This is a genomic window from Parafrankia sp. FMc2, assembly GCF_041008525.1.
Lineage (GTDB): Bacteria > Actinomycetota > Actinomycetes > Frankiales > Frankiaceae > Parafrankia.
Genome location: NZ_JBFLUG010000005.1, coordinates 1 through 115,343, shown reverse-complemented (window position 1 = coordinate 115,343; position 115,343 = coordinate 1). Strand labels below are relative to the sequence as shown.

Below are 115,343 nucleotides of genomic sequence, written 5' to 3'. Positions count from 1 at the left end.
CCTACACCCCGGGCGGGCGGCCGGTCGCACTCAAGCAGGCCCGCGCGGAGTTCGGCGCCGACCTGGAGTTCCGGCGCCGTTTCGCGCGTGAGGTCGCCATCGCCGCGCGGGTGCAGGGCCTGTTCACCGCGCCGGTCGTCGCGGCGGATGCCGACGCCCGCCTGCCGTGGCTCGCCACGGCCTACGTGGCCGCGCCGTCGCTCGCCGTGGCGATCGCCCGCCACGGCCCGCTGCCGGTCGAGAGCATCCTCATGCTGGTGGCCGGGGTGGCGGAGGCGCTGGAGTCGATTCACGGTGCCGGCGTGATCCACCGCGATCTGAAACCGGGAAACATCATTCTGGCCACTGACGGTCCCAGGGTGATCGATTTCGGGATCTCCCGGGCTGTCGAGGGCTCGAGTTCACGCACCCATCCGAGCGTCCTTTTCGGGACGCCCGCGTTCATGGCCCCGGAACGGGTGCGCGGCGACGATCTGGGTCCCCCCGGTGACGTGTTCGCACTGGGGTCGACGGCCTACTACGCCGCCACCGGCGAGCTGCCGTTCGGCGTCGACAGCGCGGTGTTCCACCGGATCGCGTACGAGAGCCCGAACTGGCGGCGCTGCCCCGACCAGATCCGGGCGGTACTGGCCCGGTGCGTGGAGAAGGCACCGGGGGATCGCCCGCGTCCGGCGGAACTCATCGAGCTGTGCCGACAGGCGTCCACGGACGAACGGCTGCGGGTCGGCGAGGGCTGGCTGCCCGCCACGGTCGCCGGCGAGATCACCCGCTACCAGCTTGCTCCACTCGCGGCTGTGGAACCCGACGCCGGTGCGGTTCCCTCGAGGCCTGAGCCTTCACCGGCGGCGCCCGCCGAGCGGTCCACCGTCGAGGTCGCAGCCAGCTCCGCGCCCGCGCCCGCCCCCGCTGCTCCCGTGACCGTGACCGTGACCGCGATGGACGCGAAGGATGATGCGGCCGAGGGCGAGATATCGGCTGCGCCCAAGCGTCCGGTCTGGGTGCCGTGGATCTTCGGTGGATCCGGCGCGGTGCTGGTGCTCCTGGTGATCGGCATCGCCATCGCTCTCGCGGGAGCTTCGCCCGACGACCGGGACGGGCGGTCGGCGGCGGACCAGCCGGTCGTCTCGGCGCTGGCCTCCCTGTCCGCGTCCGCGTCCGCGTCGGCGTCCGGGACGGGCCCGCCGCCTGCCGAGGTGGGTCCGAGCGCGGCGGCACCGTCAGGAACCGGGCCGGCCGGGACGTCGTCGACAGGGGTCTGGGCCGAGGACACGCTATGGCTGTACGAGAACGTCTGGGACCGGGATTCGCTGGCCATCGAAACGGTGCCGCTGACCGTCACGGACGCCTCGCGCGACTTCCATGTGCTGTCGGGGAAGCTGCTGGGGAACAGGCTCGCCCAGTGGAGCGGTCCCGGTGAGCCGACTGCGGCCGGGTGTGCGCAGGACCTGCGTTCCCGTCCTGTCGGCACTCTCGACAACCACGATGGTGTCCGGTTCTGCGCGCTTGGTGTGGAGACCCGTCGTATCGCCGCGGGGCGGGTGGAGTCCTACGACAACGGGGTCAGCGTCATCCGCTTCACCGTCTGGGACCAGCTCCTCGAGGACTGACCTGGGCCCGTCGGCGGCGGACAACCGGCCGCCGCCGGGCGTGGCAAGGTGCTTTCCCGGCAAACAGGTGATGAACACCCAGCTCGGGCAGACCCATCCGGCCGGGCTGGTGATGGGATCGGGCACGACACATCCGGGCCTGACCAGGCGTGACCGGGTCCGGTCCGGCACGCCCCCATCCGCACGCCCGGAACGGGTAGGCACTGACCGACGGACGTGTGCCGCCCGCGATGCCGAGCGAGACGCCACCGGAGGCTGCGATGAGCGAACTGATCACGGAAAAATCCGGTCCGCGGCCTGTCGGGACACTTCCCCGCAAGCTGCCGATCGAGTACCTCGGCGTGAATGTCGACGAACTGCGGGTGGTTGAGGAGGACGCCGACGACGCCACCCTGCTGCGCCCGGACGGGACCTCCATCGACACCTGGCGTGAGAACTACCCGTACACGCAGCGGCTGTCACGTGACGCCTACGAGAAGGAGAAGCGGCTGCTGCAGATCGAGCTGCTGAAGCTGCAGTACTGGGCGAAGGAGACCGGTCAGCGGGTGGTTCTCGTCTTCGAGGGGCGGGACGCGGCCGGCAAGGGCGGCACCATCAAACGGTTCACCGAGCACCTGAACCCACGCGGGGCGCGGATCGTGGCGCTGGAGAAGCCGACCGAGACCGAGCGCGGGTCCTGGTATTTCCAGCGCTATGTCGCGCACCTTCCCACGGCCGGCGAGATTGTCATGTTCGACCGGTCCTGGTACAACCGCGCCGGGGTCGAGCGAGTGATGGGGTTCTGCACCCAGGACGAGTACCGCGAGTTTCTCCGCCAGACGCCCGAGCTCGAGCGGATGCTCGTCCAGAGCGGCATTCATCTCATCAAGCTGTGGTTCTCCGTCTCGCGCAGTGAGCAGCAGACCCGTTTTCTCATCCGTCAGATCGACCCCGTTCGGCAGTGGAAGCTGAGTCCCGTCGACCTGGCCGCCCTCGACCGGTGGGACGCCTACACCGAGGCGAAGGAGTCCATGTTCTTCTACACGGACATTCCCGAGGCCCCGTGGACCGTCATCAAAAGCAACGACAAGCGCCGCGCCCGGGTGGAGGCACTGCGCTATGTCCTATCCCGGCTTGACTACACCGGCCGGGACGACTCGGTCATCGGGCACCCCGACCCGCGCATCGTCGGAGCGGCGGCGGGCCTGCTGGAGACGGGTGAGCAGGCCGGCCGGGAGTTTCCCCGGCTCTGAGCCGCAAGCTATGGACACGGAGAGTAGTCGTTTCTAAGCTCTCTGATGTTGACGGCTTCGCCGCCAGCCGCGACAGGTGGGGGTGGTCGGTCGATGGGCGCGTGTGTGGAGCCGGTGGCAGCCCCACCCCCCAGACGCCGCCTGCGTCTGGGCGCCGCGCTCTGCCTGGTCCTGGCCGCGTTCGTGCTCCTCGCCGGTGCCGCTCCCGCTCCCGCAGCCGGCCTGGCAACGAGCCTCGCCGGCGAGGGGTGCCTGGGGGCCCGGGTCGGCCATTCCCGTCTGCTGGTCGGGGAGATCACGACCTTTGACGGATGCGGGTTCGGGCCCGGGACGGCTGTCGAGGTCGCCTCCGGCGGTCGGGTGCTGCGGGCGGTGACGGCAGACGGGGCTGGACGGGTTTCGGCACAGATCTCCTTCGCGTCGCCGGGCGTCAAGCTGATCACTGCCCGTGGCGTGGGTGCGCCGCCCGCCCTGGTCACCGGAAGTCCGCCCGCGCTTCCGGCGGGCGTCTCGCCAGGCCTCACCCCGGTGGGGGGTTCGGGTCACGCCGGCCCAGGCTCCGCGGGTGTCGGCCCGGCGGGCCCTCCCGGCCTCGCCCCTGTCTCCGGGCCGGGCGCGGGACTGGTGCAGGTGGTGCCACCGGAAACTCCGCCGGCGCTGGCCTCGCCGCGCACGCTGTCCGCGACGGTGCTCGTGATCGGGCTGACCGATGGCGCCGATACCGCCGATGCCGCCGCCACTGGTGGCCGTGCTGGTGCCGGTGCCCTCGGCGGTGCCGGTGCCGGTGGCGACAGCGGGGCCCGGGACGGCGCCTGGCCGCCCCCGCAGTCCAGCGGGCTGACCCCGACCGATGTTCTGGCGCTGCTCGCGTTGCTGCAGAGCCAGGCGAACCAGCGGGGCTCCGCCGTCGTGAGCGGCACGGGAATGCCCGGCCTGGGGACGGACCTCGCGCTGGGCGACCTGCTCGGGGCTGAGGAGGAGGCCACCGAGGAGGCCACCGAGGAGGAGGCCGTGGCAGGGGAGTCGGTGCCGGTCGCACAACCGCCTGGGCCGGTGGCGGCGGCCGGTGCCGGCGCGGTTGCCGGTGCGGGGACCGGGCAGCCCGCCGTCACCGCCGACCCCGGCGGCGAGCTTCCGCTGACCGGCGTCTCGGGGACCGCCCTGACGCTGCTCGCCGGCGGGCTGCTCGCCGGTGGGTTCTGGTGGCTGCGCCGTCGCCGCGAGTTCTACGTGCGGCAGTTCGCGGGCGGGCCGGCCATGCCGTGGGGCCCGCCGGGGCCGGCGGGCTGGTGGCTCGGCGGCTGGCCGGGCTGGCAGGGAATGCCGGGCTGGCAGGGAATGCCGGGCTGGCCGGGGTCGCAGGCCGGGTCCTGGCCCGGTCCTCCCGGCAGACCTGACGGTCACGGCCCGCAGGACGGGCCGACGGTGAGCGGACCCGACTCCTCATGGTGGTGGCCAGCTGACCCTGGCCCGCCCGGTGGACGCCAGGCTGCGCCGAGCGGCTCCGATGTGTCCTGACCGCGTCTGACGCGTGTGATCACGGTTGCTCACCGGTCCCTGGCACCATCCAGGATGCCCCAGGAGCACGGGACGTCCATTATCGCTCTATGCACGCGGATGAAACGAATCTGGCCGGGGTGGAGGGCTCCGTTCTGCCAGCCTCGGACCGGCCCACGGTCGGGCCGGTCTGCCCGTTCACGGTCGAGCGGCCTGCCTCGCTCCAGCGCTGGGAGCGGCTGACGTTCGTGCACTGGCCGTTCGAGCCCGACCGGGTGCGCGCACTGCTGCCGCCGGAGCTGGAGGTCGATGTCTTCGACGGTCGTGCCTGGGTCAGCCTGGTGCCCTTCAGCATGCGGGTGGCGACCGGTCGCGGCTGGTCGGTTCCCTGGGCGTCGACGTTTCCGGAGACGAACGTCCGGACGTATGTCGTGGACCGCCTGGGCCGGCGGGGCGTCTGGTTCTTCTCCCTCGACGCGGCCCGGCTCGGCGCCGTCCTGGTGGCTCGGAGCGGTTACCGGTTGCCCTATCTGTGGTCCGCGATGACGCTCTCCGGAGCTGACGGGCTGCCCGCGGAGTCCGGGCCCCGGCTCGGGCCAGGGCCGGGACCGGGCGAGGTCCGGTACGGGAGCCGTCGCCGCTGGCCCGGCCCGCGAGGTGCGTCCTGCCAGCTGCGGGTGCGGATCGGTGTCGCCTACCGCGATGACGAGCTGGGCCCGCTGGACCATTTCCTCACCGCCCGCTGGCGGCTGTACAGCGCGACCGGGCTGGCCCACCGGGCGATCCGGGCCAGCCACGACCCGTGGCCGCTGTACCGGGCGCAGGTGGCGGAGTTCGATGACGGGCTGCTGCGGGCGGCCGGGCTCACCCCGCCGCCGGGCGACCCGCTCGCGCACTACTCGCCGGGCGTCGACGTCAGGATCGGCCGCCCGGAGCAGTACCTGTTGTGATGTGCCCACAGGCCCACAGGCCCACAGGCCCTGGGCCCTGGGCCCTGGGCCCACAGGTCAAGGCCGCCCGTACGGCGGACGGCTGTTCCGCCCGCTACGGCAGCTTCCGCGCGATCGTCAGCCCGTCCGCGACGGGGAGGACGACGACCTGCACGCGGGCGTCGACGGCGAGCGCCGCGTTGAAGCCGCGCATCGTGACGACACTGGGGCTGTCCTCCTCGTCCTCCTCGTCCAGCACCCGCCCGGACTGCAGCACGTTGTCCACGATGATCAGCCCGTTGGTGTTCATCCGGGGGAGCAGCAGTTCGAAGTAGGCCGGGTACGACTGCTTGTCGGCGTCGATGAAGGCCAGGTCGAAGGTGGGCTCCTCGGGCAGCGCCGCCAGTGACTCGGCGGCCGGCCCCAGGCGCAGCTCGACCCGGTCACTGACCCCGGCCCGCTCCCAGTAACGACGGGCGACGGACGTCCACTCGTCGCTGACGTCGAGGCACAGCAGGTGCCCGCCCGGCGGCAGGCCGCGGGCCACGCACAGCGACGAGTACCCGGTGAACGTCCCGATCTCGATCGCCCGGGACGGCGCGAGCGCCGCGGTCAGGATCGTCAGGAGCGCGCCCTGCTCGGCGGGGATCTGCATGCGCCCGGCATCGCCGAGCGCCGCCGTCTCGGCGGCGAGGTCGACCAGGATGCCGTCTGGCGGCGAACCGTGGGCGACCAGGTAGCCCCGCAGGCCCGGCGGCAGGAAGCCCGACTTGCCTGAGTCGGTGTTCCCGCTGGTCGGGGCGACGTCCGCACTGTCAGTCACCTGCCGAGGTTATCGGACCTGATCTGCCGCCGGCGTCAGCTCACCGGTCGGTCGACGCGGCTGCCGAGGCGGTGTCGAAGCCGATCCGTTCTTCGGGGAAAATCTGCCGGATCAGACGCATTGTCGTGTCGTGTTGTGGTATTCCCGAAGAATTCCACTCCTCGGACCGGCGGCCGGGCCGATACGCTCATGGGCGTGCTCAGAAGGCTCGATCTGCGTTCCACGACTCCCAGCGCCGCGGAGGTCCGCCGGCTGTTCCCGCGGGCAGCCGTCGATGTCGACGTGGCGATCGAAGCGGTCCGCCCCGTCTGCGACGACGTCCGCGACCGCGGTGACGCGGCCGTTCTCGACGCGGCCGAACGGTTCGACCGGGTGCGCCCCGCGGGCCTGCGGGTGCCGGCCGAGGTCCTCGCCGCGGCGCTCGCCGAGCTCGACCCGGCGGTCCGCGACGCGCTGACCGAGGCGATCCGGCGGGCCAGGCTGGTCCATCGCGCGCAGCTGCGGGAACCGGTCGCCGTCGAGGTCGCTCCGGGCACGACGGTCACCGAGAGGTGGATTCCGGTCGAGCGGGTCGGCCTCTACGTGCCGGGCGGGCGGGTCGCCTACCCCAGCAGTGTGGTCATGAACGTGGTCCCGGCCCAGGAGGCCGGAGTGGGGTCGCTGGCCGTCGCCTCTCCGCCGCAGGTAGACAACGGCGGGCTGCCGCACCCGGTCGTGCTGGCCGCCTGCGCGCTGCTCGGCGTCGGCGAGGTCTACGCGGCCGGGGGCGCCCAGGCCGTGGCGATGTTCGCCCACGGCACCGAGAGCTGCCCGCCGGTCGATGTGGTCACCGGCCCGGGCAACGTCTACGTGACGGCGGCGAAGCGCCTGCTCCGCGGCATCGTCGGGGTCGACGCCGAGGCAGGGCCGACCGAGGTCGCCATCCTCGCCGATGGTTCGGCCCGGGCTGACTTCGTCGCCGCCGACCTGATCGCCCAGGCGGAGCACGATCCGATGGCGGCGTGCCTGCTGGTCACGACGTCGGTCGAGCTTGCCGACACGGTGGACGTCGAGCTCGACAAGCAGGTACCCGTCACCCGGCACCGCGACCGGGTGGCCGAGGCTCTGGCCGGCCAGGGCGGGGTGGCGCTGGTCGCCGACCTTGACGCCGGCCTGGCCGTCGTCGACGCATGGGCCGCGGAGCACCTGGAGATCCAGACGGTGGACGCCGCGGCGGTCGCCGCCCGGGTGCGGAACGCGGGTGCGATCTTCGTGGGGCCGTACGCGCCGGTGCCGCTGGGTGACTATCTGGCCGGTTCCAACCACGTCCTGCCGACCGGTGGCACGGCGCGGCACTCCGGTGGTCTTGCCGTGTCCGCGTTCCAGCGCCAGGTTCACGTCGTGGAGTGCACGGACGAGGCGCTCGCCGACATCGCGCCGCGCATTGCCGCGCTCGGTGGCGCCGAGGATCTGATCGGGCACGTCGATGCGGTGGAGGTTCGGGCGCGATGACCAGCAGCACCAACGCGGCGGGAGGCGCCGCCGCCGGCGCGGTCGTCGCCGGTGGCGAACGTGCCGCCCGGCGGGTCGTCACACTGGACGACCTGCCCCTGCGTGATGACCTGCGTGGGCTGTCGCCCTACGGGGCGCCGCAGATCGACGTCCCGGTGCGGCTGAACACGAACGAGAACCCGCACCCGCCGTCGCCCGGGCTCGTCGACGCCCTGGGCAAGGCCGCGACGCTGGCCGCGACCGAGGCGAACCGCTACCCGGACCGCGAGGCCGAGGCGCTGCGCGCCGACCTGGCCTACTACCTGACCCCGGATGCCGGCTTCGGGGTGACGGCCGCCCAGGTCTGGGCCGCCAACGGGTCGAACGAGATCATCCAGCAGCTGTGCCAGGTCTTCGGCGGGCCGGGGCGCAACGCCGTCGGCTTCGAGCCGTCCTACTCGATGCACCGGCTGATCGCACTGGCCACGGCCACCGGCTGGGTCGCCGAGCAGCGGGCGGCGGACTTCACCCTCAGCGCAGACCAGGTCGCCGGCGCGATCCGCCGGCACCGCCCGGCGCTGCTGTTCCTGTGCTCACCGAACAACCCCACTGCCACCGCGATCGACCTGGACGTCATCACCGCCGCCTGTGAGGCGATGGGCGAGGTCGGCTCGGGCGTGGTGGTGGTCGACGAGGCCTACGGGGAGTTCCGCCGTGCCGGTGTGCACAGCGCCCTCACCCTGCTGCCGGCGCAGCCCCGGCTGGTGGTCACCCGCACGATGAGCAAGGCGTTCGCGCTCGCGGGTGCCCGGGTCGGGTACCTGGCGGCGCACCCGGCGGTCGTCGACGCGCTGCAGCTGGTGCGGCTGCCCTACCATCTCTCCTCGTTCACCCAGGCGGTCGCGCGTACCGCGCTGGCGCACGCCGACGAGCTGCTCGGCACCGTCGACGCGGTCAAGGCCCAGCGTGACCTGCTGGTACGGTCCCTGCCGGAGCTGGGCTGCGAGGTGGCGCCGAGCGACGCGAACTTCGTCCTGTTCGGCCGGTTCACCGACCAGCACGCCGTGTGGCAGGGCCTGCTCGACGCCGGCGTGCTCGTGCGGGATCTCGGCCTCGACGGCTGGCTGCGGGTCACCGCCGGGCTGCCGGCCGAGACAGACGCCTTCCTCGCCGCACTGCGCGCGGTGCTCGCCGACCGCCCGTCCCTGCTGCGCCCAGCACCGGCGAGCCCGCCGGTCGGCTGAGCGAACACCGACCCCGAAACCGTCCCGCAGACCCGACAGCAGACCCGACAGAAGCCGCAAGGGACCCGCATGGCACGCACCGCCCGGATCGAGCGCAGCACCAAGGAATCGCACGTTCTCATCGAGCTCGACCTCGACGGGACGGGCCGGGCGTCGTCCGAGACCGGCGTCCCGTTCTTCGATCACATGATGGAGCAGCTCGGCAAGCACGGCGGTTTCGACCTCACCGTGCGGACCAAGGGCGACCTGCACATCGACGCCCATCACACGGTCGAGGACACGTCCATCGGCTTCGGGGCGGCGCTGCGGGAGGCTCTCGGCGACAAGGCCGGGATCCGGCGCTTCGGGGACGCGACCGTGCCGCTTGACGAGGCGCTCGTGCAGTCCGCGGTGGACCTGTCCGGCCGGCCCTACTGCGTCCACGTCGAACCGGAGCTGGTCGGGCTGATCGGCACCTACGACACGACCCTCACCCGGCACGTCTTCGAGTCGATCACCGCCTCGGCGCGGATCGCGCTGCACGTGCGGGTGCTGTCCGGGCGCAACGCGCACCACGTCGTCGAGGCCCAGTTCAAGTCCGTCGCCCGCGCGATGCGTGACGCGGTGGCCCTCGACGCCCGGGTGGCCGGCGTCCCGTCCACCAAGGGTGTGCTGTGAGCGGCGGGCAGCCGAACGTCGTCGTTCTCGACTACGGCTCGGGGAACCTGCGGTCGGCCGAGCGGGCCGTCGCCCGCCTCGGTGCCCAGGTGACCGTGACGGCTGATCTCGACGCCGCGCGGGCCGCGGACGGCCTCGTCGTTCCCGGCGTGGGCGCCTTCGCGGCCTGCATGGCCGGCCTGACGGCGGTCGGTGGCGGGGCCGTCGTGCGCGAGCGGCTCGCGGCCGGGCGGCCTGTCCTCGGGATCTGCGTCGGCATGCAGATCCTCTACGAGCTCGGCGACGAGCACGGGGTGCGGACGGAGGGCCTCGGCGTGCTCGCCGGCAGCGTGGAGCGGCTGTCCGCGCCCGTCCTGCCGCACATGGGCTGGAACGTCGTCGCGCCGCCCCCCGCGTCCGTCCTGTTCGCGGGGGTCGAGGCCGGCACGCGTTTCTACTTCGTGCACTCCTACGCCGCCCGGCCGCGGCCCGGGGACACTGTCGCCGAGCACGGCGAGGCCTTCGCCGCGGCGGTCGAGCGTGGGCCGCTGACGGCCACCCAGTTCCACCCGGAGAAGTCCGGTGACGCCGGTGCCCACGTCCTGGAGAACTGGCTGCGCACCCTGAACTGACCGCACGCCACCTCCTGCCGCCGGCTCCCTCCTGCGGCGGTCTACCCGACTCTCGGCGCCGGGAGGCGGTCGGTCGTGTAGAGGCGCGCGACGATGTCCTCGATCGCCGGCTCGCCGACGGTCAGGTCCACCAGCGGATAGCGGGCCGCCACCTCGCTGACCAGCGGTGCCGCGCTCGTGTCGGCCGGGAACTGCAGCCACTGCCGAGTCCCTTCCACGCGCACGACCTCGGCTCCCTCCACAGCCATCGCCGGCATCGGCACGGCCAGGTCGACCCGCAGCGTCCGCACGCCGCCGATGCGCGCCCGCAGCGCGGCCAGCTCACCGTCGAAGCCGAGCCGGCCGTGGTCGATGACCATCACCCGGCGGCAGAGCTGCTCGACGTCGCCCATGTCGTGGGTTGTCAGCAGGATCGTCGTCCCCTGCTCGCGGTTCGTCCGCTCCAGGAACGAACGGACAGCAGCCTTGGAGACCACGTCCAGACCGATCGTCGGTTCGTCCAGGTAGACGACCTCGGGGTTGGGGAGGAAGGCCGCGGTGATGGTCCCGCGCATCCGCTGCCCCAGCGAGAGCTGGCGCACCGGGGTGTCGATGAACGGCCCCAGGTCCAGCAGGTCGACGAACTCGTCGAGGTTCCGGCGGTACCGCTCGGACGGGATCCGGTAGATACGGCGGACCAGTTCGAAGCTGTCGCGGAGTGGGAGGTCGTACCACAGCGCCGAGCGCTGGCCGAACACGACGCCGATGCGCCGGGCGAGCCGCAGCCGCTGCCGGGACGGATCGAGCCCGGCCACCCGCAACCGCCCGCCGGACGGGGTGAGAATGCCGACCAGCATCTTGATCGTGGTGCTCTTGCCTGCCCCGTTCGGCCCGAGGTAGCCCACCATCTCGCCGGCCCGCACGGTGAACGACAGGTCCGAGACGGCGTGCAGGACAGATCTCTCCCGGCGCATCCAGCCGGTGCGCCGCCGCAGCACGAACGCCCGGGTGACGTTCTGGACGTCGATCGCGATGTCGCTGTCAGGCATCGGCTCAGCCCCCCACGCCGCGGTAGTGACGGATCCCCGACCGCCACGCCGTCGCGGCGGCGGCGGCGCAGACGACGGCGACGGGCAGCGAGAGGAAGCGGGTGAACGCCGGCAGGCCGAACGGGTCCGGCCGGTCGAGGACGAACAGCGCCGGCTGCCAGTTCACGAAGGCGATCGGGAGGACCACGGTCATCAGCAGGGCGGCGCGGCGCCCGTAGACCGTGAGCGGGTACTGCGTCGCCAGTGCCGAGCCCTGCCGGACGGCGCTGACCGCGAGGCTCGAGTCCGGCGCGACGAACAGTACGGCCGCGATGCCGACAGCGAGACTGATACTGATCAGCGTCCCGCAGGCGATCATCGCGGGGAGCAGCGCGACGCGGGCCGGGGTCCAGTCGACGTCCAGTGCGGCGACACTGACCGCGAGAACGGCGACCGGCTGGACGATCCGGCTGAGGCGCTGCGGCGAGAAGTCCATCGTCGCGCACTGCACGAGCACGCTGACCGGGCGGATGAGTACCGCGTCCATCCTGCCCTCCTTGATGTGCCAGCCGAGCTGGTCGAGCGGGCCGGCCATGGCCTCGGCGAGGGCGAACGCCAGCGCGGACGTCCCGTAGAGGAACGCGACCTCGGCCAACGAGAAGCCGTCGAGGTCCGACAGGTGGGCGAAGATGATGCTGATCGTGGCGAGGTCCAGAGCCGCGCCCGCCATTTCCACCAGGGTGTACAGCACCAGCGAGACGCGGTACTGCGCGGCCGAGCGGAACGCCGCGCCGACCAGCAGCAGGTAGCTGCCGGCCTCCGTGCGCAGCAGCCCGACCCGCTCGCCGACCCGCTGGCCGGCCCGCCCGCCGGTCCGTTCGGCAGTCCGTTGGTTCATCGGCCCTCATCCACCCTGTACGACGAGGCGGCGCAGGCCCGCGGTCGTCAGCGCCCTGGCGGCGAGCAGCAGGAGTGCGGCCCAGACGGCCTGGAACGCGAGCGCGCGCAGGGCCCCGCCGTCGGCCGTGCCGAGGTAGAGATCCATCGGGACCTGCACCACGGCGCCGAACGGCGCCAGCCCGGCGATCGTGCCGAGCGGCCCGGGAAACAGGGCGAGGGGGAGCACCGCCCCGGAGAAGAACATCATCACCAGTGCGGAGACCGCCTGCACGCCCCGGGCGTCCGTCATCCAGAACGCACTGAGACCCACCAGATAACGCAGCCCGAAACTGACGAGCAGGGCGAGGCCGAGGCTCACCCCGAAGGCGGCGCAGGCGCCGGCCGACGCGGGGCGGCGCAGATCGAACAGGAACGCGCCGACGACGGCGGCCGGCACCGCCCGACTGGCGAAGTAGACCGCGGCCCGGCCCACCTCCAGCCCGAGCCACCAGCGCTGGAAGCCCACCGGGCGGACCAGGTCGACCTCGATCGACCCGTTCCGGATCCGCCAGGGCATGTCGATCATGCCGCCGAACACGGCGAAGGTCGTCACCAGCGACTGCCCGATCACGGTGAAGGTGATGGCGGCCGTGCTGTCGTAGCCGGCGAGGTCGGGCCGCTCCGCCCAGACGGCAAGCGCCACGTGCCCGCGCAGCACGATCAGGATGATGCTCGACAGGATGGACGCCGCGACCGTCGCGCGGTAACAGAGCAACCGGCGCGCGGCGGCTGCCGCGACCGCGCACCACATACGCGCGCAGCCGACCGCGCCGGCTCCGAACGGGCGCGCGGGCGCCGCGACCGGACTCGCCAGGTCGGAGATCACCACAGCCAACCTGGGGCCCGCGAGTCCGGCACACCGGCGATTCTGGTCAACGGATCGGTGGGGCGGCCAGGTGTTCGCGGGGGAGACCACGGCCGGCCCCGCCGGCGGACCCGTAGGGTGGTCACGTGACGCTGACGCTGCTACCCGCGGTGGACGTGGCTGACGGCCAGGCCGTCCGCCTGGTCCAGGGCGAGGCCGGATCCGAGACCTCCTACGGCGACCCCCGCGAGGCGGCGCTGACCTGGCAGCGCGACGGCGCCGAGTGGATCCACCTCGTCGACCTCGACGCCGCCTTCGGTCGCGGCTCCAACCGCGACCTGATCGCCGAGGTCGTGCGCTCCGTCGACGTGGCCGTCGAGCTCTCCGGCGGCATCCGCGACGACGAGACGCTCGATGCCGCGCTGGCGACCGGCGCCGCCCGGGTCAACATCGGCACCGCCGCGCTGGAGAACCCGGACTGGGTCCGCGCGGCCATCGACCGGGTCGGCGACCGGATCGCCGTCGGCCTCGACGTGCGCGGCACCACCCTCTCCGCCCGCGGCTGGACGCGCGACGGCGGCGAGCTGTTCGAGGTGCTCGCCCGGCTCGACGCCGACGGCTGCGCCCGCTACGTCGTCACCGACGTGCGCCGCGACGGGACGCTGACCGGTCCCAACGTCGAGCTGCTGCGGTCGGTGACCGCCGCGACGAACCGCCCGGTGGTCGCCAGCGGCGGAGTCTCCTCGCTGGCGGACCTGAGCGCGATCGCCGCGGTCCCCGGTGTCGAGGGCGCCATCATCGGCAAGGCGCTGTACGCCGGCGCGTTCACACTGCCCGAGGCGCTGGCCGTGGCGGCGCGGGAACCCGCGGTTCCGGGCACGCCGTGACGGTCGCCGTCCGGGTGATCCCCTGCCTCGACGTCGACGGCGGCCGGGTGGTCAAGGGCGTGAACTTCACCGATCTCCGGGATGCCGGTGACCCGGTGGAGATGGCCCGTCTCTACGACGCCGAAGGCGCCGACGAGCTGACCTTCCTGGACATCACCGCGTCCAGCGGCAACCGGGAGACCACCTACGACATCGTCCGGCGCACCGCCGAGCAGGTCTTCATCCCGCTGACCGTCGGCGGGGGAGTGCGCGCCGTCGAGGACGTCGACCGTCTCCTGCGCGCCGGGGCCGACAAGGTCGGGATCAACACGGCCGCGGTGGCCCGCCCCGAGCTCGTGCGTGAGTGCGCGCTGCAGTTCGGCAGCCAGTGCATCGTGCTGTCGGTCGACGCCCGGCGCTCCAGCGAGCCTGGTGGCCCGTTGTTCGAGGTGACCACGCACGGCGGCCGCCGCGGCACCGGTATCGACGCGGTGGAGTGGGCCGCCCGCGCCGTCGAGCTGGGCGCCGGCGAGATCCTGCTGAACTCGATGGACGCCGACGGCACCCAGGATGGCTACGACCTGCAGATGATCAGCGCGGTCCGTGCGGTGGTGGACGTCCCGGTGATCGCCAGCGGCGGCGCGGGGAAACTCGACCACTTCGCCCCCGCCGTCGGCGCCGGCGCGGACGCCGTGCTCGCCGCCAGCGTCTTCCACTTCGGCCGGATGCGGATCTCCGAGGTGAAGGAGCGCCTGCGGGACGCGGCCATCCCGGTGCGCTGACGTCCTGACGTCCTGGCGTCCTGGCGTTCTGGCGTGCCGGCCTCCTCGCGTGCCGGCCCCGGCGCGCTGGCCCCGCTGGCCCCGCCGCTGCCGGCCCGAGCCTGCCGCTGATCGCCTGTAGCTGATGCCGCCGGGGGGGCCGGAGGGCCCAGGAAGCTGCCCGCGAACACCAACGGAACATCGGTTGTCCAGCAGCGGTCAGCTCGCCGATCGTGGCGGTCAGGGTCCGGCCACCGGGCCAGTATGACGGCGCGTACCGGCGCCGGCACGAGCACCGCGGCTCACCGGCCGCAGGCCTGATCCCTGACCCGTCCTCACCGGTGAGCGGGACTTTTGCGCTGGTCGGCCGTGTTGTTGGACGGGCCGGGGCCGTCGCGTCCCACAGCGGTAGTGATCCGGTAGCGATGGTGAGACGGAGGAGCAGCATTGCCCGGTGAACCCGCATCCAGCCTGGTGCCCGGTCAGGGGGCACCGATCGCCGCCACCACCGCCGACGGGCGGCCTCCCCGTCGCGCGACGCGCTCCGCCGAGGTGTCCGAGGTGACCCCGGGGACGGCCCCGAACGCACCCGGGGGCGCCGCGGCCGAAGGCTCCTCGGCCGAGGGCACGTCGGCAGCGGGAGCCCAGGACGGAGTGATCCGGCGCGGGCTGGGCGTCCTCGCGATCGCGGTACGCGAGGAGCCGCGGATCTTCGTTGCGGCGGTGGCCGGAAGCTCGCTCTACGCCCTCGCGACAGTGGCGAGCTCGCTCGCCCTGGGCGAGATCACCGAGCGGGTGATCGTGCCGAGCATCCGGAACGAGCACGCCGACTGGAGCACCGTCCTCGCGGTCGGGGCGATCATGGTCGGGATCGGGCTCGCGCGAGCCTGCGGGCTGTTCTTCCGGCGGCTGGTCTCCGGCATGATGCAGTACCGGCTCCAGGCCACCTACCGGCGCCGCGTCACCCGCCAGTACCTCCACCTGCCGCTGGCCTGGCACCAGCGGCACCCGACCGGCTCGCTGCTGTCGAACGCGAACGCGGACGTCGAGGCCACCTGGGCGCCGATCGCCCCGCTGCCCTTCGCGGTCGGTGTGCTGGTGATGCTGGCCGCCGCGCTCGTCCTGCTGATCCTCACCGATCCGCTTCTCGCCCTGGTGGGCTGTGTCGTGTTCCCCGCCTTCGGGGTGGTGAACATCGTCTACGGCCGCTGGGTGTCACCGCTGTACGGCCGGGTCCAGCGGCTGCGTGGCGAGGTCAGCGCGGTCGCCCACGAGTCGTTCGACGGAGCGCTCGTTGTCAAGACCCTCGGCCGGGAGGCCGGCGAGACGGAGCGCTTCACCGGCAAGGCCCACGAGCTGCGGGACGCGATGGTTCGCGCCGGCCGGATCCGTGGCCTGTTCGACCCGGTCATGGAGGCGCTGCCCAACCTGGGCGTTCTCACGGTGATCCTGGTTGGCGCGGTGCGCATCGACAACGGCTCCCTCACGGTGGGGGAGCTGGTGCGGGTCGCCTACCTGTTCACCCTGCTCGCCTTCCCGATCAGATCGATCGGATGGGTCTTCGGTGAGCTTCCGAGGTCCGTCGTCGGCTATGAGCGGGTGGCGGCGGTGCTTGCGGCCCGCGGTGGGCTCAGCCACGGGACGGCCGCCCTGCACGGGACCGACCCGGCCACACTGCGTGTCACCGGCGTGGGCTATGCCTATCCGCAGCCGGCAGCGGCGCCGGTCCTGCCCGCGGGACCCGAGGCGCTTGCCACCGACCTGCTCCCCGCCGAGCCCGCCACCGACGCGTCGTCCGTCGACGCGGCCGACGCCTCCGCTGCCGCCTCCCTCTCCGCTTCAGCGGCCGATGCCGATGCCGACGCGGCCGCCGCCGCCGGCGTCGATCGGCAGGCGCTGGCCGCGGTCACCTTCGAGGTGCGTCCCGGCCGGGTGGTGGCGCTGACCGGCCGCACCGGAGCCGGCAAGTCGACTCTGGTCAACCTGCTGGCCCGGCTCGTCGACCCCGACGCCGGCACGGTCCGCGTTGACGGCACGGACCTGCGCGACCTCGCCGCCGGCGAGGTGGCCCGCGCGGTCGCGCTCGTCCCCCAACAGACCTTCCTGTTCGACGACACCGTGCGCGCGAACGTCACCCTGGGGCTTGACCTGGGCGACGACGAGGTGTGGGAGGCACTGCGGCGGGCCCAGGCAGACCGGTTCGTCCGCACCCTTCCCGGCGGCCTCGACACTCGCGTCGGAGAGCGGGGCACCACGCTCTCCGGCGGTCAGCGGCAGCGGATCGGCCTGGCCCGTGCGCTGGTACGCCAGCCGCGGATGCTCATCCTGGACGACGCGACATCCAGCGTCGACCCGCGGATAGAGGCGTCCATCCTCGCCGACCTGCGGCAGCGGGCAGGGGCGTCCACCGTCGTGATAGTCGCCTACCGCCGTTCGACGGTCGAGCTCGCCGACGAGGTCGTGTTCCTCGCCGATGGCCGGGTCGCCGCCCAGGGAACCCACGCCGAACTGCTGGCCCGCTCGCCTGGCTATGCCGAGCTGCTCACTGCCTACGACGGCGCCGCGCAGGCGCGCGCGGCCGCGCTGGCGGCGATGCCCGCCCCGGCTGTCCTGCCCACTCCGGCTGTCCCGCCAGCACCCGCCCAGACGGCGGGTCCCGCATCGCCCGCGGCCGCTGTCCCGGTGGACGGAACGGTGCCGGCGCAGCCGCCGGACCTGGCCGTGGATCCGGCGGCGGAGCCGGCCCCGCTCGCCAACCACCGCGTGCCGGCGGTGGACAAGGACGGGGTCCGATGAGCGACGGCCTGGTGGCGACTGCCGGCCGCCTGCGCCGGCTGGTGCCGGAACTGACCGCCGGTATCCTCGGGACGCTCGCGCTGGCCGCCCTCGCCACCGTCGGCAAGGTGGTCATTCCGGTGGTCATCCAGCAGACGCTCGACCGCGGTGTGGGGGACGACGGCGCCGACCTCGGCCTCGTCGGCACATCCGTCGCTGTCGCGGCCGTCGCGATCCTGGTCACCGGTTTCGCGGCGTTCTGGATGAACGTGCGGCTCTACCGGATCTCGGAGAGCGCGCTGGCCACACTGCGGATCCGCGCGTTCCGCCATGTCCACGACCTGTCGATGCTGAGCCAGTCCGAGCAGCGGCGCGGGTCGTTGACCTCGCGGGTCACCAGCGACGTCGACACGATGTCGCAGTTCCTGCAGTTCGGCGGCGTGATGCTGATCGTCGCGTCGGGGCAGATGCTGATCGCCACGATCCTGATGTTCGTCTACTCCTGGCAGCTCGCCCTGCTCGTGTATGCCTTCTTCATCCCGCTGGTCCTGGCCACCCACCGCTTCCAGCGGCGGCTGGCCCGCCGGTACGGCGTGGTCCGCGAGCGGGTCGGTGACATGCTCGGCGCGATCGCCGAGTCGGTGGTCGGCGCCCAGGTCGTGCGGGCCTACGGATCGCAGGGCCGCACCGCCCACCGCATCGACACCACGGTGGAGAACTACCGCTCCGCGCAGACCGGCGCGCAGACGCTGGTGGCCGGGGTGTTCGCGGGCGTCGAGGGCGTCGCGGCGCTGACCACGGCGGCGGTGGTCGTGGTGGGCGTGCTGCTCGGTGTCGACGGTTCGCTGACCACCGGTCAGCTGGTGGCGTTCCTGTTCCTGCTCACCCTGTTCATCATGCCGATCCAGTCGTTGACCGAGGTGCTCAACGACGGTTCCAACGCCTTCGCCGGGCTTCGTCGTGTCCTCGACGTCCTGGACACCCCCACGGACATCCGTGACCCGGCCGCGGACGGCGCGGGCCGCGCACTGCCCGCCGGCCCGCTCGGTGTCCGCTTCGACCAGGTCGGCTTCGCCTACCCCGGCGGCCCGCCGGTCCTGCACGAGGTCACCCTCGACCTCGCGCCGCGCAGCAGGGTGGCCGTCGTCGGCGAGACCGGCTCCGGCAAGACGACCCTGGCCAAGCTGCTGACCCGCCTCATGGACCCGAGCAGCGGAACAGTGCTGATCGGCGGTGTCCCTCTCTCCGAGGTGCGCTTCGACTCGCTGCGTCGCCGCGTGGTCATGGTGCCGCAGGACGGCTTCCTGTTCGACCTCACCATCGCGGACAACGCCCGCTACGGGCGGCCCGACGCCACCGATGCGCAGATCGAGGCGGCATTCGTGGAGCTGGGGCTCGGGGACTGGCTCGCCGGCCTGCCCGCCGGGATCCGCACACCGGTCGGCGAACGCGGAGAGCTGCTCTCCGCCGGCGAACGACAGCTCGTCGCGCTGGCCCGCGCCCAGCTGGCCGACCCCGACCTGCTCGTCCTCGACGAGGCGACCTCCGCCGTCGATCCCGCGACCGAGGTGCGGATCGCCGCGGCGCTCCTCGCACTGACCCGGCACCGGACCTCGGTCACGATCGCGCACCGGCTGTCGACCGCCGAGGCGGCTGACGACGTGATCGTGATGGACGCCGGCCGGGTGGTCCAGCGCGGGGCGCATGCCGATCTCGTCGCCGTCCCCGGCGTCTACCGGCGCCTGCACGAATCCTGGGCCGCCGGAGTCGCGGCCAGCTGACCGCTGCCGGACCGCGCGTGCCGCCCACGCGCGGCGGCGCGCGCGGGCGGTGTGACGGGTGCCCGGCCGACGGCCGGCCGCGTCTGCGGCCGGCCGGTGCCGGCGGGGACATGGCTGGCCGGGCCGCGGCGGGCAGAATAGGCGGGTGACCGCACGCGCCTCCCGTCTGGATCCCGCCATCGCCCGCCGGCTCAAGCGCGACAGCGCCGGCCTGTTCCCGGCCGTTGCCCAGCAGCACGACACCGGGGAGGTCCTCATGGTCGGCTGGATGGACGACGAGGCGCTGCACCGCACGCTCACCACCGGCCGCGCCACCTACTGGAGCCGGAGCCGCTCCGAGTACTGGGTCAAGGGCGACACCAGTGGGCACGTCCAACAGGTGCGTTCGGTCGCGCTCGACTGCGACGGCGACACCGTGCTCGTCCGGGTGGACCAGACCGGGCCCGCCTGCCACACCGGGGAGCGGACCTGCTTCACCGGCCGAGAGCTCCAGCTCGGTCCTGAGCGGACCGACGCGGCACCGGCCGCGGGCCAGGCGCCCGTGCCGACGACGGGAGCGACTCGATGACGACCGGCGAGATCAGCCCGGACCGGGAGGAGTTCCACGAGCTCGCGGCCCGGCAGGCCGTCGTGGCGGTGTCGCGGCGCCTGCTCGCCGACGGGGAGACCCCGGTCGGGGTCTACCGCAAGCTGGCCGGCGGCCCGGGAACCTTCCTGCTGGAGTCCGCCGAGCACGGCGGCATGTGGTCGCGGTACTCGTTCGTCGGCGTCCGGGCCGCGGCCACTCTCACCGAGCGTGATGGTCAGGCCGTCTGGGTCGACGGCGCCCCGCCGCCCGGCGTTCCCGAGGGCGGCGACCCGCTCGAGGTTCTGCGCGCGGTGGAGCGCCAGCTCTGCTCGCCGCGGCCGGAGGGCACCCCGCCTCTGCTCGGCGGGCTGGTCGGCTACCTGTCCTACGACATCGTCCGGCGCATCGAGCGGCTGCCCGCGAACGCTGCCGACGATCTCGGCATCCCCGAGCTGAGGATGCTGCTCACGACGGATCTCGCCGTCCTCGACCACACCGACGGCTCCTGCCAGCTGGTCGCGAACGTCTTCACCGGCGCGACCCGCCCGCGGGTCACCGCGGATCCACCGCCGGAGCCGGGCGGTGGCCAGCCGGGCGACGGCCAGCCGGGCGACCCGCGGACGGGGCAGCAGGCTGCCACCCGGCGGGCCGAGCTCGACGCGGCCTACGACGATGCGGTGCACCGCATCGAGGTGATGACGGCGGATCTCGGCAAGTGGAGCGAGCCGACCGTCGCGACCACCACGGGGGCGGTCACGGGTGTCCGTGACTTCGTCTCGGCCACCGAACCCGGCGGGTTCCACCGCGCCGTCGAGCGGTCCATCGAGGAGATCCGGGCCGGAGAGTGCTTCCAGATCGTCATCTCCCAGCGGTTCGAGCGCCCCACCACCGCGGACGCGCTCGACGTCTACCGGGTGCTGCGCGCCTCCAACCCCAGCCCGTACATGTACCTGCTGCGGTTCGCCGATCACGACGTGGTGGGCTCCTCGCCGGAGGCGCACGTCAAGGTCACGGGCCGGCGGGCACTGCTGCACCCGATCGCCGGCAGCCGGCCGCGTGGCGGCACCCCGGAACGCGACGCCGAACTGGCCGCCCAGCTTCTTGCCGACCCCAAGGAACGATCCGAGCACGTCATGCTGGTCGATCTGGTCCGCAACGACCTGGGGCGGGTCTGCGTTCCCGGCTCGGTACGGGTGGTCGAGTTCGCCGAGGTCGAGCGGTTCTCGCACATCATGCACATCGTCTCCACGGTGATCGGTCAGGTCGAGCCCGACCGCAGCGCCATCGACGTGCTCGCGGCGACCTTCCCCGCGGGCACCCTGTCCGGTGCGCCCAAGGTGCGGGCCATGGAGATCATCGACGAGCTCGAACCGACGCGGCGGGGCCTCTACGGGGGTGTGGTCGGATACCTCGACTTCGGTGGTGACCTGGACACCGCCATCGCCATCCGCACCGCGGTGCTGCGGTCCGGCATGGCCTACGTGCAGGCCGGCGCGGGGATCGTCGCGGACTCCGTGCCCGCGTCGGAGGACCTGGAGAGCCGGACCAAGGCCGCCGCGGTGCTCCGTGCGGTCGAGGTGGCGGAGTCCCTCCGCCCGCCGGTATGACCCCCCCCGCCGGGTCGCCGCCCGCCGACGCGACGCCGCCTGGCCCGGCCCCGATGTCCGGGCCGGGCCGGCGCGCCCGCCGGGAGCGGGCACTCGCCGTCGTCGCCTGCCTGGTCGGTTCCGCCGCCGTCCTGTTCAGCACCGGCTCCACCTGGGTCTCCGCCCGAGTGCAGGCGGCGACCGGGGCGGGAAACGAGGTGGTGGCGGCGCCGCTGCCCGTCAGCTGGTCAGGCGGGTCCCTGGCGCCGGCCGTCACCGGGCTGGCACTGCTGGGTCTCGCCGGGACCGTGGCGATCATCGCCACCCGGCGCCTGGGGCGGATCGTGGTCGGTGTGCTGGTGGTGCTCGCCGGCATCGGCATCGTGCTGACCGCTGGTGGCATCGCTCTCGACCCTGAGGGGGCCGTTCGCGGCACGGACGAGGTCCAGGCCGTGGTGCCCGCGGGGGAACCGGCGATCCTCGGGCTCTCGAGCGGTGCCGGGCCGTGGTTCGCGGTGCTGGGTGGGCTCGTGCTGGCGGTCACGGGTGCGACCGTCGTCGCCCGCGCCGGGACCTGGCCGGCCATGTCCGGCCGTTACCAGGCCCGCGTAGCCGCACCCGTCGACGCCTGGGACGCCATCGAGCGGGGCCAGGACCCCACCTGATCATCGGGACACCTCCGCTCCGCCCGGTCGGAGCGGGGACTCCGAGCCTGGCCCGCCCGCGACCCGCGGCGCCGGGAACCGGCGTGGCTGGAAGCCGCTGACCGCCCCGAGCAGCAGGCGGTTGCGCTCGACATCCGCCTCGATCAGACCGATGAGCACGTCGATCCGCGCGATGCGCTGGTCGAGCTCCTCGAGCCGGGCCCTGAGACGGCTGTGGTCCGCCGGGCCCCCGGCAGCCTTCGCGGGGCCCGCCACCGAGCCGGGGGCCGTGGTGGCCGCTGCGCCGGGCGCTGGCGCGCCCGTGGGCTCGGTAGCCGTGACACCCACCGGAACCCGGGGCGCGAGGCCGCGCGGCGGCCCGCCCGGCGGGTGGGGCGATGATCGTGCATTCCGTTCCGTCCTCTCCTCCATACCACCTTCCGGCCCGCTCGGACCGGGCCGCCCGTGGGGACCTCCGCGAGGGGCGCCGGCGCGCCGAGCGACCCGTGAGGCGGCCGTGGCCCACCCCGTCAGGGGCTCCGCGGAGCCGCCGCCCCACGACGCCGGATCGGCCGGATCTGACCCTGATGCCGGGATGGCGGCACCCCGGCCCGTCGACTGGTCGCCCCGCGGCACGTCGGCCAGTTCCCTCATCACGCCTCCCGTAGCACCCGTCTTCGAACGTGTGTTCGATGATACGGGCCGGGTGCGGGCCGTCAACGCAGCGAGGCCGCAGGCGTGTCGGGTGGCCGATCGGTGCCTGTGCCGGGGTGTGCCCGCACGGGCGCTGCGGGTGGTACTAGCAACAGGCCCACGACTACGGAAATGACCTGCCCTGTCACCTGCTGGGGGATACGTCTGCTCCGTCTGGCCTCGACGTCAATGTCAGGAGCCTGCGCATCGGTCGGGTCAACACGAGAACAACAACGGGTGGTGACCGGGCGGCGCCATGGGCGGGGGCGGCGGGCCAGCGCCGCGTGCCTGCCCTACCATCGGCGGCATGGCCGTGAGTGGCGTGAGCGCGGGGCGATGAACGCTCTCGACGAGATCCTCGACGGGGTCAGAGCAGATCTGGCCGAACGCGAGCGAGCAACGTCCCTGGCAGCTCTCAAGCAACGAGTGGAACGCGTACCGGATGCACGGGACGCGCTGGCGGTGCTGCGTGCACCCCGGGTATCGGTGATCGCGGAGATCAAGCGCCGCTCGCCGTCGAAGGGTGCGCTGGCGACAATCAGCGACCCGGCCGGGCTCGCCTCGCTCTACGAGCAGGCGGGTGCGGCGGCGGTGAGCGTCCTCACGGAACGGCGGCGCTTCGGCGGTTCGCTCGCCGACCTGGACGCTGTCCGGGTCGCGGTCGACATACCGGTGCTGCGCAAGGACTTCGTGGTCTCTCCGTACCAGGTACTCGAGGCGCGGGCCCACGGCGCGGACATGGTCCTGCTGATCGTGGCCGCGCTCGACCAGCCTCGGCTGATCGGCCTGCTGGAGCGGATCGAGTCGCTCGGCATGACCGCGCTGATCGAGGTGCACGACGAGGCCGAGATGGTGCGGGCACTGGACGCGGGCGCCCGGCTGATCGGGATCAACGCCCGTAACCTGCGGACGCTCGAGGTCGACCGGGACACGTTCGGGCGCCTCGCCCCGATGGTTCCGCCCGGCGTGCTGAAGGTGGCGGAGTCCGGAGTGCGCGGGCCGCACGACCTGCTTCACTTCGCGGGTGCCGGTGCGGATGCCGTCCTGGTCGGGGAGGCCGCCGTGACGGGCGGGGACCCGCGCCAGTTCGTCGCCGACCTGGTGACCGCCGGAACCCACCCGGCCACCCGCATCGCTCACTGAGTCACGGGTGCCCCGCCGGCCGGCCGGCCGGCGGAGTGCCCCTGGCCGCCCGGCCGGTGGCGCACGCCACCTCGGTGGGGGTGGGCGCCGGTACAGTCGGGGCCGTGACAGCTCGATCCACCAGAACGTCTGCCGACTCCTCCCGCGCCGCCGGCGCGGCCGACCAGCATGCCGCGGGCGCGGCCGGCGACTGGTCGCCCGCCCGGGCCGCCGAGAGCTGGCAGGCGGTGCCGGACACGTCCGGCCACTTCGGCCGGTTCGGCGGTCGGTTCGTGCCGGAGGCGCTGTTCGCCGCCCTCGACGAGCTCTCGGCCGCCTACGAGGCCGCCCGGGTCGACCCGGCGTTCACCGCCGAGCTGGACGGCCTGCTGACGTCCTACGCCGGTCGGCCGACCCCGCTGACCTCGGCGGACCGGCTGACCGAGCGGATCGGTGGCGCGCGCATCCTGCTCAAGCGGGAGGACCTCGCGCACACCGGCTCACACAAGATCAACAATGTGCTCGGCCAGTGCCTGCTCACCCGCCGGATGGGCAAGACACGCGTCATCGCCGAGACGGGCGCCGGCCAGCACGGGGTGGCCACGGCGACGGCCTGTGCCCTGCTGGGGCTGGAGTGCGTGGTCTACATGGGCGAGGAGGACACCCGCCGGCAGGCCCTCAACGTGGCCCGGATGCGCCTGCTCGGCGCGGAGGTCGTCGCCGTCGCCTCGGGCAGCCGCACCCTGAAGGACGCCATCAACGAGGCCATGCGCGACTGGGTGGCCACGGTCGACTCGACCCACTACTGCATCGGGTCGGTCATGGGCCCCCACCCCTTCCCGATGATGGTGCGGGACTTCCAGCGCATCATCGGCGTCGAGGCCCGCCAGCAGACCCTCGACCTGCTCGGCCGGCTCCCTGACGCGGTCGTCGCCTGCGTCGGCGGCGGGTCCAACGCCATGGGGGTCTTCCACCGCTTCATCCCGGACGCCGAGGTGGCACTGATCGGCTGCGAGGCCGGTGGCGACGGAGTGGCCAGCGGCCGCCACGCGGCCGCGATCGCCGGCGGGGCGCCCGGAGTGCTGCACGGCATGCGGACCTTCCTGCTGCAGGACGCCGACGGGCAGACCCAGGTCTCGCACTCGATCTCGGCCGGGCTCGACTACCCCGGCATCGGTCCCGAGCACGCGCTGCTGCACGAGACCGGCCGCGCCAGCTACCGGGTGGTCGACGACGCGGCCGCGATGGAGGCGCTGGCGCTGGTGGCGCGCACCGAGGGCATCCTCGTCGCGATCGAGAGCGCCCACGCCTTCGCCGGCGCGTTCGAGGTGGCCCGAGAGCTCGGCCCCGACGGCGTCGTCCTGGTCAACTGCTCGGGCCGCGGCGACAAGGACGTCGACACCGCCGCCCGCTGGTTCGACCTGCTGGACCCGGACGCCGGGTAGCCGGGTGGGGCCCCGACCCGGGTGCCCCCACCTCCACCCGATCATCCCCTGCCTGATCATCACGACGAGGAACGGACCCACGGTGCGCAGTCAGTTGGCACACGACCAGCCGGCCCAGGGGCAGCCTGCCGGCGGCCCGGCAGCGGTGGCCCGGCCGGTCCCGGCCGGGCGGGAGGCAGCCAGGGCCGGGCGCAGCCCGCTGGACGAGGTCTTCGCGGCGGCACGGGCGCAGGGGCGGGCTGTCCTGGTGGGTTACCTCCCCACCGGGTTCCCGACCGTGGAGCGGGGCATCGCCGCGATGCGGGCGATGGTCGCGGCAGGTGTGGACGTCGTCGAGGTCGGCCTGCCCTACTCGGACCCGACCATGGACGGCCCGGTCATCCAGGACGCCGCGGACGTGGCGCTGCGCGGCGGCGTCACCACCCGGGACGTGCTGCGCACGGTCGAGGCGGTCGCTGAGACGGGCGCCCCGACCCTGGTCATGACCTACTGGAACCCGGTGGAAAGGTACGGCCTGGAGGCGTTCGCCGCCGACCTGGCGTCGGCCGGGGGGGCCGGGGCGATCACGCCCGACCTGCCGCCGGAGGAGGCCGACCCCTGGCTTGCGGCCTGCGCCACCCACGCGATCGACCCCGTCTTTCTGGTCGCGCCGAGCTCGACTCCGCAGCGGCTGCGCCTGGTCACGTCGCACAGCCGCGGCTTTGTCTACGCGGCGTCGACGATGGGCGTCACCGGCGCCCGGGCGGCGGTCGGGGTCCGGGCCGGTGACCTCGTCACCCGGGTACGCGAGGTGACGACCCTCCCGGTGGCTGTCGGCCTCGGCGTGAGCACCGGGGCGCAGGCCGCGGAGGTCGCCGGCTTCGCCGACGGTGTGATCGTGGGTTCCGCGCTCGTCCGCGCCCTCGCCACCGGTGACGGTGAAAGCGGCGGGGGTGGCGTCGAGGCGGTCGCCCGGCTCTCGGCCGAGCTCGCCGCCGGCGTGCGCGCGGCATCCGCCTGACAGGCACGGACAGGGACGGGGATAGCCTGACGCTCGTGGTGCTCGCAGCTATCCCCAGCCCATCCCGAGGGGTCGTGCATCTGGGACCTGTCCCGTTGCGCGCCTACGCCCTGATGATCGTCGTCGGGATCATTGTTGCGGTCGTCGTCACCGCCCGGCGGCTGCGGGCCCGCGGAGTGGACCCCGTGGTCGCCAGCGAGGTCGCGTACTGGGCGGTCCCGTTCGGCATCGTCGGCGCACGGATCTACCACGTCATCAGCAGCCCCGACGCCTACTTCGGCGAGGACGGCGACCCCCTCGCCGTCTTCGAGGTCTGGAACGGCGGCCTGGCGATCTGGGGGGCCGTCGCCGGTGGCGCGCTCGGCGCGTGGCTCGCCTGCCGGCGCATGGACGTCCCGTTCGGCCTGTTCGCGGACGCGATGGCCCCCGGGCTGGCCCTCGCCCAGGCGATCGGCCGGTGGGGTAACTGGTTCAACCAGGAGCTGTACGGCCGGGCGACGGACCTGCCCTGGGCCGTCCGCATCGACCCGGCCCACCAGATGATCCCGGGGGTCGAGACCTACCACCCGACCTTCTTCTACGAGTCGCTGTGGAACCTGGCCATCGCCGGGCTGCTGCTGCTGGTCGACCGCCGGTGGCGGCTGGGCCGCGGGCGGCTGTTCTTCCTGTACGTGGCGCTGTACACGACCGGCCGGTTGTGGATCGAGGCGCTGCGGATCGACACCGCGGAGAAGGTCCTCGGGCTCCGGGTGAACATCTGGGTCTCGATCGTGGTCTTCCTGCTCGCGTTGCTGGCACTCGCCCTGATCCGCCGTCCGGTCGACCCGGACGTCGGCTGGGCGCCCCCGGCCTCGGCGGGAGGTGCCAGGCGCACCGGCGGGCAGCAGGCGGGCGACACCGACGGTTCCGGTTCCGAGACCGGTCCCACCGGCTCCACGGGTTCCACCGAGGACGCCGTCGACGCCGCCGGTGCCGAGACCGCGCCGGGCGCCGCCGACCCCGCACCGGGGACCACGCCGAAGACCGTCACGCCGAAGACCATCCCGCCGCCGACCGGAGGCCCGGCAGCCGCCGCTGGGGCGTCCACCGCGACCTCGGTCGTGACCGGCTCGCCGGCGAGTGGGTCCGGGGCGACCGCCGTGGCGGACACGGGTGCTGGCGGTGCCACCGCCCCGAGCGAGGGGGAGCGGCCCGTCGACCGGGCTGCCGAGTCGGCAGGCCCGGCAGCGCAGGACGGGCGTTAGGCCCCGGGCTTCAGCCGGACGCCCGCAGCGAAGATCGGGCGGGCTGGGGGCGGATTTACGGCAAACTGGATCCGCGCACTGCGGATGGGCAGGATATCCTCACGCTGCCCGACCGCTTCGGGGTGCTCTGCCCCCAGATGGTGCTCTCGGTGACGAGAATGTTGCGTTCCTGTGACATGTTTCGCCTGGCGGGCCTTCTACCGGACGTTCGTTGATCGTCCAGGAAATCTGCCGAAATATCCCTGTGACCTGGCGGACATGAGCGATCACGGCGGATGGGGCGCACACATGGCACACTCGAGAGAGGCGCGGAGCTGACGACCAGCCCGTCATCGAAGTCGCGCCGCCCTCCGGACAGCGTCGTCCGCCCCCATCGGCCCCTGAAGATGGACAGGACACCTCCGGATGTCGACTGCGCAAGGTCTGTACGACCCCACGTTCGAACACGACGCCTGTGGCGTCGGCTTCGTTGTCGATGTGCACGGCCGGCGCAGTCATGAGCTGGTCGATCAGGGGCTGACGGTACTGCGCAATCTTGATCACCGTGGTGCGTCCGGCAGCGACCCCGACACCGGTGACGGCGCGGGAATCCTCGTCCAGGTCCCGGACGGGTTCTTCCGCGACGTCGTGGAGTTCGCGCTGCCCGCACCCGGGCGATACGCCGTCGGCACCGTGTTCCTGCCGCAGGTGGCGGGCCAGCGCGACGACGCGGTCCGGACGATCAGCCGCATCGTCCGCCAGGAGGGCCTGCGCCTTCTCGGGTGGCGCGACGTCCCGACCGTCGGGCACCTGGTCGGCCACGCCGCCCGTGAGGTGGAGCCGTGGATGCGGCAGATCTTCCTCACCCGGCCCGGCGTCCCGGTCGGCGCCGCGGCGGCCGAGGCCGCCGCGGGTGCCGGTGCTGAGGGCGAGGCCGCGGCCGGCGGTGGCGCCGACTTCGACGTGATGGATCTGGAGCGCCGCGCGTTCTGCGTGCGCAAGCGGGTGCGCCGTGAGATCGGCGTGTACATGCCCTCGCTGTCGTCGCGCACCATCGTCTACAAGGGCATGCTGACCACCCACCAGCTGTCCGCCTACTTCCCGGACCTGGACGACCCGCGGTTCGCCAGCGCCATCGCGCTCGTGCACAGCCGGTTCTCCACCAACACGTTCCCGAGCTGGCCGCTGGCCCACCCGTACCGGCTGATCGCCCACAACGGCGAGATCAACACGGTGCGCGGCAACCGGAACTGGATGCGGGCGCGCGAGGCGCTGCTGGCCAGCGACCTCATCCCCGGCGACCTTTCCCGGCTGTTCCCGATCTGCGCCGACGGCGCCAGCGACTCGGCCAGCTTCGACGAGGTCCTGGAGCTGCTGCATCTGGGCGGGCGGTCACTGCCGCACGCCGTGCTGATGATGATCCCGGAGGCCTGGGAGAACCACGAGGAGATGGACCCGGCCCGCCGGGCCTTCTACCAGTTCCACTCCGCGCTCATGGAGCCGTGGGACGGCCCGGCGTCCATCGCGTTCACCGACGGCACGGTCATCGGCGCGGTGCTGGACCGCAACGGCCTGCGCCCGTCCCGGTACTGGGTGACCGACGACGGGCTGGTCGTGATGGCCTCCGAGGTGGGCGTGCTGGACATCCCGCCGCACCGGGTGGTGCGCAAGGGGCGTCTGCAGCCGGGCCGGATGTTCCTCGTCGACACCGGCAAGGGCCGGATCGTCAGCGACGACGAGATCAAGTCGGAGCTGGCCCACGCCGCGCCGTACGAGGAGTGGCTGCACGCCGGCGTCATCTCGCTGGACGATCTGCCCGAGCGGGAGCACGTCCTGTACGGGCACTCGTCTGTCATGCGCCGCCAGCAGGTCTTCGGGTACACCGAGGAGGAGCTGCGGATCATCGTCGGCCCGATGGCGCGCATGGGCCTGGAGCCGATCGGCTCGATGGGCACCGACACGCCGGTCGCCGTGCTCTCCAACCGGCCGCGGCTGCTGTTCGACTACTTCACCCAGCTGTTCGCCCAGGTGACGAACCCGCCCCTCGACGCGATCCGGGAGGAGCTGGTCACCAGCCTGGCGCGCACCCTGGGCCCGGAGGGGAACCTGCTCGCGCCGTCACCCGCGTCGGCGCGCATGGTCCACCTGCCGTTCCCGGTGATCAGCAACACCCAGCTCGCGCGGATCGTCGGCATCAACGACGACGGCGACATGCCCGGCTTCGCCTCGGTGACCGTACGTGGTCTCTACGACGTCACGGGTGGCGGCGCCGCGCTGGCCGCGCGACTGGCGGAGATCTGCGCCGGGGTCAGCGAGGCGATCGCCGACGGTGCCCGCATCGTGGTCCTGTCCGACCGTGACTCCGACGAGCACAAGGCGCCGATCCCGTCGCTGCTGCTGACCGCGGCGGTGCACCACCACCTGATCCGGGAGAAGACCCGGACCAAGGTCGGCCTCATCGTCGAGTGCGGCGACGCCCGCGAGGTGCACCACATCGCGCTGCTCACCGGGTACGGTGCCGCGGCGGTGAACCCGTACCTGGCCTTCGAGTCGATCGACGACCTGCTGGCCCGCGGCGAGCTCACCGGCATCGAGCGTGAGCAGGCCGAGAAGAACATGATCAAGGCTCTGGGTAAGGGCCTGCTCAAGGTGATGTCCAAGATGGGCATCTCGACCGTGGCGAGCTACACCGGCGCCCAGGTCTTCGAGGCGATCGGGCTGTCCCAGGAGCTGGTCGACCAGTACTTCGCCGGCACCCCGACCCGGCTGGACGGTGTCGGCATCGACATCATCGCCGAGGAGGTCGCGGCCCGGCACCGGCGCGCGTACCCGGCGGTCCCGTCCGAGCTCGCGCACCGCAACCTGGAGGTCGGCGGCGAGTACCAGTGGCGGCGTGAGGGCGAACTGCACCTGTTCAACCCGGAGACGGTCTTCCTGCTCCAGCACGCCACCCGCAGCCGCCAGTACGACCTGTTCCGCGAGTACACCGGCACGGTCGACGACCTGGCGCGGCAGAACGCGACCCTGCGCGGGCTGTTCGAGCTGCGCGAGACCGGGCGCGGCCCGATCCCGATCGACCAGGTCGAGCCGGTATCGGAGATCGTGAAGCGGTTCGCCACCGGCGCGATGTCGTACGGCTCGATCAGCGCCGAGGCGCACGAGACGCTGGCGATCGCGATGAACCGCCTGGGCGGCAAGTCGAACACCGGCGAGGGAGGCGAGGACGCCCGTCGCTTCACCCCCGACGAGAACGGTGACCTGCGCCGCTCGGCGGTCAAGCAGGTCGCCAGCGGTCGGTTCGGGGTGACCAGCGAGTACCTGGCGAACGCCGACGACATCCAGATCAAGATGGCGCAGGGCGCGAAGCCGGGGGAGGGCGGCCAGCTCCCCGGGCACAAGGTCTACCCGTGGATCGCGAAGACCCGTCACTCCACCCCGGGCGTCGGCCTGATCTCCCCGCCGCCGCACCACGACATCTACTCGATCGAGGACCTCGCGCAGCTCATCCATGACCTGAAGAACGCCAACCCGAAGGCGCGGGTGCACGTCAAGCTGGTCGCCGAGGTCGGGGTCGGCACCGTCGCGGCGGGCGTCTCGAAGGCCCACGCGGACGTCGTGCTGATCTCCGGGCATGACGGCGGCACCGGCGCCTCCCCGCTGACCTCGCTCAAGCACGCCGGCGCGCCCTGGGAGCTGGGGCTGGCCGAGACCCAGCAGACGCTGCTGCTCAACGGCCTGCGGGACCGCATCGTCGTGCAGGTCGACGGCCAGATGAAGACCGGGCGCGACGTGCTCATCGGGGCCCTGCTGGGCGCCGAGGAGTTCGGCTTCGCCACCGCGCCGCTGGTCGTTGCCGGCTGCGTGATGATGCGGGTCTGTCACCTCGACACCTGTCCGGTCGGCGTGGCGACGCAGAACCCGGAGCTGCGGGCGCGGTTCACCGGGCGTCCCGAGTTCGTCGAGGCGTTCTTCACCTTCATCGCCGAGGAGGTGCGCGAGTACCTGGCCGCCCTGGGGCTGCGCAGCATCGCCGAGGCGGTCGGGCGGGTCGACCTGCTTGACGCCCGCGCGGCCATCGACCACTGGAAGGCGTCCGGGCTCGACATCACGCCGCTGCTGCACATCCCGGAGCGGCCGTTCGGCGGGGCGCTGCACTGCACCGCCAGCCAGGACCACGGGCTGGACAAGGCCCTGGACAACTCGCTGATCCAGCTCTGCGAGGGCGCGATCGAGGAGGGTCGGCCGGTCTGGCTGGAGATGCCGATCCGCAACGTCAACCGGACGGTCGGCACGATGCTGGGCTACGAGGTCACGAAGAGGTACGGCGCGGCCGGTCTGCCCGACGACACGATCTCGCTGCGGTTCACCGGGTCGGCGGGGCAGAGCTTCGGCGCGTTCGTCCCGCGCGGGATGACCCTCACCCTGGAGGGCGACGTCAACGACTACGCCGGCAAGGGGCTGTCCGGTGGGCGGATCATCGTCTTCCCGCCGAAGGAGTCGCCGCTGCGGGCGGAGGAGAACACCGTCGCCGGCAACGTGCTGCTCTATGGCGCGACCGCCGGTGAGGCCTACTTCCGCGGGATCGTCGGGGAGCGTTTCTGCGTGCGCAACTCCGGCGCGGTCGCCGTCGTCGAGGGCGTCGGTGACCACGGGTGCGAGTACATGACCGGCGGGGTCGTGGTCGTCCTCGGGTCGATCGGGCGCAACTTCGCCGCGGGCATGAGCGGCGGCGTGGCCTACCTGTACAAGCCGGTACGGCAGCGGATCAACACCGAGATGGTGGACGTCGACCCGCTCGCCGAGGACGATCTCGCCGCGCTGCGCGGCATCGTGGAGAAGCACTACCGGGAGACCGGGTCCGCGGTCGCGGCGCGCCTGATCGCGAAGTGGGCGACCGAGCAGGACCACTTCGTCAAGGTCATGCCGCGGGACTTCAAGCGGGTGCTCGCGGCGAAGCGGCGGGCCGAGGAGCAGGGCCTGTCGGTCGACGAGGAGATCATGGCCTCGGCCCGGGTCTGACCGATCCGACCCGGTCGCCGCGCGCGCCATCCGACGGTCAGGGTGTCCAATCAGGATGGACAGCCTGACCAGCCAGACGAGACACGACCAGGACTGACCAGAACGGCCGAGCACGCGCGGCTCCGGCGACCCGGTACCAGTTACGTACGGGCCTGCCGGGCGGAGACGCCACAGCGGCCACATGGAACCGACAGGAGCGGCATGGCTGACCCGACTGGCTTTCTCAAGCACCGCCGGGAACTGCCCACCCGCCGGCCGGTGGACGTGCGCATCACCGACTGGCGCGAGGTGTACGAACCGTTCCCGGAGCCGGCGTTGCGTGACCAGGCGGGCCGGTGCATGGACTGCGGCATCCCGTTCTGCCATCAGGGCTGCCCGCTCGGGAACATCATCCCCGAGTGGAACGACCTCGCCCGGCGGTCGGACTGGACCGACGCCATCGAGCGGCTGCACGCGACGAACAACTTCCCGGAGTTCACCGGGCGGCTGTGCCCGGCCCCCTGCGAGGCTGCCTGCGTGCTGGGGATCGGCGACGACCCGGTGACGATCAAGCAGATCGAGGTCACCATCATCGACCGCGCCCTCGCGGAGGGGACGGTGGTACCGATCCCGCCGTCCGCGCGGACCGGCCGGCGGGTCGCGGTGGTCGGCTCCGGGCCGGCCGGCCTGGCCGCCGCCCAGCAGCTCACCCGTGCCGGCCACGAGGTGGTCGTCTACGAGCGCGCGGACCGGGTCGGCGGGCTGCTCCGCTACGGCATCCCCGAGTTCAAGATGGAGAAGCGGGTCCTCGACACCCGGCTCGCCCAGATGGAGGCCGAGGGCACCTCGTTCGTCACGTCCTGCAACGTCGGTGTCGACATCACCGCGGACGAGCTGCGCTCCTCCTACGACGCGGTGGTCCTCGCCGGCGGGTCGACGGTGGGCCGTGATCTGCCCGTGCCCGGGCGCGAGTTCAGCGGCATCCACCTCGCGATGGAGTTCCTGGTCCCCGCGAACCGGGTCCAGCAGGGAGACCTGACCGAGACGACCATCTCCGCCGCCGGCAAGCGAGTTGTGATCATCGGCGGCGGTGACACCGGGGCGGACTGCCTGGGAACCTCGCTGCGCCAGGGCGCCGCCTCCGTCCACCAGCTCGAGATCATGCCCCGGCCGCCGGCCAGCCGGCCGCCGGCGAACCCGTGGCCGTCGTTCCCGATCATCTACCGGGTCTCCAGCGCGCACGAGGAGGGGGGCGAGCGGGTCTTCGCCGTGTCCACCGAGCGGTTCCTCGGCGACGACGAGGGCAACGTGCGGGCGCTGCTCATGCACGAGGTCGAGATGGTCGACGGCCGCTTCCAGGAGGTCGAGGGCACCGACATCGAGCTGCCGTGCGACCTGGTGCTGCTGGCGATGGGCTTCGTCGGGCCGGACCGGGCCGGGCTGCTGGAGCAGCTCGGCGTCGAGCTGGACGCGCGCGGCAACGTGGCCCGCGACCTCGGCTGGTCGACCTCTGTCCCCGGCGTGTTCGTCGCCGGGGACATGGGCCGGGGCCAGTCTCTGATCGTCTGGGCGATCGCCGAGGGACGGTCGGCTGCGTCGGCCGTCGACCGCTACCTGACCGGGTCGACCGACCTGCCCGCGCCGATTCTGCCCACCCGCCGGCCCTGAGTCAGGGTCGTCCCTGGGCTACCGCCGGTCGGCGGGGTCCAGACGGCCCTGCCATCTGGCTCCACCTGTCCGGGCGTCCTCACCGCCCCCGCGGGGTGATCCCCGGCCGGGTCCCGGCCGGGGAGACCGGCCGATACGCCGTGCTCACGCCCGGATGAGCAGATGTGTCGGAGCGCCTCGGATCCGGTCCGGGGGTGGCGGTCTCCTCCCACGCGGCTACCCCATGCTCAACTGCCGGTAACGTGCTGGCCATGAGGCTCGTGCTGCTTGGCCCGCCCGGCGCAGGCAAGGGAACCCAGGCCGCCCGCCTCAGCGCGCGGCACGGCGTCCCGGCGATCTCGACAGGTCAGCTCTTCGACCAGCAGATCTCCGCCGGTACGGCGCTGGGCCGCCGGGCCGAGCACTACGTCCGGGCCGGCGAGCTGGTCCCTGACGAGATCGTGCTCGACATCGTCGCGGAGCGCCTCACCACCGGCGTCGACTGCGAGGTGGGCTTCCTGCTCGACGGCTTCCCGCGGACGCTGCCGCAGGCCGAGGCGCTGGACCGGATGCTCGGCGCCTCCTGCGGCCCGCTCGACCTCGTGATCGACCTCGTGGTCGGCGAGGACGAGGTGCTCGAGCGGATCAGCCGGCGTGCCGTCTCCGAGGGCCGGCGGGACGACGCCGAGCAGACAGCGCGCCGGCGGCTGAAGGTCTTCGCCGCGGAGACGGCCCCGCTGCGCAGCCACTACGCGGAGCAGGGTCTGTTGCGCAGCGTCGACGGCTCCGGGTCACCGGACGAGGTCTTCGCCCGCATCGAGGAGGTGCTCGCCGCCGTGGCACACCCGGAGGTACGGGCCAGCCGTCCCTGAGGTGGCCTTCCCGTGCCCCGAAAGCGGTCAGGTGATCTCGGACCGGGAGATGCGGGATAAGTTGGGAGCCGTCAGTGAACGGACACGGTGACAGGTCGGGGATGACCGATGGCTTCTGGGCTCCGTGGGCGTCTCCTGCGCCGCTCCACGCCGCCTGATCCCGCCGCCGGGGGCTTCTCGGCAGAGACGCCCGGCCGCGCGGCCGAGCCTGGCTCCGGGGTGGCCGCGGTTCCCGAACCACGCCGGCAGGCCGGGCCCGGTGCCGATGCTGGTGCTGGTGGTGGCCGCGGGCGGAGTGCGCAGAGCCGGCCGCGGCGAGGCGGGGGCCCGGGCCGCCCGCGTGCCGAGGGTGGCGAGGCGCCGACGGGCGGGAGGCGGCTCCGGGCCGCGCAGTGGGCCCTCGCCGTGCTGCTCGCCCTGGTGTGGCTACCGGTGGTCGTGCTGACTACTGCCCGCACCACGGTGCTGAGCGCCGACTTCTACTCCCAGGCGCTGAGCCGGGCCGACGCCTACGACCGCCTCTACACCGAGGTCCTGCCCGACCCTGCGGTGGACGGGCTGCTCTCCGGCCTGCCGATCGACTCGACGCTCGTCACCGCGAACCTGCGGACGGTCCTCCCACCGTCGACGGTGGAGGAGATGACCAACGAGCAGATCCGGCGGGTCGTCGACTACCTGGCCGCGCGTGAGGACGACCTGGCGTTCAGCGTCGACCTGACCCCGATCTTCGGCAACATCTCCGGTCTCGCCAACCGGTACATCGCCGGCGAGCTCGGGTCGGGAACCAGCTACCAGGTCGAGTCCGTGACCGAGTTCACCCGCGCCGTGCTGGCCGCCATCGACGAGATCATGGCTGGTCGCCCCCCTGCGGATCTGCCCACGATGGAGCTGTCGGCGCAGGACACCGACCGGGTGGTCGAGGCGGTCCTCGGCCGGTTGCCGCCCGCCGAGCACGAGGAGGTGGCCGGCCCGCTGCGTGCGGACCTGCGGTCCGGGAACATCGCGGGCGCACTGGCGCTGATCGGCCCGCTGCTGTTCCAGGGCGACGAGCAGGCGATCGGCCAGCTCCAGACGCACCTCGCCGACGGCGCCGTGCTTGACCTGGGGCTGCGGCTGTCCGACCTGCGCGAGGAACCCGCGATCAGCGCCGTGTCCCGGCTGCACGACGTGGCGGCGGCGCTCGACGGGCTGACGGTGGCCCTGCTCGCGCTGGTCGGGCTGATCGGGGCGGGCATCGTGATGGTCGCGGGCGCGCGCGGGCGCTCGCGAATCCGTGCGGTGGCGGGTGCCGTGCTCACCGCCGGCGTCGCGGCGGCCCTGCTCGGGTTCGCCCTGCGGATCGCGCTGCCGAACCCGCTGCTGGCGCTGGAGAAGCCGGGCAGCCCGCTGCCCCCGGGTGCCGGCGCCGTCCTCGCGGACTTCTCCCGGCACGCCTACGGCGACATCGAGGCCGACTACCTGCGCATCGTCGGCTGGACGCTGGTCGTCGGCGGGGTGGTCCTCGGCGCCGCGTTCCTGCTGCGGGTGTCGCGGGCGTGGAGCCAGGCGGGCCGCCGGCGCCGGCTGGTCGCCGGCCTCGCGGTGACCGTGCCGGTGATGACGGCGCTGACCTGGCTCGCGTTCCCGGGCGCCGCGGCCAACGCGCGCGACCTGTGCAACAGCCAGACCGCGCTGTGTGACCGGCGCTACGACGAGGTGACCAACCTCGCCGCCCACAACGCCATGGCGACCAGCGAGGACCGCTTCCTCGGCCCGACCCAGGACCCGTCGCTGGTGCACCAGCTTGATCTCGGCGTGCGGGGGCTGCTGATCGACGTCCACCACTGGACGACACCGGAGCAGGTCGACGCGGTCCTCGCGACCCTGCCGCCGTCGACCCGGTCCGCGATCGAGCCGCTGACCCGCAACGCCCGGTCGTCGCGGCCGGGGCTGTGGCTGTGTCACAACCTGTGCCAGCTCGGCGCCCTGAAGTTCTCCGCCGAGCTCGCCCGGGTCGGGGAGTGGATGGCCCGCAACCCGACCGAGGTGGTCACCCTCCTCATCCAGGATCAGGTGCCCGCGCCGGAGATCGCCGGCGCGGTGGCGCAGGCCGGCCTGTCACCCCTGGTCGTCACGCCGCCCGCCGAGGGGGACCGGTGGCCCCGCCTGCGGGAGATGATCGAGAGCGGGCGGCGCCTCGTCATCTTCACCGAGAGCCAGGATCTGCCCGGGACCTTCCTGCGCAGCTTCTACCGCTACGCCTCCGACACACCGTTCTCCATCGACACGACGGACAAGCTCACCGGCTGCACCCGGGAACGCGGCCCCGCGGGCGCCCCGCTGCTCCTGCTCAACCACTGGGTGACAGACGCGGCGCCGAGCCGGCAGGCGGCGCTGGTCGCGAACAGCGCCGAAAGTATCCTCGGCCGCGCGCGGGCCTGCGAGTCCGCGCAGGGCCGGCGCCCGACGTTCATCGCCGTCGACTTCGTGAACATCGGCAACGCCTCGCTGGCGATCGACCGCCTGAACGGTGCGGGCTGATCGCGGCGGGGGAGCATTGCCCGGTTGTCGTCCGTTGACCTCGTGGGACGCTTGACCTAGCTCGGGCGGGGCCCGGCCCTGACCTGACCCGTACCGGAGACCACAGGGTCTCCGCCGATACCGGACACGCCACCGGCAAAGGAGCACAGGTGCCGATCTGGAACCAGCTACGGCAGTCCGCGCAGAGCATGCAGGGCCAGCTCAACGCGAAGAAGAACGACCTCAAGAGCGGCGCGTTCCGGGACGCGAGCATGGCGATGTGCGCGCTCGTCGCCGCCGCGGACGGCACCATCGACCCGGCCGAGCGCCAGCGGGTCGCCTCGTTGATCGTCAGCAACGACGTCCTGTCCAACTTCGCCGCGGACGATCTCCAGCGCCGGTTCAACGACTACCTCGGGAAGCTGCAGGCCGACTTCGACTTCGGCAAGGTGTCCGTCCTGCAGGAGATCGGCAAGGTCAAGAAGAAGCCGACCGAGGCGCGCGCGGTGATCCAGATCGGGATCGTGATCGGTGGCGCCGACGGCAACTTCGACAAGACCGAGCAGGCGATCGTCCGCGAGGCGTGTTTCGCGGTGGGGATCAACCCGGAGGAGTTCGATCTCTGACCCAGCGCCAGGTGGCTGGTGGTCTCGGTGACCGTCTGAGTCTTCCGGGCTGGTGAGACCGTGAGCTGGGCCGCAATCCCTGGCAGAGGCGGAGTCATCGGACCAGGGTGAGGCCGGCGGCCACCGTGGCGTGGCCGCGCCGCGGCGGGTCCGGCGGGTGGCGGGCCGACAGCGGCCGGCCACGACCGGACGGAGTACCCGTGGGACCAGCCGACGCGGCCCTCGTCGCGGGGGGCGGGCTGCTCGCCGGTGCCGTGAACGCCATCGCCGGCGGAGGCACCCTGATCGCCTTCCCCGCGCTGCTGGCCACCGGAGTGCCGGCGCTGACCGCCAACATCACCTCCTCGGTCGGCCTCGTCACCGGCTACGCCGGTGGGGCGCTCGGCTACCGCAACGAGCTGCGCGGGCAGGCCTACCGGTTGAAGGCGCTGGGCCCGGCCGCGCTGCTGGGCGGCCTGGTCGGTGCCGTCATCCTGCTGCTGACGCCGTCCGACGGTTTCAAGACCGCCGTACCGTTCCTCGTCCTGGCCGCCTGCCTGCTGCTGGCCGTGCAGTCCCGGCTGGCCGCGCTGGTCGCCCGCCGCCGGGCCGCGGCGGTGGCGTCGACCGCCGCCCACCCTCCCGCCGCTGCGCTGAGCGGTACGCCACCGCCACCACCACCAGCGGCGGCGGCGGCACCGGCGGCGGCGGCACCCGCGGCCGCGGGTGCCGGCATCACCTGGCCGACGAGGATCGGTGTGTTCGTCGCCGGGGCGTACGGGTCCTATTTCGGCGCCGGCCTCGGGGTGCTGCTGCTCGGCGTCCTGGGCATCCTGCTCGTTGACGAGCTGCAGCGGACGAACGCCCTCAAGACCCTGCTCTCGTTCGGCGTGAACGCGGTCGGGGTCGTGGTCTTCCTGGTGACGGCGCAGGTGGCCTGGGCGTTCGCCGGGATTCTGTTGGTGACGTCGGCCTGCGGCGGGGTGCTCGGGGCACGGGTGGCGAGGCTGCTGCCCGCGCCGGTGCTGCGCACCGGTGTGGTCGTGCTGGGTGTTGTCGTCGCCGTGGTGCTGCTGATCCGCGGCTGACCCGGGGAACCGCGCCGGCCGTCGGCGGGCCGAAGAGGGGTCGCAGACGGGTCGCAGGCGGCCCACCAGGACGGGCGCCACCGACGACCGGACACGCCGTCGGCGGGGGCGCAGCATGGGGCCGGGGCCGCCGTGACCGGTCCGACCAGCTGTGACGGGCGAAACATTCCGGGCCCGTGGGGCTCTGGGCCCCTACGATTCCGTCCCATGACCGTTCCACCGGTGGAGCTGGAGTTCGCCGCCGATTTCCCGGGCGCGACCAGGGACGAGTGGCGCCGCCTCGTCCTCGGCGTACTGCGTAAATCCGGGATCGCGGGTGAGGGCACCGGCCCGGGCGAGGCCGAGGACCTGATCGCGACCTCGACCTACGAGGGGATCAGCATCCGCCCGCTCTACGACGCGGCCGACGGTGCGAGGCTGGATCCGTCCGGCCTGCCCGGCCTGGCCCCGTTCGTGCGCGGCGGGCGACCGCAGGGCGCGAACACCGACGGCTGGGACGTCCGTGCCCTGCACGCGCATCCTGATCCGAAGGCCACGGCCCAGGCGGTTCTCGCCGACCTGGAGAACGGCGTGACGTCCCTGTGGCTGCGGCTCGGCCCGGCGGGCCTGCCGGTGGACGGGCTCGCCGAGGTGCTGCGCGAGGTCTACCTCGATCTTGCCCCGGTCATCCTGGACGCCGGCCCGCTCACCGAGCCGGCCGCGGAGGCGTTCCTGGCACTGGCCGGCGAGCGTGATGTCCCGGCGTCCCAGCTGAGCGGAGTGCTCGGCGCCGACCCGCTGGGGCTGACGGCGCGGACGGGGGCCACGCCCGACTTCACGGCGGTGCGGGCGCTGGCGCCGCGGGTGGCGGCCGAGTACCCGCGGCTGCGCACGGTGGTCGTCGACGCCCGCGCATACCACGATGCCGGTGGCAGCGACGCCGAGGAGCTCGGCGCCTCGATCGCCGCCGGGGTCGCCTACCTGCGTGAGCTGACCGGCGCCGGGCTGGGTCTGGCCGAGGCGCTGGGCCAGCTGGAGTTCCGTTACGCGGCGAACGCCGACCAGTTCCTCACGATCGCGAAGCTGCGGGCGGCGCGGCGGCTGTGGGCGCGGGTGGCGGAGGTCTGCGGGGCGGCTCCCGAGCAGCGGGCGCAGCGCCAGCACGCGGTCACCTCGTCGGCGATGATGACGCGCCGCGACCCGTGGGTGAACATGCTGCGCACGACGGTCGCCTGCTTCGGTGCCGGGGTCGGTGGCGCTGACGCGGTGACGGTCCTGCCGTTCGACGCCCGCCTCGGGCTCGCCGACGACTTCTCCCGCCGCATCGCGCGCAACACCCAGACCCTGCTCCAGGAGGAGTCGAGTCTGATCCGGGTGGTCGACCCGGCCGGCGGGTCCTGGTACGTCGAGACGCTCACCGACCAGCTCGCGGCGGCGGCCTGGGCCGTCTTCACCGAGATCGAGCGGGCCGGCGGCATCGCGGCCGCGCTGGCCGACGGGTCGCTGCGGGGCCGCCTCGCGGCCACCTGGGCGGCCCGCGCGGACGCGCTGGCGCACCGCCGGGATCCGCTGACCGGGGTGAGCGAGTTCCCGAACCTGGCCGAGTCGCTGCCCGAACGCCGCCCCGCCCCGCCCGCGGCGGCGGCGGCCGGTGGCCTGCCGACGATCACCTACGACCAGGACTACGAGGAGCTGCGGGCCCGCTCCGACGCCCACCTCGCGGCGACCGGTGCCCGGCCCGTGGTCTTCCTGGCGACGATCGGCAGCGTGTCGGCGTTCACCGGCCGGTCGACGTTCGCCGCGAACCTGTTCCAGGCGGGCGGCCTGGAGACCCCGGCCGGGGGCCCGGGCACGGACCCGGCGGCCATCGCCGCCGCGTTCACGGCGTCCGGCGCGAAGGTCGCCTGCCTGTGCTCGGCGGACAAGGTGTACAGCGAATGGGCGGCCCCGGTCGCCGAGGCGCTGCGCGCGGCGGGGGCCGCGCGGGTCTGGCTGGCCGGCAAGGCCGGCGCCCGGGCGGAGACCGATGCCGCCGCCGGGGTGACCGGGTACGTCTTCGCCGGCTGCAACGCCGTCGAGGTGCTGCGCACGACACTGGCAGAGGCGGGAGTGGCCTGATGTCCTCGATCTCCGACTTCTCCGGGATCCCCGACTTCTCCGAGATCGCCCTGGGCGCGCCCGCGGGGGCCGACGCCGACGAGGCCCGCTGGCGGGCCGCGCTGGAGGAGGCCACCGGCAAGGACGTCGACGCCCTGACCTGGGACACGCCCGAGGGCATCGCGGTGAAGCCGCTCTACACCGCGGCCGACACCGCCGGCCTCGACTTCCTGGGCACCTACCCGGGTGCCGCGCCCTACCTGCGCGGCCCGTACCCGGCGATGTACGTGACCCAGCCGTGGACGATCCGCCAGTACGCCGGCTTCTCCACCGCGTCCGAGTCGAACGCCTTCTACCGGCGCAACCTGGCCGCCGGCCAGAAGGGCCTCTCGGTGGCCTTCGACCTGCCGACACACCGCGGCTACGACAGCGACCACCCGCGTGTCACCGGCGACGTGGGCATGGCCGGTGTCGCCATCGACTCGATCTACGACATGCGCCAGCTCTTCGAGGGCATCCCGCTGGACCGGATGAGCGTCTCGATGACCATGAACGGCGCCGTGCTGCCGGTGCTGGCGCTCTACATCGTGGCGGCCGAGGAGCAGGGGGTGGCACCGGAACAGCTCGCCGGGACCATCCAGAACGACATCCTCAAGGAGTTCATGGTCCGCAACACCTACATCTACCCGCCGCAGCCGTCGATGCAGATCATCTCGGACATCTTCGCGTACACCTCGCAGCGGATGCCGAAGTTCAACTCGATCTCCATCTCCGGCTACCACATGCAGGAGGCGGGGGCGACCGCCGACCTGGAGCTCGCCTACACCCTCGCCGACGGCGTCGAGTACATCCGCGCCGGCCTGGGCGCCGGGCTCGCGATCGACGCCTTCGCGCCGCGGCTGTCCTTCTTCTGGGCAATCGGCATGAACTTCTTCATGGAAGTCGCCAAGATGCGCGCCGCCCGGCTGCTGTGGGCGCGCCTCGTCAACCAGTTCGAGCCGAAGAACCCGCGCTCGACATCCCTGCGCACCCACTCGCAGACGTCCGGCTGGTCGCTGACCGCCCAGGACGTCTTCAACAACGTGGTGCGCACCTGCGTCGAGGCGATGGCGGCCACCCAGGGGCACACCCAGTCCCTGCACACCAACGCCCTCGACGAGGCGCTGGCGCTGCCCACCGACTTCTCCGCCCGGATCGCCCGCAACACCCAGCTGCTGCTGCAGCAGGAGTCCGGCACCACCCGGGTGGTCGACCCGTGGGGCGGCAGCCACTACGTCGAGCGGCTGACCTACGACCTGGCCCGCAAGGCCTGGGCGCACATCAGCGAGGTCGAGTCCACCGGCGGCATGGCGCAGGCGATCGACGCCGGCATCCCCAAGATGCGCATCGAGGAGGCCGCGGCCCGCACCCAGGCCCGCATCGACGCCGGCCGCCAGCCGCTGGTCGGCGTCAACAAGTACCGGGTGGACGCCGACGAGGCCATCGACGTCCTCAAGGTCGACAACTCCGCCGTGCGGACCGGCCAGGTCGAGAAGCTGCGCCGGCTGCGGGAGGAGCGTGACACCGCCGCCGTCGAGGCCGCGCTGCACGCGCTCACCGCCGCCGCCGACGCGGCCCGGGGCGGCGGCCGGCCGGCCGACCTGTCCCACAACCTGCTCGCGCTGGCCGTCGACGCCGCCCGCGCCAAGGCCACCGTCGGGGAGATCTCCGACGCCCTCGAGAAGGTCTACGGGCGCCACTCCGGCCAGATCCGTACGATCTCCGGTGTGTACCGGGACGAAGCCGGGCCGGCCGGGAACATCGCCGCGGCCCGGGATGCCGCCGCCGCCTTCGAGCGTGCCGAGGGCCGGCGCCCCCGCATCCTCGTCGCCAAGATGGGGCAGGACGGGCACGACCGCGGCCAGAAGGTGATCGCCACGGCCTTCGCCGACATCGGCTTCGACGTGGACGTCGGCCCGCTGTTCCAGACGCCCGCCGAGGTGGCCCGCCAGGCCGTCGAGGCGGACGTGCAGATCATCGGGGTGTCCTCGCTGGCCGCCGGGCACCTCACCCTCGTCCCCGCGCTCAAGGAGGAACTGGCCGCTCTCGACCGGGGCGACATCCTCGTCGTCGTCGGCGGGGTCATCCCCCCGCAGGACTTCGACGCGCTGCGTGCCGCCGGTGCCGCCGCGATCTTCCCACCCGGAACGGTCATCGCGGACGCGGCGATCGAGCTGCTGGAAACCCTGTCCGAGCAGCTCGGCCACACCGAGCCGGGTGATCCGGCGGGGCCGGGTGAGCCGGCCGGCCTGGCCGGGGCCGCTGGGTCCGCCGGGCCCGTCGAGTCGTCCTGACCGCGGTGGCACGGCGGGTCGTCGACGTCGCCGAGTACGCCGACGGCGTCCTCGCGTCGTCCAGGATGTGGATCGCGCGGGCCGTCACGCTGGTCGAGTCGAGTCGGCCCGACCACCGCGAGGCCGCGCAGAAGCTGCTGGTGACCCTCCTCCCGCACGCCGGCAAGGCGCGGCGGGTGGGGATCACCGGCGTGCCCGGGGTGGGCAAGTCGACGTTCATCGACGCGCTCGGGACGACGCTCACCGCGAAGGGCCACCAGGTGGCGGTGCTCGCGGTCGACCCGTCCTCCACCCGCACCGGCGGCAGCATCCTCGGTGACAAGACGCGGATGGCGGATCTGTCCGCCGATCCGGCGGCCTTCATCCGCCCGTCGCCGACCGCGGGAACGCTGGGCGGTGTCGCGAAGGCCACCCGTGAGGCCATGGTCATCATGGAGGCGGCCGGCTACGACGTGGTTCTTGTCGAGACGGTCGGGGTCGGCCAGTCCGAGACCACGGTCGCCGACATGGTCGACACGTTCCTGTTCCTGACCCTGGCCCGGACCGGCGACCAGCTCCAGGGCATCAAGAAGGGCGTCCTGGAGCTGGCGGACGTCATCGCCGTCAACAAGGCCGACGGGCCGCACGAGCTGGACGCCCGCCGGGCCGCCCGCGAGCTCGCCGGTGCGATCCGGCTCCTGCAGGGCGGCGCCCGCGACTGGCAGACACCGGTTCTGACCTGCAGCGCCGCTGAGCGGACCGGCCTGGACACGGTGTGGGCGCAGGTCATCAAGCACCAGGACACCCTGGACGCGTCCGGGGAGCTCGCCGCGCGCCGCCGCCGCCAGCAGGTCGACTGGACGTGGGCGATGGTCCAGGACCGGCTGCTGACCCGCCTGCGTGACCACCCCGGCGTCCAGGCGGTGACCGCCGACATCGAGCGCCGGGTCCGCGACGGTGCGCTGACCCCCAGCCTCGCCGCCGACGCCATCCTCGAGGCGTTCGACGCGTAGGCACCGTCCGTGCCCGGGTGGCCGCGGGCGGGAGTGGGAGGCCAGGTGCGGGTATCGAGGTGTGTCGAAGCGTCGCGCATTCGTGGATGTCGACCCGGACACCGGCCGGCGCCAGAACACGGAAAAGATCCGGGTCGACACGGAGGTCTTTTCGTTTGTGCACCCTGATCGCCGCGTACGGGACTGATTAGCGCGGCCGGGCATCCGAGATACTCCGCACCCGATACCCCGCGCCGCGTCTCTGCTTCATCGGCTCGCTACCGGCCTGCGGCATTTCTCCGGTGCCGTTTCCGGCCCGACGACATACACCGGGCCCGCGTGGCCGGTCGGGCGCGGGGCTCCTGATGGTGTCCGCCTTCTGATACGGATGTCCGCTACCGGATATGGCGCACCTGGTCGGAAGGCCTACGATGTGGCCGCCGGATCTTTCGTCGTTGTGTGAACGACCCGATCGGATGCCGATGGCGTCGGATGCACCGAGGGGAACCGGGGGGACCACGCGGCGTCCGTCCGCATCAGCCATGGCGGACGGCGGACGAAGGAAAGCCGGAGGATCCAGTGGGTTACCAACTAGGTATCGATGTCGGGTCGGCGACGACGGTTCTCGCGGTTGCCGACGGCGGCTGGCCCGCTGTGCTCACCGTCGGCGGTGGGCGGGATGTGCCGTCCGTGCTCTACGTGCCCCCGGCAGGGGGCGTGCTGGTCGGCCGGTCCGCCGCACGGCGGGCCACCGCCGACCCTGACCGGGCGGCGAGCGGCTTCCTGCACCGGGTCGGGGAGCCCGGCCACATCCTGGTCGGCGGCGCGGCCTACAGCCCGGAGGGCCTGCTGGCCCGGCTCGTCGGGCATCTGGTCAGCCAGGTCGTCGCGGCCCGCGGCGAGGAGCCTGACCACATCGTCATCGCGCACCCGACCTTCTGGCCCGAGCACCGCCGCGAGGCGTTCGCCGAGGCGGTCAGCCAGCTGTCGGACGTCTCCGCGCCTGTCACGACCTGCGCCTCGGCGGACGCGATCGGCACGCTGCTGCTGAGCCGCCGGTCGGCCCGGACCGTCGACCTGGTCGGCTTCTACGACTTCGGCGCCGGCCATCTCGACACGGCGGTGCTGTCCTTCAGCCCCTTCGGGTTCGACAAGCTCGGGTCCCCGGCCGGCCTGAGCCGCGCCGGCGGCACCGCCATCGACGACCTGCTGGTGGACCGGGTACTGGCCCAGGCGGGCAGCAGCCGCGACCGGCTCGACCTCGCCGACACCGCTGTGGCGGTGGCGCTCGGCCGGTTGCGGGCCGAGTGCGCGCAGGCCAAGGAGTACCTCGCCGAGGAGGACGAGGTCGAGGTCGCGTTCGCCGTTCCCGGTGTCACGGGGACCTCGGCCACCCTGCGGCGGGCCGACCTGGAGATGCTCGTCGCCCCGGTCGTGGAGGACACGGTGCGGGCGTTCCGGCAGGCGCTGCGCAGCGGCCAGGCCGATGCCGCCGACCTGTCGACCGTCATCCTCTACGGTGGCACCGCGAGGATGCCGCTGGTCGGAGCCCAGATGCGGGCGGCGTTCCCGACCGTCGGCCGCTGGCAGTACGGCTCGGACGACGACATCGCCACCGGCGCCGCGCTGATCGCCGCCGGGCTCGCCGAACGCGCGTCGGGCGAGGACATCACCTCGATCATCCGGCCGCCCGCCAACGCGCCGGCGCCCTCCTCCGTGCCACCGTGGGGCCTGGTGTCGCAGCCGGGCGCCTACCCGCCCGCGGGTTCCGTGCCACCGCTGACCTCCGTCCCGCCGATGGGTTCCGTGCCCCCCGCCGGATCCGTGCCGCCCGCGCTCTCGCTTCCGCCGGTGACGTCCGTGCCGCCGGCCGGGTCCTACCCGTCGACCGGGCCGGTGCCCGGCCATCAGGGATCCGACCCCGACGCGACGATGATCGGCGGGGGCGACCGCTCCGGCCAGGCCGCCGGCGCGGGCACTCCCGGGGGCAGCCCCGGAGATCCGTGGGGGTCCGGCGACACGGCGGCGACGTCCGCCGGCGCCTACGACACGAGCATGGCCACGGTGCTCGGCGGCATGGAGGTCGTCGCCCCGTCGGGTGGCCACCCGACCGGCGCCGGTGCCGGGTCGGGGCCGGTTCCCCCCGGGGCGTCCTGGACCGGCGCGGGGCCCGGGAACACGGGCGCGGCCGGTGCCGGGGGCCCCGGGGACAGGGCCGCGCGGCGGTCGTCGGCCGCCCGCGGCGGCCCGTTCGCCGGCTGGTCACGGACGACGATCGCCGCCGCGGCGGCCGCTGTCGTGTTCGTCGCCGCGGCCACGACCTTCGGTCTGGTCCTGGCCGGTGGCGACGACGACGAGTCGCCGAGCAGCGTGCTGTCCGTCACCGCACCGCAGGTCACGCAGCCGCCGCCGGCGAGCGCGGCGCCCACCCCGGTCACCCGGGGGCCGAACACGGTGCTGGTCGCCGGTTCCGCCGAGGTCGCGCCGATCAGCGAGACCGCCTACGCCGGCTTCCGCCAGGTAGAGCCGGGCGTGACGGTCAGCGTCAACGCCTCGACCACCGAGGACGGCTTCGCGAAGCTGTGCGCGGGTGAGGTCGACGTCGCCGGTGCGTCCTTCGAGTTCGATCCCAGCTTCTCGCAGGACGCCGGGTGCGCGGACCAGATCGTCGGCTTCGAGGTCGCCCACCACACTCTGCCGATCGTGGTGAACCCGGAGAACACCTGGGCCCAGTGCATGACCCTCGACCAGATCCGTGAGATCTGGGACGCCGGCTCGAGCATCACCCGGTGGAGCGACATCGACTCCTCCTTCCCGGACGAGCCGATCACCTTCGTCGGGCCGTCGCGCGACACTGTGCAGGCCCAGGTGTTCAACGCCACCGTGAACGACGCCAGCGACCGCTCCCGCCAGTACCAGGAGACCGACCTCAGCGGCGTGGCGAACGACGTGGCGGGCGACCGGCTGGCGATGGGCTTCCTCGACTTCCCGACCTACGAGACGTTCGGGCCGCGCCTGCGCGGCCTGGAGATCAACAACGGTGACGGCTGTGTCGAGCCGAACGCCGTCACCGCCGGGACGGGCTACTACCTGCCACTGTGCAAGCCTGTGTTCGTCTACGCCCGCAAGGACGCGCTGCGCCAGCCCGGCACCGCCGCCTTCATGCGCTACTACATGGAGAACGGCAAGGACATCGCGTTCGACGCACACTACGTCCCGCGGGCCGACAGCACGATCAACGAGAACGTCGCCCGCGTCGACGAGCTGAGTCGGGGCGTACCCGCCGTCACCGCCTGACCAGCAGAGCGCCCGGCGGCCAGCGCCGCCGCTCGTCACCTTCCCGCTGGGGGACCTTCGAGTCCTCGTCCGGCCGTCACGCAGCTCCACGGCGTGGCGGCCGGACGTCGTTCTGGCGGCCTGCGGGGAAGGGGTGGTCGGACGCGGCAGGAATCAGACGAGGCAGGAATCAGACGCGGCAGGGATCGGTGTACGGGAGCTCCGGGATGCGCTCGTCCCACTCGTCCTGGCTGATCCGCGCCGCCGGGTCCGCGCAGGCGGTGGCGGTGAGCCGGTCGGGGTTGACCGACCACACCGTGGTCTGGCCGTCCTCGGTGGTCGTCGCCAGCCGGTCACCGGCCTGGTCGACCGCCAGGGCCAGGACCGAACTGCCGACATCGTCGACCCGTGCCATCGCGGACGGCCCGGAGCCGCTCCAGTAGGTGACGACACCGGCCTGGTCACCGCTCACGATCTGGCCGGCCGCGCCGAAAGCGACCGCGGTGACAGGCGTGTCGTGCCCCGTCAGCTCAGCGGTGACGCGGCTCTCCTGGGGGTTGCCGACATCCCAGACCCGAACGGTCCGGTCGTCGCCACCGCCGGCCAGGCGCTTCCCGTCGGCGCTGAAGGCGATCGCGTTGACCGCGCCCCCCGCACCACTGGCCACCCCGGCGCGGACCGGGCGCTCCGGATCGGTGATGTTCCAGAGCTGGACCTCACCGCCGATGCCCGCCACCGCCAGCAGATCGCCGGCGGGGCTCAGCGCCATGTCCGTCCGGACGGACATGGTGCGCTGCAGCCGCGGCGGGTCGGGCGTGGCCGGGTCGGTGAGCCGCCAGAGGGCGAACGTGCCGTCGTCGGTCGCCGCGGCGAGCAGCGTCCCGTCCGCGGACAGCGCCACCTGGAGCGGCGTGCCCAGCCCGGCCAGCACGGCCAGCCGCCGCGGGTTCGCCGGGTCGCGGACGTCCCACAGCCGCACCGGGTCCGCGGTGCCGCTGACGGCCAGCCGGTCACCGTCCTCGTCGAAGGCGAGGGCCATGGCCGGGTCCTCGGTCGGCAGCTCCCTGAGCAGCGTCGGCTCGGCGCCGTCGGCCAGCTGGTAGAGCCGCAGGACACCGTCCGGCCCGGCCGTGGCGAGAACCGAGCCGGCCGGGCTGAACGCGACGTCCCGAGCGGGGCTGCCAGCCGCTGGTGTCCGCACCGCGGTGCTCGCGCCGAACGAGGCGATCAGGGCATCCCGGGCGGCGCCGGCCGGCGCGATGCGGTACGCCGCGAGACTCAGCCGCGCGGCCAGGGCTGGATCGGTGGCGCGGCTGCCCGCCGCCTCGGCGGCGAGCCGGGCCGCGACGGCCGCCCGGTCGGCGCTCGACGGGGCGTCGTCACCGCCGAGGGTGACCAGCGGGATGGTGATGGCCGCGGCCAGTGCCGCCGCGAAGCCGGCCAGGGCGACCGTCCGCCCCGTCCGGTGGCGGCCGGTGCCGGCGTCCGGGGCCGGCCGCTCCGGCCCGCCCCGGCTGCCGCCGGAGGCACCGGGAGCCGGCGAGTGCTGCGGTGCTGGCAGGTGCTGGGGGGCCGGCGAATGATGCTGCGGTGCCGGCGAATGCTGGGGTGCCGGCGACGGATGCTGCGGTGCCCACGAGGTCTGGGGCGCAGGCGAGTACGGCGATGCACCCGGATGGGACGGTGCCGGCGGCCGGGACACCGGCGGGACCTGCGAGGGCGGGACGGAGGGGAGCGACGGGAAGGACGCCGCCGAGGGCGGCGGAGTGCCCGCCCGGGAGACCGGTGAAGGTGGCGCCGGGTGCGCCTGCGGGGCGGGGGAGAGCGGCACGGCCGAACCACCATCGGCGGCTCCGGCGGCTCCGGCCATACCAGCCGCGGTGGAGGAAGGCGCTGCCGCCGCGGATCTGCGGCCGCCCAGCGACCACCGGCGCCCGCGTCCCGCGCCGGCGCCACCCGCGCTCTCGGTGCTGTCGGCAGCTGCCGGGCCCGCTGACCGGTCGGGGATCGGCACGCCGCCGATCAGCGCCGCGCGCAGCTCCTCGGCGGTCGGACGGGTCGCGAACTCCTTGCGCATCGCCAGCTCGACGAGCTCCCGCAGCTCGCCGGTCACGCCGTCCAGCCGGGGCTGCTCGTTCACGATGCGGTAGAGGACGGCCTCCACCCGGCCCTGCCCGAACGGCGGCTGCCCGGTCGCCGCGAAAATCATGATCGAGCCCCAGGCGAAGATGTCGACCGCGGCGGTGATCGGCTGATCGAGAATCTGTTCCGGCGACATGTACCCGGGGGTGCCGATCGCCTGCTTCACGTTGCGGGACAGGTCGCTGACGGTGTCGTATTCCCGGGCGAGCCCGAAATCGATCACCTTCGGGCCGACCGGGGAAAGCAGGACGTTCGCCGGGGTGAGATCCCGGTGCACGATGCCGGCCGCGTGGATCGCCGACAGCGCGGTGGCGACGCTGACCGCGAGCTGTTCGAGATCGGCGGGGCGCATCGGCCCGCGGGCCGAGACATGCCGTGACAGTGTCGGGCCCTCGACGAACTCCGTCACCAGATACGGCTGGGGGCCGTCAGGGTCGGCGTCGAGGACGGCCGCGGTGGTGAACCGCCGCACCCGGCGCGCGCTTTCGGCCTCCCGGGCGAACCGGGCCCGGAACTCCGGTCGGGACGCCAGCTCAGGCCGGATGACCTTGATGGCGACGGCGGTGCCATCCGGCGCCTGGCCAAGGAAGACCGCACCCATCCCGCCCTGGCCGAGCCGGCCCACGACACGGTAGGCGCCGAGCTGGACGGGGTCCTCCGCACGCAGCGGTCGCGCGGTGTTGCCGGACACCGGTGGTGGCGTATACCCGGTCACGCGGCCCCACTCCTGCGTTCGTCACGGTTGCCCTCAGATTACCGGGGCCGACGACCGGGCCCGGGGCCGTTGAGCATGACCGATCCGGCACCCGTGCGGCCTGGTACTCGTTCGGTCCAGTACTCGTGCGGTCCAGCACTCGTTCGGTCCAGCACTCGTGCGGCCGGTACTGGTAATCGGTGCGAACGCCTGCGCACATCACACCGTGGCCGATCCTACGGCATGATCCTTCGCTCTCCGTTCGATGGCCCGACGTGCTCCCGGACGGACGAGTGCCGTGCCGGAGAAGTGATCCGTGAACGTCATTTCTGAACGGGCCGGATTCCCCGCGCGCGCCATATACCGTGCATCCCGCCGGCCTCCGGTTCCGCCGGATTCCCCGGCCGGTGTGCCCGTGTCGAATCTGGGAGGTCACGTGCTCCGCCGTGCGGCGAAGTTCGAGGTCAGTCTCACCCCGACGTCCGAGTCCCTGCTGTCGCCGGTGGCCGACGAGCCGCGGCAGTGGTTGCTGGGCCGGGCGCTGGACGAGTTCGCCGCCGATGTCGGCGCGCTCGACGAGGTCGCCGGGCAGATGGTCCCCGGGGGGACCCGTCCGAAGATCGACGTCGCCGTGGACGAGGCGGTGCCGGCGGTCACCGGCGGCACGCTGCTGGTCTCCGGCCAGGAGGTGATGCAGACCTGGGAGGAGCCGCTGATGCGGGCCCTCGCCAGCGCCGTGACCCGGCCCGGCGGAACCGTGTGCGAGGTCGGCTTCGGCCTCGGGATCTCGGCGGGATTCGTCCAGGAGCTCGGCCCGTCCGGTCACACGGTCATCGAGGCGAACCCGGACGTCGCGGTGACGGCGCGGGAGTGGGCGGCGGGGCGGGCCGGGGCCGAGATCGCCGTCGGCCGCTGGCAGGATGTGCTGCCCGGTCTCGGCAGGTTCGACGGGATCCTGTTCGACACCTATCCGTTGGACGAACGCGAGGTCGACGACTACGTGGTGCGCGACGCCACCTTCGCCGAGCACTTCTTCCCGCACGCCGCCGCCCACCTGACCGACGACGGGTCCTTCACCTACTACTCGAACGAGATCGACTCGGTCTCCCGGCGTCACCAGCGTTCGCTGCTGCGGCATTTCGAGACGTTCTCCGTGCGGGTGGTGGACGGCCTGCGGCCCCCGGCGGACTGCAGCTACTGGTGGGCCCCGTCGATGGCGGTGATCGTGGCCTCGGGGCCGCGTCGGTGACCCGGTCCTCCTGCGGCGGGGACCGGAGGGCTGGTGGCAGGGCTGATGACCTCGGCGGGCCCGCGAGCCGCGGCGCGGCGGACGGTGTGCGCCGTACGCGTGATGTTGTACGGTTGCCGCACCGGTTTGCCCCCTGATCAGAGTTAAAGTACAAATAGTCCTTTTTGTCCTTAAGCTGCAGGGCTGGGCCCGGTCCGCAGGAGGCTTGTGAGCGCCGCGCCGCGGCGCCCGGACATCAGGAGACGCCGATGACCCCCGGAGCGCCCCCCGCCTCGCCGGACCGCGGCGGCAGCGGCGCCAGCGGGCGCGGCTTATCCGGCCCGCGACGACGCCGGCCGGCCGGCGTCGTCGCGGCGCTGGGGGCGGCCCTCGCGCTCCTGGCCAGTGGGTGCGTGGGGGATTCCGCGGCCGACAGCTCGGCGACCCGGCCCGCACCGAGCTGCGCCGCCGAGGAGGGTGTGACGCCGTCGGAGGTCCGCTTCGGCGCGCTTTACCCGGACACCGGGTCCGGGGCGGGGGTCTCCCGGGCGTTCCGGGCCGGCATCGACGCCCGCCTGGGCGCGGTGAACGCGGCCGGCGGCATCCACGGGCGGCAGGTCCACTACGACTGGCGCGACGACGAGTCGACCCCGGACGGCGCCCTGATCGCCGCGCGCATGCTGGTGGACCACTCGCACTCGTTCGCGATCGTCGGCACCAGTGGCATCGCGGCCGATGCCGCCAGTTACCTGGCCGAGCGGGGTGTCCCGACCATTGGCCAGGACCTGACCGCCGGCGGGGAGAACACCTTCGGCTACTCGAACGTGCTCGGCGGCGACCTGGGTACCTCGGTCTTCGGCGTGTTCGGCAGTTCCCACGGCGCCACCCGCGCGGTGATCCTGCGGACCGAGGCGATCCCGGCCTCCGGGCAGATCGCCGAGCGTCTCGGCCGCAGCCTGCGCGCCGGCTCGGTCGAGGTCGTCGACACGATCGACTGGACGCCGGCCGGCTTCGACCTGGGCGCGGCGGCCGCCCGCGTCCAGGCCGCCGGCGCCGACATGATCACTGGAGTGGTGCCGGTCCGGGCCTTCACCGACGTGCTTGCCGCGGCGCGCCAGGCCGGCGCGACGATCAAGGTCGCGATGCAGCCGATCGGCTACGACCCGGTCCTGCTGGCGAAGCCCCGGCCCGAGCTCGCGGGCAGCTTCTTCCTGGTCGACTTCGTGCCGTTCGAGGCGGGAATCCCGGCGCACCGCCGCTACCTCGAGGCGATGGCCCGCTACGCGCCCCAGATCGAACAGCCCGAGCAGACCACCGGCCTGGTCGGCTGGATGACCGCCGACCTGTTCCTGCGCGGCCTGGACGAGGCCGGCCCCTGCCCGACCCGGGCCGGCTACATCGCCGGCCTGCGCGCCGTGCGCGACTACGCCGCGGACGGGCTGCTGCCCAGCGGGGTGAACCTCGCGGACAAGTCCGCGCCGAAGGCCTGCGTCAGCATGGTGCGGGTGTCCCAGGCCGGGGACGCCTTCCAGGTCCAGATGCCGATGGCCCTGTGCGGAGAGACCGTCCGCTAGCCGACGTCCGGCTCCGGGGGCCCCCGCCCGCCCCGCCCGGCGAACCGGGCGGGGCGTCGGCGTGACGTCAGGCGTCAGGCGTGGTGACGGGTCGACTCGTCGCGGATCTCACCCACCAGCTCCTCCAGGATGTCCTCCAGAGCCACCAGGCCGAGGATGTGTCCGGACGGGTCCGACAGGCGCGCCAGGTGCGAGCCCGAGCGCTGGATCGTCGCCAGCGCGGTGCGCAGGCTGTCGTCCGCTCCCACCCGGACCAGCGGCCGGATCCACTTGGCGGCCACCGGTGCGGACCGCCGGTCCTCCCGGTTCTCCAGGACGTCCTTGAGGTGCAGGTAGCCGACGAGGTCGTCGTCCTCCCCACGGACGGGGAACCGGGTGAACCCCGTCTCGGCGGCGAGCTGCTCCACCTCCCGGGGGGTGATGGTGGGCGGCACGGTGACCAGCCCGTCCGGGCGCAGCAGGACGCTGCGCGCGGTGCGCTCGTCGAACGACAGCGCGCCGTTGAGCAGGTCGCGTTCGTCCGCGGCGAGCAGGCCCTCCCGGTGCGACTCCTCGATCAGCCCGGCCACCTCGTCCCGCGTGTAGACGTTGGTCACCTCGTCCTTCGGCTCGACCCGCACCGCCCGCAGGGTGAGGTTCGCGATCAGGTTCAGGATCGAGATCACCGGCTTCACCACCCGGACGACGGCGACCAGCAGCGGGGTGAGGAACAGGACCGCCCGGTCCGGCAGTGCCAGGGCGAGGTTCTTCGGCACCATCTCGCCGATCACCACGTGCAGGTACGTCACCAGGCCGAGCGCGATGGCGAACGCGATCGGGTGGCGCAGTGAGGACGGCAGCCCGGCCGCCTCGAAGGGGCCCTCCAGCAGGTGCGCGATGGCGGGCTCGCTGAGCGCGCCGAGGCCGAGCGTGCAGATGGTGATGCCGAGCTGCGCGCCCGCCAGCATCAGTGACACGTTCCCCATCGCGTGCAGGGTCACCTTGGCCGCGCGGGAACCGGCCTCCGCGCGCGGTTCGATGGTGTCGCGGCGCGCGGAGATGAGGGCGAACTCCGCCCCGACGAAGAAGGCGTTGCCCGCCAGCAGCAGGACGGTGATGGCCAGCGCCAGGAGGTCGCTCATCGGCGCGCTCCGCGGATACCGGCGTGCACCGCGCTCGCGTCGTCGTCGGCCGGGCGCGGTGCTCCTTCGCCCGCCCGCGCGTCGTCGCCGCCGGCCACCGGTGCGCTGCCCGCACTGCCCGCACTGCTTGCGCTGCCTGCGGTGGGTGGGGTGGGCGCGTGGTCCGCCGCGGGCGCGGTGCCCGCCGCCGGTGCGTCAGCCGTGGGCCGTCCGCCGTCGGACGCCGGTGCGTCGGCCCGGCCCGCCGGTGTGCCCGGGGGAGTGGAACCGGCGCCCTCGGCGCCCTCGGCGCTCTCGGCGTCGGGGCCCTGGGCTGGGAGTGCTCCGCCTCCCGGCGCGGCCCCGGCCCCGTCCGCGAGCCGGACGCGGTCGACCCGCCGGCCGTCCATCCGCTCGACCTCGTAACGGATGCCGTCCACCGTGGTCGTGTCGCCCACGCCGGGGATGCGCCCCAGCATGCTCGACATCAGCCCGCCCAGGGTCTGGTAGGCGTCGTCGCCGGGGATGGGCAGGCCGGTGACCTCGCTGGCCTCCTCGGGCCGCAGCAGGCCGGACAACAGCCAGCTGCCGTCCCGGCGGCGCAGGGCACGGGGGCTGACCCGGTCGTGCTCGTCGATGACGTCGCCGACGATCTCCTCGATCAGGTCCTCCGCGGTGACCAGCCCGTCCGTACCGCCGAACTCGTCGACGACGATGGCCATCTGCAGGCCGCCCGAACGGAGGGTCTCCAGCAGTGGCTCGAGCGCCATCGAGGACGGCACCGTGGCCGCGGGCACCATCACGCTGTGCACCGGCGTGCTGTCACGTGCGTCCTCGGGAACGCTCACCGCATGCTTGACGTGGACGAGCCCGACGACGTCGTCGCTGCCGTCCCCGATGACCGGGAACCGGGCGTGGCCGGTGCGCCGGACCGCCCTGATCACCTCGGCGACCGAGGCGTTCGCGTCGATCGACTGCATGCGCATCCGCGGGGTCATGACATCCTCGGCGACGCGGTCACCGAAGGTCAGGGAACGTTGCATGAGCGTCGCGGTCTCCCGCGGCAGGGTGCCGTGCTCGGCTGACCGCCCGAGCAGCGAGAACAGCTCCTGGGGCGACCGCGCCGAGGCGAGCTCCTCCTGCGGCTCGATGTTGACCCGCCGCAGCAGCGAGTTCGCCGTACTGTTCAGCGAGCGGATCGCCGGCCCGGTGACCCGGGTGAACAGTCGCTGCGGGCGTTGGACGGCCCGTGCCGTGCCCAGTGGCTTCGCGATCGCGAGATTCTTCGGGACGAGCTCCCCGTAGAGCATCGTGAAGCCGGTCGCGAGGACGAGGGCCAGTGCCACCGAAAGACCACCGGCCACACTCCGGGACGCGCCCAGGTCGATGATCGGCCCCTCGATGAGGTCCGCGATGGCCGGCTCGGCGAGGAAACCGATAGCCAGGTTGGTGACGGTGATGCCGAGCTGTGCTCCGGAGAGTTGGGTGGAGAGGGTTCGCAGCCCGCTCAGGACCCCGGCGGCGGCTTTGTCTCCACCGGCGGCAGCCCGCTCGACCGTGGGCCGGTCGACCGTCACGAACGCGAACTCCGCCGCCACGAAGATGCCGCAGGCGGCGACCAGCAGAAGACCCAGGAGCAGTAGGAGCGCCTCTGTCACCGATCGACCCCCGCGGGCGCTTCCCTACGCGTGGGTCGGCCGGAACTACATCCGGCGTCGTCGGAACTGTTCATGATCCCTTCCGTCGGGTGGGACGGCCGTCGGGCCCGCCCAGTCGCCCAGCATTGTGACTACCCCCGTCGCGCAGGTTCAACGCTCGCCGGGAGCGGACCGTTTCACGATGACCTGTGGGATGTGTATCGGTCCAGAGGGCTTGAGCGTGGCAGGGCGGATCGGCACGGAACGGCGCGTGGCCAGCCACTCGGTGCCTGTCCGTATCCGCCCGAATCGGCCTGCCTGGGCCGAGGCGTTCGGCGCGGCCGACGGTCACGGTCAGAAGACGGGACGTCCGTCGGGTGTGGCGCGGGCCCGGGTGGGGAAAGTGATCAGCACCCCGGAACTCCGGGGCGGAGCCCAGATCGGGGGATCCGGGAGGGCGACATGCGTCTTTCTCCGCGCACCCTCGACCTGTTTCTGGTTTCTCCGGCGGAAATGCCGCGCAGAAGGCCCGGGCGTACCGCGGCCGGAACCGCGCTGGCCGCCGTCGCAGCCTTTTCCCTTTCCCTGCTCGGTGCGGAGTCTGCGGGTGCGGGTGCGGGTTCCGGGACAGCCCTGCCCACCGACATGTCTCTGCCCGCCCACCCGTCGTCCGCCTACCGGACCACCGCGGCGATGTCCTGCGCGTCCGGCGACCTGCGGGCGGAGCTGACCGGGGCGCAGCACGGAGCGGGCCAGACCCACGCGGAGCTGGTCCTGGTCAACATGAGCGGGCGGTCCTGCGCGGTAGCCGGGCACCCCGCCGTGTTCCGGGTCGACACGGACGGCCGCCGGCTGGGGACACCGGCGGCAGCCGATGGGCCGGACGGCTCCCCGGTGCTGCTGGCGGCAGGCGGGCGGGCCGTTGCGGGGCTGACACTGAGCGCCGCGGGGCTCTTCCCGGGGTGCGAGGATGGCGGCCCGGCCGCCGATGTGGCTGGCCTGCAGGTCATCCCGCCCGGGGGCCGGACGGCCCTGCCGGTGGCGGGCTTCGCCGACGTCCTGCCGGCGGACTGGTCCGCGCCGGGTGGGCAGAACCCGGCGTCAGGGGGATCGTCAGCCCTCGCGGACATCTCCGGTGGTGCGCCGGACGGCGCGTCGGAGGCCGGGGCGTCGGAGGAGGGTGCGCCGGAGGCGGGACCCGACCGTGGGTGTGCGGAGCCCGCGCCGACCATGATGCGGGTCACCGCCCTCGCCGCCGGGTGACCCCCTCGGACCGGGATCCCGAGCCCCGGGTCCGGCCTGCGGCGCGTGCTCTCAGACCTGGTCCCGCCGGTGCGCCCGGGCGCACCGGCGGGACCGGTTGTCGATCTGCGGGCGGCGGCCCTACCGCGGAGCCAGACCGAAGGTATAGAAGATCGCGAGCGGCCAGCCCAGGGTCGCCACGACCGCGGTGAAGAAGTGGCGCAGGGTCGCGCCGTCCCAGTCAGTGACATCCCAGTAGTCCTGGCTGATCGTGATGATGAGTCCGATGGCCAGATAGAGAAGAAATCCGAGACTGATGCTGCTGTAGGTCCGAGTGCGTACCCGGGTCGCCATCGGGAGCTCCTTTCGAAAGGGTATTTATCCGCTGAACCGGCGAATACCCGCATGTGCTCGCCTTAATCTCCTGGGGTGGATCTGGTCCGTGGGGGCCCCGCCACCTGCCACGGGGGCTCCGGTGGGACGTCCAGGAGGGTCAGCGGTAGGAGTCGAGGGCGAGTGAGGCCGCCAGGCCGACCGCCGCCGCCGCGATGATCCAGCGCATCAGCCTGGCCGGCAGCACGCGGACGATCCGGGGCCCGAGGGCGCCGCCGACCAGCAGGCCGGCGGCGAGGGGGGCCGCGGCGTCCCAGGCGACCGAGCCCATCAGGGTGAACAGGGCGGCGGCCACGGCGTTCGAGAAGCCCGATGCGACGTTCTTCACCGCGTTCACCCGTGCCAGCGGCTCCGGGATCATCACCGCCATCACGGCCAGCAGCGCGACGCCCGCGCCGGCACCGAAGTATCCGGTGTAGATCGCGACCGCGAAGACCGCGACCAGCAGCAGCGGGCTGGGTGCGGACGCCGCCCCGCCCGCCGCCGGCACGATCCGCGGCGACAGCAGCAGGAGCGCGGCCGCGGCGACGATCAGCCAGGGCACGACCAGCTCGAAGGTGCGGCCCGGCGTCGTCAGCAGCAGGACCGCGCCGACCGCCCCGCCGGCGAGTGTCGCCGCGCCGAAACGGGCCACCCGCCCGCCCTGACCGACGAGCTCGGGCCGTGAGCCGACCGCGGCGCCGACGGCGACGAACAGCAGCGCGGCGGAGTTCGTCATGTTCGCGGTCCGCGGCTCCAGGCCGACGGCGAGCAGCGCGGGATAGGAGACGAGGGAGGCGAGACCCGCCACCGTGCTGGTGATTCCGGCGAGAACGCCGGCGCCGACCAGCAGCAGGACCTCTGCCGCGCTCAGCGACCCACCGAACCTGCCGGGCCCACCGAACCTGCTGCGTCCGCCGCGCCGACGGTGCGCAGTGCGATGTCGACGTAGCGGGCGGCGATCTGCGCGGGTGTGAGCTCGCCGGACGGCTTGTACCAGCCCGCGACGGCCTGGCACATGCCCAGCAACGCCCGAGCGGTGTCCCGCGGGCTGGCGACTGCCATCTGGCCGCTGGCGGCGCCGTCCTCCACGATGTCCAGCAGCAGGCTCTCCAGTCGCTTGCGCAGCGCCGCGTAGCGACGGCGGTTCGGCGGCTCCAGGTAGCGCAGCTCGGTGTCGAGGTAGGCCAGGTCGAAGCGGTTCGACATGAACAGGACGACCGCCTCGACCAGCCGGGTCAGCCGGGGCACCGGGCCGTCGTCGGCCTCGGCGACGGCGGCACAGGCGCGCCCGTGCACCTCGGCGATCGTGATCTCAAGGAGCGCGACGAGGATGCCCTGCTTGTTCTCGTAGTGGTAGTACAGCGCGGGCACCGTCACCCCGGCCCGCCGGGCGATGTCGCGGACGGTGGTGCCGTGGTAGCCGTGCTCGTGAAAGGCGGCCAGCGCGCCGGTGAGAATGGGGTGCAGGTCGAGCGGGTCATAGCTGCGCCAGTCCGTCGGGACCAGGCCCACGAGCTCGGCACCCGCGGCCTCGGCCGCACCGAGGCCCGCCCGGGTCTGCCCGGCAGCCCGCCCAGGCCCCGGCCCCGTGAGCTCCGGTTTCGCGGTGAGCTCCGGATTCGCGCTCAGGCCCGCCCCCATACTGTGATCTTCCGCCGTCAGGCGTACCGGTACGACCGGGCGGCCCAGGGCCGACCAGCCCCGCCCGGCGGCGCAGGCAGGGGAGTCGGGGTGTGTGGTCCTGGGCGTGGGTTCACGGTGCGGCGGACCATTCGGTCAGGACGGCGTCGGCGTCGCTGAAGGCCGCGGGGCCGGGCAGCGGCGTGTCGCTGCGGGAGAACCGCGGTGCCGGAGCGGCCTGCGGCACCCCGTCGGCGTCGACGATCGCGCCCCGGGCGGCCAGGTGCGGGTGCTCGCCGGCCTCGGAGAGGGTGAGAACCGGGGTGACGCAGGCGTCGGTTCCGTCGAACAACGCCGCCCACTCGTCGCGGGTGCGTGCGGCGAACGCGGCGGTGAAGGCCTCCCGCAGCACCGGCCAGCCGGCCGGGTCGAACTGGTCGGGCAGGTCCGCCTCGGCCAGGCCCAGGCCTTTCAGGAGCTGGGCGTAGAACTGCGGCTCCAGCGGACCCACGGCCACATGGCGGCCGTCGGAGCAGGTGTAGGTGTCGTAGAACGGCCGGCTGCCGTCGAGCAGGTTGGTGCCGCGTTCGTCGGTCCAGGGGCCGTAGCCGTGCCAGTCACCCATGCCGCGCCAGGCGAACATCATCTGCAGCAGGACACTGGTGCCGTCCACGATCGCCGCGTCGATGACCTGGCCCTGGCCGGACCGCTCCCGCTCCAGCAGCGCGGAGAGGATCCCCACCAGCAGGAACATCGAGCCGCCGCCGTAGTCGCCGACGAGGTTCAGCGGCGGGGGCGGTCGCTCGTCCGCGCTGCCCATGGCGTGCAGCGCGCCGGTCAGCGAGATGTAGTTGATGTCGTGCCCGGCGCGGCGGGCCAGCGGGCCCGTCTGGCCCCATCCGGTCATCCGGGCGTAGACCAGACGGGGGTTGCGGGCCAGGCACTCGTCGGGGCCGAGGCCGAGCCGCTCGGCGACCCCGGGCCGGTATCCCTCGATGAGGACGTCGGCCCGCGCGATCAGGTCCAGGGCCCGGGCGAGTCCGTCCGGGTCGCGCAGGTCGACCTCCAGCAGGCGCCGGCCGCGCAGCAGCCAGTCGTCCGGCCCGTCGCCGAGCTTCGGTCGCTGGATCCGCACGACGTCCGCGCCGAGGTCGGCGAGGATCATCGCTCCGTGCGGGCCGGGGCCGATGCCCGCGAGCTCGACGACACGCAGCCCGCTGAGCGGACCGGTCACACTGTCCTCCCTGTCCAGCACTGCTTGATGGTTCAGCGCTGTTCGACGGTTCGGCGACGTGCTCTGGTTCAGTGCCGCTCGATGGGTCAGAGCCGCTCGATGGGTCAGAGCCGTTCGATGATGGTGGCGTTGGCCATGCCGCCGCCCTCGCACATCGTCTGCAGACCGAAGCGCCCGCCGGTGGCCTCGAGGTGGTTGAGGAGCGTGGCCATCAGCTTCACCCCGGAACCCCCGAGCGGGTGGCCGAGCGCGATCGCGCCACCGCGCGGGTTGAGCTTCGCCGGGTCGGCGTCCAGCTCCTTCGCCCAGAACAGCGGCACGGACGCGAACGCCTCGTTGACCTCGTAGGCGTCGATGTCGTCGATCGTCAGGCCGGTACGCGCGAGGATCTTGCGCGTGGCCGGCGCCGGGGCGGTCAGCATGTACAGCGGGTCGTCGCCGGCCAGGGAGAAGGCGTGGAAACGGGCCCGCGGACGCAGCCCCAGCTGCGAGGCCTTCGACTCGCTCATGATCAGCGCGGCGGACGCCCCGTCGGTCAGCGGCGAGGAGTTGCCCGGGGTGATGTGCCAGCCGATCTGCGGGAACCGCTGCGCGAACTCCTCGGTGTGGAAGGACGGCTTCAGCCCGGCCAGGCCCTCCGGCGTGGTCGACGGGCGGACGGTCTCGTCGGTGGTGTGGACGATCGTGCTGCCGTCCGGCGCCAGGACCTCGATCGGGATGATCTCGTTGTCGAAGCCACCCGCCGCCGCGGTCGCCGCCGCGCGCTGGTGCGACCGGGCGGAGAACTCGTCGAGCTCCTCGCGGCTCAGCTTCCACTTCGCCGCGATCAGCTCGGCACCGACACCCTGGTTGGCCAGGCCCTCGGGGTAGCGGGCGCGGACACCCGGCCCGGTAGCGTCCCGCCCGACCGCGGCGAACCGCATCGGTACCCGGCTCATCGACTCGACGCCGCAGGCGATCGCCACGTCGTAGGCGCCGGCGATCACGCCCTGGGCGGCGAAGTGCATCGCCTGCTGGCTCGATCCGCACTGCCGGTCGACGGTCGTCCCCGGCACGGACTCCGGGTAGCCGGCGGAGAGCACGGCGTTGCGGGCGATGTTCGCGGTCTGCTCACCCGCCTGGCTGACACATCCGGCGATCACGTCGTCGATGATCGCCGGGTCGAAGTCGTTGCGGCTGACGAGAGCCTTCAGCGTCGCCGCGAGGAGCTCCACGGGGTGCGTCTCGGACAGCGCACCGCCCGGCTTGCCTCGACCGGACGCGGTACGCACGACGTCGACGATGACTGCGTTCTCCATGGCACTCCCTCACCGGACGCCAACACCGAACTTTTCTAGCGCTCGCTCAGCAGAAACGTATGAGCGGCCCGTCGCAGGGTCAAGAAATGCCACCGGGGCCGTGGACGTCCCCTCTGGGCGGCCTGTCAGGGTGCCCCCGGCGCCCCCGGCGCCCCCGGCACGGCCGGCTCCTCCCGGGCGGGCGCGTCGTCGTTGCCGCGCCGCAGGACCCGCAGGCCACGGCCGTCGGGCCGCCAGAGCTCCAGCACCATCTCCTCGCCCTCGACCCGCACCCGGACGGCCTCGGTGAGCTCGACGCGGAAAAGGTCGAACGGTGTCGGAGGATCCACGTCCTCGACGAACCGGCGCCGGACGTCCGGATCGTCGACCAGCAGGGCGCGGCCGGCGACCCGTGCGTCGCCGCCGTGCATGTCGGTGCCCGGACCGGGATTCGCGTGCAGCGCGAACCGCGGGTCACGGATCAGGTCGGCCGACTTCCGCGCGCCGGGCATGCCGCCGAGCCAGAGCTCGCCCAGGGAGAAGATCGCCTCGATGCCGCTTGCCCGCGGTGAGCCGTCAGCCCGCACGGTCGCGAGGATGTGGTGGCGGAAGGCGGCGAACCGCTCGCCCAGACCGCGGGCGAAGGCCGGCTCGGCCGCCTCGAACGCGCTCCAGGATGTCGGGGTCGCAGATGTCGGGGGCGCAGTGTTCCCGGTCGTCGTCATGGGCCCAGCCTCGCGGCTGACCCTGACATCTTCCGTCAGGGTCAGCGGCTACGTTCGCCAGGTGCGCTCCAGCCGCCTGATGGCACTCCTGCTCCATCTGCAGGCCCACGGCGGGGCGACAGCCACCGACCTCGCCGCCCGGTTCGAGGTGTCCGTCCGCACGGTGCGGCGTGACGTCGCCGCCCTGGCCGCGGCCGGGGTGCCGGTGTGGTCGGAGCCAGGGCCGCGCGGCGGGATCCGGCTCGTCGACGGATGGCGCACCCGGCTGGACGGCCTGACCGGCGACGAGGCGTCCGCGCTGCTGCTCGCCGGCGCCGGCGGTGACGCCCTGGCCGGGCTGGGCCTCGACGCGGTCGCCGCGGCCGCCCAGAGCAAGGTGCTGGCCACCCTCCCGCCGGAGCTGCGGTCCCGGGCGGGGCGGGTCCAGGAGCGGTTCCACCTCGACGCCCCCGGCTGGTTCACCGGTGCGGACGAGGCGCCGTGGCTGGCGGTGGTCGCGGGCGCTGTCTGGTCCGGGCACCGGCTGGACCTCCGGTACGGACGGCCCGACCGGGTGGTGCAGCGTCGGGTCGACCCGCTCGGTCTCGTCCTCAAGGCGGGTGTCTGGTACCTCGTCGCCCGCCACGGCGACGACATCCGCAGCTACCGGGTCGCCCGGATCAGCGCGGCCAGCGCCGGCGGGGGGCCGTCCGACCGCTTCACCCGGCCCGATGGCTTTCACCTGGCGCGCTGGTGGGCGGCGTCGAACGAGGATTTCGCCCGCTCGCTGCTGCGCTGGCCGGCGCGGCTGGCGCTGTCACCGCGCGGGATGCGGATCCTCCCGCAGGTGCTCGAGCCGCTGGCCGCCCGGCGGGCGCTGGCGGCGGCCGGCGAGCCGGACGCCGACGGCTGGCGTGAGGCGGAGGTCTGGTTCGAAGGGCCGCAGGTCGCCGAGTCCCAGCTCTGGGCATTCGGCCCCCATGTCCGGGTGCTCGCCCCGGATTCCCTGCGGGCCGCCCTCGCCGGCGCGGCCCGTCGGACCGCGGCCCTGAACGCGCCGGACGACTGAATTTCCGCGCCCGCCGGAAGGCGGCGACAATGGCGTCACCCGTGCCCACGGAACCGGTGGGCATTGCACCCGTCCGGGGGCTCGGTCGAGACGAGGGGCTTCAGATCTTCGCAATCCTGCCGGTGACGCGCGCGCCGCGGTCAGGCAGGTCGGACGAACGGGGCGTTCGCGATCTGCCGCGGGATGGTGAGCAGGCGGCCCGGGGCCCGCTCGTCCGGGCGGCGCCAGTAGCCGCCGTCCGCGCAGAGGCCCGCGTCCCCGGGGGGCAGGCAGTGCCCGCTGTCCCGGTGGGCGTCGAAGCCGGCGCACCCGACGAAGGTCTCATGGCAGGTTGGGCAGTGCGCCGCGGTGAGCGCCGTCCAACGTACATCGCAGCGACCGCATCCGATGAGCGTCGGGCGGTCATAGTCGATGTCGCGGCCGGGCAAGAGCCGCCCCCCCTCGTTGTTCACGGACGAATCCGCGTTCCGACGGACCGGTCGCCGTCGAGCCGATTCTTTACGCCTGCTGCCAGGTCCGGGCCGTATATGCGGCATCGACCGTAACGATTTCACTGGCCGGTCCACCATACGGGGCGCCTGGGAGGGCACCTTTCCGTAGCTGTTTCGCGCATGGTGCGTATGGGCGAACTGTACGTGTGTGACCGGCGCTCCGCCGATGCCGGGGCCGGCGGAGCGCGCGGCGCCGCCGGTGGGGTCAGCGGGCGCGCAGCGCCGGCAACGGGGAGAGGCCGCCGGGCGACGGCGGCCGGACGGGGTTCCAGCCGGGCTCGGAGTAGGACTCGGCCCGCTGCCAGCAGGCGAGGACGGCCTGGTCCAGCGGGTCCAGCCCGGTGGGGAGATCAGCGAGCGGCCGCCAGTGCTCCCGGGCGCCGTCCGCGGGCCTCTCGGCCGGCCGCGGCGGGACGCCCGCTGGCGGAAGGACGCACGTCGGCGGCAGGAAGTACAGCGAGACCTGCTCGCCGCCGCCGAGCTGGTGATGCGCCGCATGCGCCAGCATCAGCTCCGACTCGTTCGCCCTGATCCCGGCCACCTCGGCGGCCAGCCGCAGCGCCGTCTCGCGGGCCGGTTCCCCCAGCCGCAGCGACGCGCCGGGCAGCCGCCAGGCCTGCGCGGGCCGCTCCGGCGGGCCGGTGCGGCCGGTGCGGCCGGGAGTGCGGGGATACCCGGCCGTGGCCGGGGCTCCAGTGCCGGTCGGGGCCCGGTCGCCGGGCCGGGTACCAGCACCGCTCCGGGGCCCGGGCTCGCCGGTGGTGAGCAGTACGGCGTCCTCCCGGATGATGATCAGGCGCAGGTCGACGGGGAGGCAGTGCGAGCGAGACGGATACAAGGCCACCTACCGGCGGGGCCCGGGCCGTGCGGCAGCACGGTGGGCCGGGTGGCGATCAGGGGACAACGCTTCCTCCAGGTCGATGGGCGCCGTCACGGTTCGGTCCGACGACAGATCATCACGGGTTCGCCGTGCACGTGCAAGCGCACGGTCGCGCCGCCGTGAGTGGTGCGGCTGTCGCCGGGGGTGCCGGAAGGCCCGAGGAAACGGTCCCTGTGGTCCCTGTCTCGGTAGGCCGGGGGCGGCGGTGATGACCAGCGACTCCACCGTCCGCCGGGAGCCGGGTCCTGTCCGCGGGCGCGTCGGAGTGGCCGCGGGAGTGCCGCGGGTCGCCGCGGAGTGCGGTGATCGCGCTCTGATGTTCGATAGCGTCTGGACCATGGACCCGTGGCCCGAGCGTGCGGGCGGTGATCATCGTGGTGGCGGCGGCGCCGGCCCTGCAGCCGGTTCCGGAGCCGCCTCTGGCGCCGCCGCGGCCGGGCTCGGTGCGGCCTCCGGTGGCGGGCCGCCGGAGCCGCGGAGCAGTTCACCGTCCGCGGAGCTTCTGGACGGACAAGAGGACAGGGGGATGATCGAGAGTGCGAAGCTCCTGGACGTCCCGGATCTGCTCGGCGACGTCGCCGCGCCCCGGCCCGGGCGTCTCGAACTGGACGAGCTGATGGCGCAGCTGGTCGAGCGCGCCCACGAGGTGATGACCACACAGGGCCGGCTGAGGGGCCTGCTGCGGGCGCATCGTGCGGTGGCCGCCGACCTGAGCCTGGAGGTCGTGCTGCGGCGGATCGCCGAAGCCGCCTGCGAGCTTGTCGACGCGCGCTACGGTGCCCTCGGTGTGATCGCCCGGGACGGCCGGCTGGAACAGTTCATCCACGTCGGCATGGACGCCGACCTGGTCCGCGACATCGGTCACCTGCCCCGGGGCGACGGCGTGCTCGGGCTGCTGACCGCCGAGCCCCGGCCCGTGCGGCTCGACGACATCGCCGCACACGGCCACGCTGTCGGCTTCCCGTCGGGGCATCCGCCGATGCGCACCTTCCTCGGCGTCCCGATCAAGGTGCGCAGCGAGGTCTTCGGCAACCTCTACCTGACCGAGAAGCGTGGTGGGCGCCTGTTCACCGCGCAGGACGAGGAGCTGGTGCTGGCCCTGGCCGCCAGTGCCGGGGTGGCGATCGAGAACGCCCGCCTGTTCGGTGCCGCGCAGCGCCGGCAGCAGTGGCTGCAGGCGTCCGCGGACATCATGCGCCACCTGCTGGCGGACGGCGCCGAGCCGCTCTCCCTCATCGTCACCCGGGCCCGCGAGGTCGCGGACGCCGAACTGGCCTGCGTCCTGCTGGCGGACGAGGTCACCGGGGAGCTCCTGGTGGACGCCGCCGCCGCCACCGACACCGCGGTCGCCGACGCCCTGATCGGCACCGCCGTCCCGTTCGCCGGGACCCTCGCCGGCCGGGCGGTCGCCCAGGGGCGGCCGCTGCTCGTCGACGACGCGGCGACCGAGGCAGGCACCTCGGGCGTCGGCCAGGCCGCCACCGGCCCGCTCATGGTCATCCCGCTGGTGGGGGCGCAGGCTCGGACCGGCGCGGTGGTACTGGCCCGAGGGCCGGGCAGCCGGCCGTTCGCGGACAGCGACCTCGACATGGCGGCGACGTTCGCCGGGCACGTCCAGGTCGCTCTCAACCTGGCCACCTCCCGCGCCACCCGCGACCGGCTACTCGTCCTCGAGGACCGCGACCGCATCGCCCGTGACCTGCACGACCACGTCATGCAACGCCTCTACGCGGTCGCGCTCGGCCTGCAGGGCATGGCCGCGGCGGAGGACCGCCCGCAGTCGGCCGGGCGGCTCACCACCTACGTCGACGACCTCGACGCGACGATCCGGGAGATCCGCTCGACGGTGTTCGAGCTGCGCGGGCGGCGGACCGCCGGGGGCCCGGGCGTCCGTTCCCGCCTCGTCGAGATCGTCGAGGAGGTCGGCGAGGCGCTCGGGTTCAGCCCGCGGTTGCGGATCGACGGACCGCTCGACACCCTTCTCGAGGGCGGTGTCGTCGACCATCTCCTCGCCGTCGTGCGGGAGAGCCTGTCCAACGTCGCCCGGCACGCGCGGGCCAGCGCGGTCGAGCTGTCGGTGTCGGTCCGGGACGGCCGGCTCCACGTCGAGGTCACCGACGACGGGGTGGGCCTGGGCGGCACCGGTCGACGCAGCGGCCTGCAGAACCTGCGCAGCCGGGCCGAGGAGCTCGGCGGGACGTTCGACATCGCCCCGGGGCCGGCCGGTGGGACCTGCCTGCGCTGGTCGGTTCCCCTGAGCTGACCGGGCCGGACGACCGCTCTCCGGGGTCCGAAAGGCCCCCCGAGCCGTGCCTGGGAGAGGCCTCCGGCGGGACGTCGGAGCGCCACGATAAGTACCTGGCGCCAGGCGTGCACGGGGAGGTGCGATGCCGGTCGAGCAGGTGACTGCGACGTCCGTTCCGGCGGATCTGTGGTTCCGGCCGCGCAGCGCGGGGCGGGTCATCGAGACCGGTACCGCGCTGCTCTACCTGGACGCCGATCGCGTCCTCAAGCGGCACCGGCCCGCCGGCCCGCCCGGCGTTCCCGCCGCGGCGGGGGCTGCCGGCGCAGCGGTAGCCGAGGCAGCGGAGGCGCCGGCGTTCCACGGCCGGCTGGCGCGGCTGGCTGCCTGCCGGGCCGAGGTGCGGCTGAACCAGCCGCTCGCACCGGGCGTCTACGCAGGCGTGGCGGACGTCGTCGACAGCAGAGGCGCCCTGTGCGACCACGCGGTGGTCATGCGGCGCCTGCCGGCCGGCCGGCAGCTGACCGCGCTGGTCCGCGCCGGTGCGCCGCTGAACGAGCAGCTGCGGCACGTCGCCCGCGCCATCGCCTCGTTCCACGAGCGGTGCGCCCCGGCCGTCATCACCTCGGCCAGCATCACCTCGGCCACGATCTGCGCGGCCAATGTCAGCCCCGGCATCGCCGCCCTCCCGCTCCCGGCCGTTGCGGGCGGCCCGAACGTGGTCGGGGTGTCGGCCGCGGCGAGGGGGCCGGGGGAGAGCGGAGCGGAGCGGCAGTGGCGGGAGGCGCTCGCCGCCGCACAGGCCCTGCGCGGCACCGTCCTCGACGCCGACCTGGTCGACGAGATCGGCCGGCTCGCCCAGGCCTACCTGGCCGGCCGGCGCGGGCTGCTGGCCCGCCGTGATCATGGCGGATGGATCCGTGACGGTCACGGTGCCCTGCGGGCCGACACCGTCTACTGCCTCGATGACGGCCCGCGCATCCTGGGCCGTCCCGTCCGCGGCCGGCGCGCGGGGGACGTCCTGGCCGACATCGCCCTGCTCGCGGTGGACCTGGAGCGCCTCGGTGCTCCCGAGGACGCCGACACCCTCCTGCGCCGGTACCGCGAGTACTCCGGGGCGGCCCACCCCCGCTCGCTGGAGCATCTCCACCTGGCGTGTCGTGCCCTGCAGGAGGCGGCGGCGACATACGCGGGCGACCCGCACCAGGGGGAGCAGGCACGGCGGCTCGCCGACATCGCCTACCGGCATCTGCGCCGGGCCCGGGTGCGGCTGGTCCTGGTCGGTGGCCTGCCCGGCACCGGGAAGACGACGCTGGCCGGCCGGCTCGCCGCCGGTGACGAGGGCCGGGTGCTGCTGCGCTCCGACCTGGTGCGGGCAGGGCTGACTCTCGACGGCCCGGACGACGCCACGGAGTCGTACGTCTGGCCGCTGGCGTCGGAGACCACGGCGCGGACCTACGAGCAGCTGCTGGCCCAGGCCCGCCGCGCGCTGGACGACGGCGAGACGGTGGTCATCGATGCCTCCTGGTCGGACGGGCGCCACCGGGCGGCGGCCGCCCGCCTCGCGCGGGACACCTCCGCGGAGCTGATCGAGCTGCGGTGCGTCACCTCGCCCGAGGTGGCGGCGGCGCGTCTGGTGCGCCGCGACGCGGCCGGTCGCCCGGGGGCGACCCCGTCGGACCAGGCCGGCGCGACGGCCGCCGTCCACCGGGCGATGAGTTCCTGGGCCGAGCCGTGGCCGACCGCGCGGGTGATCCAGACGACGGTGCCGGAGGGCGAGGCGTTCCACGCCGCCGAGCGCTGCGTCGTCTGAGTGCCACCGCCGGCGCGTGGGCGTGGGCGGGTCCGTTGCCGCGCCGAGGAGGACCTGCCGCGCCGAGGAGAGCTCAGGAGTGGTGGCGGGTCACGTAGACGGCTGCCTGGGTGCGGCTGGTCAGGCCCAGCTTGTCCAGGATGGACGAGACGTAGTTCTTGACCGTCTTCTCGGAGAGCTGGACCCGCCCGGCGATCTGCCGGTTGGTCAGCCCCTCGGCGATCAGCAGGAGGATCTCCTGCTCCCGCCCGCCAAGAGCGTTCTGGGCCCGGTCGGCCCCGGAGCCCTCGCGCAGGCGGCGCAGCACCCGGTCGGTGACGGCGGGGTCCAGAAGCGAGCGCCCGGCGGCCACGGTGCGGATCGCCCCCACCAGATCCGTGCCCCGGATCTGCTTGAGCAGGTAGCCCGCGGCCCCGGCCATGATCGACGCGAAGAGCGCGTCGTCGTCGTCGAACGAGGTGAGGATCAGGCAGCCGACCTCCGGGCAGGCCGCGCGGATGTCCCGGCAGACGTCGATGCCGCTGCCGTCCTCCAGCCGGGCGTCGAGCACGGCGACGTCCGGACGCAGGCGCGGCACCAGGCACACCGCCTCCGCGCAGGTCGACGCCTCGCCGACCACCTCGATCCCGCCGGCGTCGGCGAGGACCTCGCGTATCCCCCGACGCACGATCTCGTGATCGTCGAGGAGGAAGACACGGACCGTTTCCACTCCGGCAACGATAACCGCCGCGCATCGGCCCCGTGCTGGTGAAACGATGGCCGCCAGCAGCAGGGGGTGCCGATCGGTGCGTGCGCGCCCGCGCGCCGGCGGAGGAGGATCCGGCGGGCTCCGGGGTGGGGACCGGCCCGGGGGCATGCCGGCCGGAGCACCCGGCGAGGGGACTGACGGACAGGAGAGGGCCCATGGTCGACACCGCCGTACGCCTCACGGAGCAGGATGCCCGCGCGATCGTCGAACTGGCCGCGCTCGCGCCGTCCATCCACAACACCCAGCCCTGGCGGTGGCGGCTGGACGGCGCCGGCCTGCACCTCTTCGCCGATCCCGAACGGCTGCTGCGGGTGGCCGACCACGAGGGGCGCCAGCTGCTGATCAGCTGCGGCGCGGCGCTGGCCTTCGCCCGCTTCGCGGTGCGGTCCCGCGGCCTGGTGCCCGAGGTGGCGTACGGGCCGCTCGAGGAGACCGGCCCGCCGACAGCCCGCGACCCGCTCGCCACGATCACGGTGACCGGCCGCCAGCCGGCGACCGCCGCCGAGACGGAACTGGCGCGGGCCATCGCCGTGCGGCACACCGACCGGCGCCCGTTCCTGGCGGGGGAACGCGGGCGGCTCGGCCCTGACGACGTCTCCGCGCTGCGCCGTGCCGCCGAGACCGAGGCGGCCTGGGCCTGGTTCGTCGAGGACACGGACTCGCGGATCACGGCGTCGGTCCTGCTCTCCCGCGCCGACTGACAGGAGACCCACGACCCCGCCTACGCGGAGGAGCTGCGGCGGTGGCGCCGCGACTCACCCACCGCGGCGGACGGCCTGCCCACCGAGGTGGTCGGGGGTGTGGCGGAGTCCCGCCAGTCGGAGTTCGTGCTGCGCGACTTCGACGTGGCCCGCGGCGAGACCTCCTCGGTGGCTCCCTCCCGTGGCACGCCAGCCGGCGGGGGAGCGGCGTCGGCCCCGGCCCCGGCCCCGGCCCCGGAGCCGGAGCCGGTCGAGCATCCGGTGCTCCTGGCCCTCGGCACCGACAGCGACCGGCCCGTCGACCGGCTGCTCGGCGGGGCCGCCACCGGCAGGGTGCTCCTCACCGCGACCGAACGGGGCCTGGCGGCCTCGCCGCTCGGCCAGGTCCTGGACCTCCCCGTGCTCCGCGAGCAGCTGCGTGCGTCCTTCGGCCTCGCCGGGCACGTGCAGATGCTGCTGCGGGTGGGCCGCCCCGATCCGGACCTGCCGCCGCGGCCCGCCACCCCGCGCCGCCCCGTCGACGAGATCCTGGACGTCGCCTGAGCAGGGGCGCGCGGGCCAGGATGGCTCCATGGACGTGACTGTTGTCGACAACGCCGCCGCCCGCAGGTTCGAGGCCCGCACCCCGACCGGGGAGGTGGCGGGCTTCGCCGCCTACACCCGCTCGGACCGGGCGGTGACCTTCACTCACACCGTGGTCGAACCGGCCTTCGAAGGGGCCGGGGTCGGCTCCGCGCTGGCCGCCACCGCGCTGGCCGCGGTGCGCGCCGAGGGCCTCGCGGTCATCCCGCAGTGCCCGTTCATCCGCGCTTACATCGAGCGCCATCCCGAGTACGCGGATCTCGTGCAGCACTGACCGGGGCCGTGGGCTCCGCGTCGCGGGCCAGGGCCCGGCCCGGGTGACCACCCGACGCCAGGCGACTGCCGCGGCCCGGCGGCCCGCGACGAAGACCGCGGGCCAGCGGCGCGCCGGCCAGCCCGAGCGCGGCGAGCGCAACCCCGAGGGAGTTCGTCCCGGCGAGCAGTACCCGCTCCGCCGGCGAGCGCTCCGCCATGCCGCCCGCGTCTCCCTGATCCGGGGCGACGTGGCCGGTGGGCGTGCTCGGCGTGTCCACTCTGTGGGCCGCGGACGTCGGTGGCGGCGCCGGATCACGGGCAGTGGAACCGGGGACGCCGGCGGAAGGGGCGGGGCCTCCCACGCCGGTCGCGCCTGCGGCACCGGCGGATTCACGGCTGTCCGGCTCCAGAGGCCTGTCGCGGGGGCCCGGCAGCGGCCCGGCAGCCTGCCCGGACCCGGGCCCGAACGGGGGCGCGGGGCTGCTGGGCGTCGGCTGGCTGGCCGGCCCTGGGCGCGCGCCGGTCGGCGGGTCGTCCGCGCGGCTGGGGAGGCCGGCCAGATCCGGCGGTTCACGGTCGGGTTCCAGATCGATGTGAAACGGATCGATGTCCACCTCGATGTCGATGTCCCCGACCAGGTCCTCGGTGCCGAGCCCGACGACCAGCGCGTCCGACGCGCTGGTCGAGGCCGCCGTGCTGCCGGAGGACCTGGGCTCGGACGTCCCGGCCGCTGACGCGGACACCGCCGGGGCGACAAGGACGGACGTCATCGCCGACGTCAGCATGGCCGAGGCGAGCGTTACCCGCACCTGTGATCCTTTCGGCTCCGCCGCGCCGGCGGCGGACTGCCGCGGGTCAGTGGCGGTGACCGGTCGGCTCCGCGGGAGCGCGGAGCCGGGTGACTGGGACGGCAGTCTGCGACTCCCCGTGCCCGCGGGCAACGCTCCACGCCGCCGCCACCCGCCCCCACCGGCCCCCACCGCCGGCGGCTCCACGGAGCCACCGGCGGTGACGGGAGGCCGCCTCAGGCGGAAACGGCCAGGCCGGCGTGCATCTCCCAGACCAGCACCTCGGCCGGCTCGACGGCGGTGACCCGCTGGCCGCCGACCGCGGTGAACCGCACCGCGTCCCCCTCCCGCAGGGGGCCGGCCCCTTCCAGCACGACGTCGCCGCGGGCGACGAACAGGTGCAGGTAAGGCGCGTCGGGGAGCTCCACGCTCTGCCCCGGCGTGAGCCGGGCGACGTGCAGCGCCGCGTGCCGGTTCCTGATCCGGATGGCGGTGGCGCCGTCGTGCCGGTCCATCCCGGAGGCGACGGTGACGAGTCCGCCGCGGAGCAGCTCGTGGTCGATCTCGAGCTGCTCGTACCCCGGGTCGATGCCCTGCTCGTCGGGGAGAACCCACATCTGGACGAAGTGCACCGGGTCGTCGTGCGGGTCGCCGCCGCCCGCGAGCCGCCAGGAGTCGTTCTTCTCGGAGTGCAGGATGCCCCGCCCGGCACTCATCCGCTGCGCGAGACCCGGATAGATCACCCCGGAGGTCCCGGTCGAGTCCTGGTGGACCAGGGAGCCCTGCAGGACCCAGGTGACGATCTCCATGTCGGTGTGCGGGTGGGTCTCGAAGCCCGTTCCGGCGCGGACGTTGTCGTCGTTGTTGACCAGCAGCAGCCCGTGATGGGTGTTCGACGGGTCGTAGTGATGGCCGAACGAGAACGAGTGCTTGGAGTCGAGCCAGTGCAGCCTCGTCTTCGCCCGGTCGTCCGCACGGCGGATGTCGACCTGCGGCCTCGTTGTCGCGCCGGTCATGGCTGCCCCTTCCCGTTCCATGACGTGTCATTAAGATATGTGCGTGTCAACCAGAGGCGGGGGCGGGGCATTCCAGGGTCCGGCGGGTGGGCGGGGGCAGGGCGATCCGCGTTGGCTCGACCCGCGTGAGCAGCAGGCCTGGCGCCGTTACCTGCTGATGGCGAGCCAGCTGTCCGCGCGGATGGGCCGCGAGCTCACCGCGGATGCCGGGATCTCGCTGGCCGACTACGACATCCTGGTCCACCTGAGCGAGGCGCCGGGTGGCAGCCTGCGAGTGACCCGGCTCGCCCGGGAACTGTCCTGGGAGCAGAGCCGCCTGTCCCATCAGGTGGCGCGGATGACCCGGCGCGGGCTGGTCGCCCGCGAGGAGTGCGCCGAGGACGGCCGCGGGGCCCTCGTCGTGCTGACCGCGCAGGGCCGTGCCGTGATCGAGCGCGCTGCCCCCGCCCACGTCGCCTTCGTCCGCGCGCGGGTGTTCGACGCCCTCACCGACGCGCAGGTCGACGCCCTCGAGGCGATCGCGACCGCCGTCCTCGACAGCCTCGCCGCCGACGGGCACCCGCCCGCCGCCGACTGAGCCCTACGAGGCCAACCGCTCGCGTGTGCCGTGGCCCGCGTCCGCGGGTTCGGCCTCGCTGCCGGGCTGCTTGATCTCGGCCCACACGTCGTCGAGGGAGAGCTCGAGGACATCGGCGATCGCCGCGATGGTCGGGAAGGCGGGGGTGGCCACGCGACCGGACTCGATCTTTCGAAGGGTCTCTGGTGAGACGCCTGCGTCCAGTGCGGTGTCGAGTATCGAGCGCTCGCCCCTGGCTCGGCGTAGGAGGGCGCCGAGGCGCTTCCCACGCTCGACCTCTGCGGGGGTGAGCGGCAACCTGACCATGGTTCCGATTATAGTACCGGTATAATATGGCCGGGATAATTATTGGTAGTGCGAGAGGGGTGCCCCATGATCGAGATCCTGAGCCCCGCCAAAGTGGCTCGAGCAAAGGACGCGGGCGCCCTCGTCGCCGACATTCTGCAGACGCTGAGAAGCCGTAGCGCGGTCGGCACGAGCCTCCTGGACATCGATCGGTGGACCAAGGTCATGATCGCGGAGGCGGGAGCGCAGTCCTGCTATGTCGACTACGCGCCGTCCTTCGGGCGCGGGCCGTTCGGCCACTACATCTGCACGGCTGTCAACGACGCCGTGCTCCACGGGCTTCCCCACGACTACTCGCTTGCCGACGGCGACCTGCTGACACTCGACCTCGCCGTGTCCAGGGACGGAGTCGCCGCCGACTCCGCCATCAGCTTCATCGTGGGCGAGTCGAAGCCCCCGGAGAGCGTGGCGATGATCGACGCGACCGAACGCGCGCTGAGCGCGGGGATCGCCGCCGCCGGGCCCGGGGCTCGCATCGGCGACATCTCCCATGCCATCGGCTCCGTCCTGCGCGAGGCGGGGTACCCGATCAACACCGACTTCGGAGGCCATGGCATCGGATCGACGATGCACCAGGACCCGCACGTCGCCAACACCGGGCGGCCCGGCCGTGGATACAGGCTGCGCCCCGGGCTGCTGCTCGCGCTGGAGCCGTGGGTCATGGCGGACACCGCGGAGCTCGTCACCGACGCCGACGGCTGGACCCTGCGCAGTGCGACAGGCTGCCGGACAGCACACAGCGAGCACACGATCGCCATCACCGACGACGGAGCCGACATCCTCACCCTGCCGACGGGGGTGCACGCCTGAGATCGGCGGCGCTCCGTGCGCGGGGCAGGCCCGATGTCTCCATCCCGCATGCGTCGCCACGAGTTCCATCACGCCACTCACCGTCGTGCTGACCTGGGCGTTCCCGGTGGGTGCGGTGGGTGCGGTGGCGGTGGTGGGTGCCCGCAGCTCGTACCCCGCCATGGCCTCGGTCGCGTTCAGGAAGACGACGGGCCCGACCCGCGCGACGACGAGACCATCGGCGCCACCGATGCCGCGGATTCCTCCGCCCGCGCCCAGGCAGGCCCGCACCGCGGCGTCGACCGACGTCCTCGCTGCGGCCACGTCGGCTGGTCCCGGTGGCACCGGGTTGACCAGGGGTGTGGCCGCGATCCGGGCAACGTCGTCCGCCCGGCCGCCGCCGACGCTGAGGACGAGACCGGGACCGGGGCTCCACCGCAGCGAGTAGGACGGGTGGCCGTCGATCTCGGTACGCAGGAGGACGGCGTCGTGAGCTCCGACAGTGGCCGGCTGTACGGCCTCCCACCCGGCGGCCGGTGCCATCACGGCCTCCGCGGCCAGGTCGACGGACGGGCCGCGCCGAACAGCGATCCCGTAGGTGGCCGGTGCGGCGTCGCCGGAGCGGTCGATCACGGGAACGGCGGCCTGCTCGGTGGCGGCGTAGACCACCCGGACCTCGAAATGGTCCCGCCGCGGGCCTCGGCTGTTCCGGAAGTACTCGCCCTCGCGGGTCTCCCGGTGAAAGCCCGCCGGAATCCACCCGACGTCCACACCCCAGATCTGGTCCAGGGCGTTGCGGGCAGCTTCGGGGTGGCTTCCCGCTTCGCGGGCGGAGCGGTGCTGCGTCACCATGACCGTGCTGGCGGCCAGAACGACGGCCAGTGCCGCGGTGACGGCGACGATCGTTGGCAGTCCCCAGTGCCGGTAGGTGCTGGGGACGAAGGTGGCATCCGCCATCCACATCCCTCCCAGCCGCCGCCGGCGATGTCCCGAGATGAGGTCGCCGGAGGAGCGGTCACCTGTAAAGAGCCCAGCGGTGGGAGTTCGGTTGACATTCGAGCGTAGGAAAAGCGAGATGTCCGCGGTCAGCGTGGAGCCGCGGGTCAGAACCTGCGTGGGCTTCCCGCCGTCGGGTCGCGCCGGGCGGGCCGGGCGGGCCGGTCGCCGCCGGCGGTGCGTCCCGGCGTCTCGGGCCGGATGCCGATCCCGACGATGTGGGCGAGCGCTCCCTGCGCGGCCGGGCTCGCGGCGACCCGCCGGACCATTGCCGGTGCCGGCGGCGGGGTGGCGGCTCGCAGCACCGGGCCGAGGAAGGCGCGCTGGGCGGCGCGCTGCATCAGCTGGGTGAGGACCGTGGGTGCCGTCCGTCGGCGCTGCACCGCGGCGAGCTGGCCGGGCGTCGGCGTCGACCCGTCCGCGCGGCCGGCCAGCAGTGGCCCGGCGAGCAGGCGCGCCGCCGCGACCGCGTCCTGGATGGCCAGGTTGATGCCCACGCCGCCGATGGGGCTCATGGCGTGGGCTGCGTCGCCGATGAGCAGGGCGCCGGGCGCGTGCCAGCGCCGGGCCCGGTCGACCTGGACGGTGAGCAGCCGGACGTCCGCCCAGCTCTCGATCTCACCGACCCGGTCGGTGAACACCGGCGCGATCTCGGTGACCCGGCGGCGCAGCGCGGCGAGGCCGTCGGCCCGCACCGCGCCGTAGCCCCCCTTGGGGATCAGAAAGGCCACCTGCCAGTAGCTGCCCCGGTCGATCCGGATGAGCAGCTGGCCCGCGCCGACGAGGCCACCGAGCCCGTCCCCGTCGGCCGGGCGCCGGGAGAGGCGGAACCAGAGGACGTCCATGGGGGCGCCGAACCGCCGGGTCCGCAGGCCGAGCTGCGCACGGACGACGGAGCCGCGGCCGTCGGCGCCGATCGTCAGCCGGGCCCGCACGGTCTCCGGGCCGTCGGGTCCGCGTGCCTCGACGCCCGCGACCCGCGCCCCGTCCCGGAGCAGCCCGGTCACCTCACGGCCGCGCAGGAGGGTGAAGGTGGGCAGCTTGGCGCCAGCGCGGGCCAGCATCTCCAGCAGGTCCCACTGCGGCACGAAGTACAGGTACGGATGATCGCCGCGCAGCCGGGTGAAGTCGGCGACCTGGAACGTCCCGTCGGCGAACGTGAACCGCAGGCTGGTCACCCGCCGCCCCGGCAGCGCCCGGGTGGCGTCGCCCAGGCCGATCCGGTCGAGCAGCGTCAACGTGGACGGATGCACCGTGTCGCCGCGGAAGTCGCGCAGGAAGTCGTCGTGCTTCTCCAGTACGCAGGTGCGCAGGCCGCCACGGGCGAGCAGCAGGCCGGCCATGATCCCGGCCGGCCCGCCGCCGACGACACACACCTCCGCGGTGTGGCGGTTCCCGCCGCCGCTGGCTTCGTCCCCCGTCATGCGGACTGCCTACCCGCCCAGCCCCGCCCGAGTCGCTGCCGGCGCGGCGGGTGCAGCCGGTGGGTGAGCCGGTCGGGTGGGTGAGCCGGTCGGGCGCCGCCGGGCGTCAGGACCTGGCGCGGTAGCGGACCTGGGCCTCGGTGTAGCTCGCGAGGCCCCAGGGGCCGTTCTCCACGCCGATGCCGCTCCACTTGGAACCGCCGAAGGGCTGGTGCGGCCCGAGGGCGACATGGGCGTTCACCCAGGCGGTGCCGCACTCGAGGCGGTCGGCGACCGCGCCGGCGCGGTCGGGGTCGGCGGACCAGACCGAGCCGGACAGCCCGAAACTGGTCGCGTTCGCCCGGCTGACCGCCTCGTCGACATCCCGGTAGGACAGGACGGGCAGCGCCGGGCCGAACTGCTCCTCGTCGACGATCCGGCTGCCCTCGGTGGCGCCGACGAGCACGGTCGGCTGGTAGAAGAACCCGGGCCCCTCGACGGGGGCGCCGCCGGTGGCGGCCTTCGCCCCACCGGCGATCGCGTCGGCGACGAGCCCGCCGACCCGTTCGAACTGGGGCCGGTTCTGGATGGGGCCGAGCTCGGTGCCGGGCTCCATGCCGTCGCCGAGCTTCGCCGCCGCGGCGCGGGCCGCGAGTGCCTCGACGACGTCGTCGTGCAGCGCCTCGGGAACATAAAGACGCTTGATCGCCGAGCAGATCTGGCCGCTGTTGTCGAAGGCGCCCAGGAAGATCTTCTCGGTCACCGCGGCCGGGTCGACGTCGTCGAGCAGGATCGCGGCGTCGTTGCCGCCGAGCTCCAGGGTGACCCGCTTGAGGTCCGGGGCGGCGGCCGCGGCGATGTGCTTGCCCGTCGGCACCGATCCGGTAAAGCTGATCTTGCGCGGGACCGGGTGGGATGTCATCCACCGGCCCAGTTCGTCGCCGCCGGAGACCACGTTGAGCACACCGGGCGGGAGGGCCTCGGCGAGGACCTCGGCCAGCAGCAGCGTGCTGCGCGGCGTGTAGGGCGAGGGCTTGAGGACCATCGTGTTGCCGGCGAGCAGCGCGGGGCCGATCTTCCAGCTCGCCAGCATGACGGGGAAGTTCCACGGTGTGATCGCGGCCACGACGCCCATCGGGCGGTGGACCACCTCGGCGAACGCGCGGTCGTCGTCCTGGATGACCTCACGCGGCAGCTCGAGCCGGGAGAAGTACTTCAGCCAGTAGCTCGCGCCGCGCACCTCCATCGTCGCCGCGGCGAGCGGCTTGCCCTGCTCGGCGACCAGGACCGGGGCGATGCGGTCCGCCGCAGCCCGCACCAGCGCCGAGGCCTGGGCCAGGGCGGCGCGCCGGGCGGCCTCGTCCCGGCTCCAGGTGGTGCCGGCGAAGGCCCTGGCCGCCGCGTCGAAGGCCGCGTCGAGCTGGTCACGGGAGCAGTCCGGCGCCTGCGCGTGCACCGCGCCCGTCGCCGGGTTCACCACCGCGAACGTCGTGGGAGCGGTGCGGCGCTCCCCATCAATGATCATCGAGACGTCGGTCATCGTGCCCCTTCGCGTCCGTGCTGGGCGTGACATGTCTCTGAACGGGTGTTTAATGCCAGAGGAGTCGGAGTGTCAAGGTTCCCACGATCGGCGCCGTGGCGGCCCGGTCCGGATCCGGCCGACCCACGGCCGCGGGAGCGACGGAGGGCACCCGGAACGCCCCTCCGCCCAGTCTGGCCAGCGCCTTGATCCGCTGGGTGCGGTCATGCGCGGCGCGGCGTTCTCCGCTAGACATAGCGACATTCTCAGTTAGACATAGAGGGGTACACCTGGCGCGCGGGGCACACCGTGGCCGGGTACGCCATCACCCACCAGGAGGATGCGGGATGCTGACGCTCAAGGCCGCGGGCCTGCTCGACGTCGACACGGGCGAGATCACCCGGCCCGGCGTGCTGAAGATCGAGGGCGATCGGATCGTCGGCCTCGGCGGCCAGCCCGAGGGCGAGGTGATGGACCTCGGCGACCTGATCCTGATGCCCGGGATGATGGACATGGAGCTCAACCTGCTGATGGGCGGGCCCGGCGAGCACCACCTGACCGGGCAGATGCGCGACGACCCGCCGCTGCGGATGATGCGCGCCACCCAGAACGCCCGCCGCACCCTGCGGGCCGGCTTCACCACGGTGCGCAACCTCGGTCTGTTCTGCAAGACCAGCGGCTACCTGCTGGACGTCGCGCTGATGAAGGCGATCGACGCGGGCTGGATCGACGGCCCGCGGATCGTCCCGGCCGGCCACGCGATCACGCCGACCGGTGGGCACCTCGACCCGACGATGTTCGGCGCGTTCGCCCCGCACGTGCTGAAGCTGACCGTCGAGGAGGGCCTGGCCAACGGGGTCGACGAGGTCCGCAAGGCGGTCCGTTACCAGATCAAGCACGGGGCGCAGGTCATCAAGATGTGCGGCTCCGGCGGGGCGATGACCAACACCGGGTCCTCCGGCGCGCGGCACTACTCCGACGCCGAGGTGACGGCGATCACGGACGAGGCACACCGGCGGGGGCTGCGGGTGGCGGCACACACCCACGGCTCGGTCGCGGTGCGGCAGATGGTCGAGTGCGGTGTCGACTGCATCGAGCACGCCTTCATGATCGACGATGACACGATCAACCTGCTGGTCAAGAACGGCGTCTGGGTGGTCGCCACCCAGGCACTGATCGACGACATGCCGGTCCTGAGCAGCGCCGAGCCGGAGATCCAGGCGAAGGCCGCGCTCATCTTCCCCCAGGCGAAGGCCTCGATCCGCAACGCGATCGAGGCCGGCGTCAAGATCGCGGTCGGCAGCGACGCGCCGGCGATCCCGCACGGCAAGAACGCGCTCGAGCTGGTCGCGCTCGTCGACCGGGGGATGACGCCGCTGCAGGCGATCCAGGCCGCGACGATCGTCGGCGCCGACCTGATCGACGTCACCGACCGGGGCCGCCTCGGCGAGGGCCTGCTCGCCGACGTGATCGGGGTGCGGGGCAACCCGCTCGAGGACATCCGGGTCCTGCAGCGGGTGCCGTTCGTCATGAAGGGCGGCAAGCAGTTCATCTACTGAGCTGCCGCTGATCCGGCCGGCCCGGTGATCTGCCCGCGCCGCGGCAGCGGCGGCGCGGGGATCAGGTCCCGCGGGGACGGATCAGGTCTGCAGTGAGATCTGCGGCGGTATGCCGCCGTCGGGGCCGTCGCCGCGCGGCCCGGTCCCACCCGGGGTGCGGGCGAAACGGGCCACCGAGGCCGCGGCGATCGCCACCACCACCGCGCTGTCGACGGTCTCCTCCGCGACCAGCCGGGCGGTGAGTTCGTCCAGCGCCGGGCGGTGCATGCGCAGCAGGTCGATGGCGCGGGCCTCGGCCTCGCGGAGCAACCGGGCCACCTCGGCGTCGATCGTTCGCTGCGTCTGCTCCGAGTAGGGACGGGCCACCGGCGCGTCGCCACCGAGGTACCCGGGCCCATCGGGCCCATCGGGGGCGTACCCGACCGGGCCGATCTCCTCGGACAGGCCGAACTCGCGCACCATCCGGGTGGCGAGGCCGGTCGCCCCGGCCAGGTCGTTCGACGCACCGGTCGAGCCGTGGCCGAGGATCACCAGCTCGGCCGCCCGACCACCGAGGCGGACGGCCAGGCTGTCCCTGAGGTGGTTCTCGGTGTGAAGGTGCCGCTCCGCCGCGGGTAAGTGCTGGGTGCCGAGCGCCATGCCGGCGGGCAGCGCCATGCCGGCGGGCAGGATGGTCACCTTCGCCACCGGGTCGGTGCTCTCGCACAGGGCCGCGACCAGCGCGTGGCCGGATTCGTGCACCGCCACGGACTGCTTCTCGGCCGGCAGCAGCGCGTTCGGCGCGTCGCGGCGGTCGAGCAGGATGCGGCCGCGGGCGGTGTCGAGGTCGGCGGCGCTGACGGTGGACCGCCCGGCCCGGGCCGCGTTGAGCGCGGCCTCGTTCACCAGGTTCCCCAGGTCCGCGCCGGAGAAGCCAGGGGTGGCCCGGGCGACCCGGGGGAGGTCGACGTCCTCGGCGAGGTGTCCGCCGCGGGTGTGGGCGGCGAGGATCGCGGCCCGCTCCGCCTGGGCGGGCAGCGGCATGGTGACCCGGCGGTCGAGACGGCCCGCCCGCAGCAGCGCCCGGTCGAGGGCCTCGGGGCGGCTCGTCGTGGCGAGCACGACCACGCCGGTGCTGGCCTCCAGCCCGTCCATCTCGGCGAGGAGCTGGTCGAGCACCTGCCCGCGCTCGTCGGGGGAGCCGTCGCCCCCGTCGCCGCCGCGCCGCGCGTCGATCTCGTCGATCTCGTCGATCTCGTCGATCTCGTCGATCTCGTCGATGAAGACGATGGACGGTGCCCGCCGGCGCGCCTCGGCGAACAGGTTCCGCAGCCGGGAGACACGGCCGCCGACGGACATCGCGGCGAACCCGGAGCCGGCGATGGACAGGAACGGCACCCCGGCCTCACCGGCGACCGCACGGGCCAGCAGGGTCTTGCCCGTACCCGCCGGGCCGACCATGAGCACACCGCGCGGCCCGCGCGCACCGACCGCCCGGTACTGGTCGGGGTTGCGCAGGACGTCGACGACCTCGCCGATCTCCTGCTTCGCGCCCTCGTGGCCGGCGACGTCGGCGAGGCGGGTCTCCGGCCGCATGACGTCGGTGGCCTTTGCCCGGGAGCGGCCGAACAGGCCGAACAGGCCGCGCGGGCGGAGCGGGCCGCCGCCGGCCAGCTGGCGCCGGGGCAGCCGGCCGGACCACACGAAGAAACCGAGAAGCAGCAGCAGTGGCAGGAAGCTCAGCCCGACCGACAGGAAGGAGCTACCCGCCCGCGTCGCGGTGATCTCGACCCGGTGGGCGGCGAGCCGGCTCGCCAGCGCCGCGGTGTCCAGCGCGGTCGGGATGCGCGTGGTGAAGCGATTCCCGTCGGTGAGCGTGCCCTCGACCCCGCCCTGGTCGTCGACCGTGACCGAGCGGACCTGGCCACCGTCGACCCGGGTGGCGAACTCGGAGTACGGCAGTGCGCCGGGCTGACTGGCGACCAGGGCCGGACCGAACAACAGCGCCACCGTGACGAGGGCCCCGAGCGGGATCAGGAACCGGCGCCAGCCGGGCATCGGCGGCGGCGCGGGCTTCGGCGGGGTGTCCTCCGGTGGACCGGACCTCGCCGGAGCCGAGGCCTGATCGCTGTTGATGACAACTCGGGAGATCACCGGTCCTCCTGACTGCCGCCGGTTGCCCGGGGCGAAGCACCGACACCGCGCTGGTACCAGGCGCCGCCCACGTCGCGATGCACCGTGTCACGGTGACCGCGGGTAGGCAGCCTTCCTGCCCCTATGCCCGGCTATCGCCCTCTCACCCGTGTTGTTCCTGTTCCCTCGCCCGGACCCGGGCCGCCACCTCCGGCCGGCGCAGCGGCGGCACCGTGCCGGGCGGCTGGCGGCGCTCGGGCAGCTCGCCCAGCAGGCGGCGCACGCTGGCGGCGACCTCCGCCACCGCGGCCTCGAACGCGCCGGCCGCCGCGGGCGGTGGCTGGCGGAGCCCACTGACCTTGCGGACGAACTGCCGGGCGGCAGCCTCGACCTCGTCGTCGGTCGCGGGCGGCTGCAGCCCGCGCAGCTCGGTGATGTTGCGGCACATGCGTCCACGGTAGGCGCCCGGTCCGACAGGACCGGTTCCGGCGCGGGCGGTGGTCCGGGCGCCCGTGGGGCGGTTCCGCCCGTCAGAGCGCGACGTCGCCGCGGATGCAGGTCACCGTGTCGCCGCCGACCCACACCGTCCCGTCCGCGTCGCGGGAGAGCCGCACCTGCCCCTCGCGGCCGAGGACCGTGCCCTGCCGCGCCGTGTAGGCGTCCTGCGCGCCGCCGGTGTCGAACAGCCAGGTCGCGAGGGAGGCGTTCAGGCTGCCGGTCACCGGGTCCTCGACCGTCGCGATCTGGGGGGTGAACGCCCGTACCTCGAAGGCGGCCGCCGCTCCGGGCGGGTGCGGCCCGATCACCCCGACAGCGAGATCGACGGCTCCCGGGCGCAGCGCCAGCACCGCGTCGGCCGAGTCCAGCAGGACCGCCACCCAGCCGGGCCCGTTGTCCACCCACTGGGCGGCGACGATGTCGGTGGGGGCCAGCCGGAGCACCTCGGCGAGGTGCAGCAGCAGCTCGGCGTCCGCCGGTTCGTAGCGCAGCAGCGGCGGCGCGGCGAAGGCCAGCCCCGACGGCTCGTCGCGGCGCACGGTGATCAGGCCGGCGTCGCACTCCTGGACGATCCGTCGACCGTCACGGGGCAGCCCACCCGTGGCGAGCCAGGCGTGGCAGGTGCCCAGCGTCGGATGGCCGGCGAACGGCAGCTCGGCGGTCGGGGTGAAGATGCGGACCCGGTAGTCGGCGGCCGGAGTCGTCGGCGGCAGGACGAAGGTCGTCTCGGAGAGGTTCGTCCAGGCCGCGAACCGCCGCATCGACGCGGTCGACAACCCGTCGGCGTCCAGGACGACCGCGACCGGGTTGCCGAGGTAGGGCCGGGCGGTGAAGACGTCGACCTGCTGGAAGGCGCGCCGCATGCCGGGTCAGGAACCCTGCGGGAGCTGGCTGTACCGCTCGCGGTACCGGCTGGCCCGGTAGACCCCGAGAATGCGGTAGTCGGCGAAGAAGGCGAGCTCGGCGAACGCCCGCTCGACCGCGGGATCCTCCGGGCTGCCCTCGACATCGGCGAGGAACTGTGTCGCGACGAACTCGCCGCTGATCATGCAGCTTTCCAGTTTCGTCATGTTGACGCCGTTCGTGGCGAAGCCGCCCAGCGCCTTGTAGAGCGCCGCCGGCATGTTCCGCACCTTGAACACGAGGGTGGTGACGATCGGCCCGACGCCGGACGCGGCGCGCAGCCGCTCGTTGGAGAGGATCAGGAAGCGGGTGGTGTTGTGCTCCTCGTCCTCAAGGTCGGCGTGCAGCACCCGCAGGCCGTACTCCTCGGCGGCCAGCCTGGAGGCGACCGCGGCCTTCGTCACGTCACCCCACTCGGCCACCTCGCGCGCGCTGCCGGCGGTGTCCGCCGCGGGAACCGCGGTGAGCCCGAGCCCACGGATCGCGTTCCGGCACTGCGCCAGCGCCTGCGGGTGGCTGTGCACCGTCTTGAGGTCGTCCATGGTCGCCTGCGGCAGGCCGAGAAGCTGGTGGCGTACCGGCAGGAAGTACTCGCCGATGATGTGCACGGCCGAGTTCGGCAGCAGATGGTGGATGTCGGCCACCCGCCCGGCGGTCGAGTTCTCCACCGGGATCATCGCCAGCCCGACGGTGCCGTCCTCCAGCGCGGTGAAGCATTCCTCGAAGGTCCGGAACGGCACGGCCTCGAAATCCGGGTAGACGTCGCGGCAGGCGATGTGGGAGTTCGCCCCCGGCTCGCCCTGATATGCGATCTTCTGACGCCCGGTCATCGCGGCTTCCTGCCTTCGGTCGGTTCTCGTCGGGCGGTCCTCCCGCCGCCCCCGACGGTACCGGGCCGCGCACCGGCGCCCGGCGGCCCCGAAGCCGGCCCGGGGCTCGAGGCCGGCTCAGGCGGGGTGGGCAGCCTCGAACGCCTCGACGATCTCCCGGGGGATACGGCCGCGGTCGCCCACCTCGTAGCCGTTACGCCGGGCCCAGACCCGGATTCTGCCCGCGTCGCGGCCGGCAGGGCCGCTGCCCGTGCCGCCTCCCTCCGCCGGCACGGGCGGCGCCAGGGCGGCGGGCCCGGCTGACACCGGGCCGCCGGTCGCGGCCCGGATCTGCTCCGGCGGGCGCGCGGCGGCGAGCGCGTTCGCACCCGGCAGATAGGTGATCGTGACGAGGCTCTCACCGGACGGCGGGTCGTCGCGGAGCTGGTCGACCACCGTCCGGGCCAGGTCGGTGAGGTGCTCGTGATGGGTCAGCAGGACGATCTGCCAGCGCGGGGCGAACTCGGCCAGCACCCGCAGCGCTGCCTGCGCCCGCTCGTCGTCGAAGGTCATCAGGATGTCGTCCAGGACGACCGGCAGCGTCGGTTCGCCGCGGTCGACCCGCTCCTGCTGGAGCTGGTCGATGGCTGCCAGACGCAGGGCCAGGAAGACCTGGTCGGCCGTCCCCTCGGACAGTTCGCCCGGCCCGAGCTCCTGCTCGTCCGAGCGGACGACCCGCAGCGTCCGGGCGCCGTCCCCGCGGTCGACGGCCCGCAGCGCCACATACCGGCCGCCGGTGAGCCGTTCGAGCAGACGACCGGCGTCCGCGAGCAGCGGGGAGGCGTGGCGGCGCTCGTACGCCTCCAGCTCGCGGCCGAGGGTCTCGTGCTGGATCCGGGCGATGAGGTAACGCTCGGCTGTCTCGGCGACCAGGGCCAGTGACTCCTGGGCCCGCGCGTGCAGCTCCCCGGCGCTCGCGCCGCCCTCCAGGTCGCGCAGGTGCTTCTCGACCGTGCCGACCGACGTCCAGGCGTCCTTGTCGGCGGCAGCCGCCCGCTCGTGGTCGTCGCGGGCGCGGGCGAGGTCCGCCTCGAGATCGGCGTCCGTCCGCCCCGCCAGTTCGGAGACAAGATCGTCGGGCTCGTCGGCGGGCGCCGTGGCGCGCAGGAGGACGTCGACGGAGGCCAGTTCGACGGCGACGGCCGCGAGGTCGCGGTGGCGGGCCGCCGCGTCGGCGAGGGCCTGGCCTGGCGCCAGCACCACCTGGGCGCCCAGCGCGTCGAGCCGGGCCGCGGCATCGTCCCGAGCCCGGGCGGCCTCGTCGGCGCGGGTGGCCAGCCCGGCGACGGCCTGGTCGATCTCGGCGGCCCGGGCCTGGTCCTGCGCGCTGGCCCGGAACCGGGAGCTGAGCTGGTCGACCAGCGCGGCCAGCGCCTCGGCCCCGCGGTCCGGATGCAGGCCCTGGCGGGCGGCGAGGCCGATGACCTCGGCGGCGAACTCGTCGTAGCGCCCGGCGGCCTGCGCGGAGTCGCGCAGCGCCCGCTGCGCCTGGTCGTGCAGGGTGGAGGCCTCGGCGAGCACGGCGCGCCGCTCCGTCCAGCCCCGTGGGTCGGTGACGTCGGCCAGCCCGGCCCGCCGGACGAGGACACGCCACTCCTCCTCGGCGCCGCGCAGCTCCTCCCGGCGTTTCTCCCGGTCCCGCTCCTTCTCCTCGACGACCCGCCCGAGGTGCAGTGCGGCAGCCCGCTGTTCCCGGGCCCGGTCGTCCTCCGCGAGTACGGCGGCCGCCGCCCCGAGCAGGCTGTCCAGGTCCGCGGCGGGCGCCGGCGCGCCGACCTGGGCGAGTGCCTCGGCGAGCGCGACCGACTGGGCCCGTGCCTGGTCACCCAGCCCGGCGAGGCGCTCCTGCGCGGCGAGCAGGTCCGCGTGCGCGCGGTGGGCCTCCTCCGCTGCCTGCTGGACGTCGTCGACGTCCTCCCGGTCCGGAACGGCGAGGGCGGCACCGGCCCAGAGGCCCTCCCAGCCGGCTCGTGTCTCGTCGGCCCGGTCGGCCGCGGCTGCGGTCGCGGTCAGTGCGGCCGCCACCCGGTCGCGGGCGACTTCGGCCTCCCGACGCAGCCACGGTGCGGCGAGCGGCGGTCAGCGCCTCCTCGGCGCGGCGCAGCTCGTCAGAGACGTCGGTGATCGTGGCGGCGAGCGCGTCGACCTGGGCAGCGACGTCCCGCGGGACATGCAGATGATCGAGAAGTCCGGCGGTGTCCCGTTCGTCGTTCGGCCCGACCAGCCCCAGCAGGAGCGAGCGGGCCTGGTCCGACTGACGGCCCGCCCCGTCGGCCAGCTCGCGGGCCCGGCGGTCGTCGTCCAGCCGGGCGAGGCAGACGCGGTCGAGCCGGGTGATGGCGTCGCCCTCGGCGAGTATCCGCTCGTCGACCGTCAACGTGGCGCGGGTGGCCTCGCGGTCGTGTAGCTCGGCGGTCAGCCGGTCCAGCTCCGCCGTCGCCGCCGTGATCTTCTCAGTGCCCGTGTCGAAGGCCGCCGCCTGGTCGGCGGTGAGCGCGGGGCCGGCGGCCAGCAGCGCGGCCTGCCGCTCGCGCAGTTCCATGAGAGCGCGCACGTGCGCGGCGGCGCGCACCCGTTGCTCCAGGCGGTCGCGGTGCGCGGCGGCGGTCCGGGCCGCTCTGGCGGCCGCCTCGGCGTCGCGGTGGCGCAGCGCCAGCTCGCGGCGGGCATCCTCCACATGCGCCGCGCGGGTCATCGACGACGCCGCCTGCTCGGCGCGCTGCTCGTAGTCCGCCAGCGCGGTGCGCACCTTCACCGTCCGGCTGTTGCGGTGCGCCTTGTACAGGGCATCCATCTCGGCACCGAGCGCGTCGAGCAGACCGCGGACGGCCCGGCCGCTGCGCGCGGTGAAGACGAGCTCGGCGAGATCGCCGCTGCCCTCGAAGACACGGGCGCCGCCGTCGCGCAGCTCGGCGTGGGAGAGCCCGAACGCCCGGCGCCAGCGGCGGCGCTCCTCCGCGCCCCCGGCGCCCCAGGGGGAGGTGAACGCCGCGCCGTCCGCGACCGTCTGCAGGCCGGCGTTGCGCCGCCTGATCTCAAGCCGTGCCGTGCCGGCTGCCGGCCCCGTCGCCTCCGCCGACCCCGGCGACCCTGCCGCCTCCGCCGGGGGAGTCTCGGGCAGTTCGAGATCGGCGGTCAGGCTCAGCGCGCCCAGGCCGTAATGGAAGCTCTGGCGGGTGCCGCGGAAGGTCCACAGCAGGTCGGACAGGGCCTCGAGGGTGGTGGACTTGCCGGCCTCGTTCGCGCCGACGACCAGCGTCAGCCCGGAGCCGAACTCGATCCGCCGGTCCTCGAACGCGCCGTACCGCTCCAGGCCCAGGGCGCGGATCCGCATCAGGCGTCACCTCCGGCGAGCCTGGCGAGCAGGCCGGCGCCGGCCCGCTGGACGAGGTCGGCGCGCGTGTCGGGATCACCCAGGTCAAGCAGGCCGGCCCCGCGCAGCAGCCGTCCGACCTCACGGTCGAGTGGGGTGATCCACGGCGTGAGCTGGTCGGGTCGGGCGCCGAGTGCCTCGGTGGCGGCCCGCACCGCCGCGACCAGCTCCGGGTCGACGCCGCCGCCGGACGCCGGGTCGGTCACCCGGGCGGCGATCTTCTCCAGGCAGACCTGCATGCCGTCGGCGACGGTCCGCAGCTCCTCGCGCAGCCGCTCGGCGTCGGCGAGCTCGGCGGCGGCCCGCGACGTCCCGGTGAGCACCACCCGCGCGACCACGGGACGGTCACCGGCGGACGCCCGCGCCGCCCGCAGCTCCCGCCCCAGCAGCGTCAGCACGTCGTCGAGGCTGTCCGACCCGGTGACGTCCACCGCGATCCGTTCCCAGCGCGCGACGTCGCAGGGCACATGCTCGACCTGGGCCGGCCCGTCTCCGGTGATCTCGACGACGAGCGCGCCCTTCGGACCGGTCTCCCGCGGCGTGCGGCCCTGCAGGTTCCCGCTGAACGCGGCGACGTGCTCGCCGGCGGCGACCACGCGGTGCGTGTGGACGTGCCCGAGCGCGAAGTAGTCGTAGCCGGTGCTGGTGAGGTCGTCCGCCGAGCACGGAGCGTAGTTGTCGTGCCCCTCGGCCCCGTCGGCCGCCGTGTGCAGCAGGCCGACGTTGACCAGGCCCGGCCGGGCGTCGGGATAGCGGCGGACCAGGTTGTCGTGCACGGCGACGGTCGGGTAGCTCTGGCCGTGCACCGCCAGACCGAGGTCGGCCACCTCGCGGGTGCCCGCCTCGTCGGACGGGAACACGGTGACGTTCGGGGGGAGCGTCAGAGTACGGGTGATCTCGCTCTCGGCGTCGTGGTTGCCGGAGATCATGAACACCGGGACTTCCGCGTCCCGCAGCCGGCCCATCTGTTCGACGAAGAACCGCCCGGTCGCGTAGTCACGCCAGGTGCCGTCGTAGATGTCGCCGGCGAGCAGCAGCGCGTCCGCCCGCCGGGCGAGTGTCAGATCCACCAGGTTGGCCAGCGCCCGCCGGGTCGCCTGCCGGAGCAGGTGGGCGAGGTCGCTGTCGCCCAGCCGGGTCAGCCCGCGCAGCGGGCTGTCGAGATGGATGTCAGCGGCGTGAACGAGGCGCATCTTCCCTCGGGCGTCGGGAGGCCCCCGCGCAGCGGGTGATGCGCGGTTCCGGTCGAGTGGCACGGATCGCCGTCGGGCGCGACCCGCGGTCGGCCGCCAGCTCGATCAGCACGGCCGAACGTCCAGAACCTAGTACCGCAATCGGACATCTCGAACTGTCCACGCCGGACGAACGTCCGACATCGGGGAATCTCCGGGTCGTTGGCTGACCGGAGCGGCACGGGAGATGCGGTCCGTGCCGGCCGGACGCCGTGCTGTCAGCGTCCGGAGGTGGAACCCGAGCGGCGGGCGCGGGAACGGGTGCCCACGTCGACCTGCCGGGCCGGGCCCGCACCGGCGGCCACGTTCTCCAGATCCGCGGCGATGTTGGTCTTGATCAGCCCGACGGTCCGCTCGCGGTCGTTGGCGTCGAGTCCTTCGAGCAGGCTGTTGATCAGGCTCACTGTCATCCTCCGGGGAAGTCGTGTGATCGCGTGGCTCGTTTCCTCCTGCTTCCCGGGTGAATGCGTGTTAAGCATGCGAATTTCGTGACAACGTCGTTTGTGCAGGTCAGAGCCCCATACCCGCACATCCTGGCCAATCCGCCGGCGCTGTGCGGCAGCCGCGCGGGAGGCGCCCGGGTCAGTGGACGGGGGACAGCCCGCCGTCCAGGTTGATGCCGGTGCCGGAGATGTAGGCGGACCGCGGCGACAGCAGGAAGGCGACCAGATCGGCGAACTCCTGCGCGCGGCCGACCCGGCCGAGCGGGATGCCGGAGTTCCGGCCGAGATCGGCGTAGAGGTCGCCGACGCCGACGCCGAGATCGACCGCCCGCCGCTCCCACTGGTGGCTCTCCACCAGGCCGACGAGCACCGCGTTCACCCGGATGCCGTCCGGGCCCAGCTCCTTGGAGAGCGCCTTCGTCAGGGCCAGCCCGGCCGCCCGGGACACCGAGGTCGGTGTCGACCCCGAGCCGGGGGCCTTCCCCGCGATCGCGAGCGTGTTGACGACACTGCCGCCGCCCGCGGCCACCAGATGCGGCAGCACCAGGCGGGTCAGCCGGACGGCGCTGTGCACCTTGAGCTCGAGGTCCGTCTCCCAGACCTCGTCGGTCTGCGCCGCGAACGGGCCGGCGGCACTGCGCCCGGCGTTGTTCACCAGGCCGTCGACACGGCCCCAGCGGCCGACCGCGAGCCCGGTGAAGCGCTCCAGGTCGTCCGGGCGGGTCACGTCCGCGGCGACCGGGAGGAGGTTCGCCTCGTCGGCGCCGGCCTTCGTGAGCTCGGCGGCCAGCTGGTCGAGCCCGTCGGGTCGGCGGGCGCAGAACGCCACCCGCGCGCCCTCGGCCGCCAGCACGCGGACGAGGGCCGCGCCGAGGCCCTCGGACCCGCCGGTGACCAGCACGACCTGGCCCGCAAGTTCGAGATCCATGTTTTCCTCCGTTGTCCCACGGCCGGTCGCCGGCTGGTCCGGTCATCAGCATGCCGGGTGACGGAGCCGGGTGTCAGCGGGGGCGTCACCGGAAGTAGTCGACACCGGCTCCTGTCATCCGGCGGGGCAGGGAGTCGGGGTCGGTCTCCGGCGGCAGCAGGCGGACGCCGGCATGGAGCACCACCACTCCGGAGCGACCGACGAGAACCGGGTCGAGAAGCACCTCCGCCACCGCCGGCACCTCTTCGGCGAGCCTGGCCAGCCGGTGCAGCAGATCCTCCAGCGCGGCGACGTCGACCGGCGCGGTCCCGCCCCCGCTCCCACCGCCGACCAGCAGGACCGAGCCGCGGATGCCCCGCACGAGCTCGGCGGCGTCCCGGTCGGTCAGCGGCAGCGCCCGCGCCAGCGGGTCGACCAGCAGGTCGGCGACCGCCCCGCCGAGCCGGAGCGACAGCAACGGCCCGATCGCCGGGTCCTGGGTCATGCGGACCACAGTCGAGACACCGGCCGGGGCCATCGGCTGCACCAGCATGTCACCCGGCCCGACCGCCAGCCGGATCGTGCGCCACGCCTGGGCGAGCGCCCCCGGCCCGGCGAGCCCGAGACGCACCGCGCCAACGTCCAGCCGGCCACGGAACCGCTCGTCGGCGATCTTGAGGGCCACCGGCCAGCCGATCCGCTCGGCGGCGGCCCGCGCCTCCTGCTCGGACGTCACCCGCTCGCTCCGCCAGACCGCCAGGCCGGCGCCGGCGAGGACCTCGTCCACCCGCTCCGACGGCAGCCAGCTGCCGTCCATCGCCGCGCCCGCCAGCGCCGCGCGGCTGCGATCCAGGTCAAGCCGGTCGAGGGCGGGGACGGTGCCCTGCTCCCGGTCGCGCCACGCCGCGTGTTCGGCGGCGCGGGCGATTGCCCAGGCCGCCGACTCGGGGGAGGCGAACGAGGGGACCGAGCCGCGGCCGGGCGCTGCGGTGTCCCCGGCGGCCAGCGCGGCCGGAATCCCGTCGTGGCCGAGGAACGAGGCGGCCACCGGAACCCGGCCGGCGGCGGCCACCCCGCGCACGGCGCGGGCCAGCTCGTCCACGGCGGGATGCGGTGTGACCAGCACCAGGACGGCATCGACCTCAGCGGACCCGGCGACGGCCCGCAGCGCCCCCGCGAACCGCTCCGGGGCGGCCATGGCACCGAGGTCCACCGGGTTGGCCGGCTCCGGGCCGCTGCCGAGAACCTCCCCCAGCGCGGCGGCTGTCGCCGGGCCGAAGGCGGGGACCTCCAGCCCGGCCGTGTGGCAGGCGTCCACCGCGAGCGCCGCCAGCGCGCTGGACGTCCCGACGACACCGACGCGTCGCCCGACGGGCAGCGGCTGGGTGACCAGCAGCGCCGCCAGGTCGAACAGCTGCCCCAGCGTGCCGACGCGGATGACGCCGGCGCTGGTGAACAGGGCGTCCAGCGCCGGGTCGGCCGAGCGGCCGCCGCTCTTGAGCGCCACCACCGGCTTGCTCCGTCCCAGCCGCCGGGCGATCCGGGCGAACTTGCGCGGGTTGCCGAAGCTCTGCAGGTGCAGCAGGGCGACATCGGTGCGCGGATCCGACTGCCAGAACTGCAGGACGTCGTTGGCGGAGACATCCGAACGGTCCCCGGTCGAGACGAAGGTCGACAGCCCGATCGCCCGCCGTGCCGACTCGGTGAGGAACGTGCCGGCCAGCGCTCCCGACTGGGTGAACGCGCCGACCCGGCCCGCCGCCGGCTCACCGACGGCGAAGGTGGCGTGGAGCCGGACCGCCGGATCGGTGTTGATGACGCCCATCGCGTTCGGGCCGATCAGGCGCATCCCGGACACCCTGGCCAGCCGGGTCACCTCCGCGAGCCGCGCACGGCCCTCCGGGCCCGCCTCGGCGAAACCGGCAGACACGACGATCAGACTCCGGACGTCCTTCTCCGCGCAGGCGCGGACCGCGTCGACGACCTGTGGGGCGGGCACCGCGATCACCGCGAGGTCGACCGCGTCCGGGATCTCCCGCACATCGGGATAGGCATACACGGAGGCCACCTGCCGGGCCGCGGGGTTGACCGGATAGGCCGGACCATGGAAGTCGCTGGACAGCAGCCGGTGGAACACCTCGTGGCCGGCGGCGCCGGGTTCGCGGCTCGCGCCGAGCACCGCGACCGTCCGCGGCGCCAGCAGCCGGGCGATGCTCCGTGCCTCCGCCCGCTGCTCCAGCGCCCGCGACATCCCACGGGCACGCGGTGTCTGTGCCGTCGAGAACATCATCCGGACGGGCCCCGCGGTACCGGCGGTGTGGACGAAACCGGCCGCACGGAAGGCCTCCAGTGCCTGCGTGTTGTCCACCGGCAGGTCGGCGACCAGCTGGCGGACGCCCTGGTCGTGGGCTGCGGCGGTCAGGTGCTCGAGCAGCAGCGGCCCGAGGCCGCGCCGCCGGTGCGCCCGCTCCACGAGCAGGCCGACCCGGGCCTGGTCCGTCCCGGCGAGGCGTTCGTACTCGGCCACGCCGACCAGGCGTCCCCGCAGCAGGGCCACCACGGCAAGCCGGCCCGGATGGCCCTGGGCCGGGCCGTCGTCGGCCCAGGGCAGGCCTGCGCCCTCCGCCGCGGACAGGCCGGCGCGCAGCGCGGCGAGGTCGGCGAGGTCGGCATCCGACACCGGCCGGAGCTGCACGGTCGCACCGTCGGCGAGGACGGCGTCGGCCTCCCAGTCGTTCATTGCTCCTCCTGCCGGACGGCGTTTCTCCCGCGATCAGCCCCGGCGACGCAGCGTGCCGGTCGGCCGGCCCGCGTCGTCCTCCTCCGACTGGAAGACCAGCTCCCCGGCGGCGGACAACGACAGCCGGCTCGTCCCCCCGCTCGTACACAGCGACAGACCGGGCGACAGAGTCGGATTGTCGCCCGTGCCGGGGATGTCCCGCAGCACGACCGCCGACGGCGCGCCGGTGGACGCGGGCTCACTCAGACCGACAAGTTCCTGGTCGCCGACACACCGGATCCCGGTGCTGCCGGCCCCGCCCGCGCCGCCGAGGGCCTCGAGGCCGAGCAGCGTGGTCTCCGAGTGCCCGACGGTCTGGCCGGTGCCACCGGGCTGCAGCGTGATCACCATGTTCTGGACGACGCCCAGGCGGGAGACGATGCGTCCCTCCCAGGACCCGGCGTAGCCGTCGGGCAGCTCCCCGGGCCGGGTCGTGGTGGCGCCCGAGTCGTCGACTGGAGTGCTCGGGGCGGCGCTCGCCAGCCCGGTTTCCTCCGCGGCGCCGTCCCTGGAACCCCGCGAATCCCGCGAGCCGAGAAGAACGACGGCCGTGACGATGATGGTCAGGCACAGCGCGCCCACCGCGGCGACGACGGCCAGCGTTCGCCGGTCACCGCCGGCCCTCGTGGGGACGGGCGGCGGGCTGTAGGCGGGGAACCGTGTGTCACCGGCGTCACTGGTGTCACCGGTGTCGAGGTCGAGGACGTCCACTGCCTGCCGGACCAGCCCGCTGACCAGGGCCGGCGGCAGCCAGTCCGCCCACAGCGCCGCGGCCCCGGTGCCGTCCGGGGCAAGCGCCCGGCGGATCTCGGCGGGCCGGGGACGTCCCTGCGGCGCCTTGTGCAGGCAGGCCTCGACCGTCCCGCGCAGGTCGGGCGGGACGGCGGCCAGCTGGGGCTCGGCGGTGAGAATCCCGTACATCACCGCCGGTGTCCCGGCCCCGGCGAACGGGCCGGCCCCGGTGGCGGCGAACGCGAGGACCGAGCCGAGCGCGAACACGTCACTGGCCGGCCCGACCTCCCCACCGGTGATCTGCTCGGGCGACACGAACGCCGGCGAGCCGATCAGGGCTCCCGCCTGGGTGAGCACGGTCGCGTCGACCGCCCGCGCGATCCCGAAGTCGATCACGGTGGGGCCGTCCACGGTGATCAGCACGTTGGACGGCTTCAGATCCCGGTGGACCACACCCGCGGCGTGCACGGCCTCCAGAGCCTCGGCCAGGCCCGCGCCGAGTGCCCGCACTGTCCGCGGGGGCAACGGCCCGTGCCGGCGCACCGCCTCCAGCAGCGACGGCCCCGGAATGTAGGCCGTGACCAGGTACGGAGGGTCGGCGTCAGCATCCGCGTCGAGTACCCGCGCCGTCCACCGGCCACTGACCCGCCGGGCCGCCTCGACCTCGCGCCGGAACCGGGCGCGGAACGCCGGGTCGCTCGCGAACTCCGGCCGGATCACTTTCACGGCGACCGTGCGCCCACCCGGGCTGCGGGCGAGATACACCCGGCCCATCCCGCCGGACCCGAGGACGCCGAGCAGTCGATAGGCGCCGGCGGCCCGCGGGTCGTCGGAGCCGAGGGATTTCATACGGTGTACCACTCCTCCGGATCTCCGGCGGTCGGGTTCAGCCGAAAGGTACTGGCAAATCGCGGGAATGCCGACGGGAATCATAGGCTGCCGGTATGGATGGCGGCAGAGACGCGGGGCGCGACGGCCGGCCGGTCACGGCGGAGCCACGGTGGCTGCAGGCCAGTGAACGTACCGCGTGGCGTGGGCTCATCGGAGTGATGACCCGGCTGCCGGCCGCGCTGGACGCCCAGCTACGCCAGGACGCGGGCCTGAGTCATTTCGAGTACTCGGTCCTCGTCGGCCTGTCCGAAGCACCGCACCGGACGCTGGCCATGGCCCGGCTCGCCGACTTCACCTGCGGGTCGCTTTCCCGACTGTCGCACGCCGTCAAACGCCTGGAGGACAAGGGCTGGGTGCGCCGCACCCCATGCCCGGCCGATGGCCGGGTCACCAACGCCACCCTCACCGACCAGGGTTTCGAGAAACTCGCGGCGTCCGCCCCAGGCCATGTCGAGACCGTGCGGGACCTGGTGGTCGAGGCGCTGTCCCGCGACCAGCTCGATCAGCTCGGCGCCATCTGCGGCCAGATCCTCAACCGGCTCGACACCGCTCCACCCCGGCCCCGCTGAGCCCTCGCGCTTAGACGCCGGTGGTCGAGCCCGGGCGGACGATCATGAGCACCGTGACCACGGTCCACAACAGGCTGAACAGCCCGCTGGCGACAGCCACGTTGCGGGCGCTCACTGCCGCGGCCCGGGCGTCGATCACGTCGAGGAGCTGCCGCTGACCTGGCAGCACCGCGAGGGCGAGAACACCCGCCGCCACGCCCGTCAGCGCGATCGAGGTGAGCAGCCAGGGGTCCCCGAGGACCCCCATGCTCGCCGCGGTGGCGAAACCCAGGATCGGCACAGTGATGCCGATGGCCGCGTACACGTTGCAGATGCGGTGCAGCGTGCTCACGACGCCCACCGCCCGGGCATCGTCAGGGTCGCGCAGGGCTGCCCGGACCGCGGGTGCGAACATGCTCGCGGCGACGGTCACCGGGCCGATCGCGATGATCGCGACGACAACGTGGGCACTCAGCAGAAAGGTGGTCACGTGTCCGTCCTGGGATGCGGGGATACCTCACGGTAGGTCCCGGGACATCCCGGCCGGCTGTGACGGGAGTACCGCCGGCCCGCGCCGTCCGGACCGCTGCTAGCGGACCTCGGTCCCTTGACCGAGCGCGTCGAACACCGCCGGCCGCTTCTCCGTCCGCGCGGTCAGCGCCTCCGCGAGCCCGGGGCCCTCGAACGCGATGTCCATCTGACGCAATGTGTCCGTCAGCGCATCATCGCGGGAACGGTCGAGGTCGTCGTAGACCTGCTTCTTGATTGTCGCCAGGGAGAACGGCGAGCAGTTCGCCACCAGGTCCGCGGCGTAGGCGAGCGCGGCGTCCAAAACCGCACCATCCGGGACCACCCTGTGCACGAGACCGATCTGCGCGGCCTCCTCGGCGCCGACGGTGCGCCCGGTCAGGAGAAGATCCATCGCCGCCGGCAGGCCGATGAGACGGGGCAGCAGCCAGGACACCCCGTACTCGGCCGCGAGGCCGAGCCTGGAGAACGCGGTCGCGAGCTTCGCCGACTCGGCGGCGATCCGGATGTCACTGCCGAGCATGTAGGCGAAACCGATACCCACCGCCGCCCCGTTGATGGCAGCGATCACCGGCTTGCGCAGGCGCAGCGTCAGCGAGGGCAGGTCGTCCCGGGCCGGGACGAACTTCTTGATCGTCTCGGCGCCGCCGCGCAGCACCTCCAAGTCGGCACCGGAACAGAAGCCGGGGCCCGCTCCGGTGACCACGATCGCCCGGACCTGAGGGTCGTCATCCGCGGCGCGCAGCGCCCTCGCGTAGGCAAGAGCCATCGTCGCGGTGATCGCGTTGCGCGCCTTCGGACGGTTGAAGGTGATGACAGCGACCCCGTCGCGGACCTCGGTCAGGATCTCGCTGTCATCCATGTCCGTCGTCACGCTGCCCGCCTCCGTCATCGAGTCGCCCTCTTGCCGTGCGTCGTCCAGCAGCCTAGGCGACCGTATTGAGCCGGTGTGCAGACATGTGACCGAGCGGGGCAACCCCCGACCGGGCCGCCCCGCTCCGCGTCGCCAGGTCACATGCGGCCACGGGTCGGGGCCTCCTCACGCCGCTGCCCCCGTGCCTGCCCCCGCGCGGCCTCCGTGGCGGCCCGGCCGCTGAAACCGGTGCGGGTGAGAGCACCCATCCGCGGCTCCTCGCCGCCAGCGGACCGCAGCTCCGTGGCGAACTTGGTCAGGCCGATGACCAGCGCGGTCAGCGCAACCCACAGAACCGCCAGCGTGTAGCTCGGACGGTGCTGCGCCGACGCCCAGAAGGCGATGCCGAGCGAGAACGCGCCGATCACCAGCGGAACCCACCACGTCCCGGCCCGTGCCGCGTCGCGCTGTGAGAAGGCCGTGGCCAGCGCGTGGATCCCCAGCGCCAGAAGCGCCCATGCGGCGATGCGGGAGACGACCGTCACTGTGGGCCCCGGCCAGGCAAGCGCCACTATCCCGCCCGCGACAAGCATCACGGCAAGGAGCGCATGCGTGGGGCGCCAGCCACTACCGGAGGCCATTGCCGCCACCAGCTCGCTCAGACCTCCCAGGAGGAGCGTGATCCCGAGAAGGATGGCGATCGATGTGCCTGTCGTCAGCCCGAACATCGGGATGGCCAGTGCCAGCAGGACCCAGACAGCGCCCAGGACGAGTAGCGCCGGGCCGGCCTTCGCCTCGACCGCGGCGTTCCCGCCTGCGTCGCTTGATGCAGTCATGAACTCATCCCTTCAGCGGGTGGTTGACTGTCCTCCTCAGGACTGCCCTGGTAGCGGGAATCTCATACCCTGCGTCACTAGATCAACCCATTCTGTCGCCCTGGTTTCGGTAGGGCTGCGAACGGTTGCCCCCATCGGCCGGCTGGCGCCAACCTGGGACCGTAGGTCTGCTGGGGGCCGCGGCGAGGAGATGCGTTGAAGATCGATTACACCCTGTCGGATGACATCGCCGTGACGTCGACCGACGCTGCCCGGGTCGAGAAGGAGGGCTACGGCGGCGCCTGGGTCGGAGAGACCCGGCACGACCCCTTCATGCAGTGCCTGCAGGCCGCGACCGCCACCGCGTCGATCACCGTCGGAACCTCGATCGCCATCGCTTTCGCGCGGACCCCGATGACCCTCGCCAACCTCGGCTACGACCTGGCGCAGTACAGCGAGGGCCGTTTCGTCCTGGGGCTCGGCTCCCAGATCAAGCCGCACATCGAGAAGCGCTTCTCCATGCCCTGGTCCCACCCCGCGCCGCGGATGCGCGAACTCCTCCTCGGCATCCGGGCGATCTGGGACTCCTGGCAGAACGGCACCAAGCTCGACTTTCGGGGCGACTTCTACACGCACACCCTCATGACGCCCTTCTTCACCCCGAAGCCCCAGGCCTTCGGCCCCCCGCCGATCTACCTCGCCGGGGTCGGCCCGGGTATGACCGAAGTCGCCGGCGAAGCCGCCGACGGATTTATCGTGCATCCCTTCACCACCGTCCGTTACATCGAGGAAGTGACGATTCCGGCACTGCTGCGCGGGCGGGCCCGGGCCGGAAAGAAGGATCTTGAGGGCTTCACGATCTGTGGTCCCTCCTTTGTGACGCTCGGCCGGACGGAGGCCGAGATGGAACGCTCGGTCGCGGCGACCAGGAAGCAGATCGCCTTCTATGGGTCCACCCCGGCCTACCGCCCCGTCTTCGAGATGCACGGCTGGGGTGAGGTCCAGCCGGAGCTCACCACGCTCTCCAAGCAGGGCCGCTGGGACGACATGGCCAGCCTGATCACGGATGACATTCTGGGAGAGTTCTCCGTCGTCGGCACACCCGAAGAGGTCGGTCGGGGACTCCGCGCCAAGATCGGCGACCTCTACGCTCGCACGACCCTCTACGACTCGGGCGGCTCGGACCAGGCACACTGGCCGGCTGTCCTCGACGCCGCGAGCTGACAATGACGTCCGGCTGGCAGTTTGTCGATCCACCGCCGGCTGAGCCGCCATTGCATCCGCGGCACGGTATCCACGAGCCGACCGCTGGCAGTCCTGCCCGCCCTCCAGGATCCGTCCGGCGCACGATCACGATCGACGCGCTGCGTCCGGACGGTGCGCAGGGGAACCTGAGGCTGGTCGGAAAGGGCCGCGATCTGGTCACGGGCCTCGACGGGGCATCCGAGGTGGCCGCCGAAGCACGTTTCACCCTGGAGATCGCGCCCGACGGGCAGCGGAACCTTCTGCGTATCGAGACCACCCCGGCCGTCCCCGAGCTCCGGAGTCTGGTCGGTACGGGCACCATCTCGGGACTGCGGCGCCGCATCGGACAGGCCGCGCCCGATCTCCGCGCGGCCCAGCCGCTCCTCGAAGCCATGCTGGACGACGCGCCGGTGAGCGCCCTCGTCTCCGGTTATGCCCTCGGCCGGATGGGCCTCGTTCCCCGTGCCACAGGCATGCTCCTGGCTCAGACGGACCAGTGCGCCGGATGGGCGCGGGGCGCCACACTCGTCTCGGCCATCGAGCAGGACGGCTTGGTGCCCACGGTCACCGGCCCGGTCGCACCTCCTCTCACCCGACCGGATGATCCCCTGGCGTGGCACGAGACCTCCCAGCTGCCCCCGCACGGCATGCGCCGACACCGGCGCCTCGATGTCACGCGCAGCGCGGAGACCGGCAGCTGCGATCTGGATCTCCTCTTCCGGGACACCTACCAGGCCGCCGGTGGACCCGAGACTGTCATCCACGAGTACACCGTCGGCGGCCGACTGGACCTCGCCACGATGACTCTCGCCGAGGTTTCCTCAGTACCGCGTGCGCTGCCCTGGGTGGAATGCCCGTTGGCGGCTGCCAGCGCATCCCGGCTTACTGGCACACCTGTGGCCGACGCTCGAAAGATGGTCCGGACGGATCTGCAGGGGACCAGCACCTGCACCCATCTCAACGACACGCTCCGGTCGCTCGTCGGTGTTCCCGAACTTGTGTCCCTGCTGCCTCCCGCCCAGCGGGACGCGCGCCGATAGGGGAGAGTGGGACACGCTCCGCTCGTGCCCACTGTCCTCGGGAGTACCTCGTGGCAAGCCGAAACTTCGAGATAGACGTAGTCGACAACGTCGCCTGGCTCGTGCTGTCTCGTCCCGACGAGCTCAACACCCTCCGGCGCGACTTCTGGGACGAGTTTCCCGCCGCTGTCACTGACCTCGGCGCGAACGGTGGTGTCCGTGCGCTCGTCATAGCGTCAACCGGACGGCACTTCACCGCCGGTCTCGACCTTTCTGCGTTCGGCGACACCGAGCTCTTCGCGGCCGGGGAACCGGCGCGGGTCAACCTTGCCCGCCGCTCTCTTGTCCTCAGGATGCAGGAGGCCCTGACCGTACTCGAACGGACTCGTTTTCCTGTGCTCGCCGCCGTGCAGGGCGGATGCATCGGAGGCGGACTCGACCTGGTGACCGCGTGCGACATGAGATACGCGACTGAGGACGCGTTCTTCACTGTTCAGGAGACAAAGATCGGAATTGCCGCTGATCTTGGGACGCTACAGCGTCTTCCCAAGCTGATTCCGGCCGGGATCGCCCGGGAGCTCGTCTACACGGGGCGTCGGTTCCCCGCCGGCCGGGCTCTGGCCGTGGGCCTTGTGAACGAGGTCTTCCCGGATCAGGAATCCATGCTTCGCGGGGTGGGGGAGATCGCCGCGGAGATCGCGGCCAACAGCCCCCTCGCTGTGTGGGGCAGCAAGGAGATGCTGTTGTACGCGCGTGACCACGCAGTGTCGGACGCGCTGACCTACATGGCCACGTGGCAGGCTGGCGCACTCCAGTCCGGCGAGGTCAACGAATCGATCGCGGCTCGGGTGGAGAAGCGGTCACCGGTCTATCCGGACCTCCCTTCCACGACAACACCGGGATAGAGCGTCTCCGTGACGGTCACCGAGTGACCGAGACCGGTCGTCCATTGGAAGACGCCGGGCCGAGGCTGGCAGATCTTCCACCCGCCGCGGTGTCGCCCGCCATGATGCCGCTCGCAGAGAGGCCCCAGGTTGCAGGTCCTGGTGGGCCCACCCTGGGCATAGGGAACCGTGTGGTCGAGGTCGCAGGAGACTGCCGGCCGGCGGCAACCGGGGTGACGGCAGGTCTGGTCGCGTGCCCGTACATGGCGAGCCTGAGCCGGGGACGGGTGCCGGCGGTCGGCAACCTCAACAAGGCGGCCGCGAGGATCTGTGAGGATTCGTCGCCAGGTTGATCCCGGGCGGTTGGCCATCTCGCGCGCAACGGCTGCGGGGATGCTGCCGATGCCCGGGATCTCGCCGGGCGTGGACGTGGTGCCGAGCAGGGCGGTGACGGGCACCAGGACCTGAATCTCGCATGCGAGTGGAGCTGCGTGCTCCCCGCGGCCCGTCAGCAGATCCACGACCACGTCTGCCCGAATCTGATCGATGGTGCGCTCGTCGCTGTCGACACCCCGAGCGGTGATGCCTCGCGCTATGCGGTCGACGCGCCGGAAGCAGGCTTCGGCCTCGTCGACTGGCATGACGGTGGTCAGCCTGCCGATGCCATCCTCGCCCGCCGAAACCCGCACACGCCGCTCAGCTCTACGTACCTGGCGGGTGGCCGCCCCCTCGGGGTCCAGTGTGTGCACGATCTGTCGACAGGCGTCGGTGAATGCTCGGCGGGTGGAGCGTGGACCGCCGGCGAGAGCGCTGTGCTCGACATGCGAGGCGAGCGCGTCGTCAAGAGGCCGGGTGGCGTTCTCCAGTGAGCGGAGCCGCTGAACGTCGATCTTGCCTTCACGCAGGGCACTGAGCGCGCGAGGAAGTCGATCGACGGTGGCGCGTGCGAAGGTCATGTCTCGCGCTGCGGTCGCGGACGACACTCCGATCTCGATCGCGACATCTTCGGGACGGAGTGTCGGGTCACCCGGCCTGGGTAGCGCGGGGTCGTCGGCGGTGAGTGCCGCAAGATTGGCGAGATCCTGAATCAGAGCCGCCTGCGTCCAGGCCAACAGCATGGCCTTGGCTCGGTAGCAGGCGATGTTGTCGCGGAAGCGCTGGACGGCGGACCGCGATGGGGCCTGGCTCCGCTCTTCTCCCTCTCCTCGGATGGGAGTGCTCGCGAAGGAGCTCAACGCGGACGCGCTGGTGTGGTCGGTCAGGTCCACGAACGCGTCGAGCAGCGCGCGGACGAGAGTCGTGGTCTGCCGCTCGGCGGATAGCTTTGACGACGTGGCAAGAGAGACATCGACCTCCTGCATATGATCACCGCCTCGATATCGGGTTTGACTCGAATGTGTGTTCGAATCTAATCGCGGCGTGCGGTTCAGGCAAGGCTGGGGGGTGAGAGACTACGGGCGTGTCTTCTGGCGGTCGAATCCGTAAGCGCTATTGCCTGCGGATGCGCAGTTCGCTGCGGATGACCTGCGGCTTTGGGTAGTTGTATGAACTAGCGGGTCAGGCGGCTTCGGAGCGATCTGTTGCCTGAGCTGGGCAGATAGGCCTGGCTCGGTGCGAGCTTGACCAGATCGGGATGCTGGCCTTACTTTCGTCGCGGCGGAAGCTGACCGACCGATCCGAGCGCAGTCAGCGACTTTTTCGGGCGCGTCTGAAGTTTGCCAAATCAACAGTGTCTGTCGGTGGATGCCAGTGGTGGGCTGGCGCACTGACGCGTCAGCCCACCACTGCGTTCTGGTGCCGGGAACGATGTCTCTCTCGCGAGGGTGGTGGTCCCCGGTATGGAGGTTTCGGCCATCGGTCGTGGGGTGATCGGAGTTCGGGAGATAGGACCTTCGGGTCACGGCCGCGGAGGTGGTCCGTGCCCTCCCGGAAAGCTGAAGCGGGTGCTGGGATGTCGACGTCGGTGCGCGCGTCGAAACTCAGCAGGCCGGCGATCGGCCTGCTCTCGGAACGAGCGTGCTGAAACACTCGGTCGGCGCTACTGACAGCGGGTCCTTGCCGGTGGCCGGGCTCACAGTGCGACCCTGCCGTCCACCGCGCGGGAATTCTGGGCGAACCCACGAAGCATGGCATCCACAGTGAACGAGGCGATCAGCGTGTTCGCCTCGTCGTACACCCGACATTCGGAGTGGGTCATTCCGTCGCCGGCGAAGGTGGAAAGGTGGTGATAGCGCAGCCAGTCGTCGGCGTGGACCACGGAGTGGAAGGAGATGCCGATCGCGTTTATGCCCATCGACAGAGTGCGGTGGGCCTGGCTCTGGCCGACGCCGTCATGCGGACGAAGAGCGGCGGCGATGGATATGTGGCCCGTGAACTGGGCGAGCAGGCCTGCGTGAAGGTGGGGGTCATCGGGAACGTCACGGAACCTGACCCAGGCGTCGATGACCGGAGGCCCCACCGGCGCGGCGGGGTCATCTGTGTACGCCGCGTCGACCATGCGGATGTCCCGACCGGTGACCGACATGTCGCACGGCTCACTGTCGTATGGCCCCGCGCACGCTTCCGGCGGGGCCGAGTGGCGGACAACGTCCGGTGCCGTGACATCGAGCAGCAGGGTGCCACTGGCGCGCCGTTTTCCGCCCTGCGACACATGCACTGCCAGGGTGGAGAAACTCCGTCCTGCGCTGAGTTCGTCGATCTCGAACTCCAGCGGTTCCCGGGCGTCCGCAGCTCGGTAGAAAACCATGTGGGCGGACACGACACGTCGGTCGGGTGCGTGCCTACCCGCTGCGACCACGGCCTGCCCGAGCATCTGACTGCCCTCGACGACAGGGCGTCGAGGATCCGCGAGGGCGGTACTCACGTATCTGCGGTCGCCGGCCGGCCGCACGTTCATGATGTCGATGAGATCCGCGGCGTCACCCCATGTCGGGAACCGCTTGATCGTGATGTCGCCGTCGGCCTCGCCGGGAACTGCATCCACCAGCTCAACCCGGACGCGGTCGTGGTCGAAGGCGATCAGACCACTCAGCCAGTCGAGGCCAGACCCAGGGTGGGTGAACTCCCATACAGCGTCCTGGCCGTCTACGGCTGACGCCCCCGCGGGATCATGCCAGTCGGTGGATCCGGCGGTGGTCTTTCCCTCGAGTGTCCACAGACCCACCTCGCCCTTGACCGGGCAGACTGCCGTATGGCCCTCGTCCAGAAGAAGGTCGATCCGCACGTCGGCGCGAGGAAAGCAGAGGACCGGCACCTCGGCCGCCTCCTGCACCCGGACGGCGGACGCCGATTCGGCTACCAGGGTTTCGCCCCACCACGCCCGTGCCAGGTAGCGGCAGGACTCGTGTGTTAAGGCCGGTCCGTTATCCGACGTGACGTCGGAGGTCACAGGCTGCACGTCACAGGAAGCTAACACCCGGTCGTGGCCGGGACGAGAGATCGGCGGGTGACAGCCGGGCGATCCAGTCGAGAACGAGGGCGTTGAAGGCCTCTGGTCGCTCCTGATGCAGCCAGTGACCTCCCGGCAGCTGACGGACCTCGTCGAACGGGCCCGTGACAACACCTCGCTCCCACGCGGCCCGTTCGGCCTGCCGCTCGGAGTAGACGGACAGAACCGGACAGGTGCGCCTGCCCAGATAGTCGGTGCTCTGGTCCCTTCGACCGAACTGGTCCGCATCGAGCCACATCCCGAAGAGCGCGGCCCGTGCCACAGCGGCCGGGACGGCCAGGGCACGCCGGCGATGCCAGGTGGTGAGATGGGCGGGTGAGTCGGGGCCGGCAAGCGCCTGCAGGTACCGCAGGAGTCGTTCCTGAGTGCCTGGAGCGCCGAGATCGCCGAAGGACTGCTCGGATCGGGCAGCGTCGGTGTCGGTGATGCCGTACGCGGGTTCGACTGCGACGACGGCGCGCACAAGCCCGGCATCTTCGACGGCGAGCGCGCTGGCGACCATGGCGCCCAGTGAGTGTCCGACCGCTACGACGCCGCCGGTGCTCTGAGTGATGCCCAGCTGCCTGAGCAGAGCGGCGATGTCGGCGGCGAGCACACGCGGTCGTAGGCCCTTCGAGCCGGACGATCGTCCATGGCCGCGCAGGTCCACCGCGATCACGCGGTGCTGAGTGACGAAGTCCGGGATCTGGTAGTTCCAGTCGTGCGAGTCGCAGCACCAGCCGTGGATCAGAACCAGCGGCGGTTGCTCGCCGGCGCTGCCCTCCGCGGGGTCATCGGTGAAGAACAGCCTGGTCTCGACCCCAAGGTCGAAGTACGGCATCGATGATCCCCGCTTCGTGGACGACGTTCGCTCACTGAACGACGATCCGTGTCCGTCCGGTGTTCCCAGTGCCGCGGGGCCGCGGCACTGGACGTCGAACGCTCCTGATCGTATGTTCACTACTTAGCTGAACAAAGTGTAGTTACCTAGGGTAACTGAAGGGCGGTGGCCCGTTGTCCTCACCTGGCCCTGTTCCGCTTTCCGTGTTGGATCTGGCGCCGCTTGCCTCCGGTGCATCGACGCCCGAGGCCCTGCGTAACACGATTGATCTGGCGCGCCGCGCGGAGAGCTTCGGCTACAGCCGGTACTGGCTGGCCGAGCATCACCTGACACCGGGGGTGGCCTCCGCCGCGCCTGCTGTTCTGATCGGGCTGGTGGCGGCGGCCACCGAACGGATAAGGGTCGGCTCCGGGGCCGTCCAGACCGGTCATCACACCGCGGTCGTCATCGCCGAGGAGTTCGGGACGATCGCGCACCTGCACCCCGGTCGTGTCGATCTCGGACTTGGCCGGTCCAGTATCGGTCGGCTCAAGGACGGGGCCGCGCTGCCGCCGGCGAACGGGTCGACGACGAAGGAAGCGGCGAAGGGGGCGGCGAAACCCGGATCGCGGGTGGTCGACGGCCTGCTGATCCCCGCGCCGCCAGCGGTTGCCTACGACATCGAGCGGCTGAGTCGGCAGCTCCGGCTGGTCGGCTTCCGGGATGCACCCGACGACGGTTATGACGATCTCGTCCGGGATATCCAGGCCTTTCTGGCGGGTACGTATCAGGATGCGGACGGAACGAGGGTGCCCGCACCGGCTGCGGCCGGTGCCGATCTTCAGATCTGGATCCTTGCCGCGAGTGCGGGGGAGAGCGCGCGTACCGCGGGTCAGCTCGGGCTGCCGCTGGGAGCCAACTACCACGTGGTGCCGTCCACCGTGCTTGACACGGTCGAGGCCTACCGGAAGGCCTTTCAGCCGGGCGTGCTCTCGCAGCCCTGGGTGATGGTTTCGGCAGATGTCGTCGTGGCCCCGGATGACGCGACCGCCCGCAGGCTTGCCAGCGGGTACGGGCCCTGGGTCGCCAGTATCCGCACGGGTCGCGGCGCGATTCCGTTTCCGAGTCCGGAGGAGGCCGACGCGATGGTGCTGACCGACAGGGAACGGGCCGTGGTGGCGGACCGCCTCGACACCCAGTTCGTCGGCTCGCCGGAGACGGTCGTGCGCGGGCTGCGGGTCCTCAGGGACGTCACGGGAGCGGACGAACTGCTCATCACCACCATCACCCACTCCCACACGGATCGGGTGCGTTCCTACGAGCTGCTCGCCGAAGCGTGGTCACGCCAGTGGTAGCCGAGGGAGTGGCGGCCGACGGAGTAGGGCTGGCCGTCGCGCTGGACGGGTGCGGATGGCATCCCGCTGCCTGGCGGGAACCCGAGGCCCGACCGCGCGAGCTGTTCTCCGGCCGCTACTGGACGGAGCTCGTCCAGGAGGCGGAACACGGGCGGCTCGACTTCGTGACGATCGAGGACACGCTTGCGCTGCAGTCCTCCGGTCGGGCCGCCGGAGACGAACCCGACGGACGGGCCGACGAGGTCCAGGGCCGCCTTGATGCGGTGCTGATCGCGGCCCGCGTCGCACCGCTCACCCGAAATGTCGGTCTGGTGCCGACGATCGTCGTGACGCACACCGAGCCGTTCCACATCTCCAAGGCCATCGCGACGCTTGACTTCGCGAGTGCCGGCCGGGCGGGGGTGAGGGTAAGGGTCGCGGCCTCGCGTGACGTCGCCGCACATTTCGGGCGGCGTGACCTGCCGGACCGGTGGTCAGCGGAGTCGGTGGCCGAGCTCTTCGACGAGGCCGCGGACTACGTGGAGGTCGTGCGTCGTCTCTGGGACAGCTGGGAGGACGACGCCGAGATCCGCGATGTGGCCACCGGGCGGTTCATCGACCGGGACAAGCTGCACTACATCGACTTCGCCGGACGTTGGTTCACGGTGCGCGGGCCGTCGATCGTGCCACGGCCGCCGCAGGGGCAGCCGCTGGTGACCGCGCTCGCGCACGACACCGTCCCGTACCGGTTCGCGGCGCGGGCAGCGGATCTTGTGCATGTCACACCGCGCGACGCGCGCGATGCGGCCCGGATCAGTGCGCTGGTACGGGCCGAGTGGGCTGCCGCGGGGCGGCCAGAGACCGAGGCCCGGCTCTTCGCTGATCTCGTGGTGTTTCTGGACGAGGACGGCGGTCGGGCGGCTGAGCGCAGACAGCGTCTCGACGAACGGTCCGGCCCCGAACGGGAGTTCCGCTCGGACGCGCAGATCTTCGTGGGCACCCCGTCGGAACTCGCCGATCTCCTGGCGGAGTGGGCAGAATCCGGGATCGACGGCTTCCAGCTCCGTCCGGCGGTACTCCCCACGGACCTGCGGGCGATCACCCGTAGACTCGTGCCGGAGCTGCGTCGCCGCGGTCTCTTCCGCGATGAGTACCGTGCTGCGACGCTGCGCGGCCGGCTGGGGCTCGACCGCCCGGCGAACCGCTACGCCCCGACGGGCGGTGCGCGGTGAGCCGGCCGGTCAAGCAGATCCACCTCGCCGCGCACTTCCCCGGGGTGAACAACACGACCGTGTGGTCGGACCCCCGCTCGGGCAGCCACATCGACTTCGCGTCGTTCGCCCACTTCGCGCGGACGGCGGAACGGGCGAAGTTCGACTTCCTCTTCCTCGCCGAGGGCCTGCGGCTGCGGGAACAGCGAGGTCGCATCCATGACCTGGACGTGGTCGGACGTCCGGACACGTTCACGGTGCTCGCCGCGCTCGCGGCGGTGACGGAGCGACTGGGACTGGCCGGCACCATCAACTCGACGTTCAACGAGCCGTTCGAAGTGGCCCGGCAGTTCGCCAGCCTCGACCACCTTTCGGACGGCCGGGCAGCGTGGAACGTCGTCACCTCCTGGGACGCGTTCACCGGCGAGAACTTCCGGCGGGGTGGTTTCCTGCCGGAGGACCAGCGCTATGAGCGGGCCGAACAGTTCCTCCGAACCACGTGGGAGCTTTTCGACTCGTGGCGGGCGGATGACATCATCGCCGACAAGGAGTCGGGTGTCTTCCTCGCCGACCCGGCGGCGGGATCGTTCGAGCACAAGGATGCTCATTTCGACATCCGGGGCCGGTTCACGGTGCCGCGTTCACCGCAGGGCCGCCCGGTGATCTTCCAGGCGGGCGACTCGGACGCGGGCCGCGAGTTCGCCGCCTCGTCCGCGGACGCCATCTTCAGCCGGCACAGCGAGTTCGACGCCGGGCGGGCGTTCCACGCCGACGTCAAGCGCCGGCTCGGCCGGTACGGGCGCGCGCCGGAGGACCTCCTCGTTCTGCCGGCGGCCAGCTTCGTCCTCGGTGACACCGACGCCGATGCCCAGGAGCGGGCCGCCCAGGTGCGCCGCCAGCAGGTGAGCGGGGCCACCGCGATTCTGCTACTGGAGCAGGTCTGGAACCGCGATCTGCAGGAACACGATCCGGAGGGCCCGCTGCCCGAGGTCGATCCGCTCCCCGGCGAGCACACGATCGCCAGGGGGCGGGCCAGCGTGCGGATGTACGAGGACCGGCTTGCGACCGCCCGACGGTGGCGCGAGCTCGCGGAGCGGCAGAGGTTGACCACCCGAGAGCTGATCATCGAGGTGACGGGTCGGCAGACCTTCGTCGGCAGCCCGGGTGCCGTCGCGGAGGCGATCAACCGCTTCGTCCAGGCGGACGCGGCGGACGGGTTCATCCTCGTGCCGCACATCACCCCGAGCGGGCTGGACGAGTTCGCCGACACCGTCGTGCCGCTGCTCCAGGAACGCGGTGTGTTCCGCGCCGAATATGAGGGGGCCACGCTTCGCGACCATCTCGGCCTCCGGACCGGCGTGGACGCCGTCCGCCAGTTCTGAAGATTGGCTGCGGGTCGGCGGGGTATCTATCACGGTGCACACGCCGTGTGTGTGCGTACCGTTTTTCCGTGCACCTGACCGACCCGGGCTCTGACGCTGAGTGGCAGGAGCCGGAAGAGGGAGACCGGAGGACGATCACCTCGATGGCCAGTTAACGGGAATGTCACCTCGCGGCAGGTATATTCGGACATCTTGTTGTTGTCGTGAGGAGACGGTCCGCGGCGTGCCGCGGATCCGGCGGTTGGAGGAACATGGCCGCGATTGTCGAGTTGGCGGCGTCGATCGATGGCATCCCGACCCTTGAGGAGACGGACGCGATGCTTGAGGAGCTGCGTCAGCTTCCACGGGATGCGACCACGAGCGAGCTGATTGACGGGCTTCTCGAGATCCGGGTGCTGCTCGGCGCGACGTGACCTGCGGCTACCGGGTTCCGTAGGGGCGAGCGGGCCGGCGTCCGCAGTGGTGCCGGCCAGCTCCTGGTGACGGTTTCGCTCGACGTGCTGGCGGGGGGGAACGCTACTTCAGATCGGCCCGCGGCTCCCGGCGACCAGCTGGAGAAACTTCTTCGCTCTTTATCCGATTTCCTGGCGCCTCTTCGGTAGAAACCGGAGAACATTCCGGGGGCCTTGCCTTACAAAGCGATCAGCCAAGTGGTGCGGTAACGTTCGCCGCGCTGTCCGGCGCGTTCGGAAGCAATCTTGGAAATGAATCGCTGACAGGAAGGCAGGAACATGACGCAGGTGCAGGACCGGCAGGAGCAGCAGCAGGAGCGGCAGCGTCAGCAGCAGATCGAGCGTCAGCTGCGCCAGAACTGGCGCCAGATCCGTTACAGCATCCTGGACCAGTTCGGGCAGGTCAGCACCGCTGACCTCGACGCCGCCACCAACGTGAACGACCTGGTCGCGCGCATCGCGGACAAGACCCACCACAGCGAGCGCTACGTCCAGAACCGTCTCCAGGAGCTGGCTGGCGTCGGCGCCGGGCAGGGCATCCAGAACCTCCAGGGGATCCAGAACCTCCAGGGGATCCAGGGGCAGCGCTTCGGCGCATAGCCTCTCTCCAACCACACCGCTTGTGCTGAGCGTGTGACAGGGCCGGTGGCCACCCGCGGCGAGCGAGTCGCGCCGTGCGGGTGGCCACCTGGTCCGGCCGAGAGCTACGGGCCGTGTCCGGGCGCGAGGATCCCGGCCGGATCGAACACGCGGCGCAGTCGGCGCTGCAGGCGCAGGTTCGTCTCGCCGAGTTCGGTTCCGAGCCACTGGCGCTTGAGCACGCCGATCCCGTGCTCGCCGGTCACGGTGCCGCCGAGCTCCAGCGCGGTCCTGAAGATCCGCTCGGCGGCGTGCCAGGCCGCCGCGGGAATAGCGGCCGACCCGGATCCGGGCCCGTCGACGTCCGGTCGGCCCACCACGATGATCGGGTGCAGGTTGCCGTCGGCCGCGTGCGCGATGGTGAAGATCTGCACGCCGGTGTCCGCACCGATCTCCGCGACGCGGGCCGCGGCCTGCGCCAGCTGGGAGCGGGGGACCGCGATGTCCTCGATCAGGACCCGGCCGAGGCGTTCGAGGGACGGCAGGGCGGCCCGCCGAGCGGCCAGCAGCTGCCGGGTGGTCTCCTCATCGGCCGAGCGTTGCACGTCCCGGGCGCTGCCGCGCAGGATCTCCTCGGCGGCGTCACCCTCACGGTCCGCCCCGGGGCCGTCGGTCTGGACCAGCAGGAGGGTCTCCCCGCGAAGGGCGAGATCTCCGCCGGTCGCGGCGTCGACGGCGCGGACGGTCGGGCCGTCGAGCAGCTCCGCCATGGCCACGACGATTCCCGCCGCCGCGATGCCGGTGACGGCGTCGACCGCCGCGCCGAAGGAGTCGAAGAACGCGGCCAGGGTGACCGTCCCGACCGGCACCGGCCGCAACCGCAGGGTGGCGCCGACCACCACCCCGAGGGTTCCCTCCGACCCGACGAACAGACTGGTCAGGTCGTAGCCGGCGACTCCCTTGACGGAGCGCTGGCCGGTGCGGATGATCTCGCCGTCGGCGAGCACCACCTCCAGACCCAGCACTGACTCACGGGTCACGCCGTACTTGGCGCACCGCAGCCCACCGGCATTGGTCGCGATGTTGCCGCCGATCGTGGAGATCGTGGAACTCGCGGGGTCGGGGGCGTAGGTCAGACCCACCGCGCGGGCGGCGCGGTCGAGGTCATCGGTGATCACCCCGGGCTCGACCACGGCGACCTGGTCGGTTCTGGAGATCTCGCGGATGTGGTTCATCCGGTGCAGGTCGAGGATCAGCGCACCGTCCGGCGCGGCCGCGCCGCCGGCGAGACCGGTACCGGCCCCCCGGACCGTCACCGGGACGCCGTACCTGGAGGCGTGGCGCAGCACGGCGCGCACGTCGTCGGCGCTGTGGGCGAAGGCGACGCCGAGCGGGCGCCCTTCCGGCTGCCAGCCGGAGCGGTCGAGCCGGTGTGCGTCGACGACCGCATCCTGCCGGCTCCACTGCCCGTCCGGCAGCGGTGGCGGCCGGACGTCCCGGACGTCCGTCACGGCCCGGTGGCCACGGGACGGCTCGGGTCGGACGACCAGGCTGACCACGAACCCGGGTAGAGCGCGGCCGCGACCCCGGCGATGGCGAGGGCGGCGACCTCGTGCGCCGCGGTGACGCCCGAGCCGCAGTAGACCCCCACCGGCCGGTCGCCCGTGGTCGCCCCCCACGCGGCGAAGCGTTCCCGCAGCTCGTCCGGGGTGCGGAACCGACCGCGGGCGTCCAGGTTGTCACCGGTCGACGCGCTCACCGCACCGGGGATGTGGCCAGCGCGCGGGTCGACCGGTTCCACCTCGCCGCGAAAGCGCTCGGGGGCGCGGGCGTCGAGCAGAACGCCGTCGCCGGCGACCTGGGCCGCGGCGTCGGCGTCGAGGGTGGGCAGGTGACCGGAACCGAGCACCACGTCACCCGGCACGGGTGTGACAGCACCGGCCTCCAGGGCGTACCCGGCCTCGCGCCACGCGGTGAGCGCACCGTCGAGGATGCGGACGTCGGTGAGTCCGGCCCAGCGCAGCAGCCACCAGGCGCGCGCCGCGGACAGGCCGCCGTTGTTGTCGTAGACGACGACCGGCCGGTCGTTGCGCAGGCCCCACCGCCGTGCCGCGCCCTGCAGGTCCGCGACGGTCGGCAGGGGGTGGCGCCCGGCCTGCGGGGTCGGCAGGGCGGCCAGCTCGGTGTCCAGGTCGACGTAGACAGCCCCGGGCAGGTGCCCGGCCAGGTAGTGGTCCTGCCCGTGCGGGTCGCCGAGGGCCCATCGGACGTCCAGCAGGACCGGCGGCTGTTCCACGGCGAGCTCGGCGTGCAGCGTGGCCGCGTCGACGAGAACGACGTCGGCGCCGGAACCCGCGTCGGCGGCCGGCCGCGCCGAGGCGAGCAGGCGGTGGACGGCGTCCTCGCCGAGCCGACCCGGGCCGTTCGCGTCCTGGGCGACCCGGGCGATGTCGCGCTGCACACCGGCGTTGAGCGGGGCCGAGGTGCCGTGCAGGCGGGCGAGCAGCGCGATCTCCCCGTTCAGGAAGTCCGACTCGACGGAGGCACCGCGCGCCAGGCTCTGCCAGGTCGAGCTGCCCTGCCGGTCGTGGCCGGCGATCTCATGGTGGACGAGGCCGGACAGGTCGAGCGCGCCCTTGTTGCCGATCACCTCGGTGACCTCGACGCCCGCCTCGGCGAGCACCTGGCGGGCCTCTGCCACGAGCGCCTCGGCGAGGGCGTCGCGGGCCGGGCCGGGCTGGTAGGCAGCGTCCAGGTTGTAGCCGAGGTTCCCGAGCAGCTTGCCGGCCTTCCAGCGGTCGACGTCCGGGACGACCTGCACCGCGAAGGCGGCGCGGCGCAGGTCGGCGGCGATGCGGTCGACCACCGGGCTCGTGCCGCGCGGGGCGAGCCCGAGGTAGAAGGCTCCGACGAGCGGCGCGGACGGGCTGACCACCTCACCGGGCGTCGAGTAGGAGGAGGGAATGATCACCACGGCGTCGACGACGGCGTGGAAGCGGCGCAGCGCGGTGCGGGCGTTCTCCAGGCCGTTCTGCAGGAGGACGACGGGGAGGGCCTCGGCGGCGGTCCCCGCCGGGGCGACGGGGCGCCAGGCCCATGCCGCCAGCAGCGCCTCCGAGTCCTGTGACTTCGTTGCCAGGACCAGGACGTCGCCGGCTCGCAGGTCGACGTCCTGGGGGCCGCCGGCGACGGGGACCGGGATCTTCCGGTCGGAGTCGGGACGGATGTAACGGAGCCCGCTGGCCCGCAGTGCCTCCAGATGGGCGCCGCGGGCGACCAGGACGACGTCCGTGCCAGCCTCGTACAACTGGGCGGCGACCGTGGCACCGACGGCGCCCGCGCCGATGATGACGTACCTGCTGGTCATGCGCTCGCCCAGGCGGCGATCGCCGGGAGCTTCCGGTCGGTCACCCCGGCCAGCGCGGCCGGTACACCCTGCTCGCCGGCGGCGAGGGCGAGGTCACGCAGCCTTTCCAGGAAGAGGACGACGACCGCGGCGGCGGTGCGGTGGGTGGCGTCGTTGAGCGCGTCGTGCCGGCCGCCGGCGATGGTCACGAACTCGGCGGACGGGGCGTTCGCGACGCTCTCCCTCGCCGCGCGGACCGGGCTGACCAGGTCGGCCGCGCCGTGGACGGCGAGCACCGGCACCTGGACCCGCCCCAGGTCGGCGGCCGCGAACCAGTCGGCCGGGACGGGGGTGAGCAGCGAGCCGCGCCGGACCTGCGGGTCGTTGCTGAGCCGGGACTGGTGGGTGGGGCAGGCAGTGCGCTCGGCGAGCTCGCTGTCCCAGCTGCCGGCGGAGGCGGCATGCTCCCCGGCCGGGAGCCCGGCCAGGATGAGGCCGTCGACGGGGTTCTGCGCGCCGGTGCCGGCCGTGGCCAGCGCGGCGACGAAGGCCGCACCCGCGTCGGAGCCGGCCAGCACCCGTGGGCCCGGCAGGTCGGGGTCGTCGAGCAGCTCGCGGACCTGGGCCCGGACACCGGCCTCGTCCGCGGTGGGGTCGCCGACCACGCGGACCTTGTACCCGTCGAAGGCGACGCGGGTACCGAACCGCTCGTACACGCCGGGGTGCTCCCCGCGGCCGGCGACGAGGATCACCGTTCCGCGCGGGGCGACCGCAGGCGGGTTGTCCCACGCGCTGACCGCGGCGGAGGGAGCTTCCTGGACAAACGGAGAGGAGGTCATCGGTGCCTGTCCTGTCGTGGGGAGAGATCGGGCGTCGCCGGGCAGGCGGCAGCACCCCGGACCGGCCGGGGCCGGGAACAGGGAGAGCAGCAGCGGCGTCGAGGGCGGTCGCGGTCGGATGCGCGGAGCACCCCGGAACGGAGCACCCCGGAACGGAGCACTCAGGAACGGAGCACTCAGGAAACGCGACAGGAGGTCGAGCTGACACGACCGAAGTCGACGACCCGGCGGCGGGTCAGGTGGGTGACGGGGCTCCCCGTCAGCAGCCCGCTCCTGCTCCGGTGGGCTCTTCCCGGCATGTCCACCAGGATGGTTGGAAATATCGCGGCTGTAAAGCGCGGCTCTGTGATCAAAACGATCAGTAATCGTGATAGATCATCTATCATGGCTGCTGTGTCCCCTGTGCTCGACCTGGTTGCGCTGCGCAGCCTGGTGGCCATCGCCGACTGCGGCGGATTCCGCCGCGCCGCGGAGGCGCTCAGCGTGTCGCAGTCGGCTGTCAGCCAGCATGTGCGCCGGCTGGAGAAGGTCGTGGGCAGGCCCCTGGTCGAGCCGGCCGGCCGGGGCGCGCGCCTCACGCCGGAGGGTGAGCTGCTGCTCTCCGCCGGGCGGCGGATCCTCGCCGTGCACGACGACGCCCTCGACCTGCTGGGGGTCGGCGCCCCCGTCCCGCAGACCGCCCTCGCCGTCGGTTCCACCGAGCATGCCGCCGACCACCTGATCCCCCGGGTGATGCAGACCCTCGCGGAGGGCTTCCCGGGGGCGGAGGTCAGGTTCCGTATCGACCGCGGCGCGCGGCTCGTCCAGGCGCTCGAGCGGGGCACGCTTGATGTCGCCGTCCTGGTCGGCACGGCCAGCGGCCCGGCCGGCCAGGCGGCGGGCGAGCTGCCGCTGGCGTGGTATTCGGCGCCTGGCTGGGACGTGCCGCCCCCGGAGCGCCCGCTGCCCCTGGTCGCCGTGGACGAGCCGTGCACGATCCGCACGCAGGCCCTGACCTCCCTCGCCCGGGCCGGCCGCGCCGCGTCGGTGGTGGGGGCTGTCGCTTATACACCTCACCGGCCCCACGAGACCA

General features: G+C 73.0%; 93 protein-coding genes (1 of these 93 running past the window's edge). 51 read left to right on the top strand and 42 right to left on the bottom strand.

Annotation, left to right across the window (positions count from 1 at the left end):
• The 4 genes from AB1460_RS03675 to AB1460_RS03660 form a co-directional block, all read left to right on the top strand.
• Positions 1-1,607, top strand: partial view of a serine/threonine-protein kinase gene (locus AB1460_RS03675; RefSeq protein ID WP_368959135.1) — the 3' portion only. The gene continues 151 nt to the left of window position 1, outside the view; only the last 1,607 of its 1,758 coding nucleotides appear in the window; the start codon falls outside the window, past its left edge; the stop codon is at positions 1,605-1,607.
• Between the two features lie 260 nt (positions 1,608-1,867).
• Entirely contained in the window at positions 1,868-2,839 is a 972-nt protein-coding gene (gene ppk2 / locus AB1460_RS03670) for a polyphosphate kinase 2 (protein ID WP_368959134.1), read from the top strand.
• 114 nt (positions 2,840-2,953) lie between these two features.
• Positions 2,954-4,357 (top strand): LPXTG cell wall anchor domain-containing protein, encoded by a 1,404-nt coding sequence (locus AB1460_RS03665; protein ID WP_368959132.1) that lies wholly within the window; start codon positions 2,954-2,956, stop codon positions 4,355-4,357.
• Between the two features lie 89 nt (positions 4,358-4,446).
• Positions 4,447-5,286 (top strand): YqjF family protein, encoded by an 840-nt coding sequence (locus tag AB1460_RS03660; protein WP_368959131.1) that lies wholly within the window; start codon positions 4,447-4,449, stop codon positions 5,284-5,286.
• Positions 5,287-5,380: 94 nt separating this feature from the next.
• Here the strand turns inward: AB1460_RS03660 and AB1460_RS03655 are convergent, their stop codons facing one another.
• Complete coding sequence (locus AB1460_RS03655) at positions 5,381-6,088, bottom strand: O-methyltransferase (RefSeq protein ID WP_368959130.1); 708 nt, start codon at positions 6,086-6,088, stop codon at positions 5,381-5,383.
• Positions 6,089-6,277: 189 nt separating this feature from the next.
• Here AB1460_RS03655 and hisD point away from each other — a divergent pair, with 189 nt between their 5' ends.
• The 4 genes from hisD (at position 6,278) to hisH (ending at position 10,070) form a co-directional block, all read left to right on the top strand.
• A complete protein-coding gene (gene hisD / locus AB1460_RS03650) occupies positions 6,278-7,579 on the top strand; it encodes a histidinol dehydrogenase (RefSeq protein ID WP_368959129.1) in 1,302 nt (433 codons plus the stop codon).
• The gene (locus tag AB1460_RS03645; protein WP_368959128.1) at positions 7,576-8,802 is read left to right on the top strand and encodes a histidinol-phosphate transaminase; all 1,227 of its coding nucleotides are present in this window, start codon (positions 7,576-7,578) and stop codon (positions 8,800-8,802) included. The genes hisD and AB1460_RS03645 overlap by 4 nt, the downstream gene beginning before the upstream one ends.
• Positions 8,803-8,871: 69 nt before the next feature.
• Complete coding sequence (hisB, locus tag AB1460_RS03640; protein ID WP_368959127.1) at positions 8,872-9,459, top strand: imidazoleglycerol-phosphate dehydratase HisB; 588 nt, start codon at positions 8,872-8,874, stop codon at positions 9,457-9,459.
• Positions 9,456-10,070 (top strand): imidazole glycerol phosphate synthase subunit HisH, encoded by a 615-nt coding sequence (gene hisH, locus AB1460_RS03635; RefSeq protein WP_368959126.1) that lies wholly within the window; start codon positions 9,456-9,458, stop codon positions 10,068-10,070. The genes hisB and hisH overlap by 4 nt, the downstream gene beginning before the upstream one ends.
• A 41-nt stretch (positions 10,071-10,111) precedes the next feature.
• On the opposite strand, the gene AB1460_RS03630 is transcribed toward hisH, so the two are convergent.
• Genes AB1460_RS03630 through AB1460_RS03620 form a run of 3 tightly spaced genes read right to left on the bottom strand, consistent with a single transcriptional unit; the run spans position 10,112 to position 12,845 of the window.
• The gene (locus AB1460_RS03630) at positions 10,112-11,098 is read right to left on the bottom strand and encodes an ABC transporter ATP-binding protein (protein WP_368959125.1); all 987 of its coding nucleotides are present in this window, start codon (positions 11,096-11,098) and stop codon (positions 10,112-10,114) included.
• A gap of 4 nt (positions 11,099-11,102) precedes the next feature.
• Positions 11,103-11,975, bottom strand: a complete 873-nt coding sequence (locus tag AB1460_RS03625) for an ABC transporter permease (RefSeq protein WP_368959124.1) — start codon at positions 11,973-11,975, stop codon at positions 11,103-11,105.
• Positions 11,976-11,981: 6 nt separating this feature from the next.
• On the bottom strand, positions 11,982-12,845 hold the full coding sequence (locus tag AB1460_RS03620; RefSeq protein ID WP_420497183.1) for an ABC transporter permease: 864 nt from the start codon (positions 12,843-12,845) through the stop codon (positions 11,982-11,984).
• 122 nt (positions 12,846-12,967) lie between these two features.
• On the opposite strand from AB1460_RS03620, the gene priA reads away from it, so the two are divergent.
• The 7 genes from priA to AB1460_RS03585 all read left to right on the top strand — a co-directional run bounded on the left by priA (position 12,968) and on the right by AB1460_RS03585 (position 21,823).
• The gene (gene priA / locus AB1460_RS03615) at positions 12,968-13,708 is read left to right on the top strand and encodes a bifunctional 1-(5-phosphoribosyl)-5-((5-phosphoribosylamino)methylideneamino)imidazole-4-carboxamide isomerase/phosphoribosylanthranilate isomerase PriA (RefSeq protein WP_018638175.1); all 741 of its coding nucleotides are present in this window, start codon (positions 12,968-12,970) and stop codon (positions 13,706-13,708) included.
• Positions 13,705-14,469, top strand: coding sequence for an imidazole glycerol phosphate synthase subunit HisF (gene hisF, locus AB1460_RS03610; protein ID WP_071081964.1), 765 nt, complete (start codon positions 13,705-13,707; stop codon positions 14,467-14,469). Before priA ends, hisF begins: the two co-directional genes overlap by 4 nt.
• A 426-nt stretch (positions 14,470-14,895) precedes the next feature.
• Positions 14,896-17,244 carry an ABC transporter ATP-binding protein gene (locus AB1460_RS03605; RefSeq protein WP_420497182.1) on the top strand — a complete coding sequence of 783 codons (2,349 nt, stop codon included), beginning with the start codon at positions 14,896-14,898 and terminating at the stop codon, positions 17,242-17,244.
• Positions 17,241-19,004 carry an ABC transporter ATP-binding protein gene (locus AB1460_RS03600; RefSeq protein WP_368959122.1) on the top strand — a complete coding sequence of 588 codons (1,764 nt, stop codon included), beginning with the start codon at positions 17,241-17,243 and terminating at the stop codon, positions 19,002-19,004. Before AB1460_RS03605 ends, AB1460_RS03600 begins: the two co-directional genes overlap by 4 nt.
• 145 nt (positions 19,005-19,149) lie before the next feature.
• Positions 19,150-19,572, top strand: a complete 423-nt coding sequence (gene hisI / locus AB1460_RS03595) for a phosphoribosyl-AMP cyclohydrolase (protein ID WP_368959121.1) — start codon at positions 19,150-19,152, stop codon at positions 19,570-19,572.
• Positions 19,569-21,179: an anthranilate synthase component I gene (locus tag AB1460_RS03590; RefSeq protein ID WP_368959120.1), complete on the top strand. Its 1,611-nt coding sequence runs from the start codon at positions 19,569-19,571 to the stop codon at positions 21,177-21,179. Before hisI ends, AB1460_RS03590 begins: the two co-directional genes overlap by 4 nt.
• Positions 21,176-21,823 carry a Trp biosynthesis-associated membrane protein gene (locus AB1460_RS03585; protein ID WP_368959119.1) on the top strand — a complete coding sequence of 216 codons (648 nt, stop codon included), beginning with the start codon at positions 21,176-21,178 and terminating at the stop codon, positions 21,821-21,823. The genes AB1460_RS03590 and AB1460_RS03585 overlap by 4 nt, the downstream gene beginning before the upstream one ends.
• Here the strand turns inward: AB1460_RS03585 and AB1460_RS03580 are convergent, their stop codons facing one another.
• Entirely contained in the window at positions 21,824-22,150 is a 327-nt protein-coding gene (locus AB1460_RS03580; RefSeq protein WP_368959118.1) for a hypothetical protein, read from the bottom strand. It lies immediately after the preceding gene.
• A gap of 681 nt (positions 22,151-22,831) precedes the next feature.
• On the opposite strand from AB1460_RS03580, the gene trpC reads away from it, so the two are divergent.
• The 14 genes from trpC to AB1460_RS03510 all read left to right on the top strand — a co-directional run bounded on the left by trpC (position 22,832) and on the right by AB1460_RS03510 (position 47,671).
• The gene (trpC, locus tag AB1460_RS03575; RefSeq protein WP_368959117.1) at positions 22,832-23,638 is read left to right on the top strand and encodes an indole-3-glycerol phosphate synthase TrpC; all 807 of its coding nucleotides are present in this window, start codon (positions 22,832-22,834) and stop codon (positions 23,636-23,638) included.
• 104 nt (positions 23,639-23,742) lie between these two features.
• A complete protein-coding gene (trpB, locus tag AB1460_RS03570; protein ID WP_368959116.1) occupies positions 23,743-25,062 on the top strand; it encodes a tryptophan synthase subunit beta in 1,320 nt (439 codons plus the stop codon).
• Positions 25,063-25,144: 82 nt separating this feature from the next.
• Entirely contained in the window at positions 25,145-26,062 is a 918-nt protein-coding gene (gene trpA, locus AB1460_RS03565) for a tryptophan synthase subunit alpha (protein WP_420497181.1), read from the top strand.
• A 74-nt stretch (positions 26,063-26,136) separates the two neighbouring features.
• A complete protein-coding gene (lgt, locus tag AB1460_RS03560) occupies positions 26,137-27,306 on the top strand; it encodes a prolipoprotein diacylglyceryl transferase (RefSeq protein WP_368959115.1) in 1,170 nt (389 codons plus the stop codon).
• Positions 27,307-27,711: 405 nt separating this feature from the next.
• A complete protein-coding gene (gene gltB, locus AB1460_RS03555; RefSeq protein ID WP_368959114.1) occupies positions 27,712-32,304 on the top strand; it encodes a glutamate synthase large subunit in 4,593 nt (1,530 codons plus the stop codon).
• A gap of 201 nt (positions 32,305-32,505) precedes the next feature.
• Positions 32,506-33,951, top strand: a complete 1,446-nt coding sequence (locus AB1460_RS03550; RefSeq protein WP_368959113.1) for a glutamate synthase subunit beta — start codon at positions 32,506-32,508, stop codon at positions 33,949-33,951.
• Between the two features lie 251 nt (positions 33,952-34,202).
• Positions 34,203-34,802 carry an adenylate kinase gene (locus AB1460_RS03545; RefSeq protein WP_368959112.1) on the top strand — a complete coding sequence of 200 codons (600 nt, stop codon included), beginning with the start codon at positions 34,203-34,205 and terminating at the stop codon, positions 34,800-34,802.
• 108 nt (positions 34,803-34,910) lie between these two features.
• On the top strand, positions 34,911-37,322 hold the full coding sequence (locus AB1460_RS03540) for a hypothetical protein (protein ID WP_368959111.1): 2,412 nt from the start codon (positions 34,911-34,913) through the stop codon (positions 37,320-37,322).
• 149 nt (positions 37,323-37,471) lie between these two features.
• Positions 37,472-37,927 carry a tellurite resistance TerB family protein gene (locus tag AB1460_RS03535; RefSeq protein WP_018638159.1) on the top strand — a complete coding sequence of 152 codons (456 nt, stop codon included), beginning with the start codon at positions 37,472-37,474 and terminating at the stop codon, positions 37,925-37,927.
• 200 nt (positions 37,928-38,127) lie between these two features.
• Positions 38,128-38,994: a sulfite exporter TauE/SafE family protein gene (locus AB1460_RS03530; RefSeq protein WP_368959110.1), complete on the top strand. Its 867-nt coding sequence runs from the start codon at positions 38,128-38,130 to the stop codon at positions 38,992-38,994.
• A 207-nt stretch (positions 38,995-39,201) separates the two neighbouring features.
• The gene (gene mutA / locus AB1460_RS03525) at positions 39,202-41,091 is read left to right on the top strand and encodes a methylmalonyl-CoA mutase small subunit (protein WP_368959109.1); all 1,890 of its coding nucleotides are present in this window, start codon (positions 39,202-39,204) and stop codon (positions 41,089-41,091) included.
• Complete coding sequence (scpA, locus tag AB1460_RS03520) at positions 41,091-43,403, top strand: methylmalonyl-CoA mutase (protein WP_368959108.1); 2,313 nt, start codon at positions 41,091-41,093, stop codon at positions 43,401-43,403. The genes mutA and scpA overlap by 1 nt, the downstream gene beginning before the upstream one ends.
• Positions 43,404-43,408: 5 nt before the next feature.
• On the top strand, positions 43,409-44,395 hold the full coding sequence (gene meaB / locus AB1460_RS03515; RefSeq protein ID WP_368959107.1) for a methylmalonyl Co-A mutase-associated GTPase MeaB: 987 nt from the start codon (positions 43,409-43,411) through the stop codon (positions 44,393-44,395).
• A gap of 558 nt (positions 44,396-44,953) precedes the next feature.
• Positions 44,954-47,671, top strand: a complete 2,718-nt coding sequence (locus AB1460_RS03510; RefSeq protein ID WP_368959106.1) for an Hsp70 family protein — start codon at positions 44,954-44,956, stop codon at positions 47,669-47,671.
• Between the two features lie 169 nt (positions 47,672-47,840).
• Here the strand turns inward: AB1460_RS03510 and AB1460_RS03505 are convergent, their stop codons facing one another.
• Positions 47,841-50,507 (bottom strand): protein kinase domain-containing protein, encoded by a 2,667-nt coding sequence (locus AB1460_RS03505; protein ID WP_368959105.1) that lies wholly within the window; start codon positions 50,505-50,507, stop codon positions 47,841-47,843.
• 415 nt (positions 50,508-50,922) lie between these two features.
• Here AB1460_RS03505 and AB1460_RS03500 point away from each other — a divergent pair, with 415 nt between their 5' ends.
• Complete coding sequence (locus AB1460_RS03500; protein WP_368959104.1) at positions 50,923-51,735, top strand: class I SAM-dependent methyltransferase; 813 nt, start codon at positions 50,923-50,925, stop codon at positions 51,733-51,735.
• A gap of 248 nt (positions 51,736-51,983) precedes the next feature.
• A complete protein-coding gene (locus AB1460_RS03495; RefSeq protein WP_368959103.1) occupies positions 51,984-53,288 on the top strand; it encodes an ABC transporter substrate-binding protein in 1,305 nt (434 codons plus the stop codon).
• Positions 53,289-53,362: 74 nt separating this feature from the next.
• Here the strand turns inward: AB1460_RS03495 and AB1460_RS03490 are convergent, their stop codons facing one another.
• Positions 53,363-54,409: a hemolysin family protein gene (locus AB1460_RS03490; protein ID WP_368959102.1), complete on the bottom strand. Its 1,047-nt coding sequence runs from the start codon at positions 54,407-54,409 to the stop codon at positions 53,363-53,365.
• Positions 54,406-56,046: a hemolysin family protein gene (locus tag AB1460_RS03485; protein ID WP_368959101.1), complete on the bottom strand. Its 1,641-nt coding sequence runs from the start codon at positions 56,044-56,046 to the stop codon at positions 54,406-54,408. The genes AB1460_RS03490 and AB1460_RS03485 overlap by 4 nt, the downstream gene beginning before the upstream one ends.
• A 441-nt stretch (positions 56,047-56,487) precedes the next feature.
• Between AB1460_RS03485 and AB1460_RS03480 the strand changes: the two genes are divergently transcribed.
• Positions 56,488-57,288, top strand: a complete 801-nt coding sequence (locus AB1460_RS03480) for a DUF4232 domain-containing protein (protein ID WP_368959100.1) — start codon at positions 56,488-56,490, stop codon at positions 57,286-57,288.
• A 120-nt stretch (positions 57,289-57,408) separates the two neighbouring features.
• Here AB1460_RS03480 and AB1460_RS03475 read toward each other — a convergent pair whose 3' ends face one another.
• From AB1460_RS03475 to AB1460_RS03450, 6 genes are all read right to left on the bottom strand, one after another.
• The gene (locus AB1460_RS03475; protein WP_018639502.1) at positions 57,409-57,621 is read right to left on the bottom strand and encodes a hypothetical protein; all 213 of its coding nucleotides are present in this window, start codon (positions 57,619-57,621) and stop codon (positions 57,409-57,411) included.
• A gap of 139 nt (positions 57,622-57,760) precedes the next feature.
• Positions 57,761-58,450: a sulfite exporter TauE/SafE family protein gene (locus AB1460_RS03470; protein WP_420497180.1), complete on the bottom strand. Its 690-nt coding sequence runs from the start codon at positions 58,448-58,450 to the stop codon at positions 57,761-57,763.
• 59 nt (positions 58,451-58,509) lie between these two features.
• Positions 58,510-59,283: a TetR/AcrR family transcriptional regulator gene (locus AB1460_RS03465; protein WP_368959099.1), complete on the bottom strand. Its 774-nt coding sequence runs from the start codon at positions 59,281-59,283 to the stop codon at positions 58,510-58,512.
• 112 nt (positions 59,284-59,395) lie between these two features.
• Positions 59,396-60,496 carry a CaiB/BaiF CoA transferase family protein gene (locus AB1460_RS03460; protein WP_368959098.1) on the bottom strand — a complete coding sequence of 367 codons (1,101 nt, stop codon included), beginning with the start codon at positions 60,494-60,496 and terminating at the stop codon, positions 59,396-59,398.
• 104 nt (positions 60,497-60,600) lie between these two features.
• Entirely contained in the window at positions 60,601-61,794 is a 1,194-nt protein-coding gene (locus tag AB1460_RS03455; RefSeq protein ID WP_368959097.1) for a thiolase family protein, read from the bottom strand.
• Positions 61,795-61,919: 125 nt separating this feature from the next.
• Positions 61,920-62,498, bottom strand: a complete 579-nt coding sequence (locus tag AB1460_RS03450; protein WP_368959096.1) for a pyridoxamine 5'-phosphate oxidase family protein — start codon at positions 62,496-62,498, stop codon at positions 61,920-61,922.
• Positions 62,499-62,559: 61 nt separating this feature from the next.
• Between AB1460_RS03450 and AB1460_RS03445 the strand changes: the two genes are divergently transcribed.
• The gene (locus tag AB1460_RS03445; protein WP_368959095.1) at positions 62,560-63,546 is read left to right on the top strand and encodes a helix-turn-helix transcriptional regulator; all 987 of its coding nucleotides are present in this window, start codon (positions 62,560-62,562) and stop codon (positions 63,544-63,546) included.
• Positions 63,547-63,686: 140 nt separating this feature from the next.
• Here AB1460_RS03445 and AB1460_RS03440 read toward each other — a convergent pair whose 3' ends face one another.
• The gene (locus tag AB1460_RS03440; protein WP_071082058.1) at positions 63,687-63,974 is read right to left on the bottom strand and encodes a hypothetical protein; all 288 of its coding nucleotides are present in this window, start codon (positions 63,972-63,974) and stop codon (positions 63,687-63,689) included.
• 268 nt (positions 63,975-64,242) lie between these two features.
• Positions 64,243-64,881 (bottom strand): NUDIX hydrolase, encoded by a 639-nt coding sequence (locus AB1460_RS03435; RefSeq protein WP_368959094.1) that lies wholly within the window; start codon positions 64,879-64,881, stop codon positions 64,243-64,245.
• Positions 64,882-65,443: 562 nt separating this feature from the next.
• On the opposite strand from AB1460_RS03435, the gene AB1460_RS03430 reads away from it, so the two are divergent.
• Both AB1460_RS03430 and AB1460_RS03425 read left to right on the top strand, forming a co-directional pair.
• Positions 65,444-67,180 (top strand): GAF domain-containing protein, encoded by a 1,737-nt coding sequence (locus AB1460_RS03430; RefSeq protein WP_368959093.1) that lies wholly within the window; start codon positions 65,444-65,446, stop codon positions 67,178-67,180.
• Between the two features lie 124 nt (positions 67,181-67,304).
• Positions 67,305-68,972, top strand: a complete 1,668-nt coding sequence (locus AB1460_RS03425; RefSeq protein WP_368959092.1) for an AAA family ATPase — start codon at positions 67,305-67,307, stop codon at positions 68,970-68,972.
• Positions 68,973-69,045: 73 nt separating this feature from the next.
• On the opposite strand, the gene AB1460_RS03420 is transcribed toward AB1460_RS03425, so the two are convergent.
• On the bottom strand, positions 69,046-69,681 hold the full coding sequence (locus tag AB1460_RS03420) for a response regulator (protein WP_368959091.1): 636 nt from the start codon (positions 69,679-69,681) through the stop codon (positions 69,046-69,048).
• A 194-nt stretch (positions 69,682-69,875) separates the two neighbouring features.
• Here AB1460_RS03420 and AB1460_RS03415 point away from each other — a divergent pair, with 194 nt between their 5' ends.
• The 3 genes from AB1460_RS03415 to AB1460_RS03405 all read left to right on the top strand — a co-directional run bounded on the left by AB1460_RS03415 (position 69,876) and on the right by AB1460_RS03405 (position 71,277).
• Positions 69,876-70,421, top strand: coding sequence for a hypothetical protein (locus AB1460_RS03415; RefSeq protein WP_368959090.1), 546 nt, complete (start codon positions 69,876-69,878; stop codon positions 70,419-70,421).
• A gap of 99 nt (positions 70,422-70,520) precedes the next feature.
• Positions 70,521-70,964 carry a hypothetical protein gene (locus AB1460_RS03410; protein WP_368959089.1) on the top strand — a complete coding sequence of 148 codons (444 nt, stop codon included), beginning with the start codon at positions 70,521-70,523 and terminating at the stop codon, positions 70,962-70,964.
• Positions 70,965-70,992: 28 nt separating this feature from the next.
• Positions 70,993-71,277, top strand: a complete 285-nt coding sequence (locus AB1460_RS03405; RefSeq protein ID WP_368959088.1) for a GNAT family N-acetyltransferase — start codon at positions 70,993-70,995, stop codon at positions 71,275-71,277.
• Here AB1460_RS03405 and AB1460_RS03400 read toward each other — a convergent pair.
• A complete protein-coding gene (locus AB1460_RS03400; RefSeq protein WP_368959087.1) occupies positions 71,222-72,067 on the bottom strand; it encodes a hypothetical protein in 846 nt (281 codons plus the stop codon). The two genes, AB1460_RS03405 and AB1460_RS03400, sit on opposite strands and share 56 nt — an antisense overlap.
• 215 nt (positions 72,068-72,282) lie before the next feature.
• Positions 72,283-73,062, bottom strand: a complete 780-nt coding sequence (locus tag AB1460_RS03395) for a pirin family protein (RefSeq protein WP_368959086.1) — start codon at positions 73,060-73,062, stop codon at positions 72,283-72,285.
• A 37-nt stretch (positions 73,063-73,099) separates the two neighbouring features.
• Between AB1460_RS03395 and AB1460_RS03390 the strand changes: the two genes are divergently transcribed.
• Entirely contained in the window at positions 73,100-73,639 is a 540-nt protein-coding gene (locus tag AB1460_RS03390) for a MarR family winged helix-turn-helix transcriptional regulator (protein ID WP_368959085.1), read from the top strand.
• 3 nt (positions 73,640-73,642) lie between these two features.
• On the opposite strand, the gene AB1460_RS03385 is transcribed toward AB1460_RS03390, so the two are convergent.
• Positions 73,643-73,945 carry a helix-turn-helix domain-containing protein gene (locus AB1460_RS03385; RefSeq protein ID WP_368959083.1) on the bottom strand — a complete coding sequence of 101 codons (303 nt, stop codon included), beginning with the start codon at positions 73,943-73,945 and terminating at the stop codon, positions 73,643-73,645.
• 66 nt (positions 73,946-74,011) lie between these two features.
• Between AB1460_RS03385 and map the strand changes: the two genes are divergently transcribed.
• A complete protein-coding gene (gene map / locus AB1460_RS03380; protein ID WP_368959082.1) occupies positions 74,012-74,794 on the top strand; it encodes a type I methionyl aminopeptidase in 783 nt (260 codons plus the stop codon).
• A 1,082-nt stretch (positions 74,795-75,876) separates the two neighbouring features.
• On the opposite strand, the gene AB1460_RS03375 is transcribed toward map, so the two are convergent.
• Both AB1460_RS03375 and AB1460_RS03370 read right to left on the bottom strand, forming a co-directional pair.
• Complete coding sequence (locus AB1460_RS03375) at positions 75,877-77,193, bottom strand: FAD-dependent oxidoreductase (RefSeq protein WP_368959081.1); 1,317 nt, start codon at positions 77,191-77,193, stop codon at positions 75,877-75,879.
• A gap of 106 nt (positions 77,194-77,299) precedes the next feature.
• On the bottom strand, positions 77,300-78,712 hold the full coding sequence (locus tag AB1460_RS03370) for an aldehyde dehydrogenase family protein (RefSeq protein WP_368959080.1): 1,413 nt from the start codon (positions 78,710-78,712) through the stop codon (positions 77,300-77,302).
• Between the two features lie 326 nt (positions 78,713-79,038).
• Between AB1460_RS03370 and AB1460_RS03365 the strand changes: the two genes are divergently transcribed.
• Entirely contained in the window at positions 79,039-80,250 is a 1,212-nt protein-coding gene (locus tag AB1460_RS03365) for a metal-dependent hydrolase family protein (protein ID WP_368959079.1), read from the top strand.
• An 81-nt stretch (positions 80,251-80,331) separates the two neighbouring features.
• Here the strand turns inward: AB1460_RS03365 and AB1460_RS03360 are convergent, their stop codons facing one another.
• The 11 genes from AB1460_RS03360 to AB1460_RS03310 all read right to left on the bottom strand — a co-directional run bounded on the left by AB1460_RS03360 (position 80,332) and on the right by AB1460_RS03310 (position 94,947).
• Entirely contained in the window at positions 80,332-82,383 is a 2,052-nt protein-coding gene (locus tag AB1460_RS03360) for an ATP-dependent metallopeptidase FtsH/Yme1/Tma family protein (protein WP_368959078.1), read from the bottom strand.
• Positions 82,384-82,525: 142 nt separating this feature from the next.
• Positions 82,526-82,810, bottom strand: coding sequence for a DUF2277 domain-containing protein (locus tag AB1460_RS03355; RefSeq protein WP_368959077.1), 285 nt, complete (start codon positions 82,808-82,810; stop codon positions 82,526-82,528).
• 82 nt (positions 82,811-82,892) lie between these two features.
• A complete protein-coding gene (locus AB1460_RS03350) occupies positions 82,893-83,723 on the bottom strand; it encodes a PhzF family phenazine biosynthesis protein (RefSeq protein ID WP_368959076.1) in 831 nt (276 codons plus the stop codon).
• A 6-nt stretch (positions 83,724-83,729) separates the two neighbouring features.
• Complete coding sequence (locus AB1460_RS03345) at positions 83,730-84,593, bottom strand: prephenate dehydratase (protein ID WP_368959075.1); 864 nt, start codon at positions 84,591-84,593, stop codon at positions 83,730-83,732.
• 117 nt (positions 84,594-84,710) lie between these two features.
• Positions 84,711-85,145 (bottom strand): Lsr2 dimerization domain-containing protein, encoded by a 435-nt coding sequence (locus AB1460_RS03340; protein WP_368959163.1) that lies wholly within the window; start codon positions 85,143-85,145, stop codon positions 84,711-84,713.
• A 1,309-nt stretch (positions 85,146-86,454) separates the two neighbouring features.
• Positions 86,455-87,966: an AAA family ATPase gene (locus AB1460_RS03335; protein WP_368959073.1), complete on the bottom strand. Its 1,512-nt coding sequence runs from the start codon at positions 87,964-87,966 to the stop codon at positions 86,455-86,457.
• Positions 87,966-89,198 (bottom strand): metallophosphoesterase family protein, encoded by a 1,233-nt coding sequence (locus tag AB1460_RS03330; RefSeq protein WP_368959072.1) that lies wholly within the window; start codon positions 89,196-89,198, stop codon positions 87,966-87,968. Before AB1460_RS03330 ends, AB1460_RS03335 begins: the two co-directional genes overlap by 1 nt.
• A 257-nt stretch (positions 89,199-89,455) precedes the next feature.
• On the bottom strand, positions 89,456-89,647 hold the full coding sequence (locus AB1460_RS03325) for a hypothetical protein (RefSeq protein ID WP_321572567.1): 192 nt from the start codon (positions 89,645-89,647) through the stop codon (positions 89,456-89,458).
• Between the two features lie 172 nt (positions 89,648-89,819).
• Positions 89,820-90,608 (bottom strand): SDR family oxidoreductase, encoded by a 789-nt coding sequence (locus AB1460_RS03320; protein ID WP_368959071.1) that lies wholly within the window; start codon positions 90,606-90,608, stop codon positions 89,820-89,822.
• Positions 90,609-90,693: 85 nt separating this feature from the next.
• A complete protein-coding gene (locus AB1460_RS03315; protein WP_368959070.1) occupies positions 90,694-93,327 on the bottom strand; it encodes a GNAT family N-acetyltransferase in 2,634 nt (877 codons plus the stop codon).
• A 33-nt stretch (positions 93,328-93,360) separates the two neighbouring features.
• Entirely contained in the window at positions 93,361-94,947 is a 1,587-nt protein-coding gene (locus AB1460_RS03310; RefSeq protein ID WP_368959069.1) for a protein kinase domain-containing protein, read from the bottom strand.
• 95 nt (positions 94,948-95,042) lie between these two features.
• On the opposite strand from AB1460_RS03310, the gene AB1460_RS03305 reads away from it, so the two are divergent.
• Positions 95,043-95,558, top strand: a complete 516-nt coding sequence (locus AB1460_RS03305; RefSeq protein ID WP_368959068.1) for a MarR family winged helix-turn-helix transcriptional regulator — start codon at positions 95,043-95,045, stop codon at positions 95,556-95,558.
• 10 nt (positions 95,559-95,568) lie between these two features.
• Here AB1460_RS03305 and AB1460_RS03300 read toward each other — a convergent pair whose 3' ends face one another.
• The 3 genes from AB1460_RS03300 to AB1460_RS03290 all read right to left on the bottom strand — a co-directional run bounded on the left by AB1460_RS03300 (position 95,569) and on the right by AB1460_RS03290 (position 97,754).
• Complete coding sequence (locus tag AB1460_RS03300; RefSeq protein ID WP_368959067.1) at positions 95,569-96,027, bottom strand: hypothetical protein; 459 nt, start codon at positions 96,025-96,027, stop codon at positions 95,569-95,571.
• Positions 96,028-96,126: 99 nt separating this feature from the next.
• The gene (locus tag AB1460_RS03295) at positions 96,127-96,957 is read right to left on the bottom strand and encodes an enoyl-CoA hydratase-related protein (RefSeq protein ID WP_368959065.1); all 831 of its coding nucleotides are present in this window, start codon (positions 96,955-96,957) and stop codon (positions 96,127-96,129) included.
• A gap of 119 nt (positions 96,958-97,076) precedes the next feature.
• Positions 97,077-97,754, bottom strand: coding sequence for a DUF308 domain-containing protein (locus AB1460_RS03290; protein ID WP_368959064.1), 678 nt, complete (start codon positions 97,752-97,754; stop codon positions 97,077-97,079).
• 195 nt (positions 97,755-97,949) lie between these two features.
• On the opposite strand from AB1460_RS03290, the gene AB1460_RS03285 reads away from it, so the two are divergent.
• Genes AB1460_RS03285 through AB1460_RS03275 form a run of 3 tightly spaced genes read left to right on the top strand, consistent with a single transcriptional unit; the run spans position 97,950 to position 100,902 of the window.
• On the top strand, positions 97,950-98,957 hold the full coding sequence (locus AB1460_RS03285) for an LLM class F420-dependent oxidoreductase (RefSeq protein WP_368959063.1): 1,008 nt from the start codon (positions 97,950-97,952) through the stop codon (positions 98,955-98,957).
• 50 nt (positions 98,958-99,007) lie between these two features.
• Positions 99,008-100,018 (top strand): DUF2889 domain-containing protein, encoded by a 1,011-nt coding sequence (locus tag AB1460_RS03280; protein ID WP_368959062.1) that lies wholly within the window; start codon positions 99,008-99,010, stop codon positions 100,016-100,018.
• 50 nt (positions 100,019-100,068) lie between these two features.
• Positions 100,069-100,902: an enoyl-CoA hydratase-related protein gene (locus tag AB1460_RS03275; protein WP_368959061.1), complete on the top strand. Its 834-nt coding sequence runs from the start codon at positions 100,069-100,071 to the stop codon at positions 100,900-100,902.
• Here AB1460_RS03275 and AB1460_RS03270 read toward each other — a convergent pair.
• From AB1460_RS03270 to AB1460_RS03260, 3 genes are all read right to left on the bottom strand, one after another.
• Complete coding sequence (locus AB1460_RS03270) at positions 100,866-102,242, bottom strand: HNH endonuclease signature motif containing protein (protein WP_368959060.1); 1,377 nt, start codon at positions 102,240-102,242, stop codon at positions 100,866-100,868. The genes AB1460_RS03275 and AB1460_RS03270 overlap by 37 nt on opposite strands.
• Before the next feature lie 710 nt (positions 102,243-102,952).
• Positions 102,953-104,269: a DUF427 domain-containing protein gene (locus tag AB1460_RS03265; RefSeq protein ID WP_368959059.1), complete on the bottom strand. Its 1,317-nt coding sequence runs from the start codon at positions 104,267-104,269 to the stop codon at positions 102,953-102,955.
• A gap of 10 nt (positions 104,270-104,279) precedes the next feature.
• Complete coding sequence (locus AB1460_RS03260; protein WP_368959058.1) at positions 104,280-105,149, bottom strand: alpha/beta fold hydrolase; 870 nt, start codon at positions 105,147-105,149, stop codon at positions 104,280-104,282.
• A gap of 203 nt (positions 105,150-105,352) precedes the next feature.
• Here AB1460_RS03260 and AB1460_RS03255 point away from each other — a divergent pair, with 203 nt between their 5' ends.
• The 5 genes from AB1460_RS03255 to AB1460_RS03235 all read left to right on the top strand — a co-directional run bounded on the left by AB1460_RS03255 (position 105,353) and on the right by AB1460_RS03235 (position 110,107).
• On the top strand, positions 105,353-106,483 hold the full coding sequence (locus tag AB1460_RS03255; RefSeq protein WP_368959057.1) for an LLM class flavin-dependent oxidoreductase: 1,131 nt from the start codon (positions 105,353-105,355) through the stop codon (positions 106,481-106,483).
• Complete coding sequence (locus AB1460_RS03250) at positions 106,465-107,694, top strand: LLM class flavin-dependent oxidoreductase (protein WP_368959055.1); 1,230 nt, start codon at positions 106,465-106,467, stop codon at positions 107,692-107,694. The genes AB1460_RS03255 and AB1460_RS03250 overlap by 19 nt, the downstream gene beginning before the upstream one ends.
• A complete protein-coding gene (locus AB1460_RS03245; protein WP_368959054.1) occupies positions 107,691-109,055 on the top strand; it encodes an NtaA/DmoA family FMN-dependent monooxygenase in 1,365 nt (454 codons plus the stop codon). Before AB1460_RS03250 ends, AB1460_RS03245 begins: the two co-directional genes overlap by 4 nt.
• Positions 109,056-109,306: 251 nt before the next feature.
• Positions 109,307-109,468: a hypothetical protein gene (locus AB1460_RS03240; protein WP_018640312.1), complete on the top strand. Its 162-nt coding sequence runs from the start codon at positions 109,307-109,309 to the stop codon at positions 109,466-109,468.
• 318 nt (positions 109,469-109,786) lie between these two features.
• The gene (locus tag AB1460_RS03235) at positions 109,787-110,107 is read left to right on the top strand and encodes a hypothetical protein (RefSeq protein ID WP_368959053.1); all 321 of its coding nucleotides are present in this window, start codon (positions 109,787-109,789) and stop codon (positions 110,105-110,107) included.
• Between the two features lie 104 nt (positions 110,108-110,211).
• Here the strand turns inward: AB1460_RS03235 and AB1460_RS03230 are convergent, their stop codons facing one another.
• From AB1460_RS03230 to AB1460_RS03220, 3 genes are read right to left on the bottom strand one after another with little or no spacing between them, the layout of a single operon-like run.
• Positions 110,212-111,597: an FAD-binding oxidoreductase gene (locus tag AB1460_RS03230; protein ID WP_368959052.1), complete on the bottom strand. Its 1,386-nt coding sequence runs from the start codon at positions 111,595-111,597 to the stop codon at positions 110,212-110,214.
• Positions 111,594-113,453, bottom strand: a complete 1,860-nt coding sequence (locus AB1460_RS03225) for a rhodanese-like domain-containing protein (protein WP_368959051.1) — start codon at positions 113,451-113,453, stop codon at positions 111,594-111,596. The genes AB1460_RS03230 and AB1460_RS03225 overlap by 4 nt, the downstream gene beginning before the upstream one ends.
• Positions 113,450-114,271 carry an alpha/beta hydrolase gene (locus AB1460_RS03220; RefSeq protein ID WP_368959050.1) on the bottom strand — a complete coding sequence of 274 codons (822 nt, stop codon included), beginning with the start codon at positions 114,269-114,271 and terminating at the stop codon, positions 113,450-113,452. The genes AB1460_RS03225 and AB1460_RS03220 overlap by 4 nt, the downstream gene beginning before the upstream one ends.
• Before the next feature lie 384 nt (positions 114,272-114,655).
• Between AB1460_RS03220 and AB1460_RS03215 the strand changes: the two genes are divergently transcribed.
• Positions 114,656-115,343: LysR family transcriptional regulator (locus AB1460_RS03215; RefSeq protein ID WP_368959049.1), on the top strand; the 688-nt coding region annotated here is incomplete at its 3' end.

What these genes read in the sequence shown, in the direction of transcription:
- ppk2 (WP_368959134.1), top strand. Translation starts at nt 1,868, where the DNA reads ATGAGCGAACTGATCACGGAAAAATCCGGTCCGCGGCCTGTCGGGACA.
- AB1460_RS03660 (WP_368959131.1), top strand. Translation starts at nt 4,447, where the DNA reads ATGCACGCGGATGAAACGAATCTGGCCGGGGTGGAGGGCTCCGTTCTG.
- hisD (WP_368959129.1), top strand. Translation starts at nt 6,278, where the DNA reads ATGGGCGTGCTCAGAAGGCTCGATCTGCGTTCCACGACTCCCAGCGCC.
- AB1460_RS03645 (WP_368959128.1), top strand. Translation starts at nt 7,576, where the DNA reads ATGACCAGCAGCACCAACGCGGCGGGAGGCGCCGCCGCCGGCGCGGTC.
- hisB (WP_368959127.1), top strand. Translation starts at nt 8,872, where the DNA reads ATGGCACGCACCGCCCGGATCGAGCGCAGCACCAAGGAATCGCACGTT.
- AB1460_RS03630 (WP_368959125.1), bottom strand. Translation starts at nt 11,098, where the DNA reads ATGCCTGACAGCGACATCGCGATCGACGTCCAGAACGTCACCCGGGCG.
- AB1460_RS03625 (WP_368959124.1), bottom strand. Translation starts at nt 11,975, where the DNA reads ATGAACCAACGGACTGCCGAACGGACCGGCGGGCGGGCCGGCCAGCGG.
- AB1460_RS03600 (WP_368959122.1), top strand. Translation starts at nt 17,241, where the DNA reads ATGAGCGACGGCCTGGTGGCGACTGCCGGCCGCCTGCGCCGGCTGGTG.
- AB1460_RS03590 (WP_368959120.1), top strand. Translation starts at nt 19,569, where the DNA reads ATGACGACCGGCGAGATCAGCCCGGACCGGGAGGAGTTCCACGAGCTC.
- AB1460_RS03585 (WP_368959119.1), top strand. Translation starts at nt 21,176, where the DNA reads ATGACCCCCCCCGCCGGGTCGCCGCCCGCCGACGCGACGCCGCCTGGC.
- trpC (WP_368959117.1), top strand. Translation starts at nt 22,832, where the DNA reads ATGAACGCTCTCGACGAGATCCTCGACGGGGTCAGAGCAGATCTGGCC.
- gltB (WP_368959114.1), top strand. Translation starts at nt 27,712, where the DNA reads ATGTCGACTGCGCAAGGTCTGTACGACCCCACGTTCGAACACGACGCC.
- AB1460_RS03550 (WP_368959113.1), top strand. Translation starts at nt 32,506, where the DNA reads ATGGCTGACCCGACTGGCTTTCTCAAGCACCGCCGGGAACTGCCCACC.
- AB1460_RS03545 (WP_368959112.1), top strand. Translation starts at nt 34,203, where the DNA reads ATGAGGCTCGTGCTGCTTGGCCCGCCCGGCGCAGGCAAGGGAACCCAG.
- AB1460_RS03540 (WP_368959111.1), top strand. Translation starts at nt 34,911, where the DNA reads ATGGCTTCTGGGCTCCGTGGGCGTCTCCTGCGCCGCTCCACGCCGCCT.
- mutA (WP_368959109.1), top strand. Translation starts at nt 39,202, where the DNA reads ATGACCGTTCCACCGGTGGAGCTGGAGTTCGCCGCCGATTTCCCGGGC.
- scpA (WP_368959108.1), top strand. Translation starts at nt 41,091, where the DNA reads ATGTCCTCGATCTCCGACTTCTCCGGGATCCCCGACTTCTCCGAGATC.
- AB1460_RS03495 (WP_368959103.1), top strand. Translation starts at nt 51,984, where the DNA reads ATGACCCCCGGAGCGCCCCCCGCCTCGCCGGACCGCGGCGGCAGCGGC.
- AB1460_RS03490 (WP_368959102.1), bottom strand. Translation starts at nt 54,409, where the DNA reads ATGAGCGACCTCCTGGCGCTGGCCATCACCGTCCTGCTGCTGGCGGGC.
- AB1460_RS03480 (WP_368959100.1), top strand. Translation starts at nt 56,488, where the DNA reads ATGCGTCTTTCTCCGCGCACCCTCGACCTGTTTCTGGTTTCTCCGGCG.
- AB1460_RS03475 (WP_018639502.1), bottom strand. Translation starts at nt 57,621, where the DNA reads ATGGCGACCCGGGTACGCACTCGGACCTACAGCAGCATCAGTCTCGGA.
- AB1460_RS03465 (WP_368959099.1), bottom strand. Translation starts at nt 59,283, where the DNA reads ATGGGGGCGGGCCTGAGCGCGAATCCGGAGCTCACCGCGAAACCGGAG.
- AB1460_RS03455 (WP_368959097.1), bottom strand. Translation starts at nt 61,794, where the DNA reads ATGGAGAACGCAGTCATCGTCGACGTCGTGCGTACCGCGTCCGGTCGA.
- AB1460_RS03450 (WP_368959096.1), bottom strand. Translation starts at nt 62,498, where the DNA reads ATGACGACGACCGGGAACACTGCGCCCCCGACATCTGCGACCCCGACA.
- AB1460_RS03430 (WP_368959093.1), top strand. Translation starts at nt 65,444, where the DNA reads ATGATCGAGAGTGCGAAGCTCCTGGACGTCCCGGATCTGCTCGGCGAC.
- AB1460_RS03425 (WP_368959092.1), top strand. Translation starts at nt 67,305, where the DNA reads ATGCCGGTCGAGCAGGTGACTGCGACGTCCGTTCCGGCGGATCTGTGG.
- AB1460_RS03415 (WP_368959090.1), top strand. Translation starts at nt 69,876, where the DNA reads ATGGTCGACACCGCCGTACGCCTCACGGAGCAGGATGCCCGCGCGATC.
- AB1460_RS03405 (WP_368959088.1), top strand. Translation starts at nt 70,993, where the DNA reads ATGGACGTGACTGTTGTCGACAACGCCGCCGCCCGCAGGTTCGAGGCC.
- AB1460_RS03395 (WP_368959086.1), bottom strand. Translation starts at nt 73,062, where the DNA reads ATGACCGGCGCGACAACGAGGCCGCAGGTCGACATCCGCCGTGCGGAC.
- AB1460_RS03390 (WP_368959085.1), top strand. Translation starts at nt 73,100, where the DNA reads ATGTGCGTGTCAACCAGAGGCGGGGGCGGGGCATTCCAGGGTCCGGCG.
- AB1460_RS03385 (WP_368959083.1), bottom strand. Translation starts at nt 73,945, where the DNA reads ATGGTCAGGTTGCCGCTCACCCCCGCAGAGGTCGAGCGTGGGAAGCGC.
- map (WP_368959082.1), top strand. Translation starts at nt 74,012, where the DNA reads ATGATCGAGATCCTGAGCCCCGCCAAAGTGGCTCGAGCAAAGGACGCG.
- AB1460_RS03375 (WP_368959081.1), bottom strand. Translation starts at nt 77,193, where the DNA reads ATGACGGGGGACGAAGCCAGCGGCGGCGGGAACCGCCACACCGCGGAG.
- AB1460_RS03370 (WP_368959080.1), bottom strand. Translation starts at nt 78,712, where the DNA reads ATGACCGACGTCTCGATGATCATTGATGGGGAGCGCCGCACCGCTCCC.
- AB1460_RS03365 (WP_368959079.1), top strand. Translation starts at nt 79,039, where the DNA reads ATGCTGACGCTCAAGGCCGCGGGCCTGCTCGACGTCGACACGGGCGAG.
- AB1460_RS03355 (WP_368959077.1), bottom strand. Translation starts at nt 82,810, where the DNA reads ATGTGCCGCAACATCACCGAGCTGCGCGGGCTGCAGCCGCCCGCGACC.
- AB1460_RS03350 (WP_368959076.1), bottom strand. Translation starts at nt 83,723, where the DNA reads ATGCGGCGCGCCTTCCAGCAGGTCGACGTCTTCACCGCCCGGCCCTAC.
- AB1460_RS03345 (WP_368959075.1), bottom strand. Translation starts at nt 84,593, where the DNA reads ATGACCGGGCGTCAGAAGATCGCATATCAGGGCGAGCCGGGGGCGAAC.
- AB1460_RS03340 (WP_368959163.1), bottom strand. Translation starts at nt 85,145, where the DNA reads ATGACCTTCGACGACGAGCGGGCGCAGGCAGCGCTGCGGGTGCTGGCC.
- AB1460_RS03335 (WP_368959073.1), bottom strand. Translation starts at nt 87,966, where the DNA reads ATGCGGATCCGCGCCCTGGGCCTGGAGCGGTACGGCGCGTTCGAGGAC.
- AB1460_RS03330 (WP_368959072.1), bottom strand. Translation starts at nt 89,198, where the DNA reads ATGCGCCTCGTTCACGCCGCTGACATCCATCTCGACAGCCCGCTGCGC.
- AB1460_RS03325 (WP_321572567.1), bottom strand. Translation starts at nt 89,647, where the DNA reads ATGACAGTGAGCCTGATCAACAGCCTGCTCGAAGGACTCGACGCCAAC.
- AB1460_RS03320 (WP_368959071.1), bottom strand. Translation starts at nt 90,608, where the DNA reads ATGGATCTCGAACTTGCGGGCCAGGTCGTGCTGGTCACCGGCGGGTCC.
- AB1460_RS03315 (WP_368959070.1), bottom strand. Translation starts at nt 93,327, where the DNA reads ATGAACGACTGGGAGGCCGACGCCGTCCTCGCCGACGGTGCGACCGTG.
- AB1460_RS03310 (WP_368959069.1), bottom strand. Translation starts at nt 94,947, where the DNA reads ATGAAATCCCTCGGCTCCGACGACCCGCGGGCCGCCGGCGCCTATCGA.
- AB1460_RS03305 (WP_368959068.1), top strand. Translation starts at nt 95,043, where the DNA reads ATGGATGGCGGCAGAGACGCGGGGCGCGACGGCCGGCCGGTCACGGCG.
- AB1460_RS03295 (WP_368959065.1), bottom strand. Translation starts at nt 96,957, where the DNA reads ATGACGGAGGCGGGCAGCGTGACGACGGACATGGATGACAGCGAGATC.
- AB1460_RS03290 (WP_368959064.1), bottom strand. Translation starts at nt 97,754, where the DNA reads ATGACTGCATCAAGCGACGCAGGCGGGAACGCCGCGGTCGAGGCGAAG.
- AB1460_RS03270 (WP_368959060.1), bottom strand. Translation starts at nt 102,242, where the DNA reads ATGCAGGAGGTCGATGTCTCTCTTGCCACGTCGTCAAAGCTATCCGCC.
- AB1460_RS03260 (WP_368959058.1), bottom strand. Translation starts at nt 105,149, where the DNA reads ATGCCGTACTTCGACCTTGGGGTCGAGACCAGGCTGTTCTTCACCGAT.
- AB1460_RS03240 (WP_018640312.1), top strand. Translation starts at nt 109,307, where the DNA reads ATGGCCGCGATTGTCGAGTTGGCGGCGTCGATCGATGGCATCCCGACC.
- AB1460_RS03235 (WP_368959053.1), top strand. Translation starts at nt 109,787, where the DNA reads ATGACGCAGGTGCAGGACCGGCAGGAGCAGCAGCAGGAGCGGCAGCGT.
- AB1460_RS03225 (WP_368959051.1), bottom strand. Translation starts at nt 113,453, where the DNA reads ATGACCAGCAGGTACGTCATCATCGGCGCGGGCGCCGTCGGTGCCACG.
- AB1460_RS03220 (WP_368959050.1), bottom strand. Translation starts at nt 114,271, where the DNA reads ATGACCTCCTCTCCGTTTGTCCAGGAAGCTCCCTCCGCCGCGGTCAGC.